Origin of the sequence: Flavobacterium hydatis (assembly GCF_000737695.1) — a bacterium.
In the GTDB taxonomy this organism is placed as follows: domain Bacteria; phylum Bacteroidota; class Bacteroidia; order Flavobacteriales; family Flavobacteriaceae; genus Flavobacterium; species Flavobacterium hydatis.
In genome coordinates this window covers 1-106,151 of sequence record NZ_JPRM01000021.1, presented here as the reverse complement: position 1 = coordinate 106,151, position 106,151 = coordinate 1, and the positions used below count along the sequence as shown (strand labels likewise).

Sequence of the window (106,151 nt, the reverse complement as noted above, 5' to 3'; positions counted from 1 at the left end):
ATATTTATTTTTGTATTCTTTTTCATATATGAAATCTATGTTTCTATGTGTTAAATAATACACCAAACTATTAAACTAAATTGTAAAATGTTTCAAGTTTTGGAATGATATAAAAAAGCCGAAGAGATTATCTTCGGCTTTTGTATTTTATTTGCTTCTGGAAAATTAAAAAGAAGTTAATGCTTTTAAATCGGCGATTGTTGCTGTAGGGTTTTCGGCTTTAAAAACGAAACTTCCTGCTACTAGAACATCTGCTCCAGCTTCAACTAATTGTTTTGCATTTTTATTGGTTACACCACCATCAATTTCTATAATTGTAGATGCGTTTTTTCTTGTAATTAAATCTTTTAACTTCTTCACTTTTGCGTATGTATTCTCGATAAACGATTGTCCGCCAAAACCAGGATTTACACTCATGATACAAACCAAATCGATGTCGTTTATTACATCTTCTAGTAAATCGATATTTGTATGTGGGTTAATTGCTACTCCAGCTTTCATTCCTTCTGCTTTAATAGCCTGTAAGGTTCTATGAAGATGTGTACAAGCTTCATAATGTACACTTAATATGTTAGCGCCTAAGTCGGCAAAAGTTTTAATGTATCTATCTGGATCAACTATCATTAAGTGAACATCGATAGTTTTTTTTGCATGTCTGTTAATTGCTTCTAAAACTGGCATCCCAAAAGAAATGTTTGGAACAAAAACGCCATCCATAATATCAATATGAAACCAATCGGCCTGACTGTTGTTAATCATCTCGATGTCACGTTGTAAGTTTGCAAAATCGGCAGCAAGAACGGACGGTGCAATAAGTGTATTTTTCATTGTGTAGTTGTGTGTTGTGTTATTTTTTGCAAAGGTAATTTTTTAACGGCAAAGTTTGCAAAAGCTTTTAATCTATTTAATCCTTTTAATCGGTGGCTAAAAAATTAACCGTAAAGGGCGCAAGGGTTTACGCAAAGCTCGCAAAAGATTAAGTCAAGGGAAGAAAAAGGAACGCGGATAAAACTGATTCGCTATCGCGAAAACGCAGATAAAAACAGATTTTTAAAAATTTAAATTAGTACAATTACTTCGTCAGTTTGCTCAACTAGTGTTATGGGTAATTTTTTTTTAATCTTTTTAATCCTTTAATCTGTGGCTGAAAAATGAACTGCAAAGGGCACAAGGGTTTACGTAAAGTTCACAAAGCTTTGCGTTCTTTGCGTTTTGTTATCTTATTTATAAGTTCTTCGCGTCCTTTGCGGTTAAATAACAATAGGTTAAATCTCAATATAAATAACAAAAATGATTGAGGGTATAAAAAAATAAAACTCCGGTAATCAGCCGGAGTTTCAATCATCAATCAAAAAACGAACAGTCAATCAAACTGTTGTTTGCTGTTTAGTAGAAAGTCTTAAAGTCTAAAGAGACTTTTGAACTTTATGAACTTTCTAACTTTAAGACTAATATTAGCCTAAATAAGTTTTAAGAATTTTACTTCTTGAAGTATGTTTTAATCTACGGATTGCTTTTTCTTTAATCTGACGTACACGCTCACGAGTTAAGTCGAAAGTTTCTCCAATTTCTTCTAGAGTCATTGGGTGTTGGTCTCCTAAACCAAAGTATAAACGAACTACATCTGCCTCTCTTGGAGTTAATGTTTCTAATGAACGCTCGATTTCTGTACGTAATGATTCGTGAATTAATTCTCTGTCTGGGTTTGGAGATTCTCCTGAACGTAATACATCGTAAAGGTTTGAATCTTCTCCTTCTACAAGAGGTGCATCCATTGATAGGTGACGACCAGAGTTTTTCATAGACTCTTTTACGTCATTTACTGTCATGTCTAGTTCCTTAGCAATTTCTTCTGCAGATGGCGGACGCTCATTAGATTGCTCTAATAACGCATACATCTTGTTGATTTTATTGATAGAACCAATTTTATTTAAAGGTAAACGAACGATACGTGATTGTTCTGCTAATGCTTGAAGAATCGATTGACGAATCCACCAAACTGCGTATGATATAAATTTGAAACCACGTGTTTCATCAAAACGTTGTGCCGCTTTAATCAAACCTAAATTTCCTTCGTTTATTAAATCGGGAAGTGTTAACCCTTGATTTTGATATTGTTTTGCCACCGAAACCACAAAACGTAAGTTGGCTTTTGTTAATTTTTCTAATGCTCTTTGATCACCAGCTTTTATTTTTTGTGCTAACTCTACTTCTTCGTCAGCGGTAATTAGGTCAACTTTTCCAATTTCTTGTAAATATTTGTCTAATGAAGCAGTCTCACGATTGGTTACCTGCTTGGTGATTTTAAGTTGTCTCATGTTTTTGTCTCCTCAATTTTTAAGTGTACAAATGGTTATACGTATGAAGTTGCAAAAAAGTTACAAAAAAAATAAAAATATTTATTTTACTTCAAAAGTTTCTCTCAAAGATACTGGGATTCCCTCTTGTGTAAATCCTTCTAAACTGATTTCAAATTCTCCAGAAACATCAGAAGTAAAAAAAGAAATTGTGTTCTCTTTATTTTCCAGAGTTACTTCTGGCTGCCAAAGTAATTGGTATCTATAATCAGGAATTCTGTCGTATTTATTTCCATCTGTATAATCTTGTTTGAAATAGACTGTTTTATTTAAAGGTCTTTGAATTTCTGATTTCAAGATATAACTTCCTGTTTCTTTACTAACGTAGTCATTGTTTTTTGTAGTAAAACTAATGATACCATTAAATGCCTTTGGACCATAGAAATAAACTCCCGGAACAACGCTGACTTTATATATATTATCGGTTTTGTAATCAAATAATTCATTAACATTCTGAATTAATAATCCGTCGACTAATACTAATGCTGGCTCAGAAAAATATTTTAAATCATAGTTTATATCTCTTACATTAAGGCTATATTTTTTATCTTCTTCGCGATAATATACTTCTTTTATTACTTCGGTTATTGTCTCTTTTAAACTTGGGAAGCTTGTGTAGTCTCCAAGGACATACTCTTTCTGTAAAGAATTAAAAAATGGAACAGCTTTACTATTGTTTTCTACACTATCCTTTTTAATTGAGTAATAGGCGTTTTCTATTTGGTTTGCAACTGATCTTTCTTCTATACTATTTTTATAATCGGAAGTAAGATTTAGTTCTTCTGTGAATTTTAATTCGGATAAATTGTATGGTTTGTTTTTATCAATTTCTATCTTGTAGTCATTTTTGTCTTCTCCTATTACCTGAGCTACAGCATTAGTATAGTTTGGGTTTTTGTCTAAAACAAAATTGAACTTACCGTTTTGATTTGTCTTAACTATTTTAAAGCCAAAATCAGTTCCAGGTATAGATAATGCTACACTTTTATCATTTATTTGTTTCGGATCTTTACTGTTTGTAATTGTACCAGATATTATTTCTCCTCTAAGTTCTGGTATAAATATGATTGAATCATTTATTGTATTTACCCATTTATTATCTGAATTATACTTTACAAATTCATAAGAACTTAATGATTTTTTTGAAGGTAAGTTGTCAATTTTTTTTATAGAAAGAGAATAACTTCCTTTACTACTAATAGCGTTTAATGATTTAATTTTAAGTAAAAGTTGTTCTCTTTTTATTGCGCTTATCTTATTTAATTCTATTGTAAAATTTTGATCTTTACTAGGAACATGAACTAAATCTGATTTAGTTTCTGAGGTTTTTGTTTCCTTTTTTTGAGAGTTGGAAGCTGTGTTTGAATTGCTTTTTGTACTCGTTAAATAAGGATTTATTATTACAAGATCAATTTCTGAAACTTTAGAATCTTTTTTGTTTAACATCCAATTTGTATAAGCAATAAGTTTGTAGTTACCCGTGCTAATAGTTGTTGGTATAAAAAAATCACCTTGACCTTTTCCGTTCTCTAAATAGATTTTATTTATAAAAACGATTTGGTTTTCATTATTAACAAGTTCTACATGGGCAATTTTACTCATGTTACTCAAGCTATTGTCTGAAGAGTTTAGGCAGTATAATTTGCAATGCAAAGTCTCTCCAACAATTAATGTGGAGGTGTTTGAATGAATGAAGATATTTTCGCTAGTAGATTTACTTATAGTTTCATTTTTATTTAATGAACTATTTTGCGCTGTAGCTAATGTGCTAATTGCTATTAGCATCACTATACTTATTGATTTTTTTAGTCTATCCAAAATAAAGGTTTAATGTTAGATGAAATTTTAGTGCAATCTGTACAACCTGAGGTAATAAATACAAACATATCTTTATCGGTTCCATAATATAAAACTTCCATTCCGGGTCCATTAACTATCGAAAGTATTTTATTTCCTCCACATCCTCTCTCTTTCCAGCAGTTTGTATATATAACAGTTTCACATTTGGTATAATATGGAGGGTATGGATCATCTATAAAAATATCTCTAAAATTAAAAAAGATTCTTTTCGACGAAATTGATGATACTTCAAAAAAGCCAATTATTTTTTCACTAGGATCGTCATTTGATTTTAAATTACCATAGTTAAATCCAGGTTGAACTTGCGAAAAGATGCTTTCGGAAGTAGATAAGCTTTTTAAGGTTTTGTAATAAGTATAGGATTCTAAGTTCTGAACATATTGGCGTACTATAATACTGTAACGTTCATTAAGAATAGGGTTTTTAATATCTATAAAACGTATTGGTAAATTAATACGGTCTTCGCTTAAACCTACAGTATTCATTAAAATTAAATTATCAGATTTTTTTGTGGTGTAACAAATTCGGGATTCTCCTTCTCTGGGTACAACTAAGAAATCTGGATATCCATTGGTAGTAAATGGCGCTAGTATGAGTTTTTCAGGTTTCCAATCGGGTGCTATGATTTTATATGTTTCATCATATTCGTATCTGTAGAATTTTGATTTGGCATCTGGGTCATAACTACTCACGACAATTTGTACTCCTTTTTCTCCCTTGATAGTTTCAATTTTTGGCTCTACCTGAATTTCACTAACAGGAGTTAAAGATTGAACAGAAGAAGAGTATGATTTCCCCTCTTTTGTAGTAATGTTTAATTGATATGTTTTTCCTGGAATTGCCTGAAATTCATTATTTGAGACATATAATCCTGATATTTTTTCTAGACTAAATGAATAGGTATTGTTGTCATTATCGGTTACATAAACAGTAGCTCCTTCTTCTATAGTAGGACCACTCTCTTCGAAACGATAAGATCTGGAAATTTTTATTTCTTGTTTTTTGTATTCATTTGTAATGTTTGCCTGAACAACAAGTATATTTTCGTATGTACTGGTTTTAAATGCATATTGTTCTGTGCAACTACTTATTGTAAAGCAGAGAAGTATAAAAAACAATGTTTTATATAAGCATCTGATATGTTGGGTTCTTAATTCCATTTGCTTTGATTGTTGAAATTTATTACTATGTGTTTTAATCTAATTTTTGTTTTAATGTAATAGCAGCCTATAGTTTTTTATCAGTTTTAGAATGTTTATTATTTAGTCTCTCCAAAATAAAGGCCTAATGTTAGATGAAATTTTGGTACAGTCGCCACAAGGCGCGGTCACAAAATAAAAGTTTCCTTTAGCATCAGCTCCATAATATACTTGCTCAGTTCCAGATCCGGTAATTAGAGATAGTATTTTGTTTCCTCCACATCCTCTTTCGGTCCAGCAGTTACTGTATGGAGTAATATAACACTCGAAATAATATGGAGGATATGGATCATCTATAAAGATATCTCTAAAGTTAAAAAAAATTCTTTTTGATGAAATTGATGATACTTCAAAAAAGCCAATTATTTTTTCACTAGAATCATCATTTGATTTTAAATTACCGTAGTTAAATCCAGGCTGAACTTGCGAGAAGAGACTTTTGGAAGTTGACAGGCTTTTTAATGTTTCATAGTAGGTATAAGATTCTAAGTTCTGAATATATTGACGAACTATAATACTATATCGTTCATTAAGAATCGGACTTTTAATATCTATAAAACGTATCGGATAATCAATACGATCTTCACTTAAACCTAATGTATTCAACAAAAATAAATCATCAGATTTTTTTGTAGTGTAACAAATTCTGGTCTCTTCTGTTCTAGGAACAACCAAAAAATCTGGATGCCCATTTGTTGTAAATGGAGCTACAATAAGTTTTTCAGATGTCCAACTTGGGGCAATTACCTTATATGTTTCGTCATATTCATATCTGTAAAACTTTGATTTGGCATCTGGGTCATAACTACTCACAACTATTTGCACCCCTTTTTGTCCATCAATAGTAGCAATCTTCGGTTCTACCTGAATTTCACTAGCAGGTGTTAAAGATTGAACATTTGAAGAATATGATTTTCCTTCTTTTGTGATAACGTTTAATTGATATGTTTTTCCCAGAACAGCTTGAAATTCACTATTTGAAACATATAAACCTGATATTTTTTCAAATCCAAATTGATAGTTATTATTGTCACTATCGGTTACATAAACATTAGCACCTTCTTCGTTAGTTGGTTCATTTTCTTCAAAACGATAAGATCTGGAAATTTTTATTTCTTGTTTTTTGAATTCATTCGTAATGTTTGCCTGAATAACAAGTATATTTTCGAATGTACTAGTTTTAAATGCATACTGCTCTGTACAACTACTTATAATAAGACAAAGAAGTATAAAAACAAATGACCTATATAAGTATCTAATTTGTACGATTCCTAGTTTCATTTGTTTTGGCATTAGAATTTGATATTATAAGTAATCGTAGGAATAGGAACAGAAAAAATAGAGGTTTTGTATGCTTTTATCTCCCCATTTGCTGTTACAAAAAAGATAGAATATGGATTATTTCTTCCTAATACATTATAGATTGATATGTTCCAGAAACTATGTGTTAATTTTTTTATTTTATGATTTCCTTCAATATTAAAACCAATATCTAGTCGATAATAGTCTGGTATTCTATATTTATTTCGGTCACTATATACAGTATATTCCATCCCGTTGTAGATATAACTTCCTATTGGGTAGGTGATTGGTCTTCCTGATTGATATACAAAGTTGCTTGATATACTGTATCTTTTTGTGAATTTATAATTTAATACAGCACTTACTTCATGAGGTTTGTCAAAATTTGTAGGGAAATAATCTCCGTTGTTTACTTTTTCCTCATTAAACTGAGTGTCTAGTTTAATAAAGGTACGCGAATAGGTATACCCTAACCAACCATTAAGTTTTCCCGCATTCTTTTTAAGTAACAATTCAATTCCATAAGCTTTACCTTCGCCTTGTAATAATTGTGTTTCAGTATTTTTGTTTAAAACCAAATCAGCTCCAACTTTATAATCTAGTAAGTTGTTAGATTTTTTATAATAACCCTCCAAACTAAGTTCAATATTATCATTGTCAAGATTCTTGTAAAAACCTAATGAAAATTGTTGAGCATCTTGTGGCTTAATATGTAAACCAGATAACTTCCATGCATCTGTTGGTGATTGAGTAGTATTATTTGTTAATAGATGAATGTATTGATACGTTTTGTCATAGCTTGCCTTTACAGAGAAATCATCACTAAATAAATAACGTACAGCTAGCCTTGGTTCAAATCCGCCGTAAGTCTTAATTACTTCATTTTTTTTGTAATATTGAGTACCTGTAACGGTATTATCATTAACAGGAGTATTATCTCCATAAATTCTTTGCGTTGATTCTCCTAATGCTGAATATGTCGAATAGCGTAAACCCAAACTTACCAATACCTTTTCGCTTAGATTATAATTGTCTGAGACATAAACGGCAGATTCTACTGCTTTTTCATCATCTATTTTAATTGGTATTAATGTAGAGTTGGGATTTTTTGGGTTAAGATATCCAGGATCAACATTATATAGTTTGCTTGAAACACCATAATTAAAAGCGTGCTTATTGTTTGGCGTATAATTACCGTTTAGTATAACTTGAGTTTCATTTAATTTATAACCATAATCAAAAGAATTCATTCCTCCGTTATCATAGTCAATATTAAATTTGTACTCACTATTTGTAAAAATTAAGTCGCCTTTACTTTTGTTGTTAAAGGCATGATTCCATTTTAATGAAATTAAAGCATTACTATATTTATAAACAGAATCCGATGATATACTAAAGCGATCTTTACTATAATACAAAGTAGACTCAATAGTATTGTTGGTATTTATCTTATGATTGTATTTAAGGATACCATCAAAAAATGCTGCCTGACTATTGTTTAAAGATTCATTATCTATTTTTTTTAAAATCCACTCAGAATAAGTTGCTCTTACACCAACTAACAAACTAGATTTGTTTTTTATAACAGGAGTCCCTATAGAAAGGTTACTTGTTACAGAACCAATTCCGCCCTCACCAGAAAATTTTTCAGGATTACCATTTTTTGTGGTAATATCAAAAACAGACGATAGTCTGCCTCCAAATCTAGCTGGAATGCTTCCTTTATAGATGTCTACTTTATTGGTAGTGTATGGATTAACAGCAGAGAAAAAACCTAAAAAATGTGATGTATTATACAAAACAGCATTATCTAAAAGAATAAGATTCTGATCATCTTTACCTCCACGAACATTGAATCCTGCAGAACCTTCTCCGGTAGTTTTTATTCCGGGTAAAGTTGTGGCTACTCTAAAAATGTCTCTTTCTCCAAGAACAAGAGGAATGTTTTTAATTCCTTCTACATCAATAGTAGAAACACCAGCAACGACGTTTTTTACGTTTTTATTTGCGTTTTTCTTTATGACAACTTCATCTAATTCATTTATGTTTTCATAAAGAGTGACATCAAGTTTACCATTGTCATAAATCATAACAGTCTCCGTATTTTTTTTATGACTGATTGATTCTACCTCGATATAATTAAGGCCATAAGGAACTTCAATAGAGTAGAATCCCTCATTATTGGTAACTGTACTTGTATTTTTATCGCGTATCTTAATCGTTACATTAGAAAGTGGTTTTTTAGTTTTTTCATTTTTAATAAAACCAGTAAGCGTATATGATTTTAATTCCCCGCCCTTTTTTTCTTTACCAATATAAGTTATGCCAGAATTAATGTTGTTATGTATTATTGTATCATATTGTTGATGGAATATAGGTTTTGCTGCGTTTTTATTTTGAGTTTTATCAGTCTGAGGAGTTGATGAAGGTGCAAAATAATTATCAGGTAGTGAGCTGTGAATTATACTACTTTTTGTTAGAATTATTTTTTTGTCTGAAATAAAATAATTCAGATTCGTCTTCTCAAAAAGATTATCTAATATGTCTTCAACCGAAGTGTTTTCATATTTTTTATTAATTAAAACAACATCAGCAGTGTTAAACCAATTTGTATCAAAATAAAACTTATAGTCTGTGGTTTTTTCGATTTTCTCTAATGCAGTTTTTAAATCAATATTATTAAATTCAATGGATATTTTATCTTTTTTTTCTTGACTAAATGATAACGCATGAAAAGTTAATAAAAATAGGGTTAGTATAATTTTTCTCATTTTTTAATTGAATGCATTAGTTAGAGGGAGTACTGCTGATTTCTTTTATTAGATTTTCAATGAAAATTTTCTTATCCGATTCCTCTAAATGACCGTAGTTATTGTAATAATTTTTGATTTTACTTTTAGACTCGGGAAATATTTTGATGATATCACTTTTGGAACTTATTTTATAATAGTTGCCTTTGTGCTTAAGGATAAAATCATTTTTTTCTATGAATTCGTCAAATGTATTTTGGTTAGCTGCATCAGAAATTCTTTTATTATCAATAATCTTTCTTCTGTTTTTATGATGTTTAATATAAAGAACATTATCTGGAGAATAAATGACTTCTTGATAATATCCATTCATGTAGTCAGGGCATGTAGCATTGTTGTAGTTTACATTAATAAAAGTCTTATTATTAATGCTAAAACTAGCTGTTTTTTCTTTTATGACATTAATTCCTAAATAGTCAAACTCGCCAGTGGCCTTTAAGACTAGAACATCATTATTAACATCGTATTTAAGATCAAGGTTGTAGTAATTTTGACCTTCATAGTTAAGATTTCCAATGCTAAAGTTGTTCGAAAAATAATAACTATGGCTGTTATCTATAGTTCTGTAATAGTTTACATGGCGTGAGCCATTGTATATTGCTAAATTTTCTTTACCTATTACTTTATCAAACAAATTGTATATAGAAGTTTCTTTATTTGTTTGGGAGTATAAAACATTAATGTTTAGGATAACGCCGAGTAATAGTAATGTTAGTTTGTTTTGGGAATTTTTCAACTGTATCTTTTGATATAAAGTTAATTTCTTGCTTAATTTCAAAAGTATTAAAAAAATGTTATAAATATCACGAGAATGTGTTAAATAGTAATAAAATAACTATTCCAAAAACTAAAAAAATCGATTATTCCTTTAAAATAGTAGGTCTACCTGAGAATTTATTTTTTCAACATAATAATCTATTTTTCGATTGGCACGATTGTAGAATGAGTTTTGCTCTTTAATTCCAGATGAACCCAAAGCCTTCGAATTAATGATTTGTTGCTTAAAGAACTTATGTACATTTTTACAGCTGTCTATGTTATCAGTAATAAAATACCCAAGTAGCGTATAAGGTACAAACATTGTTAGTTTCTCTTCGGTTTCTATGAGCATATTATTGTTTAATAATATTAACTCATTGTAATATATAGTGAAATTAGAATTTTGTTTGTTGCCTTTTTCCTGAATAGAATTGATGATTCTTTTTAAGTCTTTGCAAAGTGCATTCGCATTTTTAAGATTTAGTAAACCAGCTTCATAAAAATATAAAATCTGTTGTAAACTACTATTTATTGTAGTGTCATTCCATACCTCATTTACAATAGCATTATCATAGACATTTTTTAATTTTTGCATATATTCTGTAAAGGATTCTTCGATTACAAAATTTTCAAAAGTAACTTTCTTTTGGTTCGTATTTAAAAGATTCAGCCATACAAAAGCTTTGAATTTTGATAAGATCGTTCCGTCCATAAAATAGAATAGCGGAATATCCTTGGCAGAATAAAAAAGAGTTGTTTTTGGGTTTTTAGTTAAAAACTCAATCTGTTCAGCCGAAGTTTTAAAATACTGAAGCATATCTTTTAAAGTCTCTATCTCAATTGTTTTCTCGACAATAACTTTTTCTTTTTTTGAAAATAAATTATCTAATGAAATATTAAAATGATTTGCGAGTTTAATGGTTTCATCTATCGAAAATTTACTTTTTTCAGATATTCTTCGGTGTGATGCATCGTAGCTAATTTCTAATACAGAAGCAACTTCATCTATTAAAGAAGCTGACTTTGAAACTTTACTACGAATGGCCTTTAAAAATGATTCTTGATATTTCATAATTTGCGATAATCGCAAATATAAGAAATAGTTTTATTGATTTAAGCAAATCCATGTGTGATAATTGCAATAGGTTTGTCCTGTAATTTTAAAATAATGATTTATGAAAACGTCAATTTTAGTATTCCTGTTTTTAACATTTGGATTTATTCATGCTCAGGATACAATCCAGATTCATACGGTTGATTTTGTAAAAACGCATTCACAGCTTTTTAGTCTTTCACCAATATCTAAAAAAGTAGACAAAGTAAATGGGCTAGTGTTTGGACTTGGACACATCAATAATAAAAATATAGAGCATCAAACAATTAATGGATTAAATATAGAAGCAAACCCAGCACCAGCCGCTGGAGCATTATATGCTTTTATAGCGTTAATACATTTGCCAGAAATTATTAAGAATAATAAAAAGTACAATGTTGCCAAAGAGCCGAATGAGGCTTACAAGATTAAAAATATGAGCTATACACCTTATTTAAAATTGAATGGCTTAAACCTTAGTACAGGCTGCTTTTTTACCACAACAAGTATGAATGGCTTAAATATTTCGGCAGGAAACAAGTTCAATGATTTTAATGGACTTTCGATTACTGTTTTGGGAACAATTGCTGATAATCAGAACGGATTTTCAATAGGTATTTATAATGGTAATAATGATTTAATTGGTTCAACAATTGGAGTTTATAATCAATCGTGTGAATTGAAAGGATTGCATTTGGGAGTTTTTAATCAGGTACAAATTAATAAAGGATTACAGATAGGTGTTTTTAATAAATCAAATTCTAAAGGTTTTCAGTTAGGACTTTGGAACGTGAATAATAAAAGGACAATGCCTTTTTTAAATTGGTAATTATGAGAAGTTTTTTATTCTTATTGATTCTTTTGTTTTCGGAATTTGTATTCTCACAAAATGAATCTCAAGATTCGTCTACTGATTATGAAAGAATTTATGTAGAAGCTGGTTTTGTTCAGCCAATCGGGAAACTTTCGGATAAGTTTGATTTATCGCCATCATTTGGTTTTTGGTTTAGAAATAAATTGAATCGGGAAGATTTTATAGATTTTGGATTTAATTTTTTTATTCCTAAAAAACCGGTAGAACCTGATTTTGAATATCGAGATTCTATTGTTCAATACAAGTCAAGTCACTTTGCAATAAATATCGGAACTCGTTTTGCAAAAGTGGTTCCCTTATCGCTGCGAAAAAAGGATTTTAATTTAGAATGGAATTCAGGAATTGGTTTGGCTTTAAATTTTTATAAAGCACCAGACGAATTAGAATTTGAAGATGGAGACCATACAAAAGAAGTTTTGACTACATTTTATCTGTCACAAGGAATTAAGCTCAATTATAAAAATGTTGGATTACAATGTCATTATCAGTGGTCTCCTTATGGATTATTTAATGATAAGATCGAGAAAGATTTTGGATCACAGAGTTTGATGTTCGGAATTGTTTATCGACAATAGCTAAAAACGAAAAACCCCAATTCAATTTGAATTGGGGTTTTCTATGAATAAACCTTTAGTAAACTAAGATCTGATTACTCTTTTTTCTCCTCACGTGGAGGTCTTGGAAGAAGTGCTTTTCTTGACACTTTTTCTTTTCTAGTTTTAGGATCAAGTCCTAAGTATTTAACTTGGAAAACGTCTCCCATGTTAACTACGTCAGTAACGTTTTCAGTACGTTCCCAAGCTAGCTCAGATACGTGAAGTAAAACTTCATTTCCTGGTGCAGCAGTATATTCAACTACAGCTCCAAAATCAAGCATTTTAATTACTTTAACTTCATAAGCTTCGCCCATTTGAGGTTTGAAAGTAATAGATTGAATTTTAGCTAAAACAGCTTCAATTCCAGCAGGATCTGTACCTAAGATTTCGATAACACCTTGTTCATCAACTTCGTTGATTACAATAGTTGTTCCAGTAGCTTTTTGTAATTCTTGAATTACTTTTCCTCCAGGTCCAATTAATGCTCCAATAAAGTTTCCAGGAATAGTTCTAGTGATGATTTTTGGAGAGTGTGCTTTAACGTCTGCTCTTGGAGCAGCAATAGTCTCAGTTAATTTTCCTAAAATGTGTAAACGTCCTTCACGTGCTTGCCCTAAAGCTTGCTCCATAATGTCGTAACGTAAACCATCAATTTTAATATCCATTTGGCAAGCTGTAATACCATCTGCAGTTCCAGTTACTTTAAAGTCCATATCTCCTAAGTGATCTTCATCACCTAAAATATCAGACAATACAGCAAACTTTTCACCGTCAGTAATTAATCCCATAGCAATTCCAGAAACTGGTTTTGTCATTTGAACTCCGGCATCCATCAAAGCCATTGTACCAGCACAAACAGTTGCCATAGAAGAAGAACCATTAGATTCTAAAACCTCAGAAACAACACGAATTGTATAAGGACAATCAGCAGGAATCATATTTTTTAAAGCTCTTTGAGCTAAGTTACCGTGACCAACTTCTCTTCTTGAAGTTCCTCTTAGTGGTTTTGCTTCACCAGTTGAGAAAGGAGGGAAGTTATAGTGTAAATAGAATTTCTCTTCACCTTGTTCAGATGGAGAATCAATTTGGTTAGCTTCTCTAGACGTTCCTAAAGTTACTGTAGCCAATGCTTGAGTTTCTCCACGTGTAAATAAAGAAGAACCGTGAACTCTTGGTAAATAATCAGTTTCACACCAGATTGGTCTGATGTCTGTAGTTTTTCTACCATCTAAACGTACACCTAATTCTAATACTACGTTACGAACAGCCTCTTTGTTTGTTTTGTAGAAATATTTAGAAACTAAATCTCCGTCAGCAGCTAATTCTTCTTCAGTAAATAAAGCTTTTACTTCTTCTTTTACTTCAGCAAATGCAGCAGATCTTTCGTGTTTAGCTGAACCAACTTTTGCGATAGCATAAATTTTATCGTAAGCTGCAGCTTTTACTTTTTTATAGATTTCTTCGTTTTCTTTCTCACCTTCGTAAGTACGAATTTCTTTTTTACCAAAAGCAGCTTGTAAGCGTAATTGTGCTTGAATTTGAACTTTAATAGCTTCGTGAGCAAATTTAATTGCTTCAACCATTTCAGCTTCTGAAATTTCTTTCATCTCACCTTCAACCATTGCAACAGAATCTAAAGAAGCACCAATCATCATATCGATGTCAGATTTTGCTAAGTCTTCTCTGCTTGGGTTGATTACAAATTTTCCGTCGATACGTGCAACACGTACTTCTGAAATTAAGTTGTAAAAAGGAATGTCTGAAACTGCTAAAGCAGCAGATGCAGCTAAACCAGCTAATGCGTCTGGCATAACTTCTTCGTCATGAGACATTAATTGAATCATAACTTGCGTTTCAGCATGGTAATCATCTGGGAAAAGCGGACGTAAAACACGGTCTACTAATCTCATTGTTAATACTTCGCTATCACTTGGACGAGCTTCTCTTTTAAAGAAACCTCCAGGGAAACGACCAGCTGCTGCGAATTTTTCGCGGTAATCTACCGTTAATGGTAAAAAATCAACACCTGGATTAGAAGTGCGAGCCGATACTGCTGTTGCAAGTATCATCGTGTCGCCCATTCTTACTACTACAGAACCATCAGCTTGTTTAGCTAAACGTCCTGTCTCGATTGTGATGCTTCTGCCATCACCTAAATCGATTTTCTCTACAAATAATTGTGGAATCATAAATTTTTTCCTTATTGGTTATACAATGGGTTTTAGTTGTGTTGTAGTTGTTGTTGTGCGTAGTTAATGCCTAAAACCCAATGAAAAACCAAACTTTTTTTCTTTGTTTGTGTAAAAACAAAAAGAGGCACTCTCGCACCTCTTTTTTATATTGATTATTTTCTGATATTCAATACTTTGATAATCTCACGATATCTGTTGATCTCTTTCTTTTTCAAGTAATCCAACAAAGCTCTTCTTTTACCTACTAATAGTACAAGTGAACGCTCAGTGTTGTAATCATGACGATTTTTTTTCAAGTGCTCAGTTAAGTGTGAAATTCTGAACGTGAACAATGCAATCTGACCTTCTGCGCTTCCAGTGTTTGTTGCACCACCGTGTTGTGCGAAAATCTCTTCTTTTTTCTCTTTACTTAAATACATTCCAATATTATTTAATGATTTTTATGTATGTCATACAACTTTTGTAAGACGGGTGCAAAAATAGTACTTTTTTCTCTAAAAATAAATTTTATTGATTATTTTTTCTAATTGTTATAGGTAACGAATAGCTAACTCGCCTAGGAATGCCTCTTATTAAGCCCGGAATCCATTTTCCAGCATTTGTAATTGTGGTTATTGCATTTACATTTAAATCGTAGCCAAGTCCTCTTAAAATTCTTGGTTCAACCAGGTTTCCTTCTTTGTCTATAACGAAATAAATATACATTTTTCCTAAAAATCTATTTTCAGAAGTATCTAAATTTTGTGATATGTATTGGTAAAATGATTCCATTCCGGATTTAGGCACGGGTCTTTGAAAGACAACTTTATAATGATGCCCGATTTGTAAGGAATCAATGCTTGTTCCTGATTTTAATTTTCCGTTTTCATAAATCTCTGTAAAAGTGTATTGACTTTTTATGCCTTTTCCCTTCCAGATTCCGTCAGGAAAACCATCTTTTATTTTTCCGCTTTGTTCAACATCTCCATTTATCTCATTAATTTCGCCATTGCCGTTTATTACCGTTTGTTCCTTTTCGGAATTCCAAAAGCTATTTACTTTAAACAAAACTTCACCTTTTTTTTCAAAATATTCGAGTTCAGATTTTGGGTTTCCATTTTCATACCAATTAAACTCTTTTCCAGTTTTTTTTCTCTTTGAATAATTGACGGAGAGTTTTTTATTCCCATTTTCGTAATAATAAACATAAGGCCCCTCTTCTTTGATAATATCCTTGTCAGTTGTACCACCAATCATTTGTAAGGTTTTTGATTTGTAGTAATCCTTAACGATATAAATTTTTTTATCATCAGAGTAATAATCTTTAATGACTCTTATATATTTATAGTTATCAGACGTTGTTTCTAGCCAAGTAGAATCGAGGTAAACAATTTTATCTGGAGAGATTTCTGTTTGTGTTTGAGAAAACAGTTTTGTTGAAATGGAGAGAAGGAAAAAAACGCGTAAAATTAGTTTCATAAAAGAGTTTAAAAATAAAGTTACGCGAATGTATTATTTTTAGTACAATTTAGCAACTTCCAAATTTACAAACTCTAGAAATCTTTCGTCAGCTTCTGTAAAAGGGTCAATAACGTGACTATCAATATCAATTTGACCAATATTTACTCCGTCTACAAATAAAGGAACCACGATTTCAGACTTTACAGTAAAACTACATGCAATATAATTGTCCTGAGCAGCAACGTCTGGCACAACAAAATTAGCATTGCTTTCTGCAACTTGCCCACATATTCCTTTTCCAAAAGGGATTACAGTATGATCAGTTTCGGCTCCTACATAAGGTCCTAAATGCAAAGTTTTATTTTCGTGATTGGCAAAATAAAATCCAACCCAGTTATAATAATCAACATTGGCGTTTAATAACTGACAAATGCTTAATAGTTTTTCGTCTCTTGATTGGTTTGTATCTGCTACAATTGCAGTTATTTTTGGTTGTAATTCCTGAAAAGTCATATTATTTAGTTTTTATACAAAAGTATTTAAAGCCAAATTCAAAAAATACATAAATTTGTTAAAAATTTCTCTTGAAAAAATATTTAATCCAGTACAAGCCTTTTCTTCTTTTTATAGGTACATTTTTTGGAACTTATATTCTATTAACATTCGTTTATCAATTCTATTTGAGCGGTTTTGGGAATGATAAAATAGATGGAATAACAAAACTAGTAGGTAATCAAACCGAATGGTTATTGCAATTATTTGATAATAGTGCAAAAGTCGATAAAACTCCCTCAAAGCCATATTTACAGATATTTTATAATCAAAAATTAGTTGCTTTAATTGTAGAAGGTTGTAATGCGATTAGTGTAATTATTTTGTTTGTATCCTTTATAGTTGCCTTTTCAGGAAAATTAAAGCCGACATTGTTTTATATTTTAGGAGGAAGTCTTTTTATTTATATCCTTAATGTTTGCCGAATCGCTTCATTAACAGGATTATTGTGTTATTTTCCTGAAAAATCACATCTTTTACACGGAGTACTTTTTCCGTTGGTTATTTATGGAGTAGTTTTTATTTTGTGGATTATTTGGGTAAGTAAATTTTCTAAATATGCTAAATAATATTCTTCAAAATAAATCAAGAATCTTTCTCTTAATTGTGTTTGTATTTCTTTTGGCAGGCATAAGAGCATTTGAAAATCAGTTGTTTTATGATCCTTTTCTCGTTTATTTCGAGACAGATTATAAAGAACTTCCTTTGCCAGAGTTTAATTCGATTCAATTATTTTTTGGGTTGCTATTTCGATATTTCTTAAACACAATTATATCATTGGGGATAATCTATGTTCTTTTTAAAGAAATCGAACTCGTTAAGTTTGCTTCAGTTTTATATGTAATGTTTTTTCTAGTCTTGATTATTGCTTTCTATTGTGTTATTTACTTTTATGGCAATCAAAACAATTTGATACTTTTTTATATACGTCGTTTTTTAATTCAACCTATTCTTATACTGTTGTTTGTTCCAGGATTTTACTATCAAAAAATAAATAAATAAGCCTTTTTTTGTACCTTTAGTAGTCGATTTGTATTTGTTTAATTTTCAAATCAAAAAATAGATGAAAGTTGTAAAAAAATCAGGAGATACAGTTGTCTTTGATAGAAAAAAATTAGAGAAATCTCTTTTGAATTCTGGTGCTAATCAATCAGTTGTTCAGGATGTTTTACAAATAATAGAGAAAGAAATGTACGAAGGGATTTCGACCAAAAAAATCTATAAGATGGCTTTTAGGTTGCTCAGAAAAATATCCCATTCGCATGCAGCAAGGTATAATCTTAAAGAAGCTATACAATTATTAGGGCCTGCTGGTTTTTACTTCGAAAAATATATTGCCAGACTTTTCTCCAAAGAAAATTATGAAACTAAAACTAATCTGACTTTGCAAGGCAAATGTGTTACGCATGAAATAGATGTCTTGATAAAAAAGAACGATGTCATTGCAATGGTGGAATGTAAGTTTCATATGGGAAAAGAAGCTTCTACAGATGTAAAAGTACCTATGTATATTCTATCCAGATTTAATGATATAAAAGAAAGAAAGCATTCTGTTTTTACAGACAAAGATGTTGTATCAGAATGTTGGATAGTTACCAATAATCGATTTACATCGGATGCGATGACTTTTGGAGCGTGTTCAGGATTAAATTTATTGAGTTGGGATTATCCTGTAAATAACAACTTGAGAACAAAGAATGAGAATAATAATCTGTATCCTATAACTTGTTTAACCACACTTACTCTGGCCGAAAAGGATAAACTATTGGCGCTAGATGTAATTTTGGTAAAGGAGTTATTAAATAACCACAGTTGTTTAGAAAAAATTGGATTAAGTTCTCAAAGAATAAAAGGTGTTACAAAAGAAGCCTCGGAGTTGTGTAGGTATTCTTAAAATAATGCTTTTATCTATGTAATTTAAATTCAAATAAAATGAAAGTCAAATTCATTGGAGGTGCAGGAACCGTAACAGGTTCAAAAACGTTGATTGAGAGTAATGGAGTTAGAATTTTAATAGATTGCGGGCAGTTTCAGGGGATAAAACCTTTGAGAGAACTTAACTGGGAGCCTTTGTCCGTATTACCTTCAACTATAGATTTTGTGTTACTCACACATGGACATTTAGACCATTGTGGTTGGTTGCCAAGATTAGTATATCAGGGTTTTAAAGGAAAGATATATTGTTCTGGGCCTACAAAAGAAATTGCTAAACTCATTCTTTTGGATAGTGCCAAGATTCAGGAAGAAGAAGCAAATAAGGCAAATGAAGAACAATATTCTAAACATGAAATTGCAGAACCACTTTATACTGTAGAGCAGGCCAAGAAAGTCTTTCCGCTTTTTAGAGTTGTAAAAATAAATGAACCATTTCTTTTAGAACCAGATATTTCGGCGGTTTTTTTTACAGCAGGACATATTATGGGAGCTTGTAGTATTGCATTAACGGCTGAGAAAAAAACACTAGTTTTTTCGGGAGATGTCGGTCGCGATAATGATGTGTTACTATATCCTCCGGAAAAACCCAAAACTGCAGATTATGTTTTTTTAGAAAGTACCTACGGAAACCGATTGCATCCAGATACCGATGCCAAAGAAGAGCTGGAAAAATATATTAATGCTGCATTTCAGAAAAAGGGAACAGTTATCATCCCTAGTTTTGCTGTAGAGCGAGCGCAAAGTGTAATGTATTTGTTGTGGCAGCTCAAGAAAGAAGGTAGGATTCCGAATATTCCATATATTATTGATACTCCTATGGGAATTAGTGCCTTAGAAATCTTTATGAATAATAGAGAATGGCATAAGCTAACGATAGAAGAGTGTACAGGTATGACCAAAATGTTTTCTTTAGTCTCAGATTATCAGGAAACGATGGATATTATTTATAATAAAAGCCCAAAAGTGATTATTGCTGCAAGCGGAATGGCGACAGGAGGAAGGGTTTTAAATTATTTTGAACATTATATAGGATTGCGCGAAACAACAATAATTATTGTAGGTTATCAAGCTGAAGGAACTCGTGGAAGAAAGTTATTAGATGGTGATAAAGAAATTAAAATAAGAGGTAAATATTTTCCAGTTAAAGCTAAGATTTTAAAAATAGCAGGGCTTTCTGCTCATGGTGATCAGGATGATTTGCTTCTTTGGCTTTCAGCATTAGAAAATAAGCCAAAAAAAGTTTTTCTGGTTCATGGAGAAAATATTCCTGCAGATGCGCTTCGTATAAAAATAAAAGAGAAATATGGTTTTAATTGCTCTATTCCTTTAATGGAACAGGAGTTTGACTTGTAAGAGCACTTTTTAAAATTTTTAACAAGAATTTCATTTTAGGAATTGATTATAATGCTAATTTTGCAGGCGATATGAATATAAAAAAATGCACTAGTTTATTTTTAGCATTTCTACTATTGGTTTGCAATGTAGGACTAGCTTTTGATGTGCATTATTGTGGAGGCAAATTAGCTTCGATTTCATTAAATAAAACAGTAGAAGCACCTCCAGTAAAAAAATGTTGCGGGATTGCAGTCGAAAAAAAATCATCTTGCTGTAAAGACAAAGTAGTTCATTTTGAGAAAAAGTCAGATACAGCTACAATTAAGACATTTTTATTTCAGTTTGATTTTCCATTTACGTTACAAGAATTTAAAACAGTTGCTTTTTTCTGTATTCCGAGTTTTAAAAGCAAACAGATAATTGCATATTATAGCGATGCGCACGCACCTCCGCTATTTAAACTCTATCACCAATATATATTTTACGCCTGATTTTAATGTTTTTTAAAGTCAAATCATTTTGTATGGTTTGAGTCTACTCTTTTCAAACATTAAAATTATTATCATGAAAAAAAATATAGCGCTTTTTGCTATGCTATTGCTTTGTATTCCAGTTTTTGCACAAGAAAATTTGGAAGAAGTTAAGATTACCAAAAAGCAAAAAGGAATTAAAAAATCATATACACTTACAGGAAATACTTCATTAATAACAAGTAAAGAATTGCTTAAAGCAGCTTGTTGTAATCTCGCCGAAAGTTTTGAAACTAATCCATCTATTGATGTTAACTTTTCGGATGCATTAACAGGAACAAAGCAAATTAAAATGCTAGGACTTACAAGTCCGTACTTAATGATTACCGAAGAGAATATTCCATCAGTTCGTGGAGCTTCTCAGGCTTATGGATTATCATTTACACCTGGAACATGGGTCGAAAGTATTCAGATAACCAAAGGAGCAGGAAGTGTTGTAAATGGTTATGAAAGTATTTCAGGACAAATAAACACAGAATTATTAAAACCGATGAATGATATTCCGTTCTTCCTGAATGCTTATGGTTCTACCGATTCTCGGTTTGAATTAAACACTCATTTTACTAAACAACTTTCGGATAAATGGGCAACAAGTTTATTAGTTCATGGTAATGCACGTGTTGCAAAAACCGACATGAACGATGATGGATTTATGGATAATCCGTTGGCGAAGCAAATCAATATCCTAAATCGTTACCAATATACTAATGCCGAGAAAGGTTGGGTTGGTTTTGTTAATCTTAGATATATGAATGATAAGAAGCAAACCGGACAACTTGATTTTGATAAAGATCGAGATAGAGGTACGACGAATTATTGGGGGTCTGAAATTAATACGGAACGAATTGATGTTTCGACCAAGATAGGTTATGTTTTTCCGGATATGCCTTTTCAGAGTATTGGTTTTCAGAATGCATTTAACAGCCATAATCAGAAATCGTATTATGGTTTAAATGATTATAATATCAAACAGAATAGTTATTATTCTAATTTGATTTTTAATTCGATTATCGATAATACCAAGAATAAGTTTGCAGCAGGATTGAACTTTACATACGATCAATATCAAGAGTTTGTGAATGTAACAGATTATAGCCGAATAGATAATTCTGTTGGGGCTTTCTTTGAGTATACGTATGATAACACGGATAATTTTAGTGTTATTTTAGGCGGAAGAATCGATAATCATAATCGTCTAGGAACTTTTGTAACACCACGATTGCATGTAAGATACAATCCTTGGGAAAAAGCTGTTTTAAGATTTTCGGCGGGAAGAGGAAAACGTTCGGCGAATATTTTTGCCGAGAATCAGCAACTTTTTGCTAGTTCAAGAGTATTCTCAATTCTAGATAATAGCGGTAAAATTTACGGAATGAATCCTGAGATTGCTTGGAATTACGGATTGAGTTTTTCGCAAAAGTTTTCTCTTTTTGGTAAGCATGCCGAAGTTGTTTTTGATTTATACAGAACTGATTTCCAGAATCAGGTTGTTGTAGATGTAATGCAAAGTCCGCAAGAAGTTTTATTCTACAATTTAAACGGAAAGTCTTATGCTAATAGTTTACAAGTAGAATTTAACTATGAATTATTAAAGAATTTCAATTTCCGCTCAGCTTATAAATATTATGATATCAGAACAGATTATTTATCTGGAAATTATGCAAGACCGTTACAGGCAAAACATCGTTTTTTTGGAAACCTAGAATACGAAACAAATCTTGTTGACGGAAAACAGTGGAAGTTAGATTATACTTTTAATTGGATAGGGCAACAACAATTGCCAAACACGGCTTCAAATCCTGAGAAAGATAGGTTGCCTGAGTTTTCGCCCTCATATTCTTTGATGAATGCTCAAGTAACAAGAGTTTTTTCTGATGTTTTTGAAGTGTATGTAGGAGGGGAGAATATCGGGAATTACCGCCAAGACAAAGCTATATTAGGAAGTGGTAATCCGTTTGGATCAGATTTTGATGCTTCAATAATATATGCTCCTGTTTTTGGACAAATGTATTACGCAGGATTGCGATTTAAAATAAAATAACAATTTCAATAACAATTTCAATATCAAAAATTCAATAACAATAAATAATTAATAAAATGAGAAATTTAATATTAATAGCATTAATCACTTTTTTAGGGTTTTCGGCTCAGGCTCAAGAGAAAAAGAATAAAAATGCGAAGTATGAAACAGAAGTAAGTGGTAACTGTGAGCATTGTAAAAAAAGAATAGAAAAAGCTGCTTTTGGTGTTTCGGGAGTAAAATCGGCAGTATGGGATATCAGTAGCCATAAGCTAAATTTAATATTGAATGAAGAAAAAACTTCACCTGCAGATGTGAAAAATGCTATTGCTAAATCAGGTCATGATACTGACATCGCGAAGACTACACAGGAGGTTTATGACGGACTTCCGATGTGTTGCAAATACGAAAGAAAATAATAAGAGAGAACATGTGGGAATTTGGCTTTTTTATAGCGTTAATAAAACTTTAAAATATGCCAATTTATTGTGGTTAAACTAATTTATTATTACTTTCACCAACTTATAAATTTAACGAATAAATCGCTTATATGAATAATTTTGATTGGACTCAATTAATTAATCCTGAGTTTTATATTACCCTTACCATTGGTGGATTTCAAATTGGTTTATACATTGTTATATTTATAGTTTTTGCCGAAACAGGGCTTTTTGCGGGTTTCTTTTTACCAGGTGATAGTTTACTTTTCTTAGCTGGAATTTATAGTCGTGATTTAATTCAGAATATGGTTTACATCGAAAGCGATTTTATAAACGTATTTCTGCTCTCATTAATGGTTGCTATTTCAGGGATTTTTGGAAATATGACTGGATATTGGTTTGGAGCCAAAAGTGGTTATTATTTGTTTAAAAAAGAAGATACCTTTTGGTTTAAGAAAAAATACCTGTTACAATCAAAAGATTTCTTTGAGAAATACGGAGGTAAAGCTATAATCTATGCTCGTTTTTTACCAATTTTCAGAACATTTGCTCCTATAGTTGCAGGAATTGTATCTATGGATAAAAAGAAATTTATGTTCTATAACATTCTAAGTTCATTTTTGTGGGCTTTTATTCTGATATTTTCAGGACACTATCTTTACGGTGTGTTTTTGAAACAAGGAGTTGATCTAAAACAACATATCGAGTACATCATTATAATTATTGTTATCATAACGACTTTCCCAGTTTTAATGAAACTACTAAAGAAAAGACCAGTAGATAAAATACAATAATAGATATTAAAATTAAACTAAGAAATCCGAAGCTTTAAACTTCGGATTTTTTTATTTATAATTGTTAGTAAAAGGCTTTTATAGCTTTAATAAATTGGAGAAGAAATGATATTATAAAATATATAAATAGGTATTAAAACAAAAAAATCCGAAGCTATAAACTTCGGATTTTTTTTGTTTCAAGACTTTGTAAGTCAGGAAGGATATTACATCATTCCTGGCATACCACCACCCATTGGGTTTCCGCCTCCATTATCTTCTTTAATATCGATCAAAGCACATTCAGTAGTTAAGATCATTCCTGCTACAGAAGCAGCGTTTTCTAAAGCTACACGAGTTACTTTTTTAGGATCGATAATACCTGCTTTAAGCATATCTACATATTCGTCAGTTTTAGCATTGTATCCAAAATCACCAGAACCTTCGGCAACTTTAGCAACAACTACAGAACCTTCAAGACCTGCGTTTTCAACGATAGTTCTTAATGGAGCTTCTACAGCACGAGATACGATTTGAATACCTGTAGCTTCATCTGCATTGTCAGCTTTAATTTCGCTCAAAGCGTTTTTAGCTCTTAACAAAGCAACTCCACCACCAGCAACAATTCCTTCTTCAACAGCAGCACGAGTAGCATGTAATGCATCATCAACTCTGTCTTTTTTCTCTTTCATTTCTACTTCAGATGCAGCACCAACGTAAAGTACAGCAACACCACCAGCTAATTTAGCTAAACGCTCCTGTAATTTTTCTTTGTCATAATCAGAAGTTGTAGCTTCCATTTGACCTTTAATTTGGTTTACACGATTTTTGATCATGTCTGCTTCACCAGCACCACTTACAATTGTAGTGTTATCTTTATCGATAGTTACTTTTTTAGAAGTACCTAACATTTCGATAGTAGTGTTTTCTAGAGTGTATCCTCTTTCTTCAGAGATTACAGTTCCGCCAGTTAAGATAGCGATATCTTCTAGCATTGCTTTTCTTCTGTCTCCAAAACCAGGTGCTTTTACAGCAGCAATTTTAAGAGCTCCACGTAATTTGTTAACTACAAGAGTTGATAAAGCTTCCCCATCAACATCTTCAGCAATAATTAATAAGGGCTTTCCTGATTGAGCTACTGGCTCTAAAACTGGTAAAAGTTCTTTTAAAGAAGAAACTTTTTTGTCGTACAAAAGGATATATGGACTCTCTAATTCTACTTCCATTTTTTCAGGATTTGTAACGAAATATGGAGAAAGGTATCCTCTGTCAAATTGCATTCCTTCTACAACATCTACGAAAGTATCTGTTCCTTTTGCTTCTTCAACAGTAATAACACCTTCTTTTCCAACTTTTGCGAAAGCAGTAGCGATTAATTCACCAATTACTTCGTCGTTATTAGCAGAAATAGATGCAATTTGTTTTATTTTTTCTGAATCACTTCCAACAACTTTAGCTTGTTTAGCTAAGTCGGCAACGATAGTTTCAACAGCTTTGTCGATACCACGTTTTAAATCCATTGGGTTAGCTCCAGCAGCTACGTTTTTCAAACCTTCTTTTACGATTGCTTGAGCTAAAACTGTAGCAGTTGTAGTTCCATCTCCAGCTAAATCATTAGTTTTTGATGCTACTTCTTTAACCATCTGAGCTCCCATATTTTCTAATGGGTCTTTTAATTCGATTTCTTTAGCTACAGTAACACCATCTTTGGTTACGTTTGGTCCACCAAAAGATTTTCCGATGATTACGTTACGACCTTTTGGTCCTAAAGTTACTTTTACTGCATTTGCTAATGCATCAACACCACGTTTTAATCCGTCACGTGCTTCAATATCAAATTTTATATCTTTTGCCATTTTTGTTATTTGCTTTAGGCAGTAGGCTTTAGGCTTTAAGCCTTTCTACTGCTGGTTAATTTTGTTTTTTATTTAAATAGAATTGATTAAAGCTTTCTTTAGATTGTAAATTTTGCTTTTAATTATGTTTATCTCTTTTTCAAGAGGTTCGTATAATTCAATACTAATGTAATTTAAATCTTTTGAGAGTAATAGTAAATATTCTGTTTCATTGGCAGAACCCAAAGCGATATTGAGAAATTGATTAAATTCTTTGTCGCTATTTCTTCCACATCCTTCACTAATATTTGTAGGTATTGATGAGGACGCTCTTCGAATTTGACTTGTTAATCCGTATAATTCTTCTTTTGGATATATAGCAGTAATTTTATATACTGCTAAAGTAAAAGAATGACTTAACTGCCAGACATCGTATTTTTTAAAATCTCTCATTTGTTTTTTGCATAAAGCTTTAGGTAGTATATTCTAAGCAATCAGAGAAGCTTAAAGCCTACAGCTTATAGCGTAAAGTCTTTAGATGATTGCAAGAATATCGTCTTCTCTCATTATTAGGTAATCAATTCCTTCATGTTTTAATTCGGTTCCTGCATATTTACCATAAAGAACAGTATCTCCAATTTTTACAGTCATAGTATGGTCTTTAGTACCATTACCTACAGCTACAACAGTTCCTTTTTGTGGTTTTTCTTTGGCAGTATCTGGAATAAAAATCCCTGACGCAGTTTTAGTCTCAGCAGCAACTGGCTCAATAAGTACGCGATCTGAAAGCGGTTTAATGTTTAAAGTCATGATTTTATAATTATGTTATGTTTATAATTTTGTTTGCTTATAAACTTTCAGAAACTATGCCACCTTAAAAAAACTGACATTATTTCTTATAAAAAATGCCAGCTTTGACAGGCTGGCATTTCTATATTTTATAAAGAATGTATTATTTTGCTGGGTTTGTCGCAGCAGGTGCTTCTTGTGTTGGAGCTGCAGGCGTAGTGACTGGAGCAGTAGTTGCAGATTTCTCAATAATTTTAGATTCTACATCGCTTAATGAACCAGTAAAACTTAAACTAGAAAGTAAGATTAATGCAATTAAAATTGTAGCTAAAGTCCAAGTACTTTTATCTAAAAAGTCAGTTGTTTTTTGAACTCCACCTAACATTTGAGATCCACTTATTGTTGAAGATAATCCACCACCTTTAGGGTTTTGAACCATGATTACTACGATCAATAGAAAACATACTATTGTGATTAAAACTAAAAAAATTGAAAATGTGCTCATTGTTTAATTATTATTGTTATTTTGTTGTAATGTCTTAATATCCGAAATACGGTCTGCAAAGAAACTAATTTTTTCTGGATATTTCAAAATTAATATTTCATATGCTTGTATTGCTTTTGTATATTTCTTTTGTTCTAAATATACTCTGGCCAAAGTCTCTGTCATTAAATAGGTATTATCATCCTTATTAATGTCAATCTGGATGTTTGCAGCAACTGTTGTAGTCGATTTTACAGGAGAAATTTTTGGACTTGTTTCAATGAATTTGTCTATTAATTCAGCCTTTTTCTTTTTCTCTTCGTCAATTTCGATTAGTGAAGAATCAATTTCAGCAGGCTCTTCTTGTTTCTCTTCTTCCTTTTCCTCGTTTTTTACTTCGATTTTTTCCTCTTCATCTTTCTTTTTCTCTTCCTCTTTTCGTTCAATAGGCTCTGTTCTGGATAGTTGAAGCCATTCTTGAAACGAGTGTTTTTCGTTTTTAGAAAAATCCAAAGGTTTTCCAATCTCTAGGTTTTCTTCTGCGGTTTCTATAGCTTCAGGGCTTTCTATTGTTTCTAAGGCTTCTACAGTTTCTATAATTTCTTCAGAAGTAATTAGATTCTCCTCAACATTTGGTATAGAAGCTTCCTTTATAGAAGTAAGAATAGAGCGCTCAATAGGATCTATTAATTTAGGTTCTATTTTTTCTATAAAATCTTCCAGAGCAACAACTTCAGGTAAAAGATGTTCGCTGTCAACAACATCTATGTCCAAAAGAGCCGAAGCTTTTTTGTCGTAATACTCTTTTTGAATGATCGAAAAAGTTTCGGATGTTATAAAATCAAATAAAATAGCTCTATCTGTTGTATGTGCAGCGGTAACTTTTAAGGCATAATTATACTTAAAGCTGTTTTGACTGTAAAGCCCTTTTAATCGTAATGCTCTTGCACTCTGAAAATATGGGAATTCATTCAAGACATTGCCTAATGCTTCCGTTTGCTTTTCTGTAATAGCATCGGGTCTGTTTATTAGGTATGTATAATCGTTAACATTCATTGTTTTTTTGTTTAACTGTTTATTCGTTAAATTGTTTATTTGTATACTCGTTTTTATTTTTGAACCGAATTAACGATTAGCCAATTAAACGAATCAACCTTTTACCATTTTGCCAACGACTCATTAAATATGTCTTGGGTAATACGATCAAAAATTTCTTTAAGGGCTGTGTCTAGTGCAGATCCTACAAGTTGAGTTTGTGCAGGGTAATCATAATAGAACTCAAATGATTTCTCAAAATCATCTGCTTCTTTCTTTCTGTTAGTGAATCGCACGTTTACACGAATTTTTAATCTGTTTTGAGATGCTTGTTGATCTGCTGTTGCAGTCATTGGGCTAATTCGATAATCGGTGATTTCTCCTTCATAAACTAAATCTCCACCAGAACTTACTAAATTCAGATTGGTTTGATTTTGGATAAGATCCTGTAATTGTAAAGTAAAAGTACGGTCTATTCCTGGCTGAATTAAATCGGCATTATTCTGGAAGTAATTAACTTGAAATGTTTTTGCATCAATTTTTCCTGTTCCTGTAAAGTTGTAAACGGAACAACTACTAAAGGTGAAAAGAATTGCAATTATAATTAGATATTGTATGTTTTTCATTTTATTTTTTAAAAGAACCAAAGGTATTTATTTTAGTTATCAATTTTACTGCATTTACTTTATTACAAATCAAATTGTTTTATTTTTCGATATAAAGTTCGCTCAGAAATTCCTAATTCGTCTGCAGCTGCTTTTCGTTTTCCTTTATTTTTTTCTAATGATTTTTTAATCATTTCGATTTCTTTTTGCTCTAATCGTAAAACCTCTTCTTCCTCGATTGTTTCTGCAAATAGATAATTATCATCGTTTGACTGATATTGTTCCTCACGACTAGGAGTTGTCATAACAGCTGTTCTTGGTTCTTCTTCAAAATCAATTTCACTATCATTTTCTTGCGAACCGTATATTTTCTTGATCAAGTTTTTATTGGCTTCCTGTACATTTGCACTACCGTTTTGCATTAATTCCAGAGTAAGTTTCTTTAAATCATGCAAATCACTTTTCATATCAAAAAGGACTTTGTATAAAATTTCTCTCTCTGTATTAAAGTCACTATCATTTTTCTTATCGTTAATTACAGAAGGTAAATTCGGACCTTCGGCTGGTAAATAAGATTGTAATGTTGCAAGAGTTATATCGCGATTGGTTTCCAGAACAGATATTTGTTCGGCTACATTTCGTAATTGACGAATGTTACCATTCCATCTAAATTTTTGCAATAGTTGTACTGCATCATCATCTAGTTTTAATGGAGGCATTTTGTATTTATGTGCAAAATCGGATACGAATTTTCTAAACAATAAATGAATATCGTCTTTTCTCTCACGCAAAGGAGGTAAAGTGATTTCTACGGTGCTTAAACGATAGTATAAGTCTTCACGAAATTTACCTTTTTCGATTGCATTAAATAAATTCACATTGGTTGCAGCTACAATTCTCACATTTGTTTTCTGTACTTGTGATGAACCTACTTTTATAAATTCACCATTTTCTAGCACACGAAGTAGTCTTACTTGTGTGGTAAGGGGTAGTTCTCCAACTTCATCCAAGAAAATAGTTCCTCCATCGGCAACTTCAAAATAACCTTCACGTGTACTTGTAGCACCTGTAAAAGCTCCTTTTTCGTGACCAAATAATTCACTGTCTATAGTTCCTTCAGGAATTGCACCACAGTTTACAGCAATGTATTTTCCGTGTTTTCTATGCGAAAGGGAATGTATGATTTTTGGGATGCTTTCTTTACCAACACCACTTTCTCCAGTTACCATTACCGAAATATCGGTTGGCGCTACCTGAATTGCTTTTTCGATGGCGCGATTAAGCTTAGGATCATTTCCAATAATTTCAAAACGTTGTTTTATAGCTTGAACTGTCTCCATTTATATTTTTTATCTTTTGCCACGAATTTCACAAATTTCACAAATTTTTGAAAGCGGGTCAATGAATAATTCTTTTATGTTGTAATGACTTTTTATTAAAGTTAACAATAATTCCTAGATTGCTATCTGCTAGTCTTAAGTAATTAATTGTTTGAGCTGTATACTCGTCAATAATTTCTTTTGATGCTTTTACTTCTAAAATAATTTCATCATAAACTACAAAATCTGCATAGAATTTATGTGCTAAAATAATGTCTTTGTATTGAATGTGATATGCTTTTTCGCGTTCAAATGGAATATTATGTTTCCTGAATTCATATTCTAATGCATCTTTATAAACAATTTCAAGAAGCCCTCCGCCAAGGATTCTGTGAACTTCCATACAGATTCCTACAATTTTATAATATTCTTCTTTTTTATATAATTCCATCAATTTTTTTGATGTAAATCTACATAATTAAATGAAGGAAAATTAACACGTTTTTTTGGCGCTCTAAAAGTTAATTTCTTAATTCAATTTAATAAAGATTAAAAAAAAAATTAGTGTAAATTAGTGTAATTCGTGGCAACAAAAAAGACTAATTCATGTCACTTAATCCAACAGCTTCACCTTTTAATGTTCCACTAGTACAACTTGTAATTTTTACATTTACAAAATCACCTATTTTATAATTTTCTTTTGGGAAAACCACTGTAATACTTTGTGAATTTCTTCCTGAGAATTCTTCAGTTGATTTTTTTGAAACTTTTTCAACCAGAACTTCTACAGTTTGACCGATAAATTCTTCAGAGCGAAACCAAGCGTGTTTTTGTTGTAAATCGACAATTTCTTGTAATCTTCTTGCTTTGGTTTCTTCGGTAACATCATCTTCCATTTTTCTTCCAGCCAAAGTTCCAGGACGCTCTGAGTACGAATACATATAACCAAAGTTATATTTTACGTATTCCATTAGGCTCATTGTGTCTTGGTGATCCTGCTCGGTTTCTGTAGGGAAACCCGCAATCATATCTTGGGAGATGGAACTGTTCGGAATTATAGTTTTGATTTTATCAATCAAAGTCATGTATTCCTCACGTGTATGTAAACGGTTCATTTCTTTTAGAATTCTGTTACTTCCTGACTGAACCGGTAAATGTATGTGTTTACAAATATTAGGATATTTTGCAATAATGTGTAAAACACTTTCGTGCATATCTTGTGGATTTGAAGTCGAAAAACGAATACGCATTTTAGGAAAAGTAACCGCTACCATTTCTAGTAATTGGTCAAAGTTTACAGCGGTAGCTTTTTGCATATCTGTAGCATTATCGAAATCTTTCTTTAATCCGCCACCATACCATAAATAACTATCTACGTTCTGACCTAAAAGAGTGATTTCTTTAAAGCCTTTGTCCCATAAATCCTGAATCTCGTTCATGATACTTTGAGGTTCACGACTACGCTCACGCCCACGAGTAAAAGGAACTACACAAAATGTACACATATTATCGCAACCACGAGTTATGGAAACTAAAGCAGTGATTCCGTTGCTCATCAATCGTACCGGCGAGATATCACCATAGGTTTCATCTTTAGATAAGATTACGTTTATAGCATCACGGCCTTCTTCAACTTCACTTAATAAATTAGGTAAATCTTTATAGGCATCGGGACCAACAACAAGGTCTACGATTTTTTCTTCTTCTAGAAACTGACTTTTCAAACGTTCGGCCATACAACCCAAAACACCAACTTTCATTTTAGGATTAATACGCTTTACAGCATTGTATTTTTCTAAACGTTTACGTATGGTTTGTTCTGCTTTATCACGAATGGAACATGTGTTAACCAATACCAAATCAGCTTCTTCAAGCTTTTGAGTTGTGTTAAAACCATTTGACGATAAAATTGAAGCAACGATTTCGCTATCCGAAAAGTTCATTGCGCAACCGTAACTTTCTATAAAGAGTTTTTTTGTATTCTCAGGTTTATGTTCTAAAACAAGACTTTCTCCTTGTTTGCTTTCTTCAATAATCTTTTCCATAAGTCACTTTCAAAAGTGTATTTTAATAAGATTGCAAAGATACAATTATTTGTATGATTATGACAAGATGTCAGACTAAGAATTAACACTATTTTAAACCATTGTTTTTTCTCTAGAACAAGTGTGCTTGTAAAACAAAGTCATAGGTTTCTTCGGGGTAGTTTGGATGTTATTTGATCATTATTTCAGATCTTGTTTTCTTAAAAAAGAGAATGAGGAAAGGTTTTATTGATAGAGCCAGTCTTTAATTTGATTAACTTATAAAATTCAGATTGTCTAATTTTTGTCAATGGCTAAATATGAAATAATTGCCCCTTTTTTAAATTGCAATTTGATAAAGGGGCAATTTGTCTAAGATGTAAGAGTATTTTGGGATAGTTTAGTGGTGCATATAACTTCCTGGGCCGTTTGTTCCTTCAATCGATTCAGGAAGTATTCCATAACGAGTGCGTAAATCGACTGTGCCTAAAGTTTCACCTGTATGAATATTGACTACGCTGATTGTTCCAGAATTCAAGTTAGGAAGGTTCAGTAGGTTATTTTGTATAGCAACAACCTCTTTTCCTGATTTGGTTTTGAAGAATGCCATGTGATGTGCTCCTTTATCTGCGTTCAATGTTTTTAAAAGTTTAATTTTAGGTAGATTAGTTAAATCAAAGACTAATACTTTGCCAGGTTCTGCAAAACTTACATATAGTTTACCATTCGTATCGATGTACATTTCAAGTGCCCAGCCTAATCCTTGTGAAGATCCTTTAAAAATCCTAGTAAAAGCATTGTATTTGCCAGTAGATTCATTGTATGGAGCAATCCAGATATCACCTCCTAACATTGTTGTGGCAAAGGCATATTGCGGAAACTCTCCTCGTAATAATAAAACTTCTACAGGACTAGATAAATCAGTTGATGAGTCTGCAACTTGATAGGTTTCTTTTAATTCGTATGTATTCATGTCTAATAATGTGCAAGTGTTACCGAATCCAGTTGTTAAATCTGGATGAATTGTAGAGGTTACCATCATTAGTCCTTTTTTTTCATTAATAGAAATCCCATGCGGATACATTATAAACTTATTTGGATTAGTTTCAATTGGGGCTTTAATGGTTTTGATGAGTTGGTTGTCCTTAGCGTTAAAAACGCCAATGCTTCCATCTTTTGAGCCTCCGCTACCTCCCATGAACGTCATGAAATACCTTCCGTCACTAGTAAAAAATATATTTTCACCTACGGTATTTTCACCTGTGTTAATAGCTTTTGCACTAACTAATATAGGGGATCCATTGTGATCTTTGTCGGTTTTTATTTGGTAAAGATAACTTCCTCCTAAAGCTGTTGTGTAAAGTTTTTTGGTATCATAGTTATAATAAATATGGTGTGGTAAAACTCCAATACCTAATTCTAATTTGTTGCTAATTGATCCAAAATCGGCCGATTCCGGATCGAGTTCTATTACGGCTATTCCGTCTGCGCCTCCTTCTAGGTTTCTGTAATCAATAAAAAATAAGGAATCATGAGAATGGTCTCGATTATCATTATCATTTTGACAGGAAGTAAGTAAAATCAAAATGAGAATAGATAAAATAGATGGTTTAAGTCTAGTTTTCATATTTTTCAGTTTGGTTATTGATTATTGTACTGCTAATTTAACATAATTAGCTGATTAAATGTATTTTAGGAGTCTATTTTTTGTTTAAAAAGAAAGAAGAAAATGTCAAAAGGAGGGAGTCTGAACAAAAAAAGCTCTCTTTTGAGGATAAAGAGAGCTTTGATTAACAAATTAAAATCTATGCAAAGATTAGAACAAATTGACGTCTAATTGTACTCTTGCAATTTTATTAGCGGGATTCCACATTGCTGTTGCCGAAACAGGTAATTTATAGTTGAATACCGAAATATCTTTAGTGGCTTTTATACCTGTGTTTACAACATCAAAACTACTTTCTGTTTTAGTAGTATATAAATATTTTTTTCCATCCAATGCAAAAGCGGCTCCCATGAAAACATTTAGATTTACTTTTTGATTTCGAATAACAGGATAGCTTAATTCGACGTAAGTTGAATATCTGCTTTTGTATTTATTATTGTTGTCTAATTCTCTATCGTTTAAACCACTATAAAGTAAAACGTCAGCTTCTATTCGTATAGGGAATGATTCAGGAAAGCGATACGAAGTTCTTAAATCAATAAGGTGAGTAGTGGTTAGTTTATTGTAATTAAAAACTTCAGGGTTTTCGATTCCTGTAGTATTAAATAAATCCCATAGTCCGATTGATAGATTATTTTTTTGATATTGAATGTAATAATTTATCTCGCGATAGGTTCCGTCAAATCCTGCACCTCCCCAAATTCCAACTGTATAATTTCGTCCTTCATTTAATGCATAGTGAATATTTCCGGTTGCGGTCATACCATCATTAATAACGAGTCCTCTCCATAGATGGCTGGTTTCTAGTCCTACATTAAAGTCTAAGCGAGATGGTTCAGTGCTTTCTACTGGAGCAGAAATGCTGTCTTGAGCTGTTCTTTTTTGAGCGTATCCAGCTAGCCCTATAATCGAGATTATAGAGAAAAATAATATTTTTTTCATGATTTTTTGATTTATAAAGCCATACTAAAGCATTGCTGTATATAAGAGTGCGGCTAAGCAAGCTCCTATAATTGGCCCAATAATTGGGATCCAGGCATAGCTCCAGTCGCTGCTTCCTTTAAGAAGAAGAGAGTGCATAATACGTGGTCCTAAATCTCTGGCAGGATTAATAGCGTAACCTGTAGTGCCGCCTAAAGACAGTCCAATTGCCCATACTAAAATAGCAACGGGTAGAGCACCAATAGATCCAAGTCCGATTTTAGCGTCTGAAGCAGTGCTGATGCTAAGTTCTGGGCCTGCGATATAGAAGATTACGAAAATAAGAACGAATGCTCCGATAATCTCACTAATTAAATTAGAAAAGGTATTTCTGATTGCTGGTATTGTACTAAAACAAGCAAGTTTTCCTCCTTCATCCTCGGTAATGGCAAAATGATCTTTATGAAATAGCCAAACTAAGAATGCTCCTAACATAGCTCCGATTATTTGAGCAATAATATAATAAGATACCTGGCTCCAGGCAAATTTACCAATAAGAGCAAGTCCTATTGTTACAGCGGGGTTTAAGTGTGCGCCACTAATTGGTCCTGCAACGGTTACACCCACAAAAACGGCAAATGCCCAACCTGTAGTGATTACAATCCATCCCGAGTTATTTCCTTTTGTTCCTTTAAGAACTACGTTTGCGACAACACCATTACCTAGTAAGATAACAAGCATTGTTCCTATGATTTCTGCAATAAATGGCGACATCTCTTAAGTTTTAATGATTCGTAATTTTAGTCCTCAATCCAGTTTGTAGTACGGCCAACGGCTTTATCCCAATTTTTTACTAGTTTATCTACTTCAGCTTTAGGCATTTTAGGAGTAAATGTTTTGTCGATATGCCATTGTTGTTGTAGGTCACTTATATCTTTCCAGTATCCTACAGCTAAACCTGCTAAGTATGCAGCGCCTAATGCTGTTGTCTCGAGTGTTTTTGGTCTAATTACATTAAAACCAAATATATCTGATTGAAATTGCATCATTAAGTTATTGATTGCAGCTCCTCCGTCTACTCTTAATTCTTTTCCTTTTCTTCCAAAATCAGCTTCCATCGATGTTGCTAAATCTAGTACTTGATAAGCGATTCCTTCTAAAGTGGCGCGTGCTATATGTGCATTTGTTGTTCCTCTTGTAATTCCTAAAATTGCTCCTCTGGCATATTGATCCCAATGTGGTGCTCCTAAACCTGTTAGTGCAGGAACAAAATAAACGCCGCCATTGTCTGGTACACTTGCTGCTAAAGTTTCGATTTCATCAGATGAGCTAATCATTTTTGCACCATCACGTAGCCATTGTACTGCTGCTCCACCAACGAAAACGCTTCCTTCTAAAGCATAAGTTGTTTTGCCGTTAATTTTCCATGCTACGGTGGTAAGTAGGTTATTTTTAGAGTAAACTGCTTTGTCACCTGTGTTCATTAACATGAAACAACCGGTTCCATAAGTGTTTTTTACCATTCCCGCATCTGTACATAATTGCCCAAATAATGCAGCTTGCTGATCTCCAGCTACACCAGCGATTGGAATTTTTGTAGAGAATAACGTTGTGCAGGTTTCTCCGTAAATTTCGCTGCTTTGTTTTATTTCGGGTAACATGGCTCTTGGAATGTTGAATAATTCCAGTAATTCAGTATCCCATTCAAGTGTGTGAATGTTTAGCAATAAAGTACGGCTTGCATTAGAAACGTCGGTCATAAACATTTTACCACGGGTAAGCTTCCATATTAACCATGTATCTACAGTACCAAAACATAATTTGCCTTGTTCTGCTTTTTCACGTGCTCCTTCAACATTGTCTAAAATCCATTTCACTTTAGTTCCAGAGAAATAAGCGTCTAATAAAAGTCCTGTTTTTTTCTTGATCATTTCAGTATGACCTTGTGCTTTTAATTCGTCACAATATTTTGCCGTTCTGCGATCTTGCCAAACAATAGCATTATAAAGAGGTTCGCTGGTTTCTCTGTCCCAAACAATTGTTGTTTCACGCTGATTGGTGATTCCAATTGCAGCTATTTCTTTTCCGGAAATTCCAACTTTTGCAATAACTTCGGCAGCAACGCTAATTTGAGATGACCAAATTTCATTAGGGTCATGTTCTACCCATCCTGGTTTCGGGAATATTTGTTCAAAAGGTTTTTGCGAAATACTTACGATTTCTCCGTCATGATTAAAAACGATGGCTCTAGAGGAAGTTGTTCCTTGGTCTAGTGTTAAGATTAATTTATTCTCCATGATATATGTGTATTGTTACTGATGATTTTTTTGAAAATCTGATAAGATGAATCCGTTAGCAATTGTTTTGAAATGCGATATTTGGGTTTGAGCCCATGTTTCGTCATGACCAAGTTCTTTTGCTAATAAATGTCCAACTTTTTCGCATGAAGCAATGGCTGCATGAGCATCTAGAAATAATAAACGTACTCTTCTTGCTAGAACATCGTCTATCGTTCTTGCCATCTCATGACGAATAGCCCAGGCTACTTCTGCCATAGTGTAGTCGTAATTAGGGTGTAGTTTCTCTTTTAATTCAGGTTCTTGATTTTGTAGTTCTAATATTTTTGGAATGTCAGTTCCGTATATATATAAGTGGTTTTGTCGGGTTGTAGCATTAGTTTCTGTACTTCCGTGAATTGCGATATGTTCTGTTTTACATTTCTTTTTAGGTAAACGATGTACAACGATTGCCTTGTCTATGATGTCTTCAGCAATTTTTCTATAAGTAGTCCATTTTCCACCAGTTATAGTTATCAATCCAGTTTCGGAAACGATTATTTTATGACTTCTGGAAACTTCTTTAGTGCTTGTTCCTTCTTTCTCTGGTGCAGCTAATGGTCTTAATCCTGCAAAAACAGATAAAACATCAGCACGTGTAGGTTTTTTTGCTAAGAATCTTTGTGCGGTTTCGAGAACGAATTCAATTTCAGATTCTAGTGCAATAGGTTCTAAACTATGTTTTTTAATTAGCGTATCTGTTGTTCCTACTACTATTTTATCATGCCAAGGCACTGCAAATAATACTCTTCCGTCACTTGTTTTTGGAATCATTAATGCGTGATCGCTTGGTAGGAAAGATTTGTCGAATACAAGGTGAATTCCCTGACTTGGTACGATGTATTTTTTATATACAGCATCGTTTAGTTTCATTATTGCATTGGTAAAAACACCTGTGGCGTTAATTACTGCTTTACCTTTAATATCATATCTTTCGCCAGATTCATGATCTACTATCTGAACTCCAATAACTTTGTGATTATCGTCTTTCAATAGATTCATAACTTTAGCATAATTTAAAATGCAAGCACCGTTTTCTGCTGCAGTTTGTGCAATGTTTATAGCCAGACGAGAATCATCAAATTGTCCGTCTTGATAAATAACTCCACTTACTAAGCCTTTTTGCTCAATTGTAGGAAGTAGTTCGATAGTTTTTTTCTTCGAAATATATTTGGATCTACCCAGGCTTAGTCTTCCAGCTAATAAATCATATATAGTAAGTCCTGTAGTGTAAAAATATCCACCCCACCAGTTGTAATTAGGTATTACAAAAGATTGGTTTTTGACTAAATGGGCTGCATTTTGAGCCATTAAGCCTCTTTCTTTTAGAGCTTCTCTTACTAGAGAAACGTCACCTTGTTCTAGGTAGCGAACACCACCATGAACTAATTTTGTACTTCTGCTTGATGTTCCTTTAGCAAAATCTATTGCTTCAACTAAAACTGTTTTGTAGCCTCTACTAGCTGCATCGAGTGCAGTACCTAGTCCGCTAGCTCCGCCACCAATAACGATTACATCCCATTCAGGAGTTTGTTTTAGTTTTGTTAATTGTTCGAGTCGTTTCATTATATGTCTTATTTGTTGTGTTTTGTATCAATTTGCTTTCGAATAGCAAACTTAACGAAATTAAATGAAACTAAATAAAACAAAATGAAATTTATTTTTTTATTTAATTGTTGTATCTTTCGATTCTGGAAAATCTTAATAATAAAGAGGACTTATGACTATAATCAATAGACGACAAGAGGATATACTTAAAGAATTAAATCAAAAGGGATATGTGAATGTGGTTGATTTATGCGAAACACTTAATGTTTCAAGCGTAACCATACGAAAGGACTTAACTTTTTTAGAAAATCAAAAGCTGTTGCATCGTACACACGGAGGAGCAAGTAAGCAGCCTATTTATGCTTTTGAAAGAGATGTTAATGATAAAGAAGCGCTACAAGTAGAGCAAAAAAAACAAATAGCAGAAGAGGCGGTTAAATATATAAGTAATCATGATTATATAATATTAGGGTCGGGTTCTAATATTCATTATTTATCTCGTGTTATAAAAGGATTTCAAAAATTAACTGTACTTACACCTTCGTTAAAAGTGTCGTTAGAGCTTAGTAAGGAAACAAATATTGATACAATACAATTAGGAGGAGATATCCGAAACAGTTCTACTTCGGCCGTGGGGCCAATTGCAGAAGCAACTTTGAGTCAGTTTTCGTGCAATAAATTATTTTTGGGTACAGATGGTGTTCATCTAGATTTCGGCTTAAGTACATCAAATGCTTTAGAGGCACATTTAAATCAGGCAATGATTGAGGTTGCAGAGAAAGTTATTGTCTTGGCGGATTCTACAAAAATGAATGTTCGGGGATTTGGTAAAATCTGTGATTTAAGTAAAATTGATGTACTGATTACAGATGCAGGAATTGATGCTGAAACTAAAACGAAACTCGAAGAAATGGGAATTGATGTGGTAGTTGCTGGAAAAGTGTAGTTTTTATATAAAATTTCGATTCTGCTTTGTTTTAGGAGAAATGGAAAGCATAATAACGAGAATAATTTTGTTATATATTAAGGTATAAAATAGCAACTGCAAAAAATGATTTTTTTCAAAAAACGATTTGGTTGCACTCTCATTTAAAAAAAACTTCTACTTTTGTTCCAGAAAAATAGAGTAATGGCAAAGAATTTAGTAATAGTTGAGTCACCTGCAAAGGCAAAAACGATAGAGAAATTTTTAGGAAGTGATTTTCAAGTAGAGTCGAGTTATGGGCATATTGCCGACTTGCCTTCAAAAGAAATCGGTGTGGATGTAGAGAATGGTTTTAAACCTAAATATGAAGTTTCTCCAGATAAAAAAGCTTTAGTTAGTAAACTAAAAACATTATCTAAGAATGCCGAAATGGTTTGGTTAGCAAGCGATGAGGACCGCGAGGGGGAGGCTATTTCATGGCATCTAGCGGAAGAATTAAAACTTGATGTTAAAAAGACTAAGCGAATTGTTTTTCACGAAATCACAAAATCTGCAATCCTAAAAGCGATTGAAAATCCTAGAGAGATAGATTATAATTTGGTTAATGCACAACAAGCACGTCGTGTATTAGACAGATTGGTTGGTTATGAATTGTCTCCTGTATTATGGAGAAAAATTAAAGGAGGTTTATCAGCTGGACGTGTACAATCGGTTTCAGTACGTTTAATTGTTGAGAGAGAGCGCGAAATCCAGAATTTTAATGCAGTAGCATCATATTCTGTTGTAGCTGAATTTACTAATGAAAGCGGAAAAACGTTTAAGGCTAAATTGCCTAAAAACTTTAATACAAAAAAAGAAGCCGAAGATTTTTTAAATAAAAACATAGGTTCTTCATATAAGGTATCGGATTTAGAAACTAAACCTACCAAAAAATCACCAACAGCACCATTTACAACTTCTACATTGCAACAAGAAGCTGCAAGAAAGTTGTATTTACCAGTTGGAATCACAATGCAATTAGCACAACGTTTATACGAAGCGGGACTTATTACTTATATGAGAACTGATAGTGTTAATCTTTCTAAAGATGCGATGGATGCGGCACAAGCTGAAATTATTAAATCGTACGGGAAAGAATTTTCAAAACCAAGAACTTTTACAAACAAAAGCAAAGGAGCACAAGAAGCGCACGAAGCTATTCGTCCGACTGATATGTCGCGTCATACAGTGAATATTGACAGAGATCAAGCTCGTTTGTATGATTTGATTTGGAAAAGAACATTGGCTTCGCAAATGAGTGATGCGCAATTAGAGAGAACTAATGTGAAAATTGAAGCTAATAATCATAGCGAAATTTTTACAGCATCTGGAGAGGTTTTACTTTTTGAAGGATTCTTAAAAGTGTATCTTGAAGGTCATGATGATGACGAAGAAGAGCAAGAAGGAATGTTGCCTGCAATGAAAGTGAATGAGGAATTATTAAATAATTATATCACGGCAACCGAAAGATATTCAAGACCACCGGCACGTTATACAGAGGCTTCTTTGGTGAAGAAATTAGAGGAACTTGGTATTGGTAGACCTTCTACTTATGCGCCAACTATTTCTACAATCATCAACAGAAATTATGTAGAGAAAGGAAATCTTGATGGACAAGAACGTAATTATACACAACTTACTTTGCAATCAAACAAAGTAGGAGAGAAGTTACTTAAGGAAAATACAGGTTCGGATAAAGGGAAATTAGTTCCAACTGATATCGGAACAATTGTTACGGATTTCTTAGTTAAGAATTTCGGATCTATATTAGATTATAACTTTACAGCAAAAGTAGAGCAGGATTTTGACGAAATTGCTGAGGGAAATATCGACTGGGCGCAAATGATGCAGGAGTTCTATGATAAATTCCATCCAAATGTAAAAGATGTTGAGGCTAATGCTGAGAGAGAAAGTGGAGAAAGAATTTTAGGTAAAGATCCGGTTTCAGGAAGACCAGTTTCTGTTCGTTTAGGAAAGTTTGGTCCAATGGCACAAATTGGAGAGCCGGATGATGAAGATAAAAAATTTGCCAGTTTAATGGCAGATCAAAATATCGGGAACATAACACTGGAAGAAGCTTTGAATTTGTTTTTATTACCTAAAAACTTAGGCGAATACAAAGGAGAAGAAGTAGAAGTAAGTAATGGTCGTTATGGTCCTTATGTACGTCATGGAAGTGTGTTTATTTCCTTGCCAAAAGGAGAAGATCCTCTAGATGTAACAATTACAAGAGCTCAAGAGTTAATAGATGAAAAAGCACTTGCTGATGCACCTATTGCTGTTTACAAAGGAGAAGGTGTACAAAAAGGAGTGGGTCGTTTTGGTCCTTTTATCAAATGGAATGGATTGTTTATTAACGTAAGTAAAAAATACAATTTCGATAATTTATCACAATCAGATATTGAAGCTCTGATAGAAGATAAACTTCAAAAAAATATTGACAAAGTACTTCATAACTGGGAAGAAGAAGGAATTCTTGTTGAAAAAGCACGTTGGGGACGTTCGGTTATTACCAAAGGTAAAATTAAAATTGAACTTAGTAAAGATGTTGATGCTACAAAATTAACTTTGGCCGAAGTTCAGGAAATGATCGCAAAGAAAACCCCAGTAAAAAAGACAGCTGCTAAGAAAGCGCCTGCTGCTAAGAAAGCGGCGGCTAAAAAACCTGTAGCTAAAAAGAAATAAAAAATGGAATTTGATTTTCTACAACCAGTTGCCGAAGAAATTCTAAACTACATTGATACATTGTCTTCTCAAGAATTGGGAAGTAAAATAGTTTTACATACAAAAGAGCAGTTCCCGGATTTAGCAAAAGTGAATATTGCTATAATTGGTGTTCTGGATAATCGCGGAGACACTTCTGCGATTAGCGATGTAAATTTAAATCCTTTTCGTAAAAAGTTATATAGTATGTTTCCTGGAAACTGGGACATGACTATTGCTGATTTAGGGGATATTTTACCAGGAAATTCTGTAGAAGACACCTACTATCTTTTAAAAAAAATAACTGCAGCCTTAATAAAAAATAGAGTTGTGCCTATAGTTATAGGTGGATCTCAGGATTTGACCTATGCTTTATATCGTGCTTACGATGATTTAGAGCAAATGGTTAATTTGGTTGCTGTTGATAATAAATTTGATTTCGGGAAAGAAAGTGAAGATTCTTCCGCAACTTCATACTTAACTCAGATTATAGTAGATGAGCCTAATAATCTATTTAATTATTGTAATATAGGTTATCAAACTTATTATAACTCACAAGAAGAAATTGATTTAATCGAGAAGTTGTTTTTTGATGCTTATCGATTAGGAGAAATCTCGAACAAAATTGCGCTTGCTGAGCCAGTTTTTAGAGATGCCGATTTGGTGAGTTTCGATTTAAATTCAATAAAATCTGCCGATTCGGGAAATACAATCACTTTTGAGCCTAATGGGTTTAATGGAAAAGAGATTTGTTCGCTAGCCAGATATGCAGGTATTAGTGATAAAGTGTCTGCTTTTGGACTTTTTAATCATAATAATACATTGCAAGAAGCTCCTATAATGGCGCAAATTGTTTGGTATTTTATCGAAGGATATCATTATCGTTCTAATGAGTATCCATATGGTAGCCGAAAAAACTATTTAAAATACATAGTTCCGCTAGAAGAAGAGGAGTTGGTTTTTTATAAAAGCGACAAAACAGACCGTTGGTGGATAGAAATACCTTTTATTTCTAACGGAAGTAATAAATTGAAGAGAAATGCGTTGTTATCATGTTCTTATGATGAATATTTGACTGCTTGTAATCAGGAATTACCTGAAAGATGGTGGAAAGCACAACGTAAAAATACTGTGTAATCGTTTTCGTAATAAGGTACTAGAATATAAGGGTTTTTTGAAAGTATTGTTTCGGTTTTTATTAGTAGGAATAAGTTTATAAATACTAAGATTTAACGTTTTATGTCGATTTTTTAAGGCAGTTTATCGACTAAATATTTTTTTTTTATTTTTTTTAACTTTAATTTTGGACCGTGAAATAATTTACAAAAAAGCTATTGTTTTTTAAGAAAATAATAAATAGGTTTACGGACTTATAATAATGAATAGATAATCCAAATATATATGAAGAAGTTTATTGCATTTGCGGCATTTTTAACACTAATGATTAGTTGTGGTAGGTCAAGTGACAAAGGAGAATTGGTAGGTGTTAAAGGTGGGAAATGGTATCCTGAAAAGCCTTATGGAATGACTTTAGTTCCGGGTGGTTCGTTTATTATGGGTAAGTCAGATGATGACTTAGCTCAAGTAGAAGATGCACCAACAAAAACAGTTACTGTTCGTTCTTTTTATATGGATGAAACTGAAATTACAAATAGTGAATACCGTCAATTTGTGGAGTGGGTAAAAGACTCAACAATGAGAGTTCGTTTAGCTATTATGGCAGACGAAATGGGTCAAAAACCTGGCGATGCTAAAGGTCAAAAAGGAGGAAGCATTGGAGACTATGCTTTTAATGATTCTGATCCAGAAAAAATGACTGCTTATGATAAATACATGTATGATAATTACTATAGTATTGGTACAGCAGATGATCCTTATGCAGGAAGAAAATTAAACAGAAAAGTAAAATTAGCTAAAGGTACTCAAGCTTACCCAGATGAGTATTATACAGAAGTAATGGACTCTATGTATATTCCTATCGAAGAGTCATATAATGGTTTAAGAACTATTGATGTTAATAAATTGAAATTCAGATATTCTTGGATGGATATTCAAGCTGCAGCTAAAGCTAAAGTTGGAAAAAGAAAAGATTTCGTTAAGACAGAAGAAGTTAAAGTTTACCCAGATACAACAGTTTGGATTAAAGATTTTACTTACTCATATAATGAGCCAATGCATAACGATTATTTTTGGCACAAAGCATATGGAGATTATCCAGTTGTAGGTGTACAATGGACTCAAGCAAAAGCATTCTGTGCTTGGAGAACATTAAACAAAAATACATACATAAAAGCGAAGAAAAAAGGTCATGATTTAGTGAACTCTTTCAGATTGCCTACAGAGGCAGAATGGGAGTATGCTGCTAGAGGAGGTCTGGAGTCTGCTACTTATCCTTGGGGAGGTCCTTATATCAGAAACGATAGAGGTTGTTTTATGGCTAACTTCAAGCCAAACAGAGGAGATTACGCAGCAGATAATGCTTTATACACTGTAGAAGCAAAATCTTACGATCCAAACGGATACAATTTATACAATATGGCAGGTAACGTTGCCGAGTGGACAGATTCTTCATACAGCCCAAATGCTTACGAATATGTATCTACTATGAATCCTAATGTTCAAGATGGTTCAAACAAGCGTAAAGTAGTTCGTGGAGGTTCTTGGAAAGATGTTGCTTATTTCCTACAAGTAAGTACTAGAGATTTTGAATACGCAGATTCAGCAAGAAGTTTTATTGGTTTTAGAACAGTTCAAGATTACATGGGAACGCAAGTGACCGGGAATAAAAAAAGTAAATTATAATTAGAGAGTACAATTAAAACAATAACCAAATCCTTATTTTTAAAACCTAAAACAAACAAACAAAATTATGGCATTATTAAGTAAAAAAGCGATGAACTTCGCTTACGGTATGGGAGCAGCAGTAGTTATTATTGGAGCTTTATTCAAAATTACCCACTTTGAAATCGGACCGTTAACAGGAACCTTGATGCTTTCAATCGGATTAGTAACAGAGGCATTAATCTTTGCATTATCTGCTTTTGAACCGGTTGACGAAGAATTAGACTGGACTTTAGTTTATCCAGAATTGGCTAATGGTCAAGCAAAAACTAAAGCTGCAAAAGTTGAAACCCCATCTGATGCACAAGGTCTATTATCTCAAAAATTAGACGTTATGCTTAAAGAAGCTAAAATTGACGGTGAGTTAATGTCAAGCTTAGGTAACAGTATCAAAAACTTTGAATCTGCTGCTAAAGGAATTGCTCCAACTGTTGATTCAATCGCTTCTACAAAAAAATACAGCGAAGAGTTATCTACTGCAGCTGCGCAAATGGAGTCATTAAATAGTTTATATAAAGTTCAATTAGAAAGTGCTTCAAGAAACGCAGAAGCAAACAAAGAAATCGCTGAAAATGCAGGTAAGTTAAAAGAGCAAATGCAATCTATGACTGCAAATATTGCTTCTTTAAACAATGTATATGGTGGTATGCTTTCAGCTATGAATAATAAAGGATAATTAGTTATAAACAATTATTATTAATAAAAAACTAATTATTTAGAAAATATGGCAGGAGGAAAATTAACCCCTAGACAGAAGATGATAAACCTGATGTATCTGGTTTTTATCGCAATGTTAGCAATGAATATGTCAAAAGAAGTATTATCTGCTTTTGGCTTAATGAATGAAAAATTTGAAAGTGCAAACGAGTCTGCTAATATGACTAATGAGCAAATGTTGATGTCATTAGACCAGAAAGCTGCTGAGGCTAAAGGTGAATTTGAAACAGCAGCTCAAACAGCTCACAAAGTGGCAGCAATATCTAAAGATTTTTATACATACATCGGGACTTTAAAAGGTGATGTATTAAAAGGATTCGAAAAAGATAAAGAAACTGGAAAATTACCTTACGAGTCTATGGACAAAGGTGATAATATTGATAACTGGTTTACAGGTGAAGGTTACACTGCAAAGGGTAACGAAATCGTTGCAAAAATTAATCAATATAGAGCAGATATGAAATCTGTATTGAGCGATAAAAAATATAGTGCAATTGTAGCTGAGATTGATAATAAATTTAATACTTCTGACGTTAAAAACAAAGAAGGTTTAAAAGATAAATTTTTAGCTTATCACTTTAAAGGTTTTCCAGCTGTAGCTTCAGTTGCAAAATTATCTGCTTGGCAGAGTGATGTTAAAAAAGCAGAATCTGATGTTTATAGTTCAGCTTTAGGAAAAGCGGCAGTAGCTGCAGCTTCTTATAACAACTATAAAGCGATTGTAGTTCTTGATAAAAGTGCTTACTTTCAAGGAGAAACTGTTACAGGTAAAGTTGTTTTAGGTCGTTATGACGAAAACACGACTCCTACTTCATTCTCAGGTCCTGGTAAAATTGTTAACGGACAAGCTGTTATCTCGATGACTGCTGGAGGAATTGGAGAGCAAAGTATTAACGGACAATTTACATTCTTAGAAGATGGAAAAAACATTCCACTTAAATTTGAAGGTAAATATGTTGTAGTACCAAAACCAAACTCTGCTACTATTTCTGCAGATAAAATGAATGTAGTTTACAGAGGAGTTGTTAACCCAATTTCAGTATCATTTGCGGGTGTTGCTGATAATAAAGTTGTTGCAACTGCTCCAGGATTATCTTCTGCTGGTAAACCAGGTAAATATAACATGAGCCCAAGTACAGGTACTGAAACTACAATTACTGTTACAGGTACATTGCCAAACGGATCTACTGTTTCTGATAAGAAAACTTTCAGAATTAAAGGTATTCCTGGACCAACTGGAACAATTAGAGGAGAAGTAGGTGTAGTAAAAGGACCTAAATCAAACTTAGAGATTGCAACAATTGGTGCTAAATTACTAGATTTTGATTTTGAAGTTGGATTAGATGTTGTTGGATTTAATTTAAAAGTTACTGGACAACCTACAGTTGTAGTTTCTGGTAATAGATTAAATGCACAATGTAAATCAGTTCTTTCAAAAGCAGGTAGAGGAGACCAAGTTACTATTTCTGAGATTAAAACTAAACTTGTTGGAGCAGGAAGTTATTTATTGCCTAGAACCGCTCCAGTAATTTACGAAATACAATAATAAGTAGATCTATAAAGTAAAACTACTTCAATATTATACTGATACCATGATGAATGTAAGAAATTTTTTAATAGCTATTATCTCTATTGCAGGGAGTTATACCACATTTGCACAGTCGAATTTGCTTAATGCAAAAACACCAGCTGAAATTGGTTTAAAAACACCAGCACAACTTGTTTCTGATAATGACAAACCATTAGCTTATGGTTATGTACATGATAGAGACGTTTTGATGGGGAAAACTGTTTGGGAAATCATTGATTTAAATGAAAAAATCAACTTTTCTATGTATTTCCCAATTGATACTGCAAATATCGGTTCGGACAGACGTTCTATGTACGATGTTTTGACAAAGGCAATTAAAAATGGTAAAATTACTGAAGTTTATACTGATAGTTATTTCAATACCAAAAAGTCTATGAAAGATATTCAGGCTTCTTTATCTCGTATCGATACAACTGATGCTGGTAGAGAACAATTGAATCAAGATCCGGGTGCGTATGTTACGCAAACTATCGAAAAAAAGAAGACTACTGGTAAAGGAAAAAACAAAGTAACAACTTCAGAAACTGTAACTGTTCCTGCATCTAAAACTATATCTTCTGAGTATATCTTGAAAACTGATTTAACAGCTCAAGATGTTACAGAATATAAAATCAAAGGATATTGGTATTTTGACAAACGTCAGAGTGAATTGAAGTATCGTCTTTTAGGAATTTGTCCTGTTACTCCAGATGTTTACACTATTAATAGTGAAGAAAAAGATTATATTGAATTGTTCTGGGTATTCTTCCCAGATGCTAGAGGTGTTTTACATGAAGCTAAAGCTTTTAATGACAAAAACTCTGCAATGCCAATTTCTTTTGATCAAATCTTAAACTCTAGACGTTTTAACAGTACAATCTATAAAGAAGAAAACGTTTACGGAGATAGAGCTATAGAAGAATACATGAAGGATAACGCTCAGAACCAATTGTTGGAGTCTGAGAGAGTGAAAGAGAAAATTAGAAATTTCGAATCAGATATGTGGAATTACTAAAATTTAATTTCCTTCTTTAATATAAAAAACTCTTACCATTTTTTGGTAAGAGTTTTTTCATTTATGTTTGTTGGCAGTAACAGCTTAATTTATTTTTATGATTGACTATTTAATTATTGGTTCAGGTTTAGCAGGAATTTCTTTTTCAGAAAAAGCATTGTCGCATAATAAATCTATTTTGGTTGTAGATGATAAATCGCAAAATTCATCCAAAATTGCAGGAGGGTTATATAATCCAGTAATCCTTAAAAGATTTAGTGAGGTTTGGCAAGCGCAACCACAACTGGTTTTGATGGATTCTTTTTATGCTGATGTTGAAAGTAAACTTGCAACAAAATTCAATTTTCAATTGCCTATTTTACGAAAGTTCTTCTCCATAGAAGAACAGAATAATTGGTTTAGTGCATCGGATAAAAAAAATCTAGCTCCTTTTTTGTCAACTAAGTTAGTTACTAGAAAATACAATAGTATTGATTCTCCATATGATTATGGTGAAGTTTTACATACAGGTTATGTAGATACAGCTTTATTATTAGAAAAATATAGAGAATATTTATTTGATAATAATTTGCTGTTAGAAGAATCATTTGATTACAACCAAATTGAGTTTTTAGATTTTGGCATTCAATATAAAAATATTCAAGCGCGTCATATTATTTTTGCTGAAGGTTTTGGATTGCATAAGAATCCTTTTTTTAATGATTTGCCTTTGGATGGAACTAAAGGAGAATTATTTATTATAAAAACCGAAGGTTTAAATCTAGACGTGATTGTAAATACAAGTGTATTTATTCTGCCTTTAGGAAATGATTTGTTTAAAGTAGGAGCAACCTACAATTGGAAAGATAAAACCGATGTGCCTACAGAAGAGGCAAAACAAGAACTTCTGGAGCGCATACGCGAAATAATTACCTGTGAGTTTGAAATCGTAGAGCATTTTGCAGGCGTTCGTCCTACAGTAAAAGACAGAAGACCTTTGGTAGGAACGCATTATGAACATAAAAATCTTCATATTCTTAACGGATTAGGAACGAGAGGTGTTATGCTCGGACCTGCAACAGCAAAAGCTTTATTCGAAAATATAGAAGATGAAATCCCTTTAGATATCGAAATAAATATTGAACGATTTTACAAAAAGAAAAACAAGTAATCGATCGAGTCATTTAACGGTTTTTCTGCAAAAAAAGTATAGATTTTTAAACCATTTAAGCCATTTAAGAAAATATAAGTTTATATATTTCTTAAATGAGCTTACATATCTTATATGGTTAATCTTTTGGAATCAATCAAAAAAAGGTGTAATTGTTTATGCTTTTGCAATCTCTATTTTTTTATATTAATAGTTGGGTCGTAAGAAACAAACATATTAATGTAGATATTCCTTGACCATCTTAATACAAAAGGAAATAATATAACTAGTGTTACTACAATTGCTATAAATGAAGCTTCGATACTAGAGTTTAGGAAAACATAGGATATGATAAAAGCAGCAATTCCTAATGCTACGTTTAATCCGTAACTTACATACATAGCTCCATAAAAAAACGAAGGCTCAATTTGATACCTAAGTCCACAGTGACTACAAGATTCATTCATTTTTAAAACCTTGGTTAAATGTAGCGGGTTCTTATCTTCGTACATACTTTCGTTTTGACATTGAGGACAAGTTCCTTTTAAAATACTATTTAGTTTAGATCCTTTCTTGAACATTTTGTGTGAGTTTTTGTAATGTATAAAGTTAGCAACATGTATTTCTGGGAGAAATCGTGCGGCAATTTTTTAGATAAATGGTGAATTTATCCCAAAGATAATCATTGCTCCGCATATTAACAATTTTCAATTCTTAATATCATAAAACAGCCTTTTTATCTTTATAGCATAATACATTCCTTTTCACTACCTTTGCATTTTTAAAATTATAAGTAAAAGGCAATATAAATTGCTATATGTTTTAGAAAAACAAGAATGATAAATACTGATTACAGGTTGTTTAAATGAAATGTTTAAAGTTTTAATAAGCTTAAAGAAATATTTTATTATCTGAGAAAAGGTATTTTTAATGTCTGCAAAAAATTAAGTTTCCAGTAAAACTGGAGATATAAATTTAAACAATCAATTAGTTTATAATAACAATAATAAATGCTTAATATACATAATTTATCAGTTTCCTTTGGAGGTACTTATTTGTTTGAAGAAGTTACTTTTCGTTTAGGTGCTGGAGACCGAGTAGGTCTTGTAGGGAAAAATGGTGCTGGAAAATCAACAATGCTAAAAATTCTTGCAGGAGATTTTAAACCAGATTCTGGACAAATCGCAACAGAAAAAGAAGTTCGAATGGGTTTCTTACGTCAGGATATCGATTTTGAACAAGGAAGAACGGTATTAGAGGAAGCTTACGAAGCCTTTACAGATATTAAAGTAGTTGAGAAAAAACTAGAGCAAATTAATCATCAATTGGTAACCAGAACCGATTATGAAAGCGAAGAATACAGCCAGATTATCGAAGATTTGTCTGATTATACACATCGTTTTGAACTTTTAGGAGGTTATAACTATGTAGGAGATACAGAGAAAATTCTTTTAGGATTAGGTTTTAAAAGAGAAGTATTTAATAACCAAACAGAAACTTTTTCAGGAGGTTGGAGAATGCGTATCGAGTTGGCTAAATTATTATTGCAAGCCAATGATGTATTGTTGCTGGATGAGCCTACGAATCACTTGGATATCGAGAGTATCATTTGGTTAGAGAGTTTCTTACGTAATTATCCTGGAGTTGTGGTAATTGTATCGCACGATAAAATGTTCTTGGATAATGTAACTAACAGAACTATCGAAATTTCATTGGGTAAAGCCTACGATTTTAATAAACCATATTCTCAGTACTTAGAATTGCGTCATGAAATTCGTGAGAAACAATTGGCTACACAAAAAAATCAAGCCAAAAAGATTGAAGAAACAGAAAAACTAATCGAGAAATTCCGTGCAAAAGCTTCTAAAGCTTCTATGGCGCAATCGCTTATCAAGAAATTAGATAAAGTAGAGCGTATCGAGGTTGATGAAGATGATAATTCGGTGATGAATATTTCTTTTCCAGTTTCAAAAGAACCAGGTAGAGTAGTAGTCGAAGCGGATAATGTTACAAAAGCTTACGGAGATAAAGTTATTCTTAAAGATATAAACTTGTTAGTAGAACGCGGAAGCAAAATTGCTTTTGTGGGACAGAACGGACAAGGAAAATCAACTTTTATTAAAGCAATCGTTGATGAGTTTGAATACCAAGGAAGTATAAAATTAGGGCATAATGTGCAATTAGGTTACTTTGCTCAAAATCAAGCCGAATATCTAGATGGAGAAATTACATTGTTGCAAACAATGGAAGATGCTGCAATGGATACCAATAGATCTAAAGTTCGTGATATGTTGGGTTCATTCTTGTTCCGTGGTGACGATGTAGAGAAAAAAGTAAAAGTCCTTTCAGGAGGAGAGAGAAACCGTTTGGCATTATGTAAGTTGTTATTGCAACCTATAAACGTTTTGCTAATGGATGAGCCTACGAATCACTTGGATATAAAATCTAAGAATGTATTAAAAGCTGCACTTCAAAAATTTGGCGGAACTTTACTTCTTGTTTCTCACGATAGAGATTTCCTTCAAGGAATGTCTAATTTGGTTTACGAGTTTAAAGACCAGAAGATAAAAGAATATTTAGGAGACATTAACTATTTCTTAGAGCAACGTAATATGGAAAATATGCGTGAAGTTGAGAAAAAAGATGCTGTAAAAGCTGCTGCTCCTAAAGAAAATAATAAAACTTCTTATGAAGATCAGAAGAAAACTAAAGCATTGCAAAATCGCTTGAGCAAAGTAGAAAGTCAAATCAAACAATTAGAAAAAGACATTAAGCATGATGATAAAATGTTGGCTTCTAATTATGATAAACACATCGAAGACGCTTCATTCTTTATGGCATACAATAAAAAGAAAAAAGATTTGGATCAATTATTATCAGACTGGGAAATAGTTCAGGAAGAGATAGATAATTTCAACGCATAATACAGTTTTAGTCTCAGTTTTCAGTTTTTTGAAAATAAGAATATTATATATAAACCTTTGTCAAAGTTTTCGAATTTTGACAGAGGTTTTTTAGTTTTCGGGAACTACTTCCAGCTTTCCGTTTCAAGTCCTCACTAAAAAAACTATTTTTATAAACCATAAAACGAGCTTCCGTTGGTCGCTGTTTTCTGGTAATAAAAATTAATTTTTTTAGCTCTGGGCTTTTCTCTTCAATCTGGGTTAAGAAAGGTAGTTTCAGTTTTTATTTTGTAAATAAAAATCAGTCTTTGATAATGGTTTTATTCCAAGCCCAAAGCCCAAAGCCCAAAGCTTTTACTTCATAATACCAATTCTTTTAGAATGCTCAATTGCCTCACTGCTGTGTTTAAAGTAGCAAACAGAAACTTCGAGGTTTTCTAAATTTTTTAGGATTGCTTTTGTAGATTCTTTTTGTCGCTTACGAGTTTGTCTTATATAAACTGCTTTTACGGTTACAGGAAATATTTTGCAAATTCTTTCATATAACATTGGGTCGTGTTGAGAATCATCGCCCAATAAAACATATTTTAGATTTGGGTAGAACTCTAAGACATGTTTAATTTTATCAAACTTATGATCGTGGTTTCCTCTGCCACTCATAAAAAAGTCGGCAATTCCGGTTTTAATATCTTTTAATAAAATTACAGCCCTCGGTAGTTCGTGTATTTTAGTAAATCGAACAATAAAACTATATAAATTCCATTCGCTACTAGAGATATAAAAGAAAGCATTTTTTTCTTCTTTGTTGTTTCTTCCTGCTGAACTTAATGCCTGATAATGCGATACTACATCATCAAATATCTTGCGATCATTTACATTCCGGAATAACAAAATATATAGTTTCCTGAAAAAGTTGTGCGTATGCGAAACCAAAAAAGTATCATCTATATCCGATATAATACCAAGAGTTCCTTCGTGAGGTCTTATAAAAGTACTAGCACAAGAAATTGTTTCGTTTTTATGAGTAATGCTAACCTGGTAGTTCATCCATCCAAAACCTGTTTCTTCTTTTAGAGGAATACAGAATTTAAAAAAACCATCGTCGAGTGTTTTAGTATGAATTTGGCTATCTCCATATTTTAAATAAACATCGTAATTAGGAATTGTTTTAATCTGGAAAAGTTTAAGAACAGAAGTAGCATTTTTGAAACTTCGCTTCTGAAAATCATAATCACTAGCAGTCGTTGGTTTAAAAACGTGTCCCATAACAATTAGTTCCTGATCATTGGCATAACCGCGATATAATTTTAAAATAGGTTTCATTAATTGCTTACTTTTGGGATAACTTGTGTAATTACTTTTGAATAAATATAAAGATAAAATTTTGAAAAGGAATATCTTATTTGTTGTAAACCCTATTTCGGGCGATCTGGATAAATCTGAGCTTATTGAGACAGTAAAATCCTATGCGGTTACGTGTCATATTAATTTGAAAGTTTATGAAACTACTGGACAGAATGATATCAGCCAAATAAAAGCGCTGTATAACGAACATTTACCCATTAGAATTGTTGTTGCTGGTGGTGATGGAACTGTAAAAATGGTTGCTGAAGCAATGGAGGAATATGATGTTATTGTTGGGATTTTACCAGCAGGTTCAGCCAACGGATTATCGGTAGATTTAAATTTACCTAAAACGCTCGAAGAGAATTTAAGTATCGCTTTTCATAATAATTATATCGAGATGGATATGATTTCTATAAATGGAAAAAAAAGCATTCACTTAAGTGATATAGGACTTAACGCCGACTTAATCAAGAATTATGAAGAAAGTAATATAAGAGGCTTTTGGGGTTATGCATCTCAGGCTTATACAACTATCAAGGAATCTGGAGATCCTTTTGTGGTTTCTATTACAGCCAATAATCAAACGGTTAAACATGAAGCGAGAATGGTTGTAATTGCCAATTCTCAAAAATATGGAACGGGTGTAGTGATTAATCCGAATGGAGCAATTAATGATGGTAAATTTGAATTGGTGGTTTTAAAAAATCTAGATTTAATAATTCTTGGAAAAATAATTACAGGTAATATGCCTATCGATTCAGATGATATTGTTATTATTTCGACAGATCAAGCTGTGATTAAAACAAATCATCCTGTTAGTTTTCAGATAGATGGAGAATATTGTGGCGCTCAGACTAAACTGGATATTCATATTTTGCATAAGCAAATGAAAATCGCGGTGCCTTAAAAGTGAAGTTTTAATTTGAAAAAAAAGAATAAAGACAAAAATCAGTTTAGGGTTAAAATTTATACAAGAGTTAGTAAAGAGGGGGGGAATCTTAACTAAAAAAGTAAGTTTTTAAACGTAAAAAAGTATTTTAGTTTTTATAATAACCCCGTCATATATTTATTAATAATGAAAAAAATATTTTTCACAATTTTTATTCTGATTCATAGTGTAATACATTCTCAAAGTGTTGATTTGAGAAATTTGACAATGAATAGCGATTTAATCCTTTTTGTTGAATATTCAGATTTTGAATACGGAAATAGGTATATTAATGATCATTATAAAGTGGGATATATTAAGGTAAATAATTATGAGGAAATCATAAAAAATGACTCTAATATTAAATTTATAGATAAAGAAATTTTTTGCCCTCAAAGTGAAAATGATTATTACGAAAGCAGTATGATGAATGGCGAAACTTGTATGGGCATTGTGGAAGGCGTTGATTCTAATAGAAAATATTATGGTATACTGTTTTTTAAAAAAGAAAAAAAGAAACTGACGCTATTGGTGCATCTTTCGAAAAGTGATTTTGACTGGAAAAATATAATTGAGAAAATAAAAAAGGTAAAAGAAATTGAAAATTCAAAATCGCCAGAAGAACGTTATGAAAAAAGTATTGACTATTATTTGAAATGTAATGATTTGCCTAAGTATGACTTTATAAATTATTACAGACAAGTAAAAGTTTTAAAATCGGATACTTTAGTCTTAAACGAGAAACAATTAATCTTGGCGAAAGATAATTTTTTGGGAGGAAATGAAAGCTATTACGAATTGATTTCGGAAAAATTTCCCGAAGAAGTAAAACAATTTTATATTAATAAAATGAAGGAGATACTAAGCAAAAATGAAGAAGAGTATTTTAGTTCCTATGATTTTAATGAGGCATACGAAAGGGCTACAAATACTGGCTTTATGGATGATAGTGCAATGGGAAAATTAAAAGACAAATTATCTAATGAAATAACACTTAAGGAAAGAATAGACATTATGCAAACTTTAATTCAAAATGCTGAACAAGAAGATTAGCCGACAATATTACGCTTAATGAAAAATAAACTTCTCTTAATTCTATTTGTTTTTGTGACAATCGCGAATGCGCAAAACAAAGTTACAGACATTACTAACTACGATTATTGTCAGGTTAATAGCAACACGCTTTATTTTTATAAAATTGAGAAAAAAGGGTTTACTGAAAGTCGCGGCAATTTTTTTCATGGTAATATATTTGATGTTTATGCTACAGAAAAAGTAGATTTTATAGACAAAAAATATTATGGCAGTATGGATGCGATAAAACTCTCTGATTTGAATAGTGATTTTGATTTATTAAAAGAGTTTAGAGGTAAAGTTTACTTTGTGGATCAGCCTCATTTAAAACATTTTTATTTCTTGAAGAATGATAGCGTTTTGGTTTGTAAAGTAATAAGAAAGAAAGAGGTTTGGGAATTAGAAAGTGAAAAAGAAGATGAAATACATAAGATGGTCATGGCTAATAATAAAATTATTTATTGGTCTTCACGTCTAGGTTTGATTTATAAAAAAGATAATGAGATAAAAACAAGTTTTCTGGATTTGCAAAGTGATTATAACACTTATGGTCTTAAGATTTCCATAAAGGATAAAAATGCTGTTAATATGGAAACAGGATATTTTGAAATTGGAAAATATACTCTTAAAATAAAAAAAGACAGCAGTTATACGGTTTTTAAGGGTAATCAAAAGATCTTGGATGACTTGCCGTTAAAATATTACAATAACAAACATCTTATTACGATCGATGATAAGACTGTGAAATTCTACAATTCTGATTTTGTATTAGACAGCACTTTTGCCTACCGTGACATTTATCAAGGATCTGGGAATATTGAGATATTGACAGAAAACAAAATTAAAAAAATTGACACTCGTGTTTTTACTCCTGCATTTTACAGCAATGGAGCTTTAGGCTGTGGAACTGTTACAAGATATACATTGAGTATAAAACGGAACAGAATTAGGAAAATCGTTAATGCAGAAATGACTTATGGTTATACATCGATGCCTAAAAATATTTTTATCGACTCTAAAATAAAATTTGATTCACTGCTTTTTATAAGCCGAGGAAAGACTATGGAATATTCTGTGAATGGTGGTTTTGATGATCGACTGATATTAATAAAAAATAAAAAGGAAGGACTTTACACCTTTAAACAAAAAAACGATACGATCACTTTGAAGGAAATAGTGCCAATAAAATACGATAAGATTTATTCATTAAATGGTTTTGTAATTTTAAACAAAAACAATCAAATGGATTTTTATGATAAAGATTTTAAGGTAAATACGATGCGTTTTTCTAATATTGATTTTTTTAGTTATAACTATTTAAGATATAAAAAAAGGAATCATACCGGAGGCTGGATGAACAGAAGAGGAATTTTATTTGATGATTTATAAAAAGAAAACCTATCTGATTTGGTATAATAATGGATTTAATTATTTAAACGGATTTCGTTCTTGCCAATCTGTTTTAGGTTCCAGATAATTAAATAATTTGGCAATATTATGGTTAATCAGTTTATTGCTGTGCGTGATAAGTCCATATAATTTTACTGGTTTTGCCCCCACAGAACTTTTTATTTCCAGAGCCGTTCTGGCAAAAATAACTTCTTTAAAATTTCTGTTTATAGAAAGTGCAATCATGTCGTAAAGCATGTTTAAATACAACATTTTTTCGCGTTGAATACTTTCGTCATAACCTAAAAAATAAGTATCCATTGCTGTTCCATTCATGATTAAAGTATTGAAACCAATAAGTTTTCCATCAATAAAATAACCATAAAAAAGGAATTTCTCCTTTAGTGTTTCTTTAAAAACTCTAAAGTGATTCTTGGCTAAGAAAAAGGTATTAAAAGGAGCATTCTTGGCTACATGATAATATAGGTCATAAATAGAATCTTCAAAAGTGATGATATCATCTAGATCCATTTTTCTTTTGTCTATTCCCAGAGCTTTTTTGCGAGTACGTTTGTATTGATCGCGGTATTTTTTGGATAATGCATTAATATAATCCTCTTCGGTTTTCCAATCTTCATTGATTTTAAAAACCATATTTGGTTGGATAGAGAACGTGTAGCCTTTTTTAAATTCGGCAGAAAGCATATCAATTTCGGTTGCCGAAAAATCTTTGATAGTCGTGATATGGATTTTTTGCCCTTTTGCTTTAAAATCTTTTTTTAGTGCATTTACTCCTTTATGCAATAATTTAATTCCTTTTTGCTGACTTATTTTTTCAGAAAATGAAAATGCGTTTTGACCCGTAAGCATATTGTTTCCAACAAATAAAACGTGCGAAGCAAATTTCTTGAAAGCAAAATTACGAACTGAAGTTTTTACACATTTATCTCGTTCTCCAAATGATTCTAGCTTATTAGAATCTAAGAACTGAGTAAGAACAATACCAACTAATTCGGAGTCTTTAAAGAGTCCTATATAATGGCACAACATATTGGTTGGTGCCGATTTTTCTAATACTTCAAGATACTCTCTGGATAAGAAAATATTATGCGTTGCTAAGTCATTCCATGTTTCAGGAAGTGAGGTAGTATTAGTATAAATCTGGAAAGAATAAGATGCATTCAAGGTAAGAGTACTATATTGTTCAAATTTACTTAATAATAACAGAATAATATAATTTACGGTTCGTTTTACTTGTAAATTTTCTAAAAAAGAAATCCGTCTGATTTTTTAATTTCAAACGGATTTTATGTTTTAATTTTTATGCCCAAGCGCAAATAATTCCTCCCATAATAGTTAGGGTAAGAATCCAATATCCGGCATGTACAAAAATATATTTCCAAGATTTTCTTTCGAATAAACCATTGATTGCTAACATTGGGAAAGCAAAAAATAAGCCTGTCATGAAACCATGAAGTGCTCCATGTTTAAAAGTGCGAAAAGCGGTTCCATAATCGGCCATGAAAGCAGCAAAAGATGGTTTTGCACTTGCTACCAATGGTGGTCCTCCTACCATTCCTACTGCGCCTGATTGATGTATCGTTAATGCTGAAACAATTATAGTCATCATTAATGAAAAGATGTAAGTTAATACGAATATTTTAAGCATACTTCCTTTCTGGAGGTCTTCTTGAGTTACTCCAGCTTCTCTCATCCAGATGGTTCCAAATACTTTAGGATTATACCAGATAAAACCTGTAACAAGAGTTGTAAGTGCCGAAGCAAAAAAGGCTAAGAAATTCATTTCCATAAGATTAGGGTTTAAGGTTAGTTATTCAAATTTAATAAAATATTAAATACTAATTACATTAGTTTTTTTGTTTCAAATATCTGTTTCTTAAGTTTTTAATTGATATTTGGTTTGTTTTTGCTGTAGCTGGATAAAAAAACGGGATGCTTTATTAGAGCATCCCGTTTTTATTATTTAATTAAAAAACTAGATTTATAACTTGTTTCTGAATTTCGTAATACTAAGTAATATACTCCAGAAGCTTTTAAATGTGTGTGGATTTCTTTTTTAAAGTTATCGTTTACATTTATTTTATCCTGTTCATAAACAATTCTTCCTCCTACATCATATATCGTAAGTTTAAATGTTCCTTGTTCACCAATTAAAGATAACGTGAATGTACCATTATTAGGAACAGGAGCAATTATTAATCCTTTTTTATTCGGATTTGTGTGATCATCGATACCCAGAGTAGCATCTACTTTTATTTCTGAAGATGTTGTTTTGCTACATAAACCTGATGTTACATAATTTAGAGAAAGAGTTTGTGTTCCCTTTTGAGTCCATTTTATGGTAACCGTATTATTTGCCTGACTTACAATTTCGCCTCCAGTAACATTCCAATTATAACTTTGCATATTTGGTGTAGCTGTATAAATAGTAGTCGCATTGGTTTCGGTAATAAGTAAATCTCCTGTTATAGTGGCCAGAATTGTTTTTAAGATTCCGATGTTCTCATAAACAACTCCTTTTCCTTGTAAATCACTCGTTTTTTTATGTAGTTTCGATAAATCGACTCCAAATGTAATATCTCCGTCTTCATTGAGGTTATCGATATTTTCAATCTTAAATTCAGTATCAGATATTTTAGCGATTGCTACTTTTTCGTTAGGAATGGTTATTCCTCCAGATTTAATTATCAAGGCATCTTTTGTAAACAGAGACGCTTTAATTTCATCTGTAAAGAGTACTTGAAGATATTCTATTTCCGAGCAATCTGTACTGTTATTTTTTATTGGATTAATTGTACTGCTAAGGTCCACAACATCTATGTATGTTTCGATGCTTACTGGGTCGCTTGCATTTCCATATTCATCATAAGCAATGGCTTCAAAAGTATTTTTTCCGATATATCCAGTAATAGCAAAACTTAAATCTCCTGCTGTTTCTAAGTATTTTTTATCTACTAATACTTTGCTAGTTGGAGTTATTACATAAAGTTCTATAGCTTGTTTATTCTCTATAGTTTTTAGAGCGATCGATAAATCGTTGCCAGAAGTAATATTGTCTGTCGACGAAATTCCTCTGTCTGGAGTAATACGCATATTGGTTGGTGAAGCTGGTTTGTCAAATTTAACAGTCCACATAGTACTTGTAGTTCCAGTTCCATAATTGCCAGATACATCTATAAAGTTAGATTGATCTATTACTAATTTGTATCCGCCAGCTGTATGTGTATGTTCTCCTAATCCTGAAATTAGATAATGTAAATCATCCTGTTTTGTAACGGTTAATTTAGCATTTAGATCTACGCTTCCTTTGAACAGTGTAATCCAGCTAGCTTCAAAATTATTTTTCAAAGCTTTATTTAGAATTATCTGCATATCGGTAACGTTCTGGCTATTAAGCGCACCTTGGTATTGTGGCTTAAAGCTATCTACTTCGGGAACAATTAAATCAACTTTCCATTTATGAGATTGCGCTATTAACCCCTGAGAGTTGTCTTCGGCTTTTATAGTTGGTAAATCAACTGTTAATTCGTAATCTCCTTTTTCTAGATTGTATTGGTTTAATCCTACGATAGTATATTTCTGATTGTTCTCGGTTACTATCGTGATATTATCCAATGGTTTTCCGTTTAACTTCAATTTATCTTTAGTAAACTGGATTGGTTTTACTATTTTATTAAATGATATTTCGACACTATTTACGGCTTGAGCTTCTGTTTGATCTGTTTTAAACTGGATGATTCCTAATTCTCCAATTATTTGTGTCCATGAAACAGATTTTCCTTCAACTCCTTCATTTTCTTCCAGATCTTTTATTCCTGCACATTGTACTGTAAGTTCATAATAACCTGAAGCAATGGTTAGTGTTTTAACGTTTAATACATAAGTAGAATCGTTTACTTTACCTATAAAACTATCATTAAATGGAATTTTATTTCCTTGATGAATTAGTGTTATATTTTGGGCTTTAAAGGTGCTCGGGTTTATAGCTTTATTAAAGTTTACCTGAACAGATTCTACCGCTTTGGTAATCGTTGACGGAATGCTTCCAAAAGAAACTACTTTCGGAACATTGGTGTTTATTGGGGTGTAATACAAGGTGTATTTTTCTAATCCTGATAAATTGTCAACAAAATGAAGATTGTTTTCATATTTAGGGTTAGCTCCATCTCTTAAAGTAACAAATGTTTGCCAGAAGTTTTGCAAAGGCAATTCTAGGCGATCACTGTTTCTTACTACTCTTACAAGTTTGTATTTATCTCTACCCGGATCAGGTAAATTACCATAATTCCATCCTGTTTTAGACGAGTTCATAGTTAAAGTTGTCGTTAACTGAGTTGGTGAAATAAGGTTAGAAACGCTTGCATTACTTGCTTTATACACTTCGTCACTTCCGCCATTAGAATAATAAATAGCATCTGGAGTATCATTTGCATCTGGAATATCATTTACAAGGAAATCTCCAATGTTATCTTGTCCTGCTCCATAAGCTTTTACGCTTTTAATGAGTTCATGAACATAAGATGCTTTTATTAGACTTAGATTTTTATTTCCGAAGTTGCTTACATGTTTTACTTTTAAATCATATTCTATAAAATGACCTAATAATGTACTAGTAAACCACCATTGTCCGATAGCTGTTTTTTGTGACTCGATATTTCCAAAATCTACATTTAGTAAACCTAATTGTTTTGGTTCATTATTAAAGTTACTAGCTATAATTTCAAAATCAATTAATAGGCCTTTTTTGTTCTCTACAATTTCAGGTTGCATTGATTCTACCTGAACATTTTTGGCTTGACCATAACCTTCATTTTTAATTAATAATGCCATTTCTGCTGGAACTATTGGTTCTACTTTTTCGGTTAATGGATCATCTCCAATAATATCACGCTGCATAAAATAATGCAATACTAAATCTGGGCTAGGGTTCACTTCTAGTGTAACCGGAAATAAGTTTACGGTTACTTTCTCGCCCGTAATTGGGTCTAAATAAGATAATGTTCCTCCAAAAGAGTATGATTTAGCAACTGTAGGAGCTGCTTCTTTGGTTGGAATAAATAGTACTGTTCCGGATTTGTTACTTTGTGGGTCAACAATTCCTGTTCCGCTTAGGAAAGCGTCTTTATTAATCTGGAATAAATGTGTCATATCATTTCCAGCGTCATCAGTAATTATAAGGTCTAAATTTATACCTGTTAATGTGCTAGAATCACTACCATTATTCATTGTTAATGTACCTTCAAATGCTTCTCTGGTCATGGTCATTTTTTGAGAGAATTTTACGGTAACGGTAGCACAAACACTATTGTTGTTTTTTTGTTCTTCGATATATTTTTCTAAATCGTCTAAAGTTCCTTCAATCATTTCTGCTGATGAAGCATATCCTTTAAGTTTAGCATATTTATCTGATGCAATTACAACTTTAGCATTCTGATCAAGTTTGTTTTTATTAACTATAGAAGGGTAGGTACCGTTTGGTTCGTATATTCCTTGTGACCATGCATCTACAGTATTGTTCCATCGGGTTACAAATGTGGTAACGTTTTCTGCGGTAATTCCTTTTCCAGCAGTTAGGCTCGTTAGATTAGTAATATCATTTTGAGAGAATTTAGATTTTGCCTCTACTATCGGAATTACATAATCGGCAAAGGCATTATATCCTTCAGCTTCTGGATTTATATCATTAAATAGTTCTTTCATCGAGCTCATGTAGGCGCTCAGGAATTTATCGTATTCTACCATATTATGATAGGTTAGATCCATTACAGTGTTTCCTGCCATTCTAGCTGCACCTTTATTACAGGCTTCATAAGCTTCTATAAATGATTTAACACATTTTGTAACGCTTTCGATGGCTTTGTAGCAATAATATCCTGCTACAGGTATAGCTAGTCCTCCTGTTTCTGCCGCTGCACCAACTGCTGCAACGCACTTGGTTACACTACGTACAGATTTTGTACATGTCCAGATTGTTTTTACTATTTTTAAGAAACAAGGATCACAGATATTAGGAAGTGATGTTATAACATCTCCTACACCTGCCCAAGGAACAAAAATACCCCAACCAGTTCCTCCCGGATATTGACCTCCGCAATTAGGACCTGTACAGGCTGGTAATGATGGAGTACCAGAACCATGACAAACTGTAGTATAGTATGGCTTAAATGCTGCTACATCTTTTTCGGTTTCGCATATATAAGTTCCTTTTACAATTAGAACAGTTTGACATGATGTTCCGCCTGCTGCCATACGTAAAATCGAAGCAGATCTTGTAATTACGATAGGTACAATAAGAGATGATTTTGCGTTTAAAATATCTATTTTGCTAATCAGTGGTGTTAGTGTATATCCATCTACATTTCCTATCGCAATTTCTACTTTGTGTGTGGCTATTAATCCGTGATTTGTTACGGTTGCATAACTCATTCTGCTTTGTCCAGGTTCCAGATCTAGTACAGGATTATCAACTTCGATAATAAGTACTGGTTTAGGAACATTGGTTTCGAACTTAACGGTTAAATCGGTTTTGTATTCGTCTTTAATTTCAGTTGGTTTTACTGTCCATTCGTAACTAACTGCCTGATAAGAAATAAATATTTTTTGGGTAGTTACTTTACCTGGATCTACAACAAAATTGTTTTGATAATTTTCGTGTTTATCAGCTGTAACATTTACAGTATAATATCCTTCTGGGATTTCTTGGGTTTTGAATAATCCGTTCTCATCGGTAATTCCTTCTGCCATAATTTCTCCCGAAAACGGATGGCGTACAACCACTTTTGCTCCTTTTACATGTGGTGCTTTCTCGGTATTATAAGTGTACTCATCTACTACATCTATAAGCAAAGAACCTTTGGCTTCTGATACTGTTTCTACTTTAAAAGGTATACTAAGTCCTTCTCCGTTAGAAAGGCTAACTGCTAAGTTTCCTGTTAACGGAACGTTGAGTTGTTGCTTATCTGTAGGTGCTAACTCTAATACTATATTTGCGGTTTCGTTTGGCGCAATTTTATCTATAATTTGCGGACTTTTTAATTTTAGCCAATCAAGTTTAGGTAATTGTATTTTTACTTTTTCGGCATCGATTGCTCCGGTATTTGTTATTGCTACCTCATAAAAACGACTACTTCCTTTAATCATTGTTGTATTGATGCTTACAGGATTTGCAGTTATTTTGGCATATTGAGCTTTGCAATGGTAATAGGCTAGAATATCAAGTTTGGCACCTTCAGATGATGTTATGGCAAAATTAATTTCATAATATTTTTGTTCTACCGAAGGTTTGTCTGCTAATATGGTGTAATTAATTATTCCTTCTTGTCCTGGAGCTAATGTTATTGGACTTGATTGAATATTGAATCCAGCATCTACTGGGAGTTCTATTTTTATATTAGATAGAGTTGTTATTCCGTTGTTCTTTAATTTAAATTCTCCGTTAAAAGGAGTTTTGGTAACCACTTCCCATTTTAGATAATCAGACGGTTTGTTTGTCCATTGAAATCCTATAATGTCAAATTCTGCTTGTGCTGCGTTTTTGGTTCCAGGATATCCTGCACTAACAGTATAATGCCCGCTTTCTCCTTGTAATGGTACAAAATCGTAGGCAAAGTTTCCAGAGCCATTTGTTTGGGTAATGTAAGAGCGAACAAATTTTCCATTTGTTATCGTGATTTCGACATCTTTATTAGGAGCAGGGGAGCTATTAATAATCATTTTTGTCGAACCAGTTATGGTTACTGCTTCACCAGATTTGTACCATGATTTTGATACGGTAGCTGTCGCTGAATAGCTAGGATTTAGCTTAATGCTTGTAAATGATTCATTATTGATATATGATAACTCATTTATCTTTTGATCTGAATTAACGACTACAATTAAGAAGAATTCTCCAGCTTGTTCTGGTAGTTGAATCGTTTTTATAAAATCTGAAGATTTACCCGCTTCTATGTCTTTATCTAATTGGGCATTTGCCAAAAGGATTCCGTTTTTAGGCGATTTATCTTTAGAAAGGTAATATTCTATTTTTGAACCTTTAATTAGAGATGCAAATCCCTGATTGGTTACTGTTGTTGTTACTTCGATATTATCTTTTCCTGTTGCTTGTAGTACAGTATTTACTTTTGTAATTATAGCATCAGGTTTATTTTGATCTGTAACAAGTATCCATGCAAATCCTGAACTGTAGGTGTCGGCTTCGGCTTGTATACGTACAGTCTGATCACCTTTTTTATCAACATCTATTTTGGTGCTTATAGTTACCTCTACACTTTCTTTGCCCACAGGAATAGTTGTGGTTGCCGGGATAGTTACAATCGTAGGTGCATCTGACGAAAGTCTTACAGGAATTGCTGTCGATGTATCTACTGTATTTCTGGTAATGGTTATTTTTCCTGAGTTTTCTTGTCCTGCTTTAATTGTTGCAGGATTAGCTTTTACGAGCAGAGCAGGGCCATTACTATCTAGTATGGTAATTGTTTTTGTTAATTGACTTCCTGCATTTCCTGCACCTATTGTACAGTTACAAGAAGAAAAATAAACATCGGCAGTTACATCTACTGTTTTTGTACCATCAACAAGTCCGTTGTTTATGGCTCCAATATTAAATTTTCTTTGATTTACATTTGCAGGAAAATCAATAATTTCTGGAAGTATCAGTGCATTTGCTACGCTGGCTTTTAGTTTTATGCTTGTGCTAACATCCGATTTATCCAATCGTTTTATGATAGCATAAGTGGCATAAATTCCGTCTCCTTTAGAGATGGTTTGAGGAGTTATCTCGAATTCAAAAGTTGGAATATTCGAACTCTTTAAACCAATTTCGGTACTATTTGCCTGAAAACCTTCGGCTCTTGCAATGATTTTTCCTAATACTGTAGGTTCAGCAACGATATTATTTTTGACCTCAACTGTAAAAGTAACGCTTTTGCTTCCTGCTGGTAAAATGATTTCTGAAGGAACATTCCAGCGAGAATTCTGATCTGCAGTAAGGCTAAATTTTGTGTCTTTGGCTTTTGCAGAACTAGTTTCTAAAGTAATCGTGATGATATCACCGTTTGTAGCTATTACTTTTGATGGTGTTAGTGTAATTAACGAAACCTCATCATCTATAATTTCGATAGTATCCGAAACTGCTGGGTAATCATTACCGGTTACAGAAAGTGTTACAGTTCTGTTTCCATCGGCTGCTGTATTGTCTATTGGTTTTATATAAAAAACTACAGACGATTGATCTTTAGGGATTTTTATACTCGTAGGGAAATCCAATTGTCCGTTTTGCAAAGCTGCAATTAGGAATGTTTTATCGGTGCTTCTGTCTCCGCTTTGTGTTAATGTGGCTCGGATTACTTCTGTAGCATTTTCCTGAATAGATTTCTTATCGAAGGTTATATACAATACTTTTTCGAGCAAAATTGTATTAGTACTTGTAAGTTTATTATTGACTTGTAATGCGTCTGGTTCTTTTACAGATGGATTAGGAACTACGTTTATCTTTATTTTTACATTTCCGTCTATCCCAATAATTTTAGGAAGGTTAAAAGTAGCATTTCGGCTAATGGTTTTCTTGCTTTCTAAATCGCCATCGTAGGAAACACTTCCTAGTTTATATTCGATTCCTGTATTTTCAGAAATTATACTAATTTGTTCTGTCCATCCTCCAGATGCAATACGATCGCCTATGTTGTTTACACCCCACGACAATGTTATTTTTCCATTAGGAGTAATCTGGGACTCGTTGCTTATTATGCCCGAAATGGTTAAATCAGGATATTGTGCGGTTGCTATAGTAAGTATTCCGTTTGTATGGTTTGATCCTATATCTACTGCATTTTTAGAACTTAATATTACACTAGAAAGGTTTAGATTATGGGTTTGTCCTGACGGATAATTTATCGGAATTTCAATAGGAATCTCTAATAATGTTCCGTTGTTTCCTTTAATTGGATTACTTGTAAGGGAGAGAATTATAAAGTGATAATTACGTGGATTATTCTTCTCTATATTTACATAAATAGCATGATCTCCTTTACGGCTATCGGTTATTTTGGCTGCCTTTTCGTTAATGATAAGTCCTTGCGGAACTGTTAGTGTAAACTCAGCTCCAACTACTTCATCGGTATTGGTTAAATCAATTAAAATTTTAGACTCTTCGCCTGGTCCAGCAGTTGTATTTACAACTTTCAAGCTATTTTGGGCATAAGTAAGTGCTCCTAAAAACAGAAGGATAAATACTAGAAAGGGTTTTAAATTTATGGTTTTTGGTTTAGTAGATGTCATTTTAATAAATTTATTGTATTAACATTTTTCCTTTAAATATTTTCGGGCTGTTTGAAGCTTGTACTTCTAACGTATAAAAATATACGCCTGCAGCAAGTTCTTTTTGTAAAAAGACTGCTTCATGTTTCCCTTCTGAGGTTTCTAAATCTGATTGATGTCTAACAATTTGTCCTTGCATATTGTAAACTTTCAGTGTTACCTTAGTTGCATTTTCTAGCAAATGATATTTTATTGTTGTTTGTTCTCTAAAAGGGTTAGGGAAGTTCATAACAATATCTTTTCCTGTATTTGCATCAATATCATCTATTCCTAGTGTTCCGTTTACAATTTTATAAGGAACTTCGTTTGCATTATCATCAGCTATTACGGCAGAAACTATAGTAGTTTTAGGAGCTACTTTGGCTATAGCCATCTTACCCGATAATGTTTTATTTATAGAGAATCCTACAACACTTGTTTCGTCTTTATTCTCTGCAATAGATACTGTATATCCTTTGGCTGAAAGTAAATCTGATACTTGTGCTTTGCTTGTTCCTTTTAAGCGAATATCAAATGCTGCTGTGGCTGTTGCTTGACTATCGATGTATAAAATATCATCTTCAATACTTAGTACTGTATTCTGATCATTTGTTGATGCAAAACGTTTAGCAACTTGTTGTACTTTTTCTTGTACTCCATCCTGAATTTTATTTATCAGAAGAATAATATCCAAGAGGTTTAAATTCTTATCCTTATTGATATCGGCTGCAGCATAATTAAAGTACTTTGGTTTCTGACTCAAGGTATAATTTAAAGAAGATTGTATGTCTAATATATTTACAATACCATCTAAATTACTGTCTCCTTCGCGATAGGTTAGCGTATAAGTAAGAATACTATTTCTGGCAGATCCTGCTATTTGTCTAAGTTCAAGTGTTTGATTGTTTGGAATATTCCATTCGCTCATTATATTCATTAGCTTAACTCCATCTTCAGGAACGGTTACCATTTGGTAATTGTCTTTTAGCGTCATATTATACGACTGGCTTGGGCTAAATAACTGATTGGTATGATCGTAACGATTAATCTTTTTGTCTTTTATTACTGCATTTACAGTTAGTGGTAATGCGCCTAGATTAATTTTTTGACGATCGATTTTAAAATTCACATTCGACGGAAATACAGCATTTGTTTCTGTAAGTTCATTTTCCGAAAGGTCAATTGTTTTAAGTTTTGTCAATCGGGATAATCCATCAGGAATACTGCCTGTTAATTTATTACGGGTTAGGTTAAGGGTTTGTAGCTCTACAAATTTGCCTAACTGGGCACTAATGTTTCCTATTAAGTTATTATCGGTTAAGTTAATTGCTACAACGTGTCCGTCATTGGTCGTAACTCCTTTCCATCTTTTTTCATGAAGATTATTTGTAGAAACGTCCCAAGGTGTTTTCCAGTTTGCTCCTCCAGCATTTTGGAAAAAAGCAACCAAAGCATCAAATTCTTCTGCTAAAAGAGGCGTTTCAGATCCGTCGGCAATTCCTTTATATTGCAAGTAAGTACCTTGAGAAGCTCCTGTTCTTTGCCAGATAGTAATTTTTGCACCAGCAGGAACATCGGCAATAGATACGCTCGGGAATACAAGAATATTACCTTCTGGTGTGGCTTCGGATATTTTAAAGTTATTTGCTTGTAAGGCAAATAAATACTTCCCTTCTTGCTCAGGATTTGTTTCGTTGTATGTTGTAATAGGAGGTAGAACTACACTAATTTCGTCTCCTTTTAAATACAAGAATTCATCTTTTACAATTGTTTGTCCTCTTAGGTTTACATACACTTTGCTCAGGTCATAAGTAAATACTGTCTCTAGCGCGTCAAAACCATTATTAGATAAATCCAGTTGTTCTATATTCTGGAATTGGTTAAACTGTGCAGGGATAGTTCCTTTAAACTGATTGGCTGCAATAGATAATTTTTTTAAACCTGATATTCCAGAAAGTACTGGTATTGCTCCGTTTAGTTTATTTGCCTGTAAGTTCAGGGTTTTTAAATTTGTGAGTTGCCCAATTGTTGTCGGAATGTTTCCTTCGATAGCATTCGATTGTAGGTTTATAGTTTCCAGATATGTTAATCCAGATAATTCTGCAGGAAGTGTTCCCGACAGATTATTTCCTGATAAACTTAGCGATACCACATGACCTTCTTTTGTTCCTACACCATACCAACTTACTTCATGAAGTTTGTTTTGTGATGTATCCCATTTTTGAGTCCATTGTGCTCCATTTGTACTAGTATAGAATTTTTTTAGAATTTCAAATTCTTCATCTGCCAATGGTTTTCCAAAAGTCACTTTGTTATAGTTAATGGTTGTTCCCTGAGCAGCTCCATCATTTTGTATAATTGTAATTTTGTCTGTTAGTTTTATGCTTAATAAAGCAATATCCTTAAAGATTAGGTTGCCCTCTTTATTAGAATAATTCGAAACTTTATTTACGCCATTGATATAAAGGGTAAAATAATTTTTGTTATTAATGCTTCCTCCATCGGCGTTAAAAATAAAAGTACTTAGCGTAGGCAGGTTTATTACCAGTTCATTTGCACCTACTTCTATAGTTGGGATAGCGATGGTTTGATAGGTAAAGTCTACTGTTTTTAATAAAGGTAAACTAGCCAATGCTTCATCTGCATTCTCGATATTATTATAACTTAGGTAGAGCGTTTTAAAGGCTTTTAATTTCCCCCATGACGAAGGAATAACACCTTTTAATTTGCAATATCTTAAATCTAAAGATTCTAGAGATTCCAACTCAGAGAAGATGGCTAAATCCGTAGTGCTTAAATCTTTGGTATAACTTCCTCCATACAAAGAAAGATTTTTTAGGTTTTTTAAGTTCCCAAAAGAAGCTGGTATTGCTCCTGTAACATTACTGTTATTGTTAAGGTTAATACCTGTGATATGTCCGTTTTGTATACTTACACCATACCAAGGTCCTTCATGTAAATTATTTAAGCTAGTGTCCCATTTATTACTCCATTTGCTGCCTCCCATAGCATTATAAAAATCTACTAAAGCTTGATATTCTGCATCTGGAATCTTAGGCTGATCTACTTTTACATTAGTGAAATAAATATTAGTATAATAAGCTGCTCCCGAAGCACCATCGTATTGCTGACGCAGATACAATTGATCTCCTGTTTTTAGGGTAGCCAAATACGTTGCAGGAATAGTAAGGCTTGCATCTTGGGCAACGGTTAAGTTAGTTCCTACCTGTGCGCCACGTACATATACAATAAATTGTCTTTTGGCGGAGAAGTCATTAAGAGGTCTGTTATAAAGAACCGTATTAGGTAAATTACTAATTCTTACATCTGTTCCTTCGTATAAGAAGTTCTCGATGCTAAGTGTTTGTGAGTTTAGCTCTAAACTTACCGAAGTTTTTAATAGCCCCTGAATGTTTGATACTTTGTTACTAGAAAGATCTAAAGAGGTTAATTTATTTAGGTTTTCTAATTCTTTAATAAGAACCTCTATTTGGTTGCTATTTAGGTTTAATGTAGCAAGATTAGAGAGATTGCCTATTGTTGCTGGAATTGCTTTTATCTGATTAACGGATAAATCGGCTGTTACCAAACTTTCTATTGCGCCAAACTCTTCTGGCAATCCTGTAATGGCATTGTTACTTAAATACAGCGATTTTAGTTTTTTAAGCTTACTCCATGAAGCAGGCAAATCTCCTTTTAATTTACTATATCTTAAATCCAAAACTTCTAGAGATTCCAGTTCAGATAAAACGCTCAAATCGGTAGTGCTTAAATCTTTGGCATAGCTTCCTCCGTAAAGAGAAAGATTTTTTAGAAATTTTAAATTTCCGAAAGAAGCAGGAATTGATCCCGCAACATAATGATTGTTGTTAAGATTAAGTCCTGTTATGTGTCCGTTTTCGATACTCACGCCGTACCATGCACCTTGATGTAGGTTGTTCTGGCTAGTGTCCCACTTATTAGTCCATTTATTACCGCCCATTACAGTATAAAAATCGACCAAAGCTTCGTATTCGGCATCAGGTATTTTTGGCTGCTCTACTTTTACATTAGTAAAAAATATGTTGGTATAATATGCCGCGCTAAGTGTTCCGTCGTATTGCTGACGCAGATAGAGTTGATCTCCGGTTTTTAGTGTAGCCAGATAACTTACAGGAATAGTAAGGCTACCATCTTGCGCCATGGTTAAGTTAGTTCCTACCTGAGCACCACGTATGTAAAGAATAAACTGTTTACGACCCGAAAAATCATTTTTGGATTTATTATAAGTAACTATATTCGGGAAGTTCTCGATTTTTACATCGGTTCCTTCGTATAGGAAATTTTCGATGCTAATGGTTTGAGAGTTTAGTTCCAGATTAACCTGACTTTTTAATAAGCCAACGATATTAGATATTTTATTGCTCGAAAGATCTAGCGTTCTTAGTGCATTTAAATTTTCGAATTCTTTTATAAGTACTTCTATTTGGTTGCTATAGAGGTTTAATGTAACAAGGTTCGAAAGATTACCTACAGATACCGGAATTGCTTTTATTTGGTTAGATGATAAATCGGCTGTTACCAAACCTTCCATTGTACCAAACTCTTCTGGTAATCCTGTAATGGCATTGTTGCTTAAATACAGTGATTTTAGTTTTTTTAATTTACCCCATGAAGCAGGAATATCTCCTTTTAATTTTGAATATCTTAAGTCCAGAGATTCTAAAACTTCTAAGTCAGATAAAACGTTTAAATCGGTTGTGCTTAAATCTTTGGTGTAACTTCCTCCATAAAGAGAAAGGTTTTTTAGGTATTTTAAATTTTTAAAAGAGGCTGGTATTGCTCCCGTAACATTACTATTGTTGTTAAGGTTAAGGTTTGTAATATGTCCGTTCTCGATACTTACACCATACCATGCACCTTCGTGGAGATTATTTTGGGATATATCCCATTTATTATTCCATTTTGTACCGCCCATTGCATTATAAAAATCAACTAAAGCTTGATACTCTGAATCGGGTATTTGTGGCTGATCTACTTTTACATTAGTAAAAAAGATATTGGTATAATAAGCTGCGCTAAGTGCTCCATCGTATTGTATACGCAAATATACCTGATCGCCTGTTTTTAGGGTTGCCAGATAACTAGAAGGAATGGTTACGCTGGCATCTTCTGCCATTGTTATATTAGTTCCTACCTGACTGCCTCGTATGTAAACCATAAATTGTCTTCGTCCCGAGAAATCATTTTTAGATTTATTGTAGGTAACTATATTCGGGAAATTCTCGATTTTTACATCGGTACCACTGTATAAAAAGTTCTCTAGATTTATGGTTTGAGAATTTAATTCGAGGCTTACCGAACTTTTTAACAACGCTACAATATTCGAAATTTTATTACTCGAAAGATCTAACGTTCTTAGAGCATTTAAACTTTCAAATTCTTTTATAAGAACTTCTATCTGGTTACTGGCTAAGTTTAGCGTTACTAAATAAGAAAGATTGCCTATAGAAACAGGAATTGTTTTTATCTGATTATTAGATAAGTCTAGTGTTACCAGATTTTCTATTTCTCCTAGTTCATCAGGTAATCCTGTAATAGCATTGTTGCTAATATAAAGAGTCTTTAATTTTTTTAGTTTGCTCCACGAAGCAGGTATATTGCCTTTAAGCTTGGTATATCTTAAATCTAGAGTTTCTAGAGATTCTAATTCTGATAGCGAACTTAAATCGGTAGTGTTTAAGTCTTTGCCATAACTTCCTCCATAAAGAGAAAAGCTTTTTAGGTATTTTAAGTTCCCGAAAGAGGCTGGTATTGCTCCAGATATATTGCTGGTATTGTTGAGGTTAATTCCTGTTACGTGTCCGTTTTCTATACTTAAGCCATTCCACGCACCTTCGTTAAGATTGTTTTCATTAATGTCCCATTTAGTACTCCATTTGCTACCATTCATAGCGTTATAAAAATCGACTAATGCCTGATATTCTATATTTGGAATCCCTGGCTGATTAACTTTTACAGTAGTAAAATAAATATTGCTGTAATAAGCTGCTCCCGAAGTTCCGTCGTATTGCTGACGCAGATATACTTCATCTCCGTTTTTTAGTGTAGCCAGATAAGCCGATGGAATCGTAAGGCTACCATCTTCGGCAACGGTTACATTTGTTCCTATCTGACTTCCTCGTACATAAATTCCTATTGGTCTTCTGGCAGAGAAATCATTTTTGGCTCTGTTGTAAAGAACAACATTTGGGAGGTTACTAATTTTTAAATCGACTCCTTCATATTGTAATTTATCTATGCTAAGAGTTTGAGAATTTAGCTCTAAGCTAACGGTGCTTTTTAATAAAGCTTCGATATTTGATATTCTATTACTGGCAAGATTTACTGTTCTTAAGGCAGTAAGGTTTTCTAATTCTTTTGTTAGAACACTTATTTGGTTGGTAGATAACTCTAAAGTTATTAAGCTTTCTAGCTCTCCAATTTCTTTAGGCAAAGAAGTGATGGCGTTGTTGCTTAGGTATAAAGTTTTTAGTTTTTTAAGCTTATTCCATGAGGCCGGAATGCTACCTTTTATATTACAATATCTTAGGTCGAGAGTTTCTAGAGCTTCTAGTTCAGATAGGACACCCAGATCGGTTGAGCTTAAGTCTTTACCGTAATTTCCTCCGTAAAGGGAAAGGTTTTTTAGGAATTTTAAATTCCCAAAAGAGGCGGGAATTTTTCCAACAATGTTGTTGGTGTTGCTGAGGTTAATTGTGGTGACATGTCCGTTTTCTACGGTTACGCCATACCAGGCGACCTCATGAAGATTATTTTCTTTAGTATTCCATTTATTATTCCAGTTAGATTCGCCAGTGGCTTTGTAAAAATCGACCAGAGCTTGATATTCTGTGTCAGGAATAGGAATGTTTGTAGGGGTTTGAAATGCAAAAATAGGGGAACTAATAAGGAGGAATATTAGTTTAATGAGTAGTTTTTTCGTCATAACTCAAGGGTTTAAGGGTTAGTTGATTGGCAATGTATTTAGTTGTTAGGTGTTAATTGGCAAAAGTAGGAAAAATATCTACATAAAAAATTGACGAAATTATTTATTTAAGAAAATACGTGTGATATTCTTATTTATGTAGGTGAAAAGTGAGAATTTGATAGGAAGATTTTGCTTAAAACCGAGTAAATACAAGGAAAGAGAGAAGAAGCGGTTTTTAGAAAAATTTTTAAAATTATTTACGATTAAAAAGATTTTATTACTAAATTTATTTTTACAAACGATTACATAAAAAACAAGAGTAACAAAATTGTATTTAATTTAAACTGATAAAACTATGAGAGTACAATATCAAGGAGAACATAATGGGAAACCAACAACATTCGAAATAAGAATAATTGGTAATAATCTTTCTAAGTCTAGTTCTAATTATCAAATAGATTTATTGGTAGGAGATAATAAGCTACCTATAACCTCATCGATGATACATCAGAGTTTATCTAATTGTTTAAAAGATATTTACTTATTTCGCAAAGCAAATAATATAAAGTTTGATGCCAATTCTGAAAAGGTATTACCAAACTTAGTACCATACGATTTAGTATTGTACAACTATAATAAGCATGCATTGTTTATGGCTTAGGAGGAAGGGGCAAAGGTTTTTTTAAGGTTCTGAGGTACTAAGGGACAGAGGTTTTTCGGTTTGTCTATAAAAGGTTCAGAGGTTAAAGTAGAGCCTTCATTAATATAAAGAAAAACACAATATTGTTATGGAAGACAGTATTGCGTTTTTTTATGTTCAATCTAAAAAACCTTAGCATCTTAGTGTCTCAGTACCTCAGTACCTTTTTCAAAAACCTTTGAACCTTCTAAATAAACTAAGAAAACAATAACAACTATCTCGAGTATAAAATATGCTAAACCTAAGGTGGTTAGTTTATGGAAATAGTAAATTATAAGTCCCGTTGTAAGGCAACAATATAAAGCATTGGCAATTATAATTATATTTAGATAATAACGCCATTTGGTAGAAACAAACAAATAACAACACAAAGAATATGTTGCAAAAACGAGAGCTATAGCCGACAAAATATAAAGTGTTTTTTGGGGCATCCCGAAAGCATCCTGAAATCTAACCAATACAAAACCTAATAAGAAAGCAGTTAAAAAAGCACCAACACTATCCAAAAGAAAAATATTCTTAGAGTTAGAAGTAAGTTTGGTTATTGTGGAGTTTGGGTTCTTTCGCATTTTTTCTTTTTTAAGATACTAAGTTTCTAAGTATTCGCAATCTTATCATTCTGAGCGGAGTCGAAGAACGCATAAGTAGCTCGACAATCAAAGTCAAATATTATTTTAAAAGTTTTAATTCAAAGAGACAACGAACTTGATTTCATGTGCCAAAGAATTCTAATTTATTAAATTCTATCCAATTTTATCATAGCTAACGGTTTCAACCGTGTGATACGGATTACGATAATACATTGCGTTCCAACGGTTGAAACCGTTGGCTATGGTTATAGCATATTATTTGTGACTACAATCAGTTGTTGAGCTATTAGTTTGATTTATATCGTCTGAGTTTTCCTTGCATCAAATGACAAAATTGTGTTTTTATGTTCAATACAATACCTTAGCATCTTAGTTCCTCAGAATCTTTTTTAACTTCTCTAGACAAACTAAGAAACCTTTGAACCTTAGTGCCTCAGCACCTTTTTCAAAACTTTTTAGCTTTTTTAATCTCCTCAATAATTCTTTTATTAATATCAATCTTGGCGCCTGTAAATACAAAAATGGTTGTTTTGTATTCTCTGGCGTTTTTGTTTGTGATAGAATCGGCTATTGCAGCGGCCTGAAAGTATGGACCTGTTTCGGCAATTTCGTCATCATTTTCATGAAATTCCTTAACACGTATTAAGTTGTTGTATTGTATAGTTAGGTCAAACCAGTTTACATAATCGGCATTAAAGGAAACTGCTTTTATTCCTTGTTTGGTATAATAATTAATCGCTCCGGTTTGTCCGTAATTGTCACAAAGAACGAGAGTTTTCTTTTTTTCTGAATTGGGAATGGTTGCATAAACAGAGTCGGTTTTGCGAGCAAGTTCTTTCCAACCAAGCATATCGGCATAATCCTGCGGCAAATTATGGTCTTTGCCATCTTCCCATTTAAGCATGCCCAGTTTTTTATAGTTTTCGGGATGTTTTAAGATGTATTCTGGACTTTTATTTGGAAAAGACAAATTGTACATAGGAATAAAAAACAGCAACGGAATGATTACGAATACAGGTTGTAGATAACGTTTCCAGCCAGAGTTTAAAATTTGAGAAAGATAAACTGCACCAAAAGCAATGTAAATGGGATATAACCCAATGGCATAATATGCTTTGGCTTTAAAGTATAAAAAAACGATTATAGTAAAGATAAGAGAGGTAAAAAAGAATCTGTATTTACCGAAAGGTTTATAAAATAACAGCGCATATAAAGACGAAAGAATTACAAGAGAAGAACCTATAAAATAAAGGAATTGCTTTTTTAAAAAATCTATGCGATCCATATTTACCAATTGTGTTTCGGCTAGTTCTTTCATGTGATGAACCACAGGAAAATGGTTATCGTATTGCCATAAAAGATTAGGAAGAATCAATATTAATCCTACTATTAAGGCGATGTAGAGTTTTTTCTCTGCAAATATTTTTCTTTGTTTAGATAGTAATAAGGCAGGAACTAAGCCTATAAGTAGAAAGAGAATATTGTATTTGTTAAGAAAACCAAAGGCGAATGCAATCGCTCCTATATAAAGCCATTTAGGTTTTTCGGTGGTAATGTATTGAATGATGATATAGTAAAAACCAGTCCAGCATAATACATCTAAAGAGTTGGGCTGATAGAGAATATTTATTCGCAGTAATGACGAGAAAATAATACAAGTTGCGCCAAGAATTAAGGCATATAAATTTCCGTTGAGTTTCTCGATAGTTTTCCAGACAATTACAAGTGTTAAAACACCAAAAAGAGCAGGGAAGAATTTAATCCAGAAAACAGAATTTCCGAGTAATAGGATAATGCAAGAAATCCAAGAAGTAACAGGAGGAACCGATAAATATCCCCAAGCAAGATGATTTGCCTGATCCAGGTGCAAGTATTCGTCTCGTTGCAAATCATATTCGGGACTTATTAAATGGTATTGTAAAGCAAATTTTAAGATGATAAATCCGAGTAAGATTATGGTTTTCTTAGTCATGTGGTTCGTGGTCTAAATAGCTAAAATGGTTTCTGTTAATTCTTTAGCTAATATATAATTTATTTTGAATCAAGCTTAAACAGGAATGTTACAAAATGAAAAAGCTCCAGATTTCTCCGAAGCTTTGTTTATGATATAGAAATAATTATTTGTGTTTTAATGCGTAGCGTTTATTCTAACCGTTGCTTTTATCAAGGCTAAATTTTTGATGTTTTTAAAGAGAACATCTTTGGTTTGATGCTGCGGATTTTCGCTTACTAATTGTACCCAATCTTCTCCTTTATCAGATTTCTGAACCTTTTTAAGCAAAACAAACTCTTCAAGATTATCGGTGGTTAAAGAAACTAAATACATTTCGCCCCAAAAAATATTATCAGTATTGGTTTTTACTTTTTTGTACATAATAATATCTCCGCTTTTTAAAATAGGATACATACTATCGCTATTTACATAAATAGCACCATCACATTTTGGTAAACCAGGAATCGAAATATAATCTATAGGATCTTGTGTAGAATTTTTAAATAAAGAAACAATTCCAGCAGAATCTTGAATATCGTATAAGGGGACTTTCTTTAGAGGAGTTTTATTATAAACAGGATTTGGTTCCTGTATTATATTATTTCCTATTTGGGACTCCTCTTCAAAACCAACAGGCTTTAATAACATGTTTCCTCTTCCCAGTAAAAGCCATTCGGCACTAATCTCAGGATAGACATTGAGTATATGCTCTATTTTAGATACACCAATATCCCTAACCTTATCCAAAAAACCATTAGAAAGACCAGTTTCTATATAGAATTTTCTTTTGTTAATTCCTTTATATTTAATAAGTTGTAGGATTCTGTCGATAATCATTGTATATATTTATAGATTATTTACTCAATTTATTATAATATGTAGGATATACTCTATATATTTGTAACATTATAAGAAAAAGATTAACTAAAAGACAAACGTACAAAAAAAAAGAAGAAATATGCTTATGAGCCATGCATCATTAGCTGTTTGTACAAGAAATGAGTCGAAAGTATTTGATATTCATTAGTGTTTGGGTGGTTATAAGAGCAAAAGGAGTTACAAAATAGGAGTTGTTTTAACATGTAAAAGTAAATTATGGATTATCCGATTAAAATAGCACAAAGTAATCCCCATCACGAGCGATTGGAAAAAGTAATTAGAGATTTGCTTCATTTTATCGAAGCAGGAGCCGTTTATGTATCTTATAGCGCTAGTAATAATGCCGTTATTATAACATTTGTCTTAAAAGAAAACTGCTGTCAGGACGGAGATGCATTAAATGAAACAACACATAAATTCATAAAATTATATCCTGATTTTGTTTTTAAATTCATTAATTCTAATTGGGTAGATTATGGATTTAAAAAAGGAAAACTATTTTTTATACAACATTGCACTTTTAAGGAATTGGTATATTTAGAACCAGATACCAAGGTATTTTATCCAAGTACAGATACCTCAAAACAGTTAGCCAAAAAAGCCAAAAAACGATTTGATATAGACATAGAAGCCGCTGTAGTAATTTTTCGCAACGTATCTATTTATACAAGAAATAATAAGCGGGTAGAAGCTGCCTTTGCCTTGCACCAAACCTTGCGTTATATTTACATTTGTGCATCAGAGTTCCTTATGCCAGAGTTTATTAGTTCTACGTGTTTACTAATGCATTATGATTATATAATAGATTTTGCACCTACATTTAAAACCATACTTAATAAAGAAATTCAAGAAGATAAAGAGATTTTGGTAATGCTTAATACTGCTTATAATAGCATACAGCAAAATCGTAATATGGACGATATTGATACCGCATTAATTGATAAAGCCAAGGGGAAAATTGAATTAATGCAAAGAGAAATAAACAGGCTTTTTATAGAGTATATCAAATCGTGCAAACAAAAAGTAAGAGATTTAAACAATCAATCTTTTTTAGGAAGATCAATTTTTAATGATAGAATCCAGCCTAATTATATTATGGATGAGGCATTCTCTAAAATAAGTGCCGTAATTGTCGAAACCTTACAAACAAGAGCTATATATTGTTTTGGTTATGCAACAAATCATAATCAGGAATTGGGAGATAAAAACAGGAATTATAGTAGTGAACTTCCTGATTATCATTTTTATTTGTTAGTACTTAATCTTGAACATATAGAAAATGTGATTGAGTTATTGCAAACTCAGATAGAGGAAAAAATTGGAGATAAGTACAAAGTAACAATCCTTAATCATAGTGCTAGTTATTTGCGCAAGAAAAGCCACAACAAGAAATATTTTTTAGATATCGTTATAGCAAATGGACTCTTGATTTATAATAATCCTTTATATCTTGTTTATTCAAACAGTTTTGAGGTAGAAAGAAATCTAGATTTTTCGAAGAAATATTTTGAGAATCGTATGTTACTCGCGCAACAGTTTCTTAGTCTTGCACAAAATTGTTTTGTAGAAGATTCGAGTTTTATCAAAAATATACTCCATCATAAGGCGGTAGAACAAATTGCAGGAGGACTTATTTACTTATTTCTAGGATATCATTCGGGTAAGTTTTCTATGAATTATTTATTCTCTTTATTAAATTACATACAGGAAATCGAACTTCCTTTTGATTTTACAGATGAAAAAGAAACAGCAATTCATCAGCTAATGCTTGTAAATTCAGAAATGATAAAACCTGAAAACGTACAAAGTTTAACTATAGAAGGCGGAAATATTCTGGAAGAAAAGTGTGTTACGTTTTTTATGTTAGCCAAAGAAATAGCCGAAAAAGAATTTGAAAGACTAGAGAATCGTTCCGATTTTTCTACCACGTAGCTTAATCTATAAGTATAAAAAAGCAAACACAGATTGTACAAATCGCACTAAATTAACCCTTACGATTTGTGTAAATTCGTGTTTAAAATGCACAGAAAAGTAGCTATGTGAAAGAAATGTATTTCTTTTTGGTATTCTTTTTTTACACTTAAAATCTATGTTTCTATGTGTTAAAATTAATTGTATCCAACAGATATTTTTGGCTATTTATATTATTCAATAATTTTGACTTTTCGTTTTGGATGTTCTATTCTGGATCTTAAAAACTGAGGCACAAAACAAACTAAAAGATGTGCGCGTTTCCATCGATAGCATTTCTGAAAAAAGAGCATTGCAACAAACAAAAATGCAGCAGTTCCTACAGCTACCTGAAAAGGGTAGGAAAGCACATTTTCCTGCGGAATAATCATTGGTACAAGAGCAATGGCACAAGCAGGAGCAAGTGGTTTACCTACGATTTCAAAAAACAAGAAAAGACATAAAAACAGCAATAACACCGTATAAGATTGTGGTAAACCTAATGTGGTATGAAGATAATACTGAAAAAATGTTCCCAAAACGGCCGAAAATAACATTACAAAATATACTTGTACAGGACGATTACGAAAACCAGCCGATGAAGAACTAAACTCTATAAATAGTACAACTAGCGGTGGTACGATATAATATATTTTGCCAGCAGATACAGGAATTATTGCAAGGAGCAACAACCAGAAAAGCAATTTAAACCAATGTGTAAAGCTATGAGCATAACGTCCTTTTTTTGAGTTTAGAGGAATTACTTTGCGCAATTTATTTTTCTCAAGTAACCATTGTCCAGCAACGACCAAAAGGCTCATAATAAAAACAGAAATAGGATAAATCATAGAGTGAGTTCCCATTAATACAGGCAACATTGCTGCAGAAGTTATGGGAATTAATGTAGTGCGGGTTGTAATTAAGCAAAGCGAAGTAAAAACAAATGATATTACAATATTTGCCAGCAAAGGAAAGGGCGAATAACGAACTATCAGAATCCCGAAAATAGCACAAACAGTCATTAATACAATAAACATCGGTCTGCTTACAGTCCATATTTTTTTATCAATAACCCAGAAACCAAGTACTAATGCAGCCATTTCTGGAAATAGAATTTCTTTTTCTCCTAAGTATTCCGAAACTCCAACCATTAAAAAAATCATTAATAGGGCAAATACGTATCGGATTAATTTAAGTTTGTTCATTTGATTTGTATAAAGAAGCAACTATATTTTAGTAACATACAAAATTACAAAGCCTCTATTCTGGGCGCAATGGACAAATATGGATATTACCTAGACAAATATGCATGAGGTTATATTTAACAATCTATCAGGATATTTTCAGACTGTTTTTGACGAATAAGAAGAAATGAGTACTTTTAGGATAGTCTTAAATTTAGTTTTTTGGGTTAACCAATAAAAGAATCAATTAGTCGTTTACTGCCAGTGTATCTTCTAAATTATTTACTTTGCATAAAATTTAAAGTCAAATGAATAAAATTTACTACCATATTCTTTTTTGGGTATTTATCTTTTTATACGTATTTGATTATATGGCCTCATTTTACAATTTCAAAGAAAGTGTTTTGTGCTCTTCTCTTGAAGTTATATTTTTTGGTACAGAATTTTATATTAACCTATTGGTTTTGCTTCCGTTTGTTTTAAACAAAAAAGGAAAAATCGCCTATATCGCATCTCTGGTTGCCTTATTAAGTCTTAGTTTCTCTATTTATTATTTTACGGGTTTAAATGTTATTTTGTATGATGAGGATTTATTAAAGTCTTTTACATCTTTTCTTTTAAACCATTCCCTTTTTATTTTTATCTCCTATATCGTTTGGGTTTTTAATAAATATTTTACGGAGAAACAGTTGCGATTGCAATTAGAAAACGAAAAACTACAAGCCGAAATGATGTTGCTGAAATCTCAAATAAGCCCGCATTTCCTATTTAACGCACTCAATAATATTTATACATTAACAGTAATAAAAAGTGATAATGCACCAAAAATGCTTGCTACTTTGGCAGATATACTTCGTTATTTTCTTTATGAAGGCAGCAAAAAACATACGTCTTTAACATCAGAAATTGAGATAATCAATAAGTATATTCAGATTCAAAAATACCGCCAGATAGAAGGGATGGATAATATAACCTTTAATGTATCTGATGATAATTCGGTAAAACAAGTGCCGCCATTATTACTCATTACACTTATAGAAAATGCGTTTAAACACGGCGATATTATCGAAAGTAAAAGTGGATTTGTTACAATAGATTTAATAACAAACCAGAATAAGATTGAATTTACGATTGCAAATTCTTTCCAGTTTAAATCAAATAATCAAGGAATTGGATTGAACAATTTAGAGTCTCAGCTTAAAAATTTGTTTGGGAAAGAATACGATTTAAAAATTGAAAATAGCAATTCGATATATAAAGTAAGCTTAAGTTTTTATGGAAACAAAGACAGTATATAAATGTTTAATCGTCGATGACGAAACGCTAGCCCGTATATTAATACGCACACATTTGTTGCAAATTCCAGAACTAGAAGTTGTACACGAATGCTCATCTGCAATTGAAGCCGACAAATACCTAAAAACACATAAAGTCGATTTGGTTTTTCTAGATATTCAGATGCAGCATCTATCAGGAATAGACTTTTTAAAATCATTGCAAAATCCGCCGAAAGTAATTTTTACAACAGCTTATTCCGAATTTGCATTGGATGGATATGAATTAAATATTGTAGATTATTTACTAAAACCAATAACCTTTGAACGCTTTTATAAAGCTGCAACCAGAGCATTAGAATTATTGAATTTAGAGAATGATACCAAAGATGTTACCGAAGCCACTTTTGTAGATAAATCGATAGTTATAAAATCAAGCCATCAGCATATTAAAATACTTCTGGCAGATATTTTGTACATAGAAGGACTTCATAAATATGTGAAAATTGTTACGGAGAAAAAAAATTACACGACTTTAATTGCTTTAACAGCAATGGAAGAGGAACTTTCGAAACAAGTTTTTTATCGCTGCCATCGTTCCTTTATTGTAAACCTAAATAAGGTAGAGTTAATAGATGGTAATCAGGCAATTATTACCAGTCATAAAGTACCAATTAGCAAACTAAATAAGCAAGAATTTCTAACCAAATTGGGTAAGAAAATTGACTAAAAAATAAGCAAAACAAACTTTCTGTACCCAAAACAATCCATTTGGGAGAAAAAAAATAAATAAGGGTTTAATAAGTATTCTATTTGTCGAATAATTATTAAACCCTTTCTCGTATTTGTCAATGATTTTTGACCTAAAAATAAAGAAGGAATGATAGTTATACTAAAGAGTATAAATAATTTAAAAACAAAAAAATGAAAAATAAAGCAATCTTAACTATGACTTTTGCAATTATAATTTCGGCTTGCGATAGTGCTGATCTTGATGCAACAACATCTAAACCAGATCCAACTAAGCCACTTACTTCTGTTCTTTATACGATGCCAGAAGAATCTTCGACTCATGAAGGAACTTGGTTACAATGGCCTCATCAATATGAGTATGGAGTAAGTTATCGTAATAGTCTGGATGCAACATGGGTTGCGATGACTAAAGCATTAGAGTCTACAGAAAAAGTTCATATTATAGCGTATGATACAACAGAAAAAGCAAGAATAGAAAAACTTCTGGCAACAGTAGGAGTACCATTAACCAATGTTGATTTTAAAATACACCAAACAAACGACGTTTGGGTTAGAGATAATGGTCCTATTTTTGCCAAAAGCCAATCAGGTCAGATCGTACTTCAGGACTGGGGATTTAATGGATGGGGAGAAAAATTTGGTTATGAAAAATGCGATGCAATTCCATCATTTATAGCATCACAAATTGGTATGACAGCAATAAAAGTTCCTATGGTAAACGAAGGTGGAGCTGTAGAACTAGATGGTAATGGCGTATTAATGGCTACAAAAAGTGCTGTTTTGAGTCAGAAAAATAGATCTACCAGAAATTACGGTATGACACAAGCCCAAGCAGAAGCTAATTTTACGAAGTATTATGGTGCTACAAAATTTATTTGGTTAGAAGGAGGATTTAGTAAAGATGATGTAACCGATATGCATATTGACGGAATTGCAAAGTTTGTTCCTGGTAATAAATTGGTAACCATGAATAATGATGATTTGCTAGATTGGGGATTAAAACAAAGTGATATCAATTTATTGTATAATGCTTCTAACAAAAATAATCAGGCTTACACCAAAGTATATTTGCCATTATCGCAAAACGATGTAGTAACTACAAACGGAACCGATTTAGGATTTAAAGGATGTTACATTAACTTTTATATAGCCAACGGAAAGGTATTAGTACCTAACTATAATGATCCTAATGATGCTGTGGCAAATGGTATTATTGCAGGTTTGTTTCCGGGAAGAAAAGTTATAGGAATCGATGTTAGAAATTTATATAAAAACGGAGGAATGGTGCATTGTGTAACGCAACAACAACCGAAATAATACAAACAAATAAAGCCTGAAAAATTAAGTTTTCAGGCTTTATTATTTTATCTTTTACTTTGAGATTAATATGAGTAAATCGATTGTTGTAAATTATAGATTATATTATTTTAAATCTAAAATTACTTTATCAAGTTTTCCTGAAAATTTGAAAGGCATTTTATAGTCAAAATCCACAGGAGCACCTCTATCTATACCTACGTCAATACCATCAAAAGAAGAAAATGCTACAGGAACAGTTTTTTCTAAATGTCCCTTTCCAATTTCTTTTCCATCATCATATAACTTTATAGTAGCTCCTTTGCCTAATCCACCTCCATCATAAATAAATTCGACTTTTAGTTTATGTTTTCCTTTACTTAAATCTTGTGTTGAAGTAATTTTAGAGCGATCGGTAAAATTATTATAGCTAAAAACTAGTTTATTATTTTGTATATACCAGCCAAATCCAGCAGTATAGCCGCCAATTGTAAACAACATTCCTTCTGCACCTGATTGTGGAATTTCTAAATCCGCAGTTAATGAAAACGAAGTACTTGCTAGGTGTGGCGCTGAGCCTTCCATAATTCCACCAGTTCCAGCACTGTATTGTATCGAATTGATACCCCGTGTAGGATTTGGTATTTCATCAGGTTTAATGCGTGCTGCCAAAGGTCTTGTGTCTACAGGTAATACATGGTTTTTGGCAGCCTCTGCCCACCATAATTCTTGCATTTGTTTTAGTTTGTCAGGCATTTTTGTAGCAAGATTGTTCGCTTCCGAAAAATCTTCATCAATATTATATAACTCCCAAATTGTTTCATCTGCATTTACTATTTTAGTAGAAGGAGCCCAAGGGATATTGGCAATCGACGCTGCAACCCAACCATCTTGATAAATGGCTCGATTGGCATAAATTTCAAAATATTGTATTTTGTGTTGTTCTTTTGCTTTAGCATCGTTAAAGGTATAAGCCATACTAACACCTTCTATTGGGTCTTGTACAATTCCGTTTAATTCTGTTGGAGGTGTAATTCCTGTAACCTCATATATGGTAGGAACTATGTCGATAACATGATGAAATTGAGAACGTAATCCACCATTACTTTTTATTTTAGAGGGCCATGATATGATTAAAGGGTTTCTTGTTCCACCAAAATGCGAAGCTACTTGCTTTGTCCATTGAAAAGGTGTATTCATTGCCCAAGCCCAACCAACGGGGAAATGATTATGTAAGGTTGGCCCACCAATTTCATCAATTTTATCTAAAGCAGATTTAAATGGCATTTCAAATCCATTGTAATAACTAACTTCATCAATAGTTCCATTTAATCCACCCTCTGCACTAGAACCATTATCTCCTACGATATAAAATACAAGTGTATTATTCCAGTCAGGTTTTGAACGAAGGTTATCTAGAAAACGTCCCATTTCGTAATCCGTATGTGCAGTAAAACCTGCAAAAACTTCCATCATTCTTGATGCCACCTTTTTTTGATCAGGAGAAAGAGTATTCCAAGCTGGTATTTCTTTAGGTCTCGGCGTAAGTTTTGCATTTTGAGGTACAACACCCAATTTTTTTTGTCTTTCAAAGGTCAATTCTCTGTATTTATCCCAGCCATCATCAAATTTACCTTTAAATTTATCAATCCATTCTTTTGGAGCGTGATGTGGAGCGTGAGTAGCACCTGGAGCCAAATACAAAAAGTAAGGTGCACCGGGAACGGCCTCTACATTATCAACCCATTGTATGGCATGATTTACTAAATCAGTTGTTAGATGATAATTAGGGTCTGCTGGCATTGATACAATATTATGATTTTCATAAAGCATTGGGTTATATTGGCTTGTTTGCCCTCCCATAAAACCATAGAAAAAGTCAAATCCCCAAGCGTTTGGCCAATTATTAAAAGGTCCTCGCGGATTTATTTCCCAAGGAGGTGTATTATGATTTTTTCCTATCCATGCCGTTGCATATCCATTTTGTCGTAAAACTTCGGCAATCATACCTGTACGCTTTGGTATTATTGAAGTATAACCTTCATATCCAGTTGCAGATTCTGCAATACCGCCAGTTGCTGCTACATGATGATTTCGCCCTGTAAGTAATGCTGCTCGGGTTGGAGAACAAATTGCGGTGGTATGAAAACGATTATAGCGTAATCCTTCTGCAGCTAATTTATCAAGTTCAGGAGTTGGTGTTGCTCCACCAAAGGTTCCGAATTGTCCAAAACCAGCGTCATCAATTAGGATAATAACAATATTTGGAGCACCTTTTGGTGCAGTAACCAATTTTGGAAACTGAGATGGATCAGAATCTAGATATGTTCTTCCAACAGTCCCTTTAAATTGAAAATCTGGTCTTGGTAATTTTTCAGGGGACTGGTTTTTTGGAGTTACCTCTAAGTTCTGGGCTTGTAATAAATTTGAAAAAGAAATTAAGAATAAAGCAAATAATGAATATAAATTTTTCATATAACTCAATTTAGGTTTCTTAAAATTATTGCTTTTTTACGCTCGGTATTTTCCAGCTTCCTTTTGTCATTTCTTCTTTTGGCCAGTAAACGCGAAGCAATAAATTAAAAGGAGTTTTTGGCGCCGGTAGCCAATTGTTCTCTTTATCCTTTCCAGGGTTTTTGTATCCAATATAAATATCGACAGAACCATCGGCATTTTTCTTTAATGGGTTTCTGTCTCCAATTGCATAACGATTAAGCGGATTCTCATAAAAAAAGCCTGTTGGGTCATACATGGTCAAGCTCCAAAAAGCATTTGTTGGTGGAGTTTGTCCTTTATCAAAATGTAGAATGTAATTATGTTTGGAGCCATCATAAGGTTCATTATCTGAATCTACATTTGAACTAGGGTACATAGAATCTTCATCAAGATTGGCACCCCAACCGCTATATGCAACTGCAGCACGGAATTTGTAATCTGTACCATAACTACCTAAACCACGTATAACAGTCCAGCCGTTAGTTGGTTTACTTGAGCTAAAACCATTTTTATCCATTTCAGTTTTTCCCCAATTAGGTATGGTTTTTAGAGAATCTTGTACCGCTTTAGAGAATTTAGAAGCATCAAATGTTCCACCGGGAGTAATACCAATTAATGCCATTTTTTTTACAATAGCAGAGTCAGCAGTAGCGGGAGGATTACTAACTAATAGTTTATTAAAAGTATTAAAGAATTCTGTGGTAGGCATTTCTATAGCAACATCTCCAGGAGCTTTTTTAGGAACAGTAGGATCAATAACTCCTGCAGGTGGAGTATATGGTTTTCCGTATGCACTTAAAGGTGTGAGTTTATATCCGTCTTGTATTTTTTTTACGACATCTATTCCGTCTTTTGCACTGTTAACCTGAGTACGTCCTATTAGCGCAACCATATCTGTAGGTGCTTTTACTTGTTGCATACCTTTGGGTACATTACCATTCCAGCCAGCGCCAGTAATTAAGTAAGTTTGTGCCTCAGTACCAGTATTTCTTTTTCCTGGACAGAAAAATACATTCGACCAGGCATCAAGCATAGGCATGAGATAATAACGCCCATTTGTATTAGGAATCTGGAGTACGAGAGGTTCTTTTTCGAGATTCATCCATGCCATGGAGTAATACGTATCAACATTCATTCTTATAACCGTATGATCTTTTGCATCAGGAAAATGATTAGCACTTGCCAATTGATTAATTGGTGCTCTTATAGGGCCTTTGTCTACAACAATTTTGTCTGTATTTGTCATAGCTCGTTGTGTGGTGTAAAATAGTATTACAGGAAATGCATATTCATAAGCATCTTTTGCGGTTTGAATAATTTGTTCGTCAGTAAGTGTTGAACTAACATTTTCTGTAGGCGAAGTTTTTTTTGTGTTTTGATTACAGGCAACGTTCATAAGTACGAATGCCGCTAAAAGGATTTTTTTGTGCATAATATATTGTTTTAGTTGTACATATATGTTATTATCGGTAATAATAAAATCAGGAAGGATTAATGTATTTAGTCAACTTAAGTAGTAAGCAGAATTATGAGATAATCGCTTACTTATTTAATCAATAATAAAGATGCTATTAAAGAAAATTTTAGTGGTATTTGTTTGAAAATCAATGTATTTAAAGCTAATATAGGAAAAATATTAACGTAAAATGTAATCTGATTAAAGTTGAGAATAGAATTTTTTGAAATTAGATTACTTAGTTAAGCTTTTATTTCATGTAAATCCAATTCTTTAAGTTGGGATTTACGTCTTTGACAGAGGACTATTCATTACTATTTTGCATATATTTGAAATATGGATATAAATAACAAAAACATAGCGACAAGGCCAGCCACAAATGCTGATTTGCCTAAACTTTCAGGATTTTTGCAACAGCTTGTTAATGCAGAACGTCCTTTTGATCCAACATTAAAAGAAGGTGAAATATTCTATTATGATATACAAGAACTTATATTAGATGAGGTTACAGAAGTTCTGGTTGTCGAATATGATAATCAAATTATCGGATGTGGATATGCACAAATAAGAGCAGCAAAAGTTTTCCAGAAACATGAATCATTCGGATATCTTGGTTTTATGTTTGTAAGCCCAGAATTTAGAGGAAAAGGTATTAGTAATTTATTGCTTAGCGATCTTAAGAAATGGGTTTTATCTCATGGAATAACAGAAGTAAGATTGGAAGTATACGATGAGAATGAATCGGCAGTAAAAGCATACGAAAAAGCAGGCTTTAAAAAACTAACTACAACAATGCGTTGCGTTATTGGTTAGTTGTTATAATATGGTTTGACAGAATCTCAATAAAAAAAGTCCTTTAACATCAATTAATGTTTAAGGACTTTTTTGTTGCAAGAATAAGAATTTGAACTTATAACTTCAGCAAAAACTATTTAGAATCAAAGACGTTTGTCTGAAACCAGTTTTGTGTTTTATCAATCATTTCCTGTCCGTATTGTCTACGAATTGTATCATGAACCCATTGCAGGTTTTTTTCTTGTAACGATTCCTTTATCTTGTTTTCAGTCTCGATCATTGCCAGATGTATGGCGCAATATTGACCTTTTTTCCAAGGAAGATTTTCTTTGTCTAGCAATACACAATTGCCTCTGATTTCGTTACATTCAAAAAAAGATATTTCCCCTTCTACAGCTAGAACAATATCCAGAAATGTGATTTCAGATGCAGATCGGGCGAGTTTATATCCGCCTTTTACACCTATATTCGAGCGTACAACTCCTGCTTTTTTTAATTTAGTAAAAGCCTTGGCGAGATAAGATTCTGATATGTTCTGGAAATTAGCCAAATCACGTACAGTAATCGTAATTCCCTCAGGATTATCTATTAAATACACCAAGGAGTGTATTGCATATTCTACATTCTTTCCTAAAGTTGGCATACAATTAATTTTATAAAATACATAAGAATCTAGTTTTAATTCGTTGGCTGTAATTACTTAGTTTGTTCGCTTCGTTTGGGCCATAAAAAATATTAAACACATAGAAACATAGATTTTATGTATCGCAAAGGAGACAAAAAGAAATACATTTCTTTCACATAATATAACTATGTGTATTTTAAATAAGTGAAATGCCTTTTTTTAAGCAAACAAAAACTATGTTTCTATGTGTTGAAAATTACGCCAACGTGTTAGTTTCAATATTAAACAGCTTTTTCGCTAACATTAGGAACTTCAGGATAAGATTCTTCTAGTGCAGCTTTAACATCATCTGCAGGATAGATTAATTTTGTAGTAACCTCCATTTTTATAGTCTTTCCTTCCATTCCGCTGGCAACCAGTTTGCGATCCCATCCACTAGTTAGCATTCCGTCTTGCTGACCTAAATCCAAACAAGTTACATAATCTGTATATCTGTACGGTTTAAGCGGTTGCGAGAACAAGTCGTTAACTGCATTATGCCCAGCCCATTTACCAAGAAACATAGAAAACTGACAAGCCATAAGCGAACTATTTCCTTTGTCATCTACAGGAATATTAGCAACATCGCCAGCAGCGATTACATTTTGATATTCTTCTAGTTTTAGATATTCATTTACATGAAGACGTCCTAGTTTGTCTTTTTCTCCTTTAAAAAAGTTACAAAGCGAACTTGCTACTAATCCAACTGTCGAGATAACCGTTTGCGAAGGAATAAAACGACCATCGCTTAATGTAGCTCCGTTATTCTCTACAGCAGCGAGATACACACCATTTGCAACGCTAATATTTTTGGCTTTTAATGTTTCTAATACATAATCTTGTGCGTCAGGAGCATAATAGCTTCCGATTTTTTCAGACTTTTCGATAAGTACCACTTCAAATTCTATGGCATCCTGACCAAGATCGGCTAATATTTTATTTGCTTTTTCTTTGATAACCGTTGCTACTTCCAGACCTGTTAAACCGCTTCCTGCAACTACAAAAGTTGTAGCGCCATCGCCTTCAAATTTTTTATTGGCTAGTTGTATTAAGTGATCTTCTAGTTTCTGAGCACCATAAAAAGTGTCTACATTAAATGTGTTTTCGATACCAGGAATATTTATTGCTTTCAGGACACTTCCAGACGATAAAATCAGATAATCATAGCTCAGTAGTCTTGATCCGCTTTCGGTAGCTACTGTTACTTTTTTTTGTTCAGGATCTATGATTTCGGCTTTACCAATAATAAGATTAATACCTAGTGGTTTAAAATATTTGTTCAATTCGACTCTTAAACCTTCTAGAGAAACCTCGTATAATCTTGGGCGAATAGTCATATACTCATCCATATTAACTAAAGTTACCTCTAATTCATTTTCCTTTTTTAGTTCGCGACTTTGACGTATTGCGCTTAAAGCACTCCAAAAACCTGCAAACCCACCTCCGATAATTAATAGTTGTTTTTTCATTTTAATAGATAATTACGATAATAATTGTCGCAAATTACAGCAATTAAAATCATATTGTAAAATTATTCTTTCATTATTTAGTTTTAAAACATTTAAAATGTAGTTAAATACTGATAATCAGATGTCATGATTTTAAACTTTAACTTTTGGTATAGCGGTTATTGTAAACTACAAAAATGCTAAATCACATTTGCTTTGTATTCTTTTTCATACGCACATGCGGTTAAGGGAGAAATTTATTTTAGAGACTAAATCTGATAAATCAAACTATTAAGAAGTTGATAATTAGTGTTTTATTTTTTGGAGAGACAAGAACGCCGAGCCCTTTAAATATGGGATATTTTATTTTTTAAAGCCTACTATTTTTATCGAGTCTAAATTAAGTTATATTTGCAACTTTTAATCACCTTTCTGTTATATACCACATAACTGCATTACAAATTAACTACAATGACTTATTGTAATAGTCTCCCATCCATATTTTCTAAAAGCATTATTCTGTTATTATTTATCTTATTTTCTAACCTTGGTTTTACACAAAATATAGATAAATCAACTATTCAGATTACCGTTAAAGATGCCGAAAGTAAACTACCCATAAAAGGGGCTTTACTAACTGTAGAAGGATTATCTAAGAAACACGAAATACAATCAGACGATTTTGGAAGTATTGTCTTGAATGCTATTGCAAATGGTAGTTACAAAATAAAACTATCACATACAGGTTACGAAACCATCGAAAAGAAGCTGGAATTTACAACCAATCAAAGCTTGTCTTTAGAATTAAAACCTGCAAGTATTGAGCTAAACGAAGTTGTTATCACGGCTACAGAATCCCGAGGATTGACAAGTACTTCTATTATTGATAAAAGAGCGATGCAACATTTGCAGCCTTCGAGCTTTACAGATTTATTAGAATTATTACCTGGCGGACGCTCCAAAGATCCTGTGTTTAATGCTTCAAATCATATTAAATTAAGAGAAGTAGGGATAGCCGATTCTAATTATGATATTTCATCTCTTGGAACTGCTTTTGTAATCGACGGAATTCCTCTTAACACCGATGCAAATTTGCAATATTCGACAGGACCAAGAATGACTATTACTCCGGGTTCTGGCTATGCAAATACACGCAGAAACACAACTTCTAAAGGGGTAGATATGCGTTCTATATCTACAGATCAAATTGAGAAAGTCGAAATTATAAGAGGTATTCCTTCTGTAGAATATGGTGATTTAACCAGCGGACTTATTAAAATTAAACGAAAAAGAGGACGCAGTAATTGGGAATCTCGCTTTAAAGCAGATGAATTTAGTAAACTGTATTATTTAGGGAAAGGATTTGAATCTGAAGAAAAACGATTTGTATTAAATGTTGGACTTGATTATCTCGATGCAAAATCGGATCCTCGTAATAGTTTCGAAAACTACAAAAGAATCACAGCATCTATACGAGCACAAAAAACATGGGAGAATGATTCACATTTGCTTCAATGGGATTCTAGTTTAGATTATAGTGGCTCGATGGATAATGAGAAAGCAGACCCAAATGTGGGTTATGCAAAAACAGACAGATATAGTTCTGATTATAATCGATTTTCTGTAGCCAATTCTTTCGACTTAGACTTTAAAACATCACGATTTTTAAAATCGATTCAAGTATCTACATCACTTAGTCAGCAATATGATAAAATCGAACAAACCAAATGGGTACAAGTAACAAATGCTACTGCGATACCTAATAATACGGAACAAGGAGAATCCGACGGTATTTTTTTAACGCCACAATACGCCTCAGAACTTCTGGTTGATGGGAAACCATTTGATGCTTTTCTTAAAGCAATGGGAGATTTTGAGGTTCGCTTATTCGGAATAAAACATGCTTTAAAAGCGGGTTCGGAGTGGACATATTCTAAGAATAACGGGAAAGGTCAGGTTTATGATACAACCCATCCGCCATCTCCAGAAATGACAACACGCCCAAGATCCTACAAGGATATTCCTGCCAGTACAGATATTGCTTTTTTTGCCGAAGATGCTATTACAATTCCTTTAGGAAAACATCAATTAAACATGGCGGGCGGTATTCGAGCCATGTCATTATTAAATGTGCCATCGGCTTATGCCATACACGGAAAATATTATTTAGATCCTAGAATTAATGCACAATGGGTACTTCCGTCTTTCCAGATAGGGAAACATGCATTAAAAACAGAATTTACAGTAGGAGCAGGGCAATATACCAAGTTCCCAACATTGGCGCAGCTTTATCCCGATTATGTGTATAATGATTTGGTACAGCTTAATTATTATCATAATACTCCCGAATACCGAAGAATCAATTTAATGACTTATAAAACGTCAGCAATAAATTATGATTTAACGCCAGCAATAAATAAGAAATGGGAAGTTCGTACTGATTTCTCTTATGATAATAATCGATTCTCGGTTACTTATTTTAACGAACGTTTAGATTCTGGATTCCGAAATGGTTCACGATATCATGCACTTTCCTATAAAAAATACGATAGTAGTTCTATAGATTCTTCTGCATTAACATCGCAACCTGATCTTGCCGAAATGAGTTTTGTAATGGATACTTTATTAACCACTTACAACATTACAAACAACGGAAGTAAACTGCTTAAAAGTGGTGTTGAATTTCAGTTTTCGTCTAAACGTTTTAAAGCTATAAATACGCGATTTACTGTAAATGGAGCTTGGTTTAAAACAACATATACAAATAGTAATCCTGTTTATAAAAGCGGACAAAAAGATATCATTATTAATGGCAAACGACTTCCTTATTTAGGACTTTATCAGTGGGATGATGGTTCTATAAAACAGCAATTAAACACAAACTTAATTGTCGATACTTATATCCCTTCACTTGGTTTAGAGTTCTCGAGTTCCTTTCAATTTATGTGGTTTAAAAGCAACCAATCTACCCCTATGAACGGAACACCGATTTCTTATATAAATCCTTCGGGAGAACAATATCCTTATCTCGAAAAAGATAAATCAGATCCTATTTTGCAATGGCTGGATATAAAATACAACGAAGATTTATTTCAGAAAAGAACCATCCCAATGTCGATGAATATGAATTTAAAAATCTCAAAAGACTTTTATAAAAAAATCAGAATATCAATGTTCGTTAACCGACTCTTTAGTTACTATCAGAATTACGAAATCAATGGACAGAAGATAGAGCAAAGAGGGCTTACTTCTCCTTATTTCGGGATGGAATTAAACTTGAATTTATAACCTTTAATATTAAATAAATACCTCGATTATGAAAATTAAATTATTACCCATTTATCTCACAATGGCCATAATGGCTTTACTACAATCTTGCTCAAAAGATGATGATAACTATAGCAACAAACAAACAGCTCTAACCCTAAGACTTGTTAACCCAGAAGATTTAAATAATGTTGCACTTTCTAACCTTTCGGTATCTTTTAAAGAGCTTAATACAGGAAAAGTAACAGAGAGTAAATCATTTGTAAATAATGATCTTTCTATCGAATTAAACGAGGGATCTTATGAGATTTCCATCAACGGAAAAATTCATTATTCAGCAGGTCAAAGCACTGTTGAGGCAGCTGTAAGTGGTTATAAAGAATCGGTTGTTATTACAGGAAAAACAGCGCTGGTTTCCTTAAATCTTTTTCTGAAAACAAGCCAATCTGATTTTATTATCGAAGAGGTATTTTTTACAGGAACAAAAACTGCCGAAGGAAAACAATATCTGGGAGACAAATACTTTAAAATTTACAACAATACAGATAAGATATTATACGCAGATGGATTAATGATTGCCCAATCGGAATTTATGACCACAGAAAAACAGGCTTATACGCCTAATATTATGGCAAAATCTTTTGCAGCATCGGCAATTGCTATTGTCCCTGGAACAGGAACTACATATCCTATTGCTCCAGGCGGATTTTTTATAATTGCCGAAGATGCAATTAATCATAAAGAATACAACCCAAGTTCGATTGATTTAAGAACAGCTAATTTTGAGTTTTACACAGAAGATGCCGATGATGTAGATAATCCTGCGGTTCCTAATATGGAGAATTTATTCTCATCGATGGTAGTTCATAACAGAGGATTCAAGAGTTTTGTTATAGCTCGTTTGCCAATAAACAAAAGCACTTATTTAGCAGATTACACGTATGATTATGAATATAACTTGGTAGTAGGAGGAGAAAGTTATCCTATGGGAGAGAGTGTTTATTCTATTCCTAATACATGGATTGTAGATGCTGTAAATCTAAGTGTTGCATCGGAATTTCAATGGATTGTTACAGATCCATCATTAGACATGGGATGGACATTCTGCGGAAAAGTGGATGCTGACCAAAGTCGTTACGGGAAAAGTATTCGTCGTAAAGTACTTTCAACAAATTCAAAAGGTAAAAAAGAATTGAAGGATACCAATAACTCTACTTTAGATTTTAGCCCAGAGGCTAAACCATCTTTAATGAATTAATAATTTAATCATGAGTTTTCGTTCCATCTTTCTATTTATTATTTTTAGTTCAGCTATGCTTCATGCACAGGATAGTACTTCGGTTCTAATTCGGATTCATGAAAATTTAGCTCCTGAGAATAATTTTTCTAGCGCATTTTATACAAATCCTGCAAATATGCAATATGCTCGACGCTATTCCTTATCAGAGTTTAGCACGGGTTATAATGCTTCATCGCAGCAAACCAATATTCAGCAATTAGGAAACGGTATTGGTGAGTTTCTTATTAACGCACAATCCTATTATAAGATTGATACTAAAAATACGGTTTGGGGAAATGCAAACTATAAAAATGGTCTACGCAAAAATGTGCGTTGGAACGAAAGCTCAGATTATCAGATAATATATCCTTATGTAACTGCCGATTCTATAGGAGGGGATCTCTCTTTTGAAGAATATTCTTTTAGAGGAGGATATTCTAAAGGATATCAAAAAATGACACTAGGAATCGTTGCCGAATATCGTGCCTTGATGGAATACCGAGATATAGATCCCAGACCTAAAAATACAGTTTCGGATCTAAAAGTAGCACTCGGAATATCCCGAAACATAGGAAATCATTATGCGATAGGATCAGCTATTAATTTGCAAAAATACACACAGTCTAATAATTTAAAATTCTTTAGTGAGTTAGGTGCCCCGGCAGTTTACCATATGACAGGACTTGGAGTGTATAACAACCTACTTACAGGAAACAAACTGAGCTCTTATTATGATGGGAAAGGATATGGCGCAAACGTGCAATTATTCCCAAAAGACAGGAATGGATTTGCTTTATCTATTGGCTACAACCATTTTGATTATGAAAAAATAATGACCGAATTTCAAAACCTTATTGCATCCAGTATTTTGGAAAAACGTTATGATGGAGAACTTTCTTATTTAAAAAAATCAGAAGAAAAGGCTTGGGGTACAAAAATCGGATTTTATTATATAGACCGAGCAGGAACCGAAAACATATTCGATAACAAAACTTCATCATCTTACATCAAAATATCCGAAGCAACTAAATATATCAATCAAGTTACATCGGTTATATTTTCAGGCTTGTACAGTATTCTTAACCCAGAATTATCATGGTCTGTTGAGCCAAGTTTTAATCTTAAAAATACAGCCACAAAGTATATCGATCCCTTAAGAACTATTGATATTCAGCAAGGAATTGGCCGATTAGATTTTTCTGTGTCAAAACTTATATCACAATCATTAATTAAAGTCTCAACATCTTTAGAACATAGTTGGGCTTTAGATTCAAAAATGAAACTTAGTGACCGCATAAATACAAATCAAATTTTTGAAATGTTAGATTATAATTTTGCTTACTTATCATCAGCCTATACTAAAGTAAATCTAACAGCACGATGGGATTACAAATATGAAGCAGAGCTTAATTTTTTCGTCAAAACTGGTTTGGATTACTACAATTATTCTAAAAACATAAACAATACTTATTTTCAAATGTCACTAGGAATGACGTTTTAATAAGCATTGCAAAATTTCTATTACTTTATAATGAAGTCTATTTTATTAAAAACACTTTTTCTTATTCTATCCATTGGTATTGTACATTCGTTATTGAGTTTTAGTGCTACAATAAGCGAAAAAATGGCAAATACCAATTGGCGCGAACTTTATAGCAAGCCAATAAATCAATGGCCAAAACCAACAATCGACAAAGGTGTTACTTGGCAAGAATTTGAACCGCTAGATGTGGATACAAGTTATTACGAAAGGATGGATGATCCTAAAGTTATACTTGGGCAGATGCTTTTTTTTGACCCAAAACTTTCAGGTTCTAATCAGGTTTCTTGTAGTAGCTGCCACGATCCAGAACTGGCTTGGGGAGATGGGAGAGAGGTATCTTTGGGTAATGACCATTTGCAAGGCAAGCGCAATACACCGTCTTTGTATAATATTAATGCCCGAAAATCATTCTTTTGGGATGGTCGCGCAACAACGTTAGAAGAGCAGGCGCAAGGACCAATTACGGCACATCATGAAATGAATATGGATGCAAAAAGTCTGGCTAAAAAGATAAAAAATGTTAAAGGCTACGCGGTTTTATTTCAGAATGCCTACGGAAATGCCAATGTTACTTATGAGAAAATCCTGCAATCATTGGCAACTTTCCAAAAAACAATACTAAGCAAAAGAAGCCGATTTGACGCTTTTATCGATGGAGATTACAGTCAATTATCTGATCAGGAAATACAAGGCTTGCATCTTTTCCGTACCAAAGCACGTTGTATGAATTGCCATTCGGGGAAATATTTTACCGATGAATCATTCCACAATATAGGACTTACCTATTACAAAAGAGACTATGAAGATTTAGGACTTTATCATATTACTAAAAAGGCAGAAGATGTCGGGAAATTTAGAACGCCTTCACTTCGCGATGTCATGTACACAGGACCATGGATGCATAATGGTTTGTTTGATAATATGACTGGTATTGTTAATATATACAATAGCGGAATGCACATGATAGATCCAGACGAAAGCGAGAAAGCAGCAGATCCTTTATTTCCGCAAACTGATGTATTGTTGCAGCCGCTAAACCTAGATGATGATGAGATTGTAGCCTTAGTTTCTTTTATTAAAACCTTATCGGGAAGACAATACAAAATGGAACGTCCACAGATACCGAGGTAAATATAATATATAGAATTAGCCTGTTGGGTGTAATTATTTCGTCTATTCTACTCGAGGCATAAAAGTTTTATCTACCACATAGAAACATAGATTTTATGTGTAAAAAAGAGCACAAAAAGAAATGCATTTCTTTCACATAGCTAGCTTTGTGTATTTTAAATAAGTGAAACGCCTTTTTTGAGAGTACCAAAATCTATGTTTCTATGTGTTAAAACTAATTACACCCAGTGGGTTAGGATTGAATATAATATAATTTATTGTTTGTAGTATAAATACTTATATATTAGCGTTGGTGAAAAAGCAAGTTATGTGATGTGAAATCATTTATAATTTGCTTTTTTTATCATTAACTAACTAAAATAAGTAGCAATACTATCTGAAAAAAAGCAATGAAAAGACTGAAATTACTGGCCATTATCTTTCTATTATTTGGAAAAAACATAAATGCTCAAAACAAAATCGATGATATTTTTAAATTAAAAATCGAGCAATCTCTAATTTCGAGAGGAGATAATTTTCCTAATTTCAAAACACGTAAAGACAGTTTAGATATATTTTTATTTGCGCTGCATAAAGGCTTTTTACCAGCTGATTTTCAGAAATACACAAGGTTTAGTGACGAAAAAATGTCACGATTAATTACCTTGTTAGAATCGAAAAATTGGCTTCATAAAATTAATAATCAGTATAAACCAACAGTTTTTATTACCGATGCAAAAGATGGAGAACTGCTTTATAAATATGCAAAACCAATTTCGGAAAAAATTACCAAATCAATAATTAAAAATTTAGCCGATATAAAGCTGCAATTTGGAAAAACAGAGATATCAAAAACACAGGATTTCCAAAAATGGTCATTCCTTATTTTAAGTAATGTACTACTAGATTCCTGGCAAATTAATGATGTCGAAAAAGGATTTCTTAAGCAAGAAGACAGACCTTTAAGACATGGAAATTATTACTATTACAGAATCAGCGAAAACACAAACTCAAAAACAGAATCTTTTGGAATTTACGGAAATCAGTCAGAACGAATAGATGGCAAAGATGTTTGTGTTTACGGAAATAACAGACTTCATGTACAAACAAATTCATTCGGAAATTTAGTTTCTAAATCAGACAATATTTTGTTTGAAGAAATAGCTAAAAACTATTTGCCAGACTTATTAAAAATTCTGGAAAGCGAAAGAGAATACAGTAAAAAAATCTATACTAAATTAGGCTACGACAAGGAAATATCTTTTGAAGAGTTCTTTATTTGGTGGTACCATTTTATCTATACACAAGCAACAGACGAAATGCATAAAAAAGGAATATTAACCATCCCCGCTGATGGGAATTTTGATTTTGTAATAGAAGAATAAATAATAATGGATAAGCTAAAATTAGAAATAAAAGAATTCGATATTTTTCCTGAGGATTTTGATACCAATATGAAAGTATTAGAATACTACCAAGAAGTAATTTTTGAAAACAATCAGAGTAAATTAAATGATGTTCAAAATCATTTTAGTTTGTTTCATATTGTTGGAGGGATGATAGATAATGGCGGAATATACTCAATCTTGATAGAAAGTTTAGGAGAGTATAATGACGGATATCTAGAAATGTTGGAAGCAACAGGAAATAAATCCGATTACAATGATTTTAAAAAAATAGTTGAGGTATTCGAGACATATAAAGATTCGTTTTTAGAACAAGAAATGCCGGAACAATTAGACGAAGATTCAGATGATTTTGACTCAAAATTATTTGAGTTAATAGATAAGATAGAAAGTAATTGGTATGATAATACCGAAATAAGAGAAAAGAAATTTATTGATTATATCAAAAAGAATAAAAAAGAAATTATCACAAACTAAAAAAATGGTAGTTTCGGTTTGCTTATTTTCAATACTATTTTAAAACAAGCATAAAATAAAAACAACAAAGCTTCAGATTTCTCTGAAGCTTTGTTGTAATAGAGGAATTTATTAAAACCCTATATTTTTTCTGTGAATATTAAAACTGGTATGAAACGCCTGTGTTAATGATACCTTTATATCCAAATCCTAATTCGGCAAAAGCGGCAAATTTTTTCCCTACACGAAAGCCCAAAGCATTTACTTGATAGTTTATAAAACCATCTCCATCAATAGAAGTTTCACCTCCTGAATTTTTTACATTCTCAGATGTGTAAGCAACTGCAACTCCAGAGTACATTTGGAAAATATTATTAGAGATATAACGATAATCTGTACCTAAACCTACAGTAATGTAAGAGTAATCGACAGTGCCTTCTTTTGCATTTCCTACATATACATCTTGCGACATTTTTTGATAAAATCCATCTGCTTGCAACATCCATCTATTGGCAATCGCATAACGATATGTTATACCAAAAGTTGGTCCTGCTTTCATATCACTAGTTTTAACTACATTACCAGTAAAAGCGCTAGAAAGAACATCCGTAAAAAGATTTGATAGCTCTGTAGATGTTGCAAAACCTATATTAACACTAAGGTCGCTAGTACCTTTTTCCTGTGCTTGTGATGCCATCATAAAACCAAGTGAAGCAAAGATTGAAAGTAGAAATTGTTTTTTCATAAGTAAAATTGTTTAATTTATTCTTTGTATTCAAATTATCTAAGTTGTGAGCAAGCAATAAAGAGTATCTAAAAAGAAGTGATATTAGTATGTTTTGCTAGCTATAAACGAACAGGGTAAATATAAAATTATAAATTGTGTCTTGCAAAAAAATAGCTGCATAACGTAATTTATTAACTTCATGCAAACATCTAATTGTTATCGCTACTTAGTATCATTGTGAGTAAAACATCATTTATTAGTTCTTTAAAATAGTTTAATATAAAGATTTTTATTCCTAAAAGAGTGATATTGCTCTCATTTTGGATGGTAGGCCTTATCGTTTTGATAGGGATATATTAGTAAAATTATCATGCTTTCGTTTTAATTTGATGATATTCAGTAGTTTGATTTATTATGATTTGTTTGGCATGCCATTTGCCTTGTTAGAAGCAAAATAATGTGAATTAAAATTAAAAAATATGAAAGCAAATAAAACAAGAAAAAAAGAATTAACGCCGCTGGATATATCAGAAAACTCAATGAAGAGAAAAGATAGAATCGTAAACTCAATAGTCTTTGTAGTGGTTTCCTTTATTGCTATTATGATGATTTCTCAAATAGTGTAGACAATATTTAATTAAGATAGTATAATTAAAATTTCAGCAATTGCCAGGGATTTTTTTTTCTTATTTAAAGCTTTACGAATCATAATAAAAAGGTTCTAAAAACAGTAAAGCTCCAGATTTCTCTGAAGCTTTGCTTAATGCCCTAATGGGTTTATATATAAGTTCTATAATAACAACAGAATAGACTTTGTAAGAGCGCTAAAAAAATACTTAAAAATTAGTATTTACTTTTTTAGAACGATCTGCAATGTATGACATAAGCCAAGTTACTTGCCCGTCTTTTACAAAGTATATTTTCTTTTTCTCTAAATTAGGAATACTTTCCAGACAAGTCGCTAGTATGTTGTTTGCTGAAATAAGGTATCGCTGGTCATATGTACTCAAAACTCTAGCTGCTTCAGAATTCGTTTTGGCAAAACTACTAAACTTAGTGAAATTATTTTTCAGGATTGCATCGTAATTCAAAACGTCCTCTAACGTGAAAGAAATGTAATGATCTTTAGTGTTTTCATCATAATAAAGAGCCGAAAATGCCCAGACTGCTCCTCCTGATAAATAGATTTTTTCTTTTTTTAATAAAAGAGGATTTGCGTCAAGCATTTCTTTTATCTTTTTACGTAGAACAGGGTTAAAATCAAAAGCCTTTTCCTGATAGGTTGACATATCATTAGCTTGACTTTGATTAACAACTGTTTTCTTTACAGCATCTGTAAGTGTCATTGTACCAAAATTAAGCTCAAGAGGTATAAACTCTAATCTGTTCTCTCCAATCTCATCAATGTATCCGCCTTTAGTAGTTTGGGCACCAATATCAAGGAGTAGAGCATTAGCATAGTCAACAGGTGGTATAGCACCTTTAACTAGAATTTTAGCTTCTTCGTCAACATTAATTATATCAAAACTTTTGCTAGTTAGAACAGAGATTCTATTTGTTAAAACATCAATGTTACGAGCAGATGAAAAAGCAGGAGCAGCAACTATAAAAATATTTTCTTCAGGGATTTTAAATTTCGCTCTTATTTCTCTCAATTGATTAAGAATTATATTTCCAGTTTTATTGATGTCGTCCTGAGGAAGTTCTCCGTAAGTAGCAATATGATCAGCAAGGCTAATTCTCTCATTCGAGAAATAGAGAATCTTATAGTCTGCTTTCTTGATATTATTTACCTCTACAACAGAAGTTTTTATTGCTCTACGTCCGATTTCAATTCCAGCATAAATGTTTTTTTGAGAAAACGAATTGATAGAAAAAAAGAAACTTAAAAGGGTAAAAATTAGAATTTGGGATTTGTTTTTTTTAAGCATTGGATTTAATTACTGTTATAATTTAATAATTTTTTTTGGATAAAGATTGTAAGTTGTTGTTCTGTTTTTGTTGTTGTGTTGTTGTTATTTAGGGATTTATATAAGCAGTGGTATTTTTTTGATGTAAATGATTTAAGATTTCAGAAGTAGGCTTTTTAAGAGAAAATTATTCTCTTTTATATTAACTATAAAGTAAAAAGGATTTCATGATTAGTTGCTAATATATAGGTGACAAAATGAAAGTGTATTTGGTTACCAAGTCTTAATACTATGAAGTAAAAGCCAATAAATACAAGGGCACAAATTTATAAAAACATTTATTAGAACAAACTCAGTTACTAGGAAAATATATTATTAAATTGTTAAGACACGAGTATACATTTTTGTGTTTCTAATGTGTTGAAAAAGAGTAATTATCGAAAGGGATTTACTTATGAATGTGTTATAATGATGCGTTCTGCAAAATGTTTTTATTAAAAATTGCATTAATATCTTAGTATTTGCGCAATTTTTACCTCTTATAAAATGCATAAAAACCTCGTATCTTTTAGGATAGTTATTAAAGACAAAAAAGGAGATAAGTCTAAGAATGAGAGATTATAATTTAGGCCTCTTAATGCTCTCAATATCTATTATAGAAAAATGTAAAGTCTAATGTTTCCTTAAAATATAAATCAAGACGAATGATAAGTAGGATAATTACTATACATTTGTAAAAATGAAACCAAACAAGGCTTTACGGATTTATTTTAACTTGGGAGTATATGAGTTTTCTTGCGCCTATATTCAGTAATATCATTTAAGCAAAGATAGATTTTGCATTTACAGTAAATAACATGAAAAATAATATAAAAAAAATCGTTGTAATATTAAGTGCGATACGGCTTTTGCCTCATATTCTTTTGTTTAATTTTCATAAGAATAAAAAAGTAATACATTATGATGTCGAACGTTGGCTGAAGATAACTAATTCAGGTAGTAATCTTCAATTTGGTTTCTTAACGCTGATGACATTTTATCCAGAATATAGAAACGTTTTTTATAAAAGAGTTGGAAAGATTTCTTTTTTAATAAATTGGTTATGTCCCATAATGAATACTCTGTTTATTCTAACAAAAGACATTGGGCCAGGATTATATATTCAGCATGGTTTTGCAACAATAATATCTGCTAAATCTATTGGTCGCGATTGCTGGATTAATCAGCAAGTAACAATTGGTTTTTCTAATGCAACGGATAGTCCTGAAATAGGAGATAATGTAACAATTAATGCAGGTGCTAAAATAATTGGAAAAGTAAAAATGGGAAATAACTCTAAAGCTGGAGCAAATGCAGTAGTTGTAAAAAATGTTCCTGAAAATTGTACCGTAATTGGTATTCCCGCATATATTATTAGAAGGGATGGAGTTAGAGTGAAGGAAGAATTATAAATGTCACTATATAATATCAAAAGTTCTCTAAAAAAGAAAGCTTCAGAGAAATCTGAAGCTTTCTTTTTTAGATTAAATCAATTAATTCTCCTTTAGTTTCCGCTAATAATCCATGTGGTAAATTACCCTTTTTATATTCTAGCCAAAGGGAATTTAGCCAATAGTTATTATAATTAATTTCTAATGATTGTATTATTAATCCAAAATCATCAGATACGTAGGAAGATAAATCTGGGTGATTTGTTATAGAATATACCAGTTTAAAAACTTTTTCTCTTGAACGATCACTAATAGTGTTGTCTGTTTTACTTTCGTTAACTTTCTCTTGGATGGTATCAAATATTTCCATCCATTTTTCAGAAAAATAATTTTCATCTCTTTCGTCTAAAATCGTGTCAAAATCATCTTCAGTATAATTTGACAGCATAAGAGGTAAATTGTTCTCAATAAAAAAGTTTAGTTTCTTTAAGATTTGCTCCATTTTACTATAATTTATTTATTAATACAGTCTTTCTTTTTTTGTTGATTTAACCGAAAAGATTTACAAAGCTATTCATTAAACTTTGTGAACCTTTGTGTAGTTCTTTGCGCTCTTTGTGGTAAAAAAGTTTTTTAAAAGTAAGTATAAACGAAAAAAGCTTCAGATTTCTCTGAAGCTTTTTCTTGGTAGCCCGTAGCGGAATCGAACCGCTCTTACATGGATGAAAACCATGCGTCCTAACCGATAGACGAACGGGCCTGTTTGCCATTGCGGGTGCAAAAATGCAACTATTTTTGGAATACACAAAACGATTTGGGTAAAACTTTTTCTTAGTAATTCTAAAAATATCACATTTCGAAATAATAAAAAACAACCAAATCTGGTTTGTTGAGATGTATTTATTTGATTAATAATTGGTTGTTTTTATTGTGAAAAGGGATGAAGATGCTTTTTTCTTCTTTTATTAAAAGAAATTTTTTTTCAATAAAATTGAAGAATATTCATTTTGAAAGAATATTCTTTATGTTTATCAATTAAAATTTTAAAATATTTTTTTTAAATTTCCGCTATT

The 106,151-nt window shown here is 32.4% G+C and carries 79 protein-coding genes and 1 tRNA gene; 36 read left to right on the top strand and 44 right to left on the bottom strand.

The features are described 5' to 3' along the window. Nucleotides 1-165 precede the first annotated feature (165 nt). The 8 genes from rpe to IW20_RS13920 form a co-directional block, all read right to left on the bottom strand. Nucleotides 166-828 (bottom strand): ribulose-phosphate 3-epimerase, encoded by a 663-nt coding sequence (gene rpe, locus IW20_RS13955; RefSeq protein WP_035623372.1) that lies wholly within the window; start codon nt 826-828, stop codon nt 166-168. A 626-nt stretch (nt 829-1,454) separates the two neighbouring features. Continuing rightward, nucleotides 1,455-2,318, bottom strand: a complete 864-nt coding sequence (locus tag IW20_RS13950) for a sigma-70 family RNA polymerase sigma factor (RefSeq protein ID WP_026707723.1) — start codon at nt 2,316-2,318, stop codon at nt 1,455-1,457. 81 nt (nt 2,319-2,399) lie between these two features. Next, entirely contained in the window at nt 2,400-4,142 is a 1,743-nt protein-coding gene (locus tag IW20_RS13945; protein ID WP_051885768.1) for a hypothetical protein, read from the bottom strand. Between the two features lie 20 nt (nt 4,143-4,162). Next, nucleotides 4,163-5,377: a DUF4249 domain-containing protein gene (locus IW20_RS13940; protein WP_035623410.1), complete on the bottom strand. Its 1,215-nt coding sequence runs from the start codon at nt 5,375-5,377 to the stop codon at nt 4,163-4,165. Nucleotides 5,378-5,479: 102 nt separating this feature from the next. Beyond that, entirely contained in the window at nt 5,480-6,697 is a 1,218-nt protein-coding gene (locus tag IW20_RS13935) for a DUF4249 domain-containing protein (protein WP_035623407.1), read from the bottom strand. An 11-nt stretch (nt 6,698-6,708) separates the two neighbouring features. Beyond that, nucleotides 6,709-9,489, bottom strand: coding sequence for a TonB-dependent receptor (locus IW20_RS13930; RefSeq protein ID WP_035623368.1), 2,781 nt, complete (start codon nt 9,487-9,489; stop codon nt 6,709-6,711). Between the two features lie 16 nt (nt 9,490-9,505). After that, nucleotides 9,506-10,264 (bottom strand): hypothetical protein, encoded by a 759-nt coding sequence (locus IW20_RS13925; protein WP_035623404.1) that lies wholly within the window; start codon nt 10,262-10,264, stop codon nt 9,506-9,508. Between the two features lie 132 nt (nt 10,265-10,396). After that, nucleotides 10,397-11,359 (bottom strand): hypothetical protein, encoded by a 963-nt coding sequence (locus IW20_RS13920; RefSeq protein ID WP_035623366.1) that lies wholly within the window; start codon nt 11,357-11,359, stop codon nt 10,397-10,399. A 103-nt stretch (nt 11,360-11,462) separates the two neighbouring features. Here IW20_RS13920 and IW20_RS13915 point away from each other — a divergent pair, with 103 nt between their 5' ends. Both IW20_RS13915 and IW20_RS13910 read left to right on the top strand, forming a co-directional pair. Next, nucleotides 11,463-12,209 (top strand): LA_2272 family surface repeat-containing protein, encoded by a 747-nt coding sequence (locus IW20_RS13915; RefSeq protein ID WP_035623363.1) that lies wholly within the window; start codon nt 11,463-11,465, stop codon nt 12,207-12,209. Between the two features lie 2 nt (nt 12,210-12,211). Further along, a complete protein-coding gene (locus tag IW20_RS13910) occupies nt 12,212-12,829 on the top strand; it encodes a hypothetical protein (protein ID WP_035623360.1) in 618 nt (205 codons plus the stop codon). Nucleotides 12,830-12,903: 74 nt separating this feature from the next. On the opposite strand, the gene IW20_RS13905 is transcribed toward IW20_RS13910, so the two are convergent. From IW20_RS13905 to IW20_RS13890, 4 genes are all read right to left on the bottom strand, one after another. Further along, nucleotides 12,904-15,039: a polyribonucleotide nucleotidyltransferase gene (locus tag IW20_RS13905; protein WP_035623356.1), complete on the bottom strand. Its 2,136-nt coding sequence runs from the start codon at nt 15,037-15,039 to the stop codon at nt 12,904-12,906. Nucleotides 15,040-15,194: 155 nt separating this feature from the next. After that, nucleotides 15,195-15,461, bottom strand: a complete 267-nt coding sequence (rpsO, locus tag IW20_RS13900) for a 30S ribosomal protein S15 (protein ID WP_035623353.1) — start codon at nt 15,459-15,461, stop codon at nt 15,195-15,197. An 88-nt stretch (nt 15,462-15,549) separates the two neighbouring features. After that, nucleotides 15,550-16,500 (bottom strand): energy transducer TonB, encoded by a 951-nt coding sequence (locus IW20_RS13895; protein WP_035623351.1) that lies wholly within the window; start codon nt 16,498-16,500, stop codon nt 15,550-15,552. Nucleotides 16,501-16,539: 39 nt separating this feature from the next. Then, on the bottom strand, nt 16,540-16,995 hold the full coding sequence (locus IW20_RS13890) for a GAF domain-containing protein (protein ID WP_035623349.1): 456 nt from the start codon (nt 16,993-16,995) through the stop codon (nt 16,540-16,542). 71 nt (nt 16,996-17,066) lie between these two features. Between IW20_RS13890 and xrtF the strand changes: the two genes are divergently transcribed. The 8 genes from xrtF (at nt 17,067) to IW20_RS13850 (ending at nt 24,088) form a co-directional block, all read left to right on the top strand. Further along, nucleotides 17,067-17,603, top strand: coding sequence for an exosortase family protein XrtF (gene xrtF / locus IW20_RS13885; RefSeq protein ID WP_035623346.1), 537 nt, complete (start codon nt 17,067-17,069; stop codon nt 17,601-17,603). Beyond that, nucleotides 17,593-18,036, top strand: a complete 444-nt coding sequence (locus IW20_RS13880) for an exosortase F system-associated membrane protein (RefSeq protein ID WP_035623343.1) — start codon at nt 17,593-17,595, stop codon at nt 18,034-18,036. The genes xrtF and IW20_RS13880 overlap by 11 nt, the downstream gene beginning before the upstream one ends. A gap of 61 nt (nt 18,037-18,097) precedes the next feature. After that, a complete protein-coding gene (locus IW20_RS13875) occupies nt 18,098-18,928 on the top strand; it encodes an ATP cone domain-containing protein (protein ID WP_035623340.1) in 831 nt (276 codons plus the stop codon). 38 nt (nt 18,929-18,966) lie between these two features. Further along, entirely contained in the window at nt 18,967-20,322 is a 1,356-nt protein-coding gene (locus IW20_RS13870; protein ID WP_035623337.1) for an MBL fold metallo-hydrolase, read from the top strand. Nucleotides 20,323-20,393: 71 nt separating this feature from the next. Further along, nucleotides 20,394-20,795, top strand: coding sequence for an HYC_CC_PP family protein (locus tag IW20_RS13865; protein WP_035623335.1), 402 nt, complete (start codon nt 20,394-20,396; stop codon nt 20,793-20,795). A gap of 73 nt (nt 20,796-20,868) precedes the next feature. Continuing rightward, nucleotides 20,869-22,875 (top strand): TonB-dependent receptor plug domain-containing protein, encoded by a 2,007-nt coding sequence (locus IW20_RS13860; protein ID WP_035623333.1) that lies wholly within the window; start codon nt 20,869-20,871, stop codon nt 22,873-22,875. Nucleotides 22,876-22,931: 56 nt separating this feature from the next. Continuing rightward, on the top strand, nt 22,932-23,273 hold the full coding sequence (locus tag IW20_RS13855) for a heavy-metal-associated domain-containing protein (protein WP_035623331.1): 342 nt from the start codon (nt 22,932-22,934) through the stop codon (nt 23,271-23,273). 131 nt (nt 23,274-23,404) lie between these two features. Then, entirely contained in the window at nt 23,405-24,088 is a 684-nt protein-coding gene (locus IW20_RS13850) for a DedA family protein (protein WP_035623330.1), read from the top strand. A gap of 206 nt (nt 24,089-24,294) precedes the next feature. Here IW20_RS13850 and groL read toward each other — a convergent pair whose 3' ends face one another. From groL to IW20_RS13780, 14 genes are all read right to left on the bottom strand, one after another. Further along, on the bottom strand, nt 24,295-25,923 hold the full coding sequence (gene groL / locus IW20_RS13845; protein WP_035623327.1) for a chaperonin GroEL: 1,629 nt from the start codon (nt 25,921-25,923) through the stop codon (nt 24,295-24,297). 72 nt (nt 25,924-25,995) lie between these two features. Next, on the bottom strand, nt 25,996-26,355 hold the full coding sequence (locus IW20_RS13840) for a four helix bundle protein (protein ID WP_035623324.1): 360 nt from the start codon (nt 26,353-26,355) through the stop codon (nt 25,996-25,998). An 81-nt stretch (nt 26,356-26,436) separates the two neighbouring features. Further along, nucleotides 26,437-26,712 (bottom strand): co-chaperone GroES, encoded by a 276-nt coding sequence (locus IW20_RS13835; protein WP_035623321.1) that lies wholly within the window; start codon nt 26,710-26,712, stop codon nt 26,437-26,439. 142 nt (nt 26,713-26,854) lie between these two features. Beyond that, a complete protein-coding gene (secG, locus tag IW20_RS13830; RefSeq protein ID WP_035623319.1) occupies nt 26,855-27,196 on the bottom strand; it encodes a preprotein translocase subunit SecG in 342 nt (113 codons plus the stop codon). A 3-nt stretch (nt 27,197-27,199) separates the two neighbouring features. Beyond that, nucleotides 27,200-28,231: a tetratricopeptide repeat protein gene (locus tag IW20_RS13825; protein WP_035623314.1), complete on the bottom strand. Its 1,032-nt coding sequence runs from the start codon at nt 28,229-28,231 to the stop codon at nt 27,200-27,202. A gap of 101 nt (nt 28,232-28,332) precedes the next feature. Beyond that, complete coding sequence (locus tag IW20_RS13820; RefSeq protein WP_035623311.1) at nt 28,333-28,836, bottom strand: LptE family protein; 504 nt, start codon at nt 28,834-28,836, stop codon at nt 28,333-28,335. A 62-nt stretch (nt 28,837-28,898) separates the two neighbouring features. Then, the gene (locus tag IW20_RS13815; protein WP_035623308.1) at nt 28,899-30,155 is read right to left on the bottom strand and encodes a sigma-54 interaction domain-containing protein; all 1,257 of its coding nucleotides are present in this window, start codon (nt 30,153-30,155) and stop codon (nt 28,899-28,901) included. Between the two features lie 58 nt (nt 30,156-30,213). Further along, nucleotides 30,214-30,585, bottom strand: coding sequence for a GxxExxY protein (locus IW20_RS13810; protein ID WP_035623305.1), 372 nt, complete (start codon nt 30,583-30,585; stop codon nt 30,214-30,216). 148 nt (nt 30,586-30,733) lie between these two features. Then, complete coding sequence (gene miaB, locus IW20_RS13805; RefSeq protein ID WP_035623303.1) at nt 30,734-32,179, bottom strand: tRNA (N6-isopentenyl adenosine(37)-C2)-methylthiotransferase MiaB; 1,446 nt, start codon at nt 32,177-32,179, stop codon at nt 30,734-30,736. 379 nt (nt 32,180-32,558) lie between these two features. Further along, the gene (locus IW20_RS13800) at nt 32,559-33,785 is read right to left on the bottom strand and encodes a hypothetical protein (RefSeq protein ID WP_051885765.1); all 1,227 of its coding nucleotides are present in this window, start codon (nt 33,783-33,785) and stop codon (nt 32,559-32,561) included. 189 nt (nt 33,786-33,974) lie between these two features. Next, entirely contained in the window at nt 33,975-34,766 is a 792-nt protein-coding gene (locus IW20_RS13795) for a hypothetical protein (RefSeq protein WP_035623300.1), read from the bottom strand. Between the two features lie 24 nt (nt 34,767-34,790). After that, nucleotides 34,791-35,519 carry an MIP/aquaporin family protein gene (locus IW20_RS13790; RefSeq protein ID WP_035623297.1) on the bottom strand — a complete coding sequence of 243 codons (729 nt, stop codon included), beginning with the start codon at nt 35,517-35,519 and terminating at the stop codon, nt 34,791-34,793. 26 nt (nt 35,520-35,545) lie between these two features. Next, the gene (glpK, locus tag IW20_RS13785; RefSeq protein WP_035623295.1) at nt 35,546-37,042 is read right to left on the bottom strand and encodes a glycerol kinase GlpK; all 1,497 of its coding nucleotides are present in this window, start codon (nt 37,040-37,042) and stop codon (nt 35,546-35,548) included. A gap of 15 nt (nt 37,043-37,057) precedes the next feature. Then, on the bottom strand, nt 37,058-38,647 hold the full coding sequence (locus IW20_RS13780; RefSeq protein WP_035623293.1) for a glycerol-3-phosphate dehydrogenase/oxidase: 1,590 nt from the start codon (nt 38,645-38,647) through the stop codon (nt 37,058-37,060). A gap of 154 nt (nt 38,648-38,801) precedes the next feature. Between IW20_RS13780 and IW20_RS13775 the strand changes: the two genes are divergently transcribed. The 8 genes from IW20_RS13775 (at nt 38,802) to IW20_RS13740 (ending at nt 49,589) form a co-directional block, all read left to right on the top strand. Beyond that, nucleotides 38,802-39,575 (top strand): DeoR/GlpR family DNA-binding transcription regulator, encoded by a 774-nt coding sequence (locus tag IW20_RS13775; protein ID WP_035623287.1) that lies wholly within the window; start codon nt 38,802-38,804, stop codon nt 39,573-39,575. Nucleotides 39,576-39,758: 183 nt separating this feature from the next. Next, nucleotides 39,759-42,278, top strand: coding sequence for a type I DNA topoisomerase (topA, locus tag IW20_RS13770; protein ID WP_035623284.1), 2,520 nt, complete (start codon nt 39,759-39,761; stop codon nt 42,276-42,278). A 3-nt stretch (nt 42,279-42,281) separates the two neighbouring features. After that, nucleotides 42,282-43,433: a formimidoylglutamase gene (locus tag IW20_RS13765; RefSeq protein WP_035623281.1), complete on the top strand. Its 1,152-nt coding sequence runs from the start codon at nt 42,282-42,284 to the stop codon at nt 43,431-43,433. Between the two features lie 264 nt (nt 43,434-43,697). After that, nucleotides 43,698-45,098 carry a T9SS ring complex lipoprotein PorK/GldK gene (porK, locus tag IW20_RS13760; RefSeq protein WP_035623277.1) on the top strand — a complete coding sequence of 467 codons (1,401 nt, stop codon included), beginning with the start codon at nt 43,698-43,700 and terminating at the stop codon, nt 45,096-45,098. Nucleotides 45,099-45,165: 67 nt separating this feature from the next. Beyond that, complete coding sequence (porL, locus tag IW20_RS13755) at nt 45,166-45,813, top strand: type IX secretion system motor protein PorL/GldL (RefSeq protein ID WP_035623274.1); 648 nt, start codon at nt 45,166-45,168, stop codon at nt 45,811-45,813. Nucleotides 45,814-45,861: 48 nt separating this feature from the next. After that, nucleotides 45,862-47,400 carry a type IX secretion system motor protein PorM/GldM gene (gene porM / locus IW20_RS13750; RefSeq protein WP_035623271.1) on the top strand — a complete coding sequence of 513 codons (1,539 nt, stop codon included), beginning with the start codon at nt 45,862-45,864 and terminating at the stop codon, nt 47,398-47,400. A gap of 49 nt (nt 47,401-47,449) precedes the next feature. Beyond that, nucleotides 47,450-48,439, top strand: coding sequence for a type IX secretion system ring subunit PorN/GldN (porN, locus tag IW20_RS13745; protein ID WP_035623397.1), 990 nt, complete (start codon nt 47,450-47,452; stop codon nt 48,437-48,439). Nucleotides 48,440-48,536: 97 nt separating this feature from the next. Continuing rightward, the gene (locus tag IW20_RS13740; protein ID WP_035623270.1) at nt 48,537-49,589 is read left to right on the top strand and encodes an NAD(P)/FAD-dependent oxidoreductase; all 1,053 of its coding nucleotides are present in this window, start codon (nt 48,537-48,539) and stop codon (nt 49,587-49,589) included. Between the two features lie 173 nt (nt 49,590-49,762). Here IW20_RS13740 and IW20_RS13730 read toward each other — a convergent pair whose 3' ends face one another. Further along, nucleotides 49,763-50,149, bottom strand: a complete 387-nt coding sequence (locus tag IW20_RS13730; protein WP_035623266.1) for a DUF983 domain-containing protein — start codon at nt 50,147-50,149, stop codon at nt 49,763-49,765. Nucleotides 50,150-50,578: 429 nt separating this feature from the next. Between IW20_RS13730 and IW20_RS13725 the strand changes: the two genes are divergently transcribed. Continuing rightward, nucleotides 50,579-52,492 carry an ABC-F family ATP-binding cassette domain-containing protein gene (locus IW20_RS13725; RefSeq protein ID WP_035623263.1) on the top strand — a complete coding sequence of 638 codons (1,914 nt, stop codon included), beginning with the start codon at nt 50,579-50,581 and terminating at the stop codon, nt 52,490-52,492. 333 nt (nt 52,493-52,825) lie between these two features. Here IW20_RS13725 and IW20_RS13720 read toward each other — a convergent pair whose 3' ends face one another. Further along, nucleotides 52,826-53,794 carry an App1 family protein gene (locus tag IW20_RS13720; protein WP_035623261.1) on the bottom strand — a complete coding sequence of 323 codons (969 nt, stop codon included), beginning with the start codon at nt 53,792-53,794 and terminating at the stop codon, nt 52,826-52,828. A 61-nt stretch (nt 53,795-53,855) separates the two neighbouring features. Between IW20_RS13720 and IW20_RS13715 the strand changes: the two genes are divergently transcribed. From IW20_RS13715 to IW20_RS13705, 3 genes are all read left to right on the top strand, one after another. Further along, the gene (locus IW20_RS13715) at nt 53,856-54,725 is read left to right on the top strand and encodes a diacylglycerol/lipid kinase family protein (RefSeq protein ID WP_035623394.1); all 870 of its coding nucleotides are present in this window, start codon (nt 53,856-53,858) and stop codon (nt 54,723-54,725) included. A gap of 168 nt (nt 54,726-54,893) precedes the next feature. Beyond that, nucleotides 54,894-55,799, top strand: coding sequence for a hypothetical protein (locus tag IW20_RS13710; protein WP_035623259.1), 906 nt, complete (start codon nt 54,894-54,896; stop codon nt 55,797-55,799). A gap of 18 nt (nt 55,800-55,817) precedes the next feature. Beyond that, nucleotides 55,818-57,209 (top strand): hypothetical protein, encoded by a 1,392-nt coding sequence (locus IW20_RS13705; RefSeq protein ID WP_035623256.1) that lies wholly within the window; start codon nt 55,818-55,820, stop codon nt 57,207-57,209. 39 nt (nt 57,210-57,248) lie between these two features. On the opposite strand, the gene IW20_RS13700 is transcribed toward IW20_RS13705, so the two are convergent. The 4 genes from IW20_RS13700 to IW20_RS13685 all read right to left on the bottom strand — a co-directional run bounded on the left by IW20_RS13700 (nt 57,249) and on the right by IW20_RS13685 (nt 74,490). After that, nucleotides 57,249-58,394, bottom strand: a complete 1,146-nt coding sequence (locus IW20_RS13700) for a peptidogalycan biosysnthesis protein (RefSeq protein WP_035623252.1) — start codon at nt 58,392-58,394, stop codon at nt 57,249-57,251. A gap of 136 nt (nt 58,395-58,530) precedes the next feature. After that, complete coding sequence (locus IW20_RS13695) at nt 58,531-59,019, bottom strand: DUF1761 domain-containing protein (RefSeq protein ID WP_035623250.1); 489 nt, start codon at nt 59,017-59,019, stop codon at nt 58,531-58,533. Between the two features lie 170 nt (nt 59,020-59,189). Continuing rightward, on the bottom strand, nt 59,190-67,505 hold the full coding sequence (locus IW20_RS13690) for a CARDB domain-containing protein (RefSeq protein ID WP_035623248.1): 8,316 nt from the start codon (nt 67,503-67,505) through the stop codon (nt 59,190-59,192). Nucleotides 67,506-67,515: 10 nt separating this feature from the next. Further along, nucleotides 67,516-74,490, bottom strand: a complete 6,975-nt coding sequence (locus IW20_RS13685; protein ID WP_035623246.1) for a leucine-rich repeat domain-containing protein — start codon at nt 74,488-74,490, stop codon at nt 67,516-67,518. A 337-nt stretch (nt 74,491-74,827) separates the two neighbouring features. On the opposite strand from IW20_RS13685, the gene IW20_RS13680 reads away from it, so the two are divergent. Continuing rightward, nucleotides 74,828-75,133 (top strand): hypothetical protein, encoded by a 306-nt coding sequence (locus IW20_RS13680; RefSeq protein ID WP_035623244.1) that lies wholly within the window; start codon nt 74,828-74,830, stop codon nt 75,131-75,133. A gap of 179 nt (nt 75,134-75,312) precedes the next feature. Here the strand turns inward: IW20_RS13680 and IW20_RS13675 are convergent, their stop codons facing one another. The 3 genes from IW20_RS13675 to IW20_RS13665 form a co-directional block, all read right to left on the bottom strand. After that, a complete protein-coding gene (locus tag IW20_RS13675; RefSeq protein ID WP_051885764.1) occupies nt 75,313-75,741 on the bottom strand; it encodes a hypothetical protein in 429 nt (142 codons plus the stop codon). Between the two features lie 466 nt (nt 75,742-76,207). After that, complete coding sequence (locus IW20_RS13670; protein WP_035623241.1) at nt 76,208-77,734, bottom strand: glycosyltransferase family 39 protein; 1,527 nt, start codon at nt 77,732-77,734, stop codon at nt 76,208-76,210. 156 nt (nt 77,735-77,890) lie between these two features. Continuing rightward, nucleotides 77,891-78,592, bottom strand: coding sequence for a S24 family peptidase (locus IW20_RS13665; RefSeq protein WP_035623238.1), 702 nt, complete (start codon nt 78,590-78,592; stop codon nt 77,891-77,893). A gap of 258 nt (nt 78,593-78,850) precedes the next feature. On the opposite strand from IW20_RS13665, the gene IW20_RS13660 reads away from it, so the two are divergent. Next, nucleotides 78,851-80,566 carry a BTB/POZ domain-containing protein gene (locus tag IW20_RS13660; RefSeq protein WP_035623236.1) on the top strand — a complete coding sequence of 572 codons (1,716 nt, stop codon included), beginning with the start codon at nt 78,851-78,853 and terminating at the stop codon, nt 80,564-80,566. A 212-nt stretch (nt 80,567-80,778) separates the two neighbouring features. On the opposite strand, the gene IW20_RS13655 is transcribed toward IW20_RS13660, so the two are convergent. Next, nucleotides 80,779-81,789, bottom strand: a complete 1,011-nt coding sequence (locus IW20_RS13655; protein WP_035623388.1) for a hypothetical protein — start codon at nt 81,787-81,789, stop codon at nt 80,779-80,781. Nucleotides 81,790-82,076: 287 nt separating this feature from the next. On the opposite strand from IW20_RS13655, the gene IW20_RS13650 reads away from it, so the two are divergent. The 3 genes from IW20_RS13650 to IW20_RS13640 all read left to right on the top strand — a co-directional run bounded on the left by IW20_RS13650 (nt 82,077) and on the right by IW20_RS13640 (nt 85,112). After that, a complete protein-coding gene (locus tag IW20_RS13650; protein ID WP_035623234.1) occupies nt 82,077-83,066 on the top strand; it encodes a sensor histidine kinase in 990 nt (329 codons plus the stop codon). Further along, on the top strand, nt 83,044-83,772 hold the full coding sequence (locus IW20_RS13645) for a LytR/AlgR family response regulator transcription factor (protein WP_035623231.1): 729 nt from the start codon (nt 83,044-83,046) through the stop codon (nt 83,770-83,772). Before IW20_RS13650 ends, IW20_RS13645 begins: the two co-directional genes overlap by 23 nt. 194 nt (nt 83,773-83,966) lie before the next feature. Next, the gene (locus tag IW20_RS13640) at nt 83,967-85,112 is read left to right on the top strand and encodes an agmatine deiminase family protein (RefSeq protein ID WP_035623224.1); all 1,146 of its coding nucleotides are present in this window, start codon (nt 83,967-83,969) and stop codon (nt 85,110-85,112) included. Nucleotides 85,113-85,217: 105 nt separating this feature from the next. Here the strand turns inward: IW20_RS13640 and IW20_RS13635 are convergent, their stop codons facing one another. Together IW20_RS13635 and IW20_RS13630 are read right to left on the bottom strand one after the other, a co-directional pair. Continuing rightward, nucleotides 85,218-87,566, bottom strand: coding sequence for an arylsulfatase (locus IW20_RS13635; protein WP_035623222.1), 2,349 nt, complete (start codon nt 87,564-87,566; stop codon nt 85,218-85,220). 25 nt (nt 87,567-87,591) lie between these two features. Then, nucleotides 87,592-89,019 carry a DUF1254 domain-containing protein gene (locus IW20_RS13630; RefSeq protein ID WP_035623221.1) on the bottom strand — a complete coding sequence of 476 codons (1,428 nt, stop codon included), beginning with the start codon at nt 89,017-89,019 and terminating at the stop codon, nt 87,592-87,594. Nucleotides 89,020-89,379: 360 nt separating this feature from the next. Here IW20_RS13630 and IW20_RS13625 point away from each other — a divergent pair, with 360 nt between their 5' ends. Next, entirely contained in the window at nt 89,380-89,856 is a 477-nt protein-coding gene (locus IW20_RS13625; protein WP_035623219.1) for a GNAT family N-acetyltransferase, read from the top strand. Between the two features lie 115 nt (nt 89,857-89,971). Here the strand turns inward: IW20_RS13625 and IW20_RS13620 are convergent, their stop codons facing one another. Then, nucleotides 89,972-90,481: an RrF2 family transcriptional regulator gene (locus IW20_RS13620; protein ID WP_035623214.1), complete on the bottom strand. Its 510-nt coding sequence runs from the start codon at nt 90,479-90,481 to the stop codon at nt 89,972-89,974. 263 nt (nt 90,482-90,744) lie between these two features. Next, nucleotides 90,745-91,971 (bottom strand): NAD(P)/FAD-dependent oxidoreductase, encoded by a 1,227-nt coding sequence (locus IW20_RS13615; RefSeq protein WP_051885762.1) that lies wholly within the window; start codon nt 91,969-91,971, stop codon nt 90,745-90,747. A 450-nt stretch (nt 91,972-92,421) separates the two neighbouring features. Between IW20_RS13615 and IW20_RS13610 the strand changes: the two genes are divergently transcribed. The 6 genes from IW20_RS13610 to IW20_RS13585 all read left to right on the top strand — a co-directional run bounded on the left by IW20_RS13610 (nt 92,422) and on the right by IW20_RS13585 (nt 101,032). Further along, nucleotides 92,422-95,238, top strand: coding sequence for a TonB-dependent receptor (locus IW20_RS13610; RefSeq protein ID WP_051885760.1), 2,817 nt, complete (start codon nt 92,422-92,424; stop codon nt 95,236-95,238). A gap of 28 nt (nt 95,239-95,266) precedes the next feature. Further along, nucleotides 95,267-96,475 (top strand): DUF4876 domain-containing protein, encoded by a 1,209-nt coding sequence (locus IW20_RS13605; protein ID WP_051885758.1) that lies wholly within the window; start codon nt 95,267-95,269, stop codon nt 96,473-96,475. Between the two features lie 10 nt (nt 96,476-96,485). Continuing rightward, the gene (locus tag IW20_RS13600) at nt 96,486-97,997 is read left to right on the top strand and encodes a DUF6850 family outer membrane beta-barrel protein (RefSeq protein ID WP_123869525.1); all 1,512 of its coding nucleotides are present in this window, start codon (nt 96,486-96,488) and stop codon (nt 97,995-97,997) included. 30 nt (nt 97,998-98,027) lie between these two features. Continuing rightward, nucleotides 98,028-99,170, top strand: a complete 1,143-nt coding sequence (locus IW20_RS13595) for a cytochrome-c peroxidase (RefSeq protein WP_051885756.1) — start codon at nt 98,028-98,030, stop codon at nt 99,168-99,170. Between the two features lie 389 nt (nt 99,171-99,559). Further along, nucleotides 99,560-100,534 (top strand): hypothetical protein, encoded by a 975-nt coding sequence (locus IW20_RS13590; RefSeq protein ID WP_035623209.1) that lies wholly within the window; start codon nt 99,560-99,562, stop codon nt 100,532-100,534. Nucleotides 100,535-100,540: 6 nt separating this feature from the next. Then, entirely contained in the window at nt 100,541-101,032 is a 492-nt protein-coding gene (locus IW20_RS13585; RefSeq protein ID WP_035623206.1) for a DMP19 family protein, read from the top strand. A 139-nt stretch (nt 101,033-101,171) separates the two neighbouring features. Here IW20_RS13585 and IW20_RS13580 read toward each other — a convergent pair whose 3' ends face one another. Next, nucleotides 101,172-101,756, bottom strand: coding sequence for an outer membrane beta-barrel protein (locus IW20_RS13580; RefSeq protein ID WP_035623204.1), 585 nt, complete (start codon nt 101,754-101,756; stop codon nt 101,172-101,174). Between the two features lie 461 nt (nt 101,757-102,217). On the opposite strand from IW20_RS13580, the gene IW20_RS26335 reads away from it, so the two are divergent. Then, nucleotides 102,218-102,364, top strand: a complete 147-nt coding sequence (locus IW20_RS26335; RefSeq protein WP_165571446.1) for a hypothetical protein — start codon at nt 102,218-102,220, stop codon at nt 102,362-102,364. Nucleotides 102,365-102,574: 210 nt separating this feature from the next. Here the strand turns inward: IW20_RS26335 and IW20_RS13575 are convergent, their stop codons facing one another. Continuing rightward, the gene (locus IW20_RS13575) at nt 102,575-103,669 is read right to left on the bottom strand and encodes a Ppx/GppA phosphatase family protein (protein ID WP_035623202.1); all 1,095 of its coding nucleotides are present in this window, start codon (nt 103,667-103,669) and stop codon (nt 102,575-102,577) included. Between the two features lie 836 nt (nt 103,670-104,505). Between IW20_RS13575 and IW20_RS13570 the strand changes: the two genes are divergently transcribed. Further along, entirely contained in the window at nt 104,506-105,099 is a 594-nt protein-coding gene (locus tag IW20_RS13570) for a serine O-acetyltransferase (protein ID WP_035623200.1), read from the top strand. A gap of 67 nt (nt 105,100-105,166) precedes the next feature. Here IW20_RS13570 and IW20_RS25365 read toward each other — a convergent pair whose 3' ends face one another. Further along, nucleotides 105,167-105,580 (bottom strand): hypothetical protein, encoded by a 414-nt coding sequence (locus tag IW20_RS25365; RefSeq protein ID WP_051885754.1) that lies wholly within the window; start codon nt 105,578-105,580, stop codon nt 105,167-105,169. Between the two features lie 183 nt (nt 105,581-105,763). Continuing rightward, nucleotides 105,764-105,838: transfer RNA gene (locus IW20_RS13560), tRNA-Glu, on the bottom strand. Nucleotides 105,839-106,151 lie beyond the last annotated feature (313 nt).

Excerpts from the sequence above, each read along its gene's own strand:
- IW20_RS13630 (WP_035623221.1), bottom strand. The coding sequence starts at position 89,019 with ATGCACAAAAAAATCCTTTTAGCGGCATTCGTACTTATGAACGTTGCC.
- IW20_RS13795 (WP_035623300.1), bottom strand. The coding sequence starts at position 34,766 with ATGAAAAAAATATTATTTTTCTCTATAATCTCGATTATAGGGCTAGCT.
- IW20_RS13695 (WP_035623250.1), bottom strand. The coding sequence starts at position 59,019 with ATGGAAATGAATTTCTTAGCCTTTTTTGCTTCGGCACTTACAACTCTT.
- IW20_RS13720 (WP_035623261.1), bottom strand. The coding sequence starts at position 53,794 with ATGAAACCTATTTTAAAATTATATCGCGGTTATGCCAATGATCAGGAA.
- IW20_RS13680 (WP_035623244.1), top strand. The coding sequence starts at position 74,828 with ATGAGAGTACAATATCAAGGAGAACATAATGGGAAACCAACAACATTC.
- IW20_RS25365 (WP_051885754.1), bottom strand. The coding sequence starts at position 105,580 with ATGGAGCAAATCTTAAAGAAACTAAACTTTTTTATTGAGAACAATTTA.
- IW20_RS13740 (WP_035623270.1), top strand. The coding sequence starts at position 48,537 with ATGATTGACTATTTAATTATTGGTTCAGGTTTAGCAGGAATTTCTTTT.
- IW20_RS13910 (WP_035623360.1), top strand. The coding sequence starts at position 12,212 with ATGAGAAGTTTTTTATTCTTATTGATTCTTTTGTTTTCGGAATTTGTA.
- secG (WP_035623319.1), bottom strand. The coding sequence starts at position 27,196 with ATGAGCACATTTTCAATTTTTTTAGTTTTAATCACAATAGTATGTTTT.
- rpe (WP_035623372.1), bottom strand. The coding sequence starts at position 828 with ATGAAAAATACACTTATTGCACCGTCCGTTCTTGCTGCCGATTTTGCA.
- IW20_RS13605 (WP_051885758.1), top strand. The coding sequence starts at position 95,267 with ATGAAAATTAAATTATTACCCATTTATCTCACAATGGCCATAATGGCT.
- IW20_RS13710 (WP_035623259.1), top strand. The coding sequence starts at position 54,894 with ATGAAAAAAATATTTTTCACAATTTTTATTCTGATTCATAGTGTAATA.
- porL (WP_035623274.1), top strand. The coding sequence starts at position 45,166 with ATGGCATTATTAAGTAAAAAAGCGATGAACTTCGCTTACGGTATGGGA.
- porN (WP_035623397.1), top strand. The coding sequence starts at position 47,450 with ATGAATGTAAGAAATTTTTTAATAGCTATTATCTCTATTGCAGGGAGT.
- IW20_RS13640 (WP_035623224.1), top strand. The coding sequence starts at position 83,967 with ATGAAAAATAAAGCAATCTTAACTATGACTTTTGCAATTATAATTTCG.
- IW20_RS13615 (WP_051885762.1), bottom strand. The coding sequence starts at position 91,971 with ATGAAAAAACAACTATTAATTATCGGAGGTGGGTTTGCAGGTTTTTGG.
- groL (WP_035623327.1), bottom strand. The coding sequence starts at position 25,923 with ATGGCAAAAGATATAAAATTTGATATTGAAGCACGTGACGGATTAAAA.
- porK (WP_035623277.1), top strand. The coding sequence starts at position 43,698 with ATGAAGAAGTTTATTGCATTTGCGGCATTTTTAACACTAATGATTAGT.
- IW20_RS13600 (WP_123869525.1), top strand. The coding sequence starts at position 96,486 with ATGAGTTTTCGTTCCATCTTTCTATTTATTATTTTTAGTTCAGCTATG.
- IW20_RS13580 (WP_035623204.1), bottom strand. The coding sequence starts at position 101,756 with ATGAAAAAACAATTTCTACTTTCAATCTTTGCTTCACTTGGTTTTATG.
- IW20_RS13790 (WP_035623297.1), bottom strand. The coding sequence starts at position 35,519 with ATGTCGCCATTTATTGCAGAAATCATAGGAACAATGCTTGTTATCTTA.
- IW20_RS13935 (WP_035623407.1), bottom strand. The coding sequence starts at position 6,697 with ATGAAACTAGGAATCGTACAAATTAGATACTTATATAGGTCATTTGTT.
- miaB (WP_035623303.1), bottom strand. The coding sequence starts at position 32,179 with ATGGAAAAGATTATTGAAGAAAGCAAACAAGGAGAAAGTCTTGTTTTA.
- IW20_RS13905 (WP_035623356.1), bottom strand. The coding sequence starts at position 15,039 with ATGATTCCACAATTATTTGTAGAGAAAATCGATTTAGGTGATGGCAGA.
- IW20_RS13775 (WP_035623287.1), top strand. The coding sequence starts at position 38,802 with ATGACTATAATCAATAGACGACAAGAGGATATACTTAAAGAATTAAAT.
- IW20_RS13665 (WP_035623238.1), bottom strand. The coding sequence starts at position 78,592 with ATGATTATCGACAGAATCCTACAACTTATTAAATATAAAGGAATTAAC.
- IW20_RS13660 (WP_035623236.1), top strand. The coding sequence starts at position 78,851 with ATGGATTATCCGATTAAAATAGCACAAAGTAATCCCCATCACGAGCGA.
- IW20_RS13950 (WP_026707723.1), bottom strand. The coding sequence starts at position 2,318 with ATGAGACAACTTAAAATCACCAAGCAGGTAACCAATCGTGAGACTGCT.
- IW20_RS13820 (WP_035623311.1), bottom strand. The coding sequence starts at position 28,836 with ATGAAAAACATACAATATCTAATTATAATTGCAATTCTTTTCACCTTT.
- IW20_RS13670 (WP_035623241.1), bottom strand. The coding sequence starts at position 77,734 with ATGACTAAGAAAACCATAATCTTACTCGGATTTATCATCTTAAAATTT.
- IW20_RS13675 (WP_051885764.1), bottom strand. The coding sequence starts at position 75,741 with ATGCGAAAGAACCCAAACTCCACAATAACCAAACTTACTTCTAACTCT.
- IW20_RS13930 (WP_035623368.1), bottom strand. The coding sequence starts at position 9,489 with ATGAGAAAAATTATACTAACCCTATTTTTATTAACTTTTCATGCGTTA.
- porM (WP_035623271.1), top strand. The coding sequence starts at position 45,862 with ATGGCAGGAGGAAAATTAACCCCTAGACAGAAGATGATAAACCTGATG.
- IW20_RS13840 (WP_035623324.1), bottom strand. The coding sequence starts at position 26,355 with ATGAGAGATTTTAAAAAATACGATGTCTGGCAGTTAAGTCATTCTTTT.
- IW20_RS13690 (WP_035623248.1), bottom strand. The coding sequence starts at position 67,505 with ATGACATCTACTAAACCAAAAACCATAAATTTAAAACCCTTTCTAGTA.
- IW20_RS13850 (WP_035623330.1), top strand. The coding sequence starts at position 23,405 with ATGAATAATTTTGATTGGACTCAATTAATTAATCCTGAGTTTTATATT.
- IW20_RS26335 (WP_165571446.1), top strand. The coding sequence starts at position 102,218 with ATGAAAGCAAATAAAACAAGAAAAAAAGAATTAACGCCGCTGGATATA.
- IW20_RS13855 (WP_035623331.1), top strand. The coding sequence starts at position 22,932 with ATGAGAAATTTAATATTAATAGCATTAATCACTTTTTTAGGGTTTTCG.
- IW20_RS13800 (WP_051885765.1), bottom strand. The coding sequence starts at position 33,785 with ATGAAAACTAGACTTAAACCATCTATTTTATCTATTCTCATTTTGATT.
- IW20_RS13590 (WP_035623209.1), top strand. The coding sequence starts at position 99,560 with ATGAAAAGACTGAAATTACTGGCCATTATCTTTCTATTATTTGGAAAA.
- IW20_RS13685 (WP_035623246.1), bottom strand. The coding sequence starts at position 74,490 with ATGACGAAAAAACTACTCATTAAACTAATATTCCTCCTTATTAGTTCC.
- IW20_RS13860 (WP_035623333.1), top strand. The coding sequence starts at position 20,869 with ATGAAAAAAAATATAGCGCTTTTTGCTATGCTATTGCTTTGTATTCCA.
- IW20_RS13945 (WP_051885768.1), bottom strand. The coding sequence starts at position 4,142 with ATGCTAATAGCAATTAGCACATTAGCTACAGCGCAAAATAGTTCATTA.
- IW20_RS13825 (WP_035623314.1), bottom strand. The coding sequence starts at position 28,231 with ATGAATGTTAACGATTATACATACCTAATAAACAGACCCGATGCTATT.
- IW20_RS13940 (WP_035623410.1), bottom strand. The coding sequence starts at position 5,377 with ATGGAATTAAGAACCCAACATATCAGATGCTTATATAAAACATTGTTT.
- IW20_RS13725 (WP_035623263.1), top strand. The coding sequence starts at position 50,579 with ATGCTTAATATACATAATTTATCAGTTTCCTTTGGAGGTACTTATTTG.
- IW20_RS13705 (WP_035623256.1), top strand. The coding sequence starts at position 55,818 with ATGAAAAATAAACTTCTCTTAATTCTATTTGTTTTTGTGACAATCGCG.
- IW20_RS13645 (WP_035623231.1), top strand. The coding sequence starts at position 83,044 with ATGGAAACAAAGACAGTATATAAATGTTTAATCGTCGATGACGAAACG.
- IW20_RS13620 (WP_035623214.1), bottom strand. The coding sequence starts at position 90,481 with ATGCCAACTTTAGGAAAGAATGTAGAATATGCAATACACTCCTTGGTG.
- IW20_RS13595 (WP_051885756.1), top strand. The coding sequence starts at position 98,028 with ATGAAGTCTATTTTATTAAAAACACTTTTTCTTATTCTATCCATTGGT.
- IW20_RS13625 (WP_035623219.1), top strand. The coding sequence starts at position 89,380 with ATGGATATAAATAACAAAAACATAGCGACAAGGCCAGCCACAAATGCT.
- IW20_RS13815 (WP_035623308.1), bottom strand. The coding sequence starts at position 30,155 with ATGGAGACAGTTCAAGCTATAAAACAACGTTTTGAAATTATTGGAAAT.
- IW20_RS13835 (WP_035623321.1), bottom strand. The coding sequence starts at position 26,712 with ATGACTTTAAACATTAAACCGCTTTCAGATCGCGTACTTATTGAGCCA.
- IW20_RS13650 (WP_035623234.1), top strand. The coding sequence starts at position 82,077 with ATGAATAAAATTTACTACCATATTCTTTTTTGGGTATTTATCTTTTTA.
- IW20_RS13880 (WP_035623343.1), top strand. The coding sequence starts at position 17,593 with ATGCTAAATAATATTCTTCAAAATAAATCAAGAATCTTTCTCTTAATT.
- IW20_RS13895 (WP_035623351.1), bottom strand. The coding sequence starts at position 16,500 with ATGAAACTAATTTTACGCGTTTTTTTCCTTCTCTCCATTTCAACAAAA.
- IW20_RS13890 (WP_035623349.1), bottom strand. The coding sequence starts at position 16,995 with ATGACTTTTCAGGAATTACAACCAAAAATAACTGCAATTGTAGCAGAT.
- IW20_RS13920 (WP_035623366.1), bottom strand. The coding sequence starts at position 11,359 with ATGAAATATCAAGAATCATTTTTAAAGGCCATTCGTAGTAAAGTTTCA.
- IW20_RS13585 (WP_035623206.1), top strand. The coding sequence starts at position 100,541 with ATGGATAAGCTAAAATTAGAAATAAAAGAATTCGATATTTTTCCTGAG.
- IW20_RS13610 (WP_051885760.1), top strand. The coding sequence starts at position 92,422 with ATGACTTATTGTAATAGTCTCCCATCCATATTTTCTAAAAGCATTATT.
- IW20_RS13865 (WP_035623335.1), top strand. The coding sequence starts at position 20,394 with ATGAATATAAAAAAATGCACTAGTTTATTTTTAGCATTTCTACTATTG.
- IW20_RS13635 (WP_035623222.1), bottom strand. The coding sequence starts at position 87,566 with ATGAAAAATTTATATTCATTATTTGCTTTATTCTTAATTTCTTTTTCA.
- IW20_RS13810 (WP_035623305.1), bottom strand. The coding sequence starts at position 30,585 with ATGGAATTATATAAAAAAGAAGAATATTATAAAATTGTAGGAATCTGT.
- IW20_RS13730 (WP_035623266.1), bottom strand. The coding sequence starts at position 50,149 with ATGTTCAAGAAAGGATCTAAACTAAATAGTATTTTAAAAGGAACTTGT.
- IW20_RS13870 (WP_035623337.1), top strand. The coding sequence starts at position 18,967 with ATGAAAGTCAAATTCATTGGAGGTGCAGGAACCGTAACAGGTTCAAAA.
- IW20_RS13655 (WP_035623388.1), bottom strand. The coding sequence starts at position 81,789 with ATGAACAAACTTAAATTAATCCGATACGTATTTGCCCTATTAATGATT.
- IW20_RS13575 (WP_035623202.1), bottom strand. The coding sequence starts at position 103,669 with ATGCTTAAAAAAAACAAATCCCAAATTCTAATTTTTACCCTTTTAAGT.
- IW20_RS13570 (WP_035623200.1), top strand. The coding sequence starts at position 104,506 with ATGAAAAATAATATAAAAAAAATCGTTGTAATATTAAGTGCGATACGG.
- glpK (WP_035623295.1), bottom strand. The coding sequence starts at position 37,042 with ATGGAGAATAAATTAATCTTAACACTAGACCAAGGAACAACTTCCTCT.
- IW20_RS13765 (WP_035623281.1), top strand. The coding sequence starts at position 42,282 with ATGGAATTTGATTTTCTACAACCAGTTGCCGAAGAAATTCTAAACTAC.
- IW20_RS13915 (WP_035623363.1), top strand. The coding sequence starts at position 11,463 with ATGAAAACGTCAATTTTAGTATTCCTGTTTTTAACATTTGGATTTATT.
- rpsO (WP_035623353.1), bottom strand. The coding sequence starts at position 15,461 with ATGTATTTAAGTAAAGAGAAAAAAGAAGAGATTTTCGCACAACACGGT.
- IW20_RS13780 (WP_035623293.1), bottom strand. The coding sequence starts at position 38,647 with ATGAAACGACTCGAACAATTAACAAAACTAAAACAAACTCCTGAATGG.
- IW20_RS13875 (WP_035623340.1), top strand. The coding sequence starts at position 18,098 with ATGAAAGTTGTAAAAAAATCAGGAGATACAGTTGTCTTTGATAGAAAA.
- topA (WP_035623284.1), top strand. The coding sequence starts at position 39,759 with ATGGCAAAGAATTTAGTAATAGTTGAGTCACCTGCAAAGGCAAAAACG.